General features: G+C 54.7%; 98 protein-coding genes and 1 pseudogene (1 of these 99 only partly in view). 66 read left to right on the top strand and 33 right to left on the bottom strand.

The window, feature by feature from the left end:
• The 6 genes from D7M11_RS23950 to D7M11_RS23975 form a co-directional block, all read left to right on the top strand.
• On the top strand, positions 1 to 279 hold the end of the coding sequence (locus D7M11_RS23950; RefSeq protein ID WP_120749790.1) for a hypothetical protein. The gene continues 984 nt to the left of window position 1, outside the view; 279 of the gene's 1263 nt are visible here — the last part of the coding sequence; its start codon lies off the left edge, out of view; it ends in the stop codon at positions 277 to 279.
• A 326-nt stretch (positions 280 to 605) separates the two neighbouring features.
• On the top strand, positions 606 to 1343 hold the full coding sequence (locus D7M11_RS23955) for a hypothetical protein (RefSeq protein WP_120749791.1): 738 nt from the start codon (positions 606 to 608) through the stop codon (positions 1341 to 1343).
• Between the two features lie 267 nt (positions 1344 to 1610).
• Positions 1611 to 4874: a type I restriction-modification system endonuclease gene (hsdR, locus tag D7M11_RS23960; RefSeq protein ID WP_120749792.1), complete on the top strand. Its 3264-nt coding sequence runs from the start codon at positions 1611 to 1613 to the stop codon at positions 4872 to 4874.
• Positions 4871 to 6289, top strand: coding sequence for a class I SAM-dependent DNA methyltransferase (locus tag D7M11_RS23965; RefSeq protein ID WP_120749793.1), 1419 nt, complete (start codon positions 4871 to 4873; stop codon positions 6287 to 6289). The genes hsdR and D7M11_RS23965 overlap by 4 nt, the downstream gene beginning before the upstream one ends.
• Positions 6289 to 7692: a restriction endonuclease subunit S gene (locus tag D7M11_RS23970; protein ID WP_120749794.1), complete on the top strand. Its 1404-nt coding sequence runs from the start codon at positions 6289 to 6291 to the stop codon at positions 7690 to 7692. Before D7M11_RS23965 ends, D7M11_RS23970 begins: the two co-directional genes overlap by 1 nt.
• A 596-nt stretch (positions 7693 to 8288) precedes the next feature.
• Positions 8289 to 9086 (top strand): hypothetical protein, encoded by a 798-nt coding sequence (locus tag D7M11_RS23975; protein ID WP_120749795.1) that lies wholly within the window; start codon positions 8289 to 8291, stop codon positions 9084 to 9086.
• 77 nt (positions 9087 to 9163) lie between these two features.
• Here D7M11_RS23975 and D7M11_RS38270 read toward each other — a convergent pair.
• Together D7M11_RS38270 and D7M11_RS23985 are read right to left on the bottom strand one after the other, a co-directional pair.
• Positions 9164 to 9307, bottom strand: a pseudogene (locus tag D7M11_RS38270) (site-specific integrase); the annotation flags it as partial.
• Positions 9308 to 9311: 4 nt separating this feature from the next.
• Positions 9312 to 10415 (bottom strand): hypothetical protein, encoded by a 1104-nt coding sequence (locus D7M11_RS23985; RefSeq protein ID WP_120749796.1) that lies wholly within the window; start codon positions 10413 to 10415, stop codon positions 9312 to 9314.
• Positions 10416 to 10521: 106 nt separating this feature from the next.
• On the opposite strand from D7M11_RS23985, the gene D7M11_RS23990 reads away from it, so the two are divergent.
• Entirely contained in the window at positions 10522 to 11700 is a 1179-nt protein-coding gene (locus D7M11_RS23990; RefSeq protein WP_120749797.1) for a hypothetical protein, read from the top strand.
• Positions 11701 to 11926: 226 nt separating this feature from the next.
• Here the strand turns inward: D7M11_RS23990 and D7M11_RS23995 are convergent, their stop codons facing one another.
• Positions 11927 to 12196 carry a helix-turn-helix domain-containing protein gene (locus D7M11_RS23995; RefSeq protein WP_240041283.1) on the bottom strand — a complete coding sequence of 90 codons (270 nt, stop codon included), beginning with the start codon at positions 12194 to 12196 and terminating at the stop codon, positions 11927 to 11929.
• 147 nt (positions 12197 to 12343) lie between these two features.
• Here D7M11_RS23995 and D7M11_RS24000 point away from each other — a divergent pair, with 147 nt between their 5' ends.
• A complete protein-coding gene (locus D7M11_RS24000; protein ID WP_120749798.1) occupies positions 12344 to 12583 on the top strand; it encodes a hypothetical protein in 240 nt (79 codons plus the stop codon).
• Positions 12580 to 12819, top strand: coding sequence for a helix-turn-helix transcriptional regulator (locus D7M11_RS24005; RefSeq protein ID WP_120749799.1), 240 nt, complete (start codon positions 12580 to 12582; stop codon positions 12817 to 12819). The genes D7M11_RS24000 and D7M11_RS24005 overlap by 4 nt, the downstream gene beginning before the upstream one ends.
• A gap of 98 nt (positions 12820 to 12917) precedes the next feature.
• Here the strand turns inward: D7M11_RS24005 and D7M11_RS24010 are convergent, their stop codons facing one another.
• Positions 12918 to 14030, bottom strand: coding sequence for an Ada metal-binding domain-containing protein (locus tag D7M11_RS24010; protein WP_120749800.1), 1113 nt, complete (start codon positions 14028 to 14030; stop codon positions 12918 to 12920).
• Positions 14031 to 14292: 262 nt separating this feature from the next.
• On the opposite strand from D7M11_RS24010, the gene D7M11_RS24015 reads away from it, so the two are divergent.
• From D7M11_RS24015 to D7M11_RS24025, 3 genes are read left to right on the top strand one after another with little or no spacing between them, the layout of a single operon-like run.
• Positions 14293 to 14928: a bifunctional transcriptional activator/DNA repair enzyme AdaA gene (locus D7M11_RS24015; RefSeq protein ID WP_420818440.1), complete on the top strand. Its 636-nt coding sequence runs from the start codon at positions 14293 to 14295 to the stop codon at positions 14926 to 14928.
• Positions 14912 to 15478, top strand: a complete 567-nt coding sequence (locus D7M11_RS24020) for a methylated-DNA--[protein]-cysteine S-methyltransferase (RefSeq protein WP_120749802.1) — start codon at positions 14912 to 14914, stop codon at positions 15476 to 15478. Before D7M11_RS24015 ends, D7M11_RS24020 begins: the two co-directional genes overlap by 17 nt.
• Positions 15471 to 16184, top strand: coding sequence for a 2OG-Fe(II) oxygenase (locus D7M11_RS24025; RefSeq protein WP_120749803.1), 714 nt, complete (start codon positions 15471 to 15473; stop codon positions 16182 to 16184). Before D7M11_RS24020 ends, D7M11_RS24025 begins: the two co-directional genes overlap by 8 nt.
• Positions 16185 to 16273: 89 nt before the next feature.
• Here D7M11_RS24025 and D7M11_RS24030 read toward each other — a convergent pair whose 3' ends face one another.
• Entirely contained in the window at positions 16274 to 16699 is a 426-nt protein-coding gene (locus D7M11_RS24030; RefSeq protein ID WP_120749804.1) for a hypothetical protein, read from the bottom strand.
• 397 nt (positions 16700 to 17096) lie between these two features.
• Here D7M11_RS24030 and D7M11_RS24040 point away from each other — a divergent pair, with 397 nt between their 5' ends.
• From D7M11_RS24040 to D7M11_RS24060, 5 genes are all read left to right on the top strand, one after another.
• Complete coding sequence (locus D7M11_RS24040; RefSeq protein ID WP_120749806.1) at positions 17097 to 17531, top strand: YciI family protein; 435 nt, start codon at positions 17097 to 17099, stop codon at positions 17529 to 17531.
• Positions 17528 to 18784: an RNA polymerase sigma factor gene (locus D7M11_RS24045; protein WP_120749807.1), complete on the top strand. Its 1257-nt coding sequence runs from the start codon at positions 17528 to 17530 to the stop codon at positions 18782 to 18784. Before D7M11_RS24040 ends, D7M11_RS24045 begins: the two co-directional genes overlap by 4 nt.
• A gap of 23 nt (positions 18785 to 18807) precedes the next feature.
• Positions 18808 to 19149: a DUF1801 domain-containing protein gene (locus D7M11_RS24050; protein WP_120749808.1), complete on the top strand. Its 342-nt coding sequence runs from the start codon at positions 18808 to 18810 to the stop codon at positions 19147 to 19149.
• 146 nt (positions 19150 to 19295) lie between these two features.
• The gene (locus tag D7M11_RS24055) at positions 19296 to 20105 is read left to right on the top strand and encodes an alpha/beta fold hydrolase (RefSeq protein ID WP_120749809.1); all 810 of its coding nucleotides are present in this window, start codon (positions 19296 to 19298) and stop codon (positions 20103 to 20105) included.
• Between the two features lie 18 nt (positions 20106 to 20123).
• Positions 20124 to 20786: a DUF998 domain-containing protein gene (locus tag D7M11_RS24060; RefSeq protein WP_120749810.1), complete on the top strand. Its 663-nt coding sequence runs from the start codon at positions 20124 to 20126 to the stop codon at positions 20784 to 20786.
• A gap of 285 nt (positions 20787 to 21071) precedes the next feature.
• Here D7M11_RS24060 and D7M11_RS24065 read toward each other — a convergent pair whose 3' ends face one another.
• On the bottom strand, positions 21072 to 22001 hold the full coding sequence (locus D7M11_RS24065; RefSeq protein WP_120749811.1) for a nucleotidyl transferase AbiEii/AbiGii toxin family protein: 930 nt from the start codon (positions 21999 to 22001) through the stop codon (positions 21072 to 21074).
• A complete protein-coding gene (locus D7M11_RS24070) occupies positions 22002 to 22661 on the bottom strand; it encodes a type IV toxin-antitoxin system AbiEi family antitoxin domain-containing protein (protein ID WP_120749812.1) in 660 nt (219 codons plus the stop codon).
• A 388-nt stretch (positions 22662 to 23049) separates the two neighbouring features.
• On the opposite strand from D7M11_RS24070, the gene D7M11_RS24075 reads away from it, so the two are divergent.
• The 12 genes from D7M11_RS24075 (at position 23050) to D7M11_RS24130 (ending at position 34806) form a co-directional block, all read left to right on the top strand.
• Entirely contained in the window at positions 23050 to 23841 is a 792-nt protein-coding gene (locus D7M11_RS24075; protein WP_240041284.1) for an HAD family hydrolase, read from the top strand.
• Between the two features lie 11 nt (positions 23842 to 23852).
• Positions 23853 to 24710, top strand: coding sequence for a MurR/RpiR family transcriptional regulator (locus D7M11_RS24080; RefSeq protein WP_120749814.1), 858 nt, complete (start codon positions 23853 to 23855; stop codon positions 24708 to 24710).
• A gap of 32 nt (positions 24711 to 24742) precedes the next feature.
• Positions 24743 to 25477: an MBL fold metallo-hydrolase gene (locus tag D7M11_RS24085; protein ID WP_120749885.1), complete on the top strand. Its 735-nt coding sequence runs from the start codon at positions 24743 to 24745 to the stop codon at positions 25475 to 25477.
• A 21-nt stretch (positions 25478 to 25498) separates the two neighbouring features.
• Complete coding sequence (locus D7M11_RS24090) at positions 25499 to 27073, top strand: ABC transporter substrate-binding protein (RefSeq protein ID WP_120749815.1); 1575 nt, start codon at positions 25499 to 25501, stop codon at positions 27071 to 27073.
• Positions 27074 to 27087: 14 nt separating this feature from the next.
• Entirely contained in the window at positions 27088 to 28032 is a 945-nt protein-coding gene (locus D7M11_RS24095) for an ABC transporter permease (protein ID WP_120749816.1), read from the top strand.
• 5 nt (positions 28033 to 28037) lie between these two features.
• Entirely contained in the window at positions 28038 to 28856 is an 819-nt protein-coding gene (locus D7M11_RS24100; RefSeq protein WP_120749817.1) for an ABC transporter permease, read from the top strand.
• A 12-nt stretch (positions 28857 to 28868) separates the two neighbouring features.
• The gene (locus D7M11_RS24105) at positions 28869 to 29861 is read left to right on the top strand and encodes an ABC transporter ATP-binding protein (protein WP_120749818.1); all 993 of its coding nucleotides are present in this window, start codon (positions 28869 to 28871) and stop codon (positions 29859 to 29861) included.
• Positions 29858 to 30841: an ABC transporter ATP-binding protein gene (locus D7M11_RS24110; RefSeq protein WP_120749819.1), complete on the top strand. Its 984-nt coding sequence runs from the start codon at positions 29858 to 29860 to the stop codon at positions 30839 to 30841. Before D7M11_RS24105 ends, D7M11_RS24110 begins: the two co-directional genes overlap by 4 nt.
• Positions 30838 to 31650: a metallophosphoesterase gene (locus D7M11_RS24115; RefSeq protein ID WP_120749820.1), complete on the top strand. Its 813-nt coding sequence runs from the start codon at positions 30838 to 30840 to the stop codon at positions 31648 to 31650. The genes D7M11_RS24110 and D7M11_RS24115 overlap by 4 nt, the downstream gene beginning before the upstream one ends.
• A gap of 178 nt (positions 31651 to 31828) precedes the next feature.
• Positions 31829 to 32215: a hypothetical protein gene (locus D7M11_RS24120; RefSeq protein ID WP_120749821.1), complete on the top strand. Its 387-nt coding sequence runs from the start codon at positions 31829 to 31831 to the stop codon at positions 32213 to 32215.
• A gap of 15 nt (positions 32216 to 32230) precedes the next feature.
• Positions 32231 to 33208, top strand: a complete 978-nt coding sequence (locus D7M11_RS24125) for an extracellular solute-binding protein (protein ID WP_158606804.1) — start codon at positions 32231 to 32233, stop codon at positions 33206 to 33208.
• A 125-nt stretch (positions 33209 to 33333) separates the two neighbouring features.
• A complete protein-coding gene (locus tag D7M11_RS24130; RefSeq protein ID WP_120749823.1) occupies positions 33334 to 34806 on the top strand; it encodes an RCC1 domain-containing protein in 1473 nt (490 codons plus the stop codon).
• A 128-nt stretch (positions 34807 to 34934) separates the two neighbouring features.
• Here the strand turns inward: D7M11_RS24130 and D7M11_RS24135 are convergent, their stop codons facing one another.
• The gene (locus D7M11_RS24135) at positions 34935 to 36914 is read right to left on the bottom strand and encodes a hypothetical protein (RefSeq protein WP_205127105.1); all 1980 of its coding nucleotides are present in this window, start codon (positions 36912 to 36914) and stop codon (positions 34935 to 34937) included.
• 217 nt (positions 36915 to 37131) lie between these two features.
• The gene (locus D7M11_RS24140; protein ID WP_120749825.1) at positions 37132 to 37773 is read right to left on the bottom strand and encodes a DUF2306 domain-containing protein; all 642 of its coding nucleotides are present in this window, start codon (positions 37771 to 37773) and stop codon (positions 37132 to 37134) included.
• Between the two features lie 104 nt (positions 37774 to 37877).
• Here D7M11_RS24140 and D7M11_RS24145 point away from each other — a divergent pair, with 104 nt between their 5' ends.
• Positions 37878 to 38471, top strand: coding sequence for a TetR/AcrR family transcriptional regulator (locus D7M11_RS24145; protein ID WP_120749826.1), 594 nt, complete (start codon positions 37878 to 37880; stop codon positions 38469 to 38471).
• Positions 38472 to 38515: 44 nt separating this feature from the next.
• On the opposite strand, the gene D7M11_RS24150 is transcribed toward D7M11_RS24145, so the two are convergent.
• Positions 38516 to 39553, bottom strand: a complete 1038-nt coding sequence (locus D7M11_RS24150) for a DJ-1/PfpI family protein (RefSeq protein ID WP_120749827.1) — start codon at positions 39551 to 39553, stop codon at positions 38516 to 38518.
• Positions 39554 to 39767: 214 nt separating this feature from the next.
• Here D7M11_RS24150 and htpG point away from each other — a divergent pair, with 214 nt between their 5' ends.
• From htpG to D7M11_RS24165, 3 genes are all read left to right on the top strand, one after another.
• On the top strand, positions 39768 to 41642 hold the full coding sequence (gene htpG, locus D7M11_RS24155; protein ID WP_120749828.1) for a molecular chaperone HtpG: 1875 nt from the start codon (positions 39768 to 39770) through the stop codon (positions 41640 to 41642).
• 631 nt (positions 41643 to 42273) lie between these two features.
• A complete protein-coding gene (locus tag D7M11_RS24160) occupies positions 42274 to 42726 on the top strand; it encodes a GNAT family N-acetyltransferase (protein ID WP_120749829.1) in 453 nt (150 codons plus the stop codon).
• Between the two features lie 53 nt (positions 42727 to 42779).
• Complete coding sequence (locus D7M11_RS24165) at positions 42780 to 43652, top strand: sugar phosphate isomerase/epimerase family protein (RefSeq protein WP_120749830.1); 873 nt, start codon at positions 42780 to 42782, stop codon at positions 43650 to 43652.
• On the opposite strand, the gene D7M11_RS24170 is transcribed toward D7M11_RS24165, so the two are convergent.
• Positions 43601 to 44959 carry an MATE family efflux transporter gene (locus D7M11_RS24170; RefSeq protein ID WP_120749831.1) on the bottom strand — a complete coding sequence of 453 codons (1359 nt, stop codon included), beginning with the start codon at positions 44957 to 44959 and terminating at the stop codon, positions 43601 to 43603. The genes D7M11_RS24165 and D7M11_RS24170 overlap by 52 nt on opposite strands.
• 66 nt (positions 44960 to 45025) lie before the next feature.
• Complete coding sequence (locus D7M11_RS24175) at positions 45026 to 45601, bottom strand: TetR/AcrR family transcriptional regulator (protein ID WP_158606805.1); 576 nt, start codon at positions 45599 to 45601, stop codon at positions 45026 to 45028.
• 485 nt (positions 45602 to 46086) lie between these two features.
• Here D7M11_RS24175 and D7M11_RS24180 point away from each other — a divergent pair, with 485 nt between their 5' ends.
• Positions 46087 to 47421 (top strand): ABC transporter substrate-binding protein, encoded by a 1335-nt coding sequence (locus tag D7M11_RS24180; protein WP_120749833.1) that lies wholly within the window; start codon positions 46087 to 46089, stop codon positions 47419 to 47421.
• A gap of 123 nt (positions 47422 to 47544) precedes the next feature.
• On the opposite strand, the gene D7M11_RS24185 is transcribed toward D7M11_RS24180, so the two are convergent.
• Positions 47545 to 48351 (bottom strand): AraC family transcriptional regulator, encoded by an 807-nt coding sequence (locus tag D7M11_RS24185; RefSeq protein WP_120749834.1) that lies wholly within the window; start codon positions 48349 to 48351, stop codon positions 47545 to 47547.
• A 161-nt stretch (positions 48352 to 48512) separates the two neighbouring features.
• Here D7M11_RS24185 and D7M11_RS24190 point away from each other — a divergent pair, with 161 nt between their 5' ends.
• Both D7M11_RS24190 and D7M11_RS24195 read left to right on the top strand, forming a co-directional pair.
• Positions 48513 to 49574: an amidohydrolase family protein gene (locus D7M11_RS24190; protein WP_120749835.1), complete on the top strand. Its 1062-nt coding sequence runs from the start codon at positions 48513 to 48515 to the stop codon at positions 49572 to 49574.
• A 14-nt stretch (positions 49575 to 49588) separates the two neighbouring features.
• Positions 49589 to 49939, top strand: a complete 351-nt coding sequence (locus D7M11_RS24195; RefSeq protein WP_120749836.1) for a Rieske (2Fe-2S) protein — start codon at positions 49589 to 49591, stop codon at positions 49937 to 49939.
• Between the two features lie 84 nt (positions 49940 to 50023).
• On the opposite strand, the gene D7M11_RS24200 is transcribed toward D7M11_RS24195, so the two are convergent.
• Entirely contained in the window at positions 50024 to 50338 is a 315-nt protein-coding gene (locus D7M11_RS24200; RefSeq protein ID WP_120749837.1) for an antibiotic biosynthesis monooxygenase, read from the bottom strand.
• Positions 50339 to 50557: 219 nt separating this feature from the next.
• Here D7M11_RS24200 and D7M11_RS24205 point away from each other — a divergent pair, with 219 nt between their 5' ends.
• A complete protein-coding gene (locus D7M11_RS24205; protein ID WP_120749838.1) occupies positions 50558 to 51658 on the top strand; it encodes a nitric oxide synthase oxygenase in 1101 nt (366 codons plus the stop codon).
• Positions 51659 to 52054: 396 nt separating this feature from the next.
• Here the strand turns inward: D7M11_RS24205 and D7M11_RS24210 are convergent, their stop codons facing one another.
• Together D7M11_RS24210 and D7M11_RS24215 are read right to left on the bottom strand one after the other, a co-directional pair.
• Complete coding sequence (locus D7M11_RS24210; RefSeq protein ID WP_120749839.1) at positions 52055 to 55591, bottom strand: M60 family metallopeptidase; 3537 nt, start codon at positions 55589 to 55591, stop codon at positions 52055 to 52057.
• Between the two features lie 100 nt (positions 55592 to 55691).
• Complete coding sequence (locus D7M11_RS24215; RefSeq protein ID WP_193556267.1) at positions 55692 to 57944, bottom strand: M60 family metallopeptidase; 2253 nt, start codon at positions 57942 to 57944, stop codon at positions 55692 to 55694.
• Positions 57945 to 58528: 584 nt separating this feature from the next.
• Here D7M11_RS24215 and D7M11_RS24220 point away from each other — a divergent pair.
• Positions 58529 to 59302 carry an SDR family NAD(P)-dependent oxidoreductase gene (locus D7M11_RS24220; RefSeq protein ID WP_120749841.1) on the top strand — a complete coding sequence of 258 codons (774 nt, stop codon included), beginning with the start codon at positions 58529 to 58531 and terminating at the stop codon, positions 59300 to 59302.
• 125 nt (positions 59303 to 59427) lie between these two features.
• On the opposite strand, the gene D7M11_RS24225 is transcribed toward D7M11_RS24220, so the two are convergent.
• Positions 59428 to 60342 (bottom strand): polysaccharide deacetylase family protein, encoded by a 915-nt coding sequence (locus D7M11_RS24225; protein WP_120749842.1) that lies wholly within the window; start codon positions 60340 to 60342, stop codon positions 59428 to 59430.
• Between the two features lie 222 nt (positions 60343 to 60564).
• Here D7M11_RS24225 and D7M11_RS24230 point away from each other — a divergent pair, with 222 nt between their 5' ends.
• From D7M11_RS24230 to D7M11_RS24240, 3 genes are all read left to right on the top strand, one after another.
• Positions 60565 to 61689: an N-acetylmuramoyl-L-alanine amidase family protein gene (locus D7M11_RS24230; RefSeq protein WP_120749843.1), complete on the top strand. Its 1125-nt coding sequence runs from the start codon at positions 60565 to 60567 to the stop codon at positions 61687 to 61689.
• A gap of 143 nt (positions 61690 to 61832) precedes the next feature.
• Complete coding sequence (locus D7M11_RS24235; RefSeq protein ID WP_120749844.1) at positions 61833 to 62099, top strand: hypothetical protein; 267 nt, start codon at positions 61833 to 61835, stop codon at positions 62097 to 62099.
• A 64-nt stretch (positions 62100 to 62163) separates the two neighbouring features.
• Positions 62164 to 62694: a GNAT family N-acetyltransferase gene (locus D7M11_RS24240; protein ID WP_120749845.1), complete on the top strand. Its 531-nt coding sequence runs from the start codon at positions 62164 to 62166 to the stop codon at positions 62692 to 62694.
• Positions 62695 to 62789: 95 nt separating this feature from the next.
• On the opposite strand, the gene D7M11_RS24245 is transcribed toward D7M11_RS24240, so the two are convergent.
• From D7M11_RS24245 to D7M11_RS24265, 5 genes are all read right to left on the bottom strand, one after another.
• Positions 62790 to 64757, bottom strand: coding sequence for a hypothetical protein (locus D7M11_RS24245; protein ID WP_120749846.1), 1968 nt, complete (start codon positions 64755 to 64757; stop codon positions 62790 to 62792).
• A 107-nt stretch (positions 64758 to 64864) separates the two neighbouring features.
• Entirely contained in the window at positions 64865 to 66457 is a 1593-nt protein-coding gene (locus D7M11_RS24250; protein ID WP_158606806.1) for an extracellular solute-binding protein, read from the bottom strand.
• Positions 66458 to 66578: 121 nt separating this feature from the next.
• Positions 66579 to 67466, bottom strand: a complete 888-nt coding sequence (locus tag D7M11_RS24255) for a carbohydrate ABC transporter permease (RefSeq protein ID WP_240041285.1) — start codon at positions 67464 to 67466, stop codon at positions 66579 to 66581.
• A gap of 14 nt (positions 67467 to 67480) precedes the next feature.
• Positions 67481 to 68458, bottom strand: a complete 978-nt coding sequence (locus D7M11_RS24260; protein ID WP_120749849.1) for an ABC transporter permease — start codon at positions 68456 to 68458, stop codon at positions 67481 to 67483.
• A 227-nt stretch (positions 68459 to 68685) separates the two neighbouring features.
• Positions 68686 to 71007, bottom strand: coding sequence for a helix-turn-helix domain-containing protein (locus D7M11_RS24265; RefSeq protein ID WP_120749850.1), 2322 nt, complete (start codon positions 71005 to 71007; stop codon positions 68686 to 68688).
• Between the two features lie 192 nt (positions 71008 to 71199).
• On the opposite strand from D7M11_RS24265, the gene D7M11_RS24270 reads away from it, so the two are divergent.
• From D7M11_RS24270 to D7M11_RS24295, 6 genes are all read left to right on the top strand, one after another.
• A complete protein-coding gene (locus D7M11_RS24270; RefSeq protein ID WP_120749851.1) occupies positions 71200 to 72198 on the top strand; it encodes a beta-ketoacyl-ACP synthase III in 999 nt (332 codons plus the stop codon).
• The gene (locus tag D7M11_RS24275) at positions 72188 to 73504 is read left to right on the top strand and encodes an ATP-grasp domain-containing protein (RefSeq protein WP_147433487.1); all 1317 of its coding nucleotides are present in this window, start codon (positions 72188 to 72190) and stop codon (positions 73502 to 73504) included. The genes D7M11_RS24270 and D7M11_RS24275 overlap by 11 nt, the downstream gene beginning before the upstream one ends.
• Positions 73495 to 74502: an NAD-dependent epimerase/dehydratase family protein gene (locus D7M11_RS24280; protein WP_120749853.1), complete on the top strand. Its 1008-nt coding sequence runs from the start codon at positions 73495 to 73497 to the stop codon at positions 74500 to 74502. The genes D7M11_RS24275 and D7M11_RS24280 overlap by 10 nt, the downstream gene beginning before the upstream one ends.
• A 71-nt stretch (positions 74503 to 74573) precedes the next feature.
• Complete coding sequence (locus tag D7M11_RS24285) at positions 74574 to 75500, top strand: MBL fold metallo-hydrolase (RefSeq protein WP_120749854.1); 927 nt, start codon at positions 74574 to 74576, stop codon at positions 75498 to 75500.
• Complete coding sequence (locus tag D7M11_RS24290) at positions 75497 to 76852, top strand: F390 synthetase-related protein (RefSeq protein WP_338042515.1); 1356 nt, start codon at positions 75497 to 75499, stop codon at positions 76850 to 76852. Before D7M11_RS24285 ends, D7M11_RS24290 begins: the two co-directional genes overlap by 4 nt.
• A complete protein-coding gene (locus D7M11_RS24295; protein ID WP_120749855.1) occupies positions 76824 to 77984 on the top strand; it encodes a GNAT family N-acetyltransferase in 1161 nt (386 codons plus the stop codon). Before D7M11_RS24290 ends, D7M11_RS24295 begins: the two co-directional genes overlap by 29 nt.
• Positions 77985 to 78084: 100 nt before the next feature.
• On the opposite strand, the gene D7M11_RS24300 is transcribed toward D7M11_RS24295, so the two are convergent.
• The 4 genes from D7M11_RS24300 to D7M11_RS24315 all read right to left on the bottom strand — a co-directional run bounded on the left by D7M11_RS24300 (position 78085) and on the right by D7M11_RS24315 (position 83121).
• On the bottom strand, positions 78085 to 79434 hold the full coding sequence (locus D7M11_RS24300) for an extracellular solute-binding protein (RefSeq protein WP_120749856.1): 1350 nt from the start codon (positions 79432 to 79434) through the stop codon (positions 78085 to 78087).
• An 18-nt stretch (positions 79435 to 79452) separates the two neighbouring features.
• On the bottom strand, positions 79453 to 80268 hold the full coding sequence (locus D7M11_RS24305) for an AraC family transcriptional regulator (protein WP_120749857.1): 816 nt from the start codon (positions 80266 to 80268) through the stop codon (positions 79453 to 79455).
• A 781-nt stretch (positions 80269 to 81049) separates the two neighbouring features.
• Positions 81050 to 82564 (bottom strand): hypothetical protein, encoded by a 1515-nt coding sequence (locus D7M11_RS24310; protein WP_120749858.1) that lies wholly within the window; start codon positions 82562 to 82564, stop codon positions 81050 to 81052.
• Complete coding sequence (locus D7M11_RS24315) at positions 82561 to 83121, bottom strand: sigma-70 family RNA polymerase sigma factor (protein WP_120749859.1); 561 nt, start codon at positions 83119 to 83121, stop codon at positions 82561 to 82563. The genes D7M11_RS24310 and D7M11_RS24315 overlap by 4 nt, the downstream gene beginning before the upstream one ends.
• Before the next feature lie 90 nt (positions 83122 to 83211).
• On the opposite strand from D7M11_RS24315, the gene tnpA reads away from it, so the two are divergent.
• From tnpA to D7M11_RS24335, 4 genes are all read left to right on the top strand, one after another.
• A complete protein-coding gene (tnpA, locus tag D7M11_RS24320; RefSeq protein WP_120749860.1) occupies positions 83212 to 83610 on the top strand; it encodes an IS200/IS605 family transposase in 399 nt (132 codons plus the stop codon).
• A 273-nt stretch (positions 83611 to 83883) separates the two neighbouring features.
• Entirely contained in the window at positions 83884 to 84942 is a 1059-nt protein-coding gene (locus tag D7M11_RS24325) for an RNA-guided endonuclease InsQ/TnpB family protein (RefSeq protein ID WP_168928323.1), read from the top strand.
• A gap of 443 nt (positions 84943 to 85385) precedes the next feature.
• The gene (locus tag D7M11_RS24330; RefSeq protein WP_120749862.1) at positions 85386 to 87293 is read left to right on the top strand and encodes an ABC transporter ATP-binding protein; all 1908 of its coding nucleotides are present in this window, start codon (positions 85386 to 85388) and stop codon (positions 87291 to 87293) included.
• Positions 87281 to 89113 (top strand): ABC transporter ATP-binding protein, encoded by a 1833-nt coding sequence (locus D7M11_RS24335; RefSeq protein WP_120749863.1) that lies wholly within the window; start codon positions 87281 to 87283, stop codon positions 89111 to 89113. Before D7M11_RS24330 ends, D7M11_RS24335 begins: the two co-directional genes overlap by 13 nt.
• 146 nt (positions 89114 to 89259) lie before the next feature.
• On the opposite strand, the gene D7M11_RS24340 is transcribed toward D7M11_RS24335, so the two are convergent.
• Positions 89260 to 91206 carry a WG repeat-containing protein gene (locus tag D7M11_RS24340; protein WP_240041286.1) on the bottom strand — a complete coding sequence of 649 codons (1947 nt, stop codon included), beginning with the start codon at positions 91204 to 91206 and terminating at the stop codon, positions 89260 to 89262.
• Positions 91207 to 91391: 185 nt separating this feature from the next.
• Here D7M11_RS24340 and D7M11_RS24345 point away from each other — a divergent pair, with 185 nt between their 5' ends.
• Complete coding sequence (locus tag D7M11_RS24345) at positions 91392 to 92801, top strand: peptidoglycan DD-metalloendopeptidase family protein (protein WP_120749864.1); 1410 nt, start codon at positions 91392 to 91394, stop codon at positions 92799 to 92801.
• A gap of 467 nt (positions 92802 to 93268) precedes the next feature.
• Positions 93269 to 94531 (top strand): GTPase HflX, encoded by a 1263-nt coding sequence (hflX, locus tag D7M11_RS24350; protein ID WP_120749865.1) that lies wholly within the window; start codon positions 93269 to 93271, stop codon positions 94529 to 94531.
• Positions 94532 to 94606: 75 nt separating this feature from the next.
• Here hflX and D7M11_RS24355 read toward each other — a convergent pair whose 3' ends face one another.
• A complete protein-coding gene (locus D7M11_RS24355; RefSeq protein ID WP_120749866.1) occupies positions 94607 to 95140 on the bottom strand; it encodes a 5' nucleotidase, NT5C type in 534 nt (177 codons plus the stop codon).
• Between the two features lie 589 nt (positions 95141 to 95729).
• Between D7M11_RS24355 and D7M11_RS24360 the strand changes: the two genes are divergently transcribed.
• The 8 genes from D7M11_RS24360 to D7M11_RS36525 all read left to right on the top strand — a co-directional run bounded on the left by D7M11_RS24360 (position 95730) and on the right by D7M11_RS36525 (position 104445).
• Entirely contained in the window at positions 95730 to 96782 is a 1053-nt protein-coding gene (locus tag D7M11_RS24360; RefSeq protein ID WP_120749867.1) for a LacI family DNA-binding transcriptional regulator, read from the top strand.
• A 318-nt stretch (positions 96783 to 97100) separates the two neighbouring features.
• Entirely contained in the window at positions 97101 to 98387 is a 1287-nt protein-coding gene (locus D7M11_RS24365) for a CapA family protein (RefSeq protein WP_120749868.1), read from the top strand.
• A gap of 42 nt (positions 98388 to 98429) precedes the next feature.
• On the top strand, positions 98430 to 99746 hold the full coding sequence (locus tag D7M11_RS24370; RefSeq protein WP_120749869.1) for an ABC transporter substrate-binding protein: 1317 nt from the start codon (positions 98430 to 98432) through the stop codon (positions 99744 to 99746).
• A gap of 40 nt (positions 99747 to 99786) precedes the next feature.
• Entirely contained in the window at positions 99787 to 100563 is a 777-nt protein-coding gene (locus D7M11_RS24375) for a M55 family metallopeptidase (RefSeq protein ID WP_120749870.1), read from the top strand.
• A gap of 107 nt (positions 100564 to 100670) precedes the next feature.
• Entirely contained in the window at positions 100671 to 101483 is an 813-nt protein-coding gene (locus D7M11_RS24380; RefSeq protein WP_120749871.1) for an NUDIX domain-containing protein, read from the top strand.
• A gap of 54 nt (positions 101484 to 101537) precedes the next feature.
• On the top strand, positions 101538 to 102095 hold the full coding sequence (locus D7M11_RS24385) for a cysteine hydrolase family protein (protein WP_120749872.1): 558 nt from the start codon (positions 101538 to 101540) through the stop codon (positions 102093 to 102095).
• A gap of 58 nt (positions 102096 to 102153) precedes the next feature.
• Complete coding sequence (locus D7M11_RS24390) at positions 102154 to 103602, top strand: nicotinate phosphoribosyltransferase (RefSeq protein WP_120749873.1); 1449 nt, start codon at positions 102154 to 102156, stop codon at positions 103600 to 103602.
• 702 nt (positions 103603 to 104304) lie between these two features.
• Positions 104305 to 104445, top strand: a complete 141-nt coding sequence (locus D7M11_RS36525) for a hypothetical protein (protein WP_158606807.1) — start codon at positions 104305 to 104307, stop codon at positions 104443 to 104445.
• A 282-nt stretch (positions 104446 to 104727) separates the two neighbouring features.
• Here D7M11_RS36525 and glsA read toward each other — a convergent pair whose 3' ends face one another.
• Together glsA and D7M11_RS24400 are read right to left on the bottom strand one after the other, a co-directional pair.
• Complete coding sequence (glsA, locus tag D7M11_RS24395) at positions 104728 to 105666, bottom strand: glutaminase A (RefSeq protein ID WP_120749874.1); 939 nt, start codon at positions 105664 to 105666, stop codon at positions 104728 to 104730.
• Positions 105667 to 105816: 150 nt separating this feature from the next.
• Positions 105817 to 107295: a sodium:solute symporter family protein gene (locus D7M11_RS24400; protein ID WP_120749875.1), complete on the bottom strand. Its 1479-nt coding sequence runs from the start codon at positions 107293 to 107295 to the stop codon at positions 105817 to 105819.
• Positions 107296 to 107417: 122 nt separating this feature from the next.
• Between D7M11_RS24400 and D7M11_RS24405 the strand changes: the two genes are divergently transcribed.
• The gene (locus D7M11_RS24405) at positions 107418 to 108554 is read left to right on the top strand and encodes an N-acetylmuramoyl-L-alanine amidase family protein (protein ID WP_240041287.1); all 1137 of its coding nucleotides are present in this window, start codon (positions 107418 to 107420) and stop codon (positions 108552 to 108554) included.
• Positions 108555 to 108651: 97 nt separating this feature from the next.
• Here D7M11_RS24405 and D7M11_RS24410 read toward each other — a convergent pair whose 3' ends face one another.
• Both D7M11_RS24410 and D7M11_RS24415 read right to left on the bottom strand, forming a co-directional pair.
• Positions 108652 to 109332: a hypothetical protein gene (locus tag D7M11_RS24410; RefSeq protein ID WP_120749876.1), complete on the bottom strand. Its 681-nt coding sequence runs from the start codon at positions 109330 to 109332 to the stop codon at positions 108652 to 108654.
• Between the two features lie 53 nt (positions 109333 to 109385).
• Positions 109386 to 110036 (bottom strand): hypothetical protein, encoded by a 651-nt coding sequence (locus D7M11_RS24415; RefSeq protein WP_120749877.1) that lies wholly within the window; start codon positions 110034 to 110036, stop codon positions 109386 to 109388.
• Between the two features lie 331 nt (positions 110037 to 110367).
• Between D7M11_RS24415 and D7M11_RS24420 the strand changes: the two genes are divergently transcribed.
• Together D7M11_RS24420 and D7M11_RS24425 are read left to right on the top strand one after the other, a co-directional pair.
• Complete coding sequence (locus D7M11_RS24420; RefSeq protein ID WP_120749878.1) at positions 110368 to 111456, top strand: Gfo/Idh/MocA family protein; 1089 nt, start codon at positions 110368 to 110370, stop codon at positions 111454 to 111456.
• Positions 111457 to 111554: 98 nt separating this feature from the next.
• On the top strand, positions 111555 to 112523 hold the full coding sequence (locus D7M11_RS24425) for a sugar phosphate isomerase/epimerase family protein (protein ID WP_120749879.1): 969 nt from the start codon (positions 111555 to 111557) through the stop codon (positions 112521 to 112523).
• 62 nt (positions 112524 to 112585) lie between these two features.
• On the opposite strand, the gene D7M11_RS24430 is transcribed toward D7M11_RS24425, so the two are convergent.
• On the bottom strand, positions 112586 to 113413 hold the full coding sequence (locus D7M11_RS24430) for an AraC family transcriptional regulator (RefSeq protein ID WP_120749880.1): 828 nt from the start codon (positions 113411 to 113413) through the stop codon (positions 112586 to 112588).
• 362 nt (positions 113414 to 113775) lie between these two features.
• On the opposite strand from D7M11_RS24430, the gene D7M11_RS24435 reads away from it, so the two are divergent.
• Positions 113776 to 114798: a radical SAM/SPASM domain-containing protein gene (locus D7M11_RS24435; RefSeq protein ID WP_158606808.1), complete on the top strand. Its 1023-nt coding sequence runs from the start codon at positions 113776 to 113778 to the stop codon at positions 114796 to 114798.
• Positions 114799 to 114950: 152 nt separating this feature from the next.
• Entirely contained in the window at positions 114951 to 115301 is a 351-nt protein-coding gene (locus D7M11_RS24440; RefSeq protein ID WP_120749882.1) for a DUF1002 domain-containing protein, read from the top strand.
• The last annotated feature ends 42 nt before the right edge of the window (positions 115302 to 115343 follow it).

Consider the following 115343-nt stretch of genomic DNA (forward strand, 5'->3'; position numbering starts at 1 on the left):
AAACAACGTTCAGCGGACCGAGAAACACCAATTGAGGAAATGGATACTTTTGGCGATACCCAGGTTACAATAGACGAATTAGGCCGGGTCGAATATTTAAAGTATACTTGGAATGGTTTAGAGGGTATATCCAAAGCTATCCCGACTATAATGGATAGTAAATTCGGTTTTGATTATATAATTTTTACGAGACATGCCACTTTGGAGGAGATTAATCATGTTATTTCCCAATTTAGACGTTATAAAGGGAATATCAGGATTGCCAGGCTCGGTCATTGATACACTTGATGACTGGCTTTCTTCTCGACGTTTTAATCACAAACGATATATACTTCCCCAATATTTTTCAGATGACAATCATGAAGTGCCTTATGAACAGGCACGTCAAGCAATGTATTGGGCTGTAAAAGTTGGTGTCCTCAACACCAATTATGAGTTGTACTGTCCTCGGTGTAAGGAAAGAGTCCATGTAGTTCATCGGCAAATGGATATTCCACATGATATATTTTGTAATGATTGTGGGTACTCATTTGATCCTTGGGAATTCCAGAACTTAATTCAAATTTCTTTTGACATTAAGGAAGAAGCCCGAGGGGGAGTTACGTTTGACAGAACATAGCTTAGCAAACTTATCTCATGATGAACATTACACAATACTTATTGCAGATGAAGAGTATTGTCCAATGGATTATGAAAGAACACAAGAACTAATTAATGATGTGAAGAGGTCTTGGGCCTCTATTGCAAAAGACGCAAATAATAAAAAGGGGCGGTCGTTAGAGGATCTTGCAGTATTCCTAACGAGTTGTATTATTCCTTTTGATGTCGAACATGATATTCATACAAATTCAAACCAGTTTGATGGATTTGTGGAGGTACGTAGTTATAACGGAAATAATCCATTCCTCGCATCTGTAGGGACATTTTTTCACGCCGAATGTAAAAATGAAAACAGTGCTGTGGATATAACTCATGTTCAAAAAGTGGGGGCGATTATGGATCATCACCACTTTAACTTTTCTATCATTTTTTCAAGAAAACGAGTTACTGGTTGTGGTAAATATGAAGCTGCGCAAGCGTATATTATAACTTTGTTCAGTGGTAAAGAAAAGCGTATAATAAACATACCTTTTACAGATATTGAATTAATGGTAACCGAACGCAAGAATTTCTTAACTCTTCTAAGAGAAAAAAATAAACAGCTTGCATTACATGATTTGCAGGGGAATACGTTGGAGACACAACTGCGAAAGATACATGAGTTGTATAGGCAAGGTATAATCACAGAAGAACATAAAAATCATATTAACGATATGATCATTGAATCATATGACGAAAGATGACCTTGTTCTCAAACGAGGTTATCTTTTTTTATTTAAGTAGCAGGCGAAATTAATATAATATTAAAAGTACAATATAAAGCTCATTTAGCCTGAACTATAACGTACCTAAACACTTAGAGCGAGTTTACTCTCCATTCTTATCCACCTCGGACATTTAATTTAAAGGAACTTGTCGTCTTTATATCGAAATAGGAATGGTGCTTAAGACATATTAGCGTTCTGGTTTTATGCGGGGAGAGAGAAATGTAGTACACGAGGAGGAGAAGAATGAAGTCTAATTTTACATTCTTAGAAAGCAACTTTCCTGTACTTGCTCAGATCGGCGTAACAGCAGAAGAATATATTTATTCGGACCCTAATTCTTGCTTGATCAAATTAGGATTACTGGGCGAAACAATCGTCAACCTCATGATGCAGTTTGATGGCATCCAACCTCCAAGCTACGACAACACGCACGCCAATCGTATTAAGCTACTGAAGGGCCAAGGACTGCTACCACGCGAAATTGATGATATCTTATACAGCTTGCGTATGGCTCGGAATAAAGCAGTGCATGCGAACTATGATTCGCTTGAACAATGTAAAGTTCTAATGGGCATGGCCCATGAGCTAAGCATTTGGTTCATGCAAACTTATGGAGACTGGCAGTATAGTCCCCAACGGTTTGTGCTGCCTCTTGAAAAGTCTCAAGCTAAGGTTGATTATGAAACGATCCTTCGTGAGAAAGAAACTAGGATTGAAGAGCTGACGAAGCTTGCTGAACAAGCTAAAGTAGCCCAAACGATGACGATTGAGGAGCGTACCTCAAGAGGCAGCCGCGCAGCCCAACAACTTCAACTTTCCGAGGTGCAAACGAGGTACATTATCGACGAGCAGCTACGTAAGGTTGGATGGGAAGCAGATACGGTTCATTTACGATATTCGAAAGGCACTCAACCACAAAAAGGCCGTAACCTTGCAATTGCTGAATGGCCGACACGCAATTCCAGCGGTAAATCCGGTTATGCCGATTACGCTTTATTTGTAGGTCTTCAAATGGTCGGCTTTATTGAAGCGAAGCGTCAGTACACCGATATTCCATCCGTAATCGATAACCAATGCAAGGAATATGCACAATCCGTAAGTGAAGAACATGCCGCTTATCAGGTGGGGAGTTGGAGTAAGTATAAAGTACCTTTTGTATTTGCAACGAATGGTCGGAAGTACTTGAAGCAGCTTGAGACGAAATCGGGTATCTGGTTCCTCGATGTACGCAAACAATCGAATATCTCCAAAGCCCTTCAAGGCTGGATGAGTCCCGAAGGTATTACGGAGTTGTTGAACAGAGATACGGATACAGCTGATCAAGCCCTGGGTGCAACGCCTTATGATTTACTGCGTGACCCGGATGGTCTCAACCTTCGCGAATACCAGATTGAGGCCATTGAAGCCACTGAACAAGCTATTATCAATGGACAGGAAAAAGTACTATTATCGATGGCTACGGGTACAGGTAAGACGCGAACGATTTTAGGTATGCTGTATCGTTTCTTGAAATCTGGCCGTTTCCAGCGCATCTTGTTCCTTGTCGACCGTACCTCGTTGGGGGAGCAAGCGCAGGATGTGTTCAAGGAAGTCAAAATCGAAGAGCTCATGACACTACATAACATCTACAATATCAAGGAGCTCAGTGACAAAGACATCGATAGAGAGACCAAGGTCCATGTCGCCACCGTACAGAGCTTGGTCAAACGTGTGCTTTATAATGAGGGAGAAATCATTCCTGCAGTTTCAGACTATGACCTTATTATCGTTGATGAAGCGCACCGCGGCTATATCTTAGACAAGGAAATTAGCGACGATGAGTTGGTATACCGCAATCAGGAAGATTACATGAGTAAGTATAGTGCGGTCATCGACTATTTTAATGCGGTCAAAATTGGTTTAACGGCTACGCCAGCCATTCAAACGACGCAGATTTTTGGTCAGCCTGTATTCAATTACACGTATCGTCGTGCTGTAGTAGAAGGCCACCTAGTAGATCACGATGCGCCACATACGATTGTCACCAAGCTAAGCAAAGAAGGAATCATCTATAAGAAAGGCGAAGTTGTTCCGATTTACGATCCCGTTACGGGAGAAATTACAAATAGTGGCGAGCTAGAGGATGAGTTAAAATTCGATGTGGAGAAATTTAACCGCCAGGTAATTGCCCCGAATTTTAATCACACCGTATTGACTGAAATAGCTCAAGATATTAATCCTGAGGGCGACGAGAAGACTCTTATTTTTGCGGTCGATGATGCACACGCAGATTCCATAGTTGATTTGCTCAGGGGAATATTTAAGCCATACGGTGTTGACAACGATGCGGTCATGAAGATCACAGGCAGCATCGGCGGTGGGAATCCTAAGAAAGTACAAGAAGCGATCAAAAGATTCAAGAATGAACGCTATCCCAATATCGTCGTTACGGTTGATCTCTTGACGACAGGCATTGATGTGCCTAAGATTTCTACCCTTATCTTTATGCGGCGGGTCAAGTCACGTATCCTCTTTGAACAGATGATGGGTCGTGCTACACGTCTCTGCCCTGAGATCGGCAAGACGCATTTTGAAATCTACGATCCCGTTGGTGTATATGAATCGCTTGAGGATGTTAATACGATGAAACAAGTGGTAATCCAGCCTTCTACATCTTTTGATGATTTGCTGGATGGACTTGAAGCGCTACCGACCGAGAAGCAGCTGCAAAATCAAATTGATCTCATTGTGGCCAAAATGCAGCGCAAGAAGAGGAACATGACAAAAGATGCAATGGCCCATTTCAGAGACATTGCGCAAGGCGACACACCAGACCAGTTCATCGGGAAAGTCAAACACATGTCTGCTGAGCAAGCCAAAGCCTATGTACTTGATCATCGGAAAGTCTTTGATATTATGAATGAAGGCCGAAGTGGCAAACCAAGAGCCGTAGTGATTTCGGATAAAGAGGATGAGCTCGTCTCTCATGAACGTGGTTATGGCAAAGGTTTAAAGCCGAAAGATTACTTGGATGAGTTTAAATCATTCATTACGAACAACATGAACAAAATTGCCGCTCTCCAAGTGGTTTGTACAAGGCCAAGCGATCTTACGCGGGAAAGCTTGAAGAGCTTGCGTTTGGAGCTGGATCGAGAAGGGTTTACGGAACAGCAGCTGAATACTGCTTGGAAGCAGTTGTCTAATGAGGACATTACAGCCGACATCATTAGCTTTATTCGCAAGGAAGCGCTTGGATCTGCGTTGGTCGGCCGAACTGAACGCACGAAACATGCAATTACCAAGCTGAAGCAGAAGCACTCTTTTAGTAAGATGGAGCTGGATTGGCTAGGACGAATTGAAACGGTATTGTTGCACGAGCCGTTATTGGACCGTGATCTATTTAACACGGGTGCATTCAAGAATCAAGGCGGCTATATTCGTATGAATAAGATTTTCCGCGATCAACTCGATACCATTATTACAGACATTAATCAGTACTTATTTGAAGACGGGGGACAATCAGCGTGAACAATCAAGAGATCGTATCGAAACTATGGAACTTATGTAACGTTCTCCGAGATGACGGCATTACGTATCATCAGTACGTAACGGAGCTTACCTATATCTTGTTCTTGAAGATGGCGAAAGAAACGGAGACGGAAAAGGAAATCCCTGAGCAGTATCGATGGGATCAACTACTTAAGCCAAAGGGCATTGATCTTAAGAAATTCTATAAGGAGTTGCTCAATCACTTAGGTGAGAATACCACAGGGCGAGTACGTGAAATTTATGCAGGGGCATCTTCTAACATCGATGAGCCCAAGAACCTTGAGAAGCTCATTACTTCGATTGACGCACTCGACTGGTATTCGGCTAAAGAAGAGGGGCTAGGCAACCTGTACGAGGGTTTGCTTGAGAAAAATGCAAACGAGAAGAAGTCTGGTGCTGGACAATACTTTACTCCCCGTGTCTTGATTGACGTGATGACGAAGCTTGTTGATCCGAAGCCAGGCGAGCGGTGCAATGACCCTGCCTGCGGTACATTCGGCTTTATGATCGCAGCAGACCGTCATGTCAAGGATCAGACGGATGATCTGTTTACGCTATCGCCTGAATTGCAGGAATTCCAGCGGAAACATGCATTTTCAGGCTCTGAGCTTGTGCATGAAACACATCGTTTGGCCTTGATGAATGCAATGTTACATGATATCGAAGGACAGATCAAGCTAGGTGATACTTTGTCTAATCAAGGGAAGACAATGAAGGACTTTGATGTTGTGCTCACGAATCCACCATTTGGAACGAAAAAAGGCGGCGAACGTGCGACACGTGATGACTTCACTTATCCGACATCAAACAAGCAGTTAAACTTCTTGCAGCATATATATCGTAGTTTGAATGCGAATGATAAAGCGAGAGCAGCCGTCGTACTTCCAGATAACGTATTGTTTGCAGATGGTGACGGTGCTTCTATCCGTAACGACTTAATGGACAAGTGCAGCCTGCATACGATTTTGCGTCTACCTACAGGGATTTTCTATGCTCAAGGAGTAAAGACAAACGTTCTCTTCTTTACCCGCGGCAAAACAGATAAAGACAATACTAAAGAAGTATGGTTCTATGATTTACGCACCAATATGCCTTCATTCGGCAAAACGACCCCGCTCAAGGAACAGCATTTTGATGCATTTATCGCGGCATATAATGCGGAAGACCGTTGGAAGGTACAAGATGAGCGTTGGAACGTATATACACGGGAGCAAATCCGAGAAAAGAGCAACAGTCTTGATCTTGGCCTTATTCGTGATGATAGCGTTCTTGACTATGACGATCTTTCTGATCCAATCGAGAGTGGTGAAGAAGTTGTAGCACAGCTTGAAGAAGCTGTTGACTTGATCATGAGCGTCGTGAAGGAACTAAAGTCATTGGAGGTTAGTCGCTAATGGCTAAGAGCAAAAAGCAGAATTTATCGGCAAATGAATTGCTGGAGCAAGCGTTAGTACCAGAGGATGAGCAGCCATATGAGGTGCCTGAGAATTGGCTTTGGACGAGATTGGGAACACTGTCCGATTATATTCAAAGAGGAAAGAGTCCCAAATACTCAGAGAATCAAAAGTTTCCTGTGATATCACAAAAATGTATTCAATGGGATGGATTTGATAGTAGTGTTGTAAAGTTCATCAATCCTGAGTCCATTAACACATACGGGGAAGAGAGGTTTATACAAGTAGGGGATATACTTTGGAATTCTACTGGAACAGGTACTATTGGTCGATTAAATATTTATAATGATGAACTGAGTGGCTATGACAAGGTAGTGGCTGATTCGCATGTAACAGTGGTGCGAATTAGTAAGGTAAATAACAAATATGCATACTTTTATCTATGTAGCCCAAGAGTGCAAGATGGGATTGAGGACAGAGCAACTGGTACGACAAACCAAATTGAACTAAATACTTCGACAGTCATAAATATGCTTGTACCACTTCCGCCGCTTGCTGAACAACAACGTATCGTTGATTGTATTGAAAGCCTGTTTATAAAGCTTGATCAGGCAAAGGAATTGGCACAAAATGCTTTAGATAGCTTTGAAACACGTAAAGCAGCTATTCTACACAAAGCATTCACGGGTGAACTTACTGCGAAGTGGCGTGAAGGTCATAGTCTGAGTATGGATAGTTGGAAGACTATGCCGTTATCCAAACTAGCGTACATTCAAACAGGCTTAGCAAAAGGAAAACAAATCAATTCAGTTACAACCACCATGCCTTATCTACGGGTTGCGAATGTCCAAGATGGCTATTTGGATCTTTCTGAAATCAAACTAATTACTGTGGAAAAAGATAAGATTGAACGCTATCGTTTAAAAGAAGGTGATGTACTATTTACTGAGGGTGGTGATTATGACAAGCTCGGACGAGGTACTGTTTGGAGAGCAGAAATAGAAAATTGCTTGCATCAAAATCATGTTTTTGCCGTTCGTCCTGAGCCAACAGTTTTAAACTCTTTCTATTTGGCTTATTTAGCAAGCAGTCGATACGGAAAAAGCTACTTTTTAAGTTGCTCAAAGCAGACAACCAATCTGGCTTCAATTAATTCTACACAATTAAAAGCGTTCCCAGTGTTTTGTCCCAGTATCATAGAACAGCAAGAAATCGTGCGTATTCTTGACACCCTAATAGAAAAGGAGCAATCCGCAAAATATAAACTGGAACTGCTACTCGATCAAATCGATCAGATGAAAAAATCCATCCTTGCCCGCGCCTTTCGCGGTGAACTTGGTACCAACGATCCAAGTGAAGAAAGTGCATTGGAATTGCTAAAAGAAGTAGTGTTACCACAGTAATAGAACCCAAGTAAGAGTGCCAAGATGGTGTATTGTAATCACATCCATGATCACGAACCCTAGAATATAGACGGGAATCCGAGGACGGAAAGACAGACCGAAGTCCGAAAACCCGCACTACAGCAGACTTTCGGACATTTCGGTTCACAGGAGGATATCGCACGTACCACACTGGCAGCGATGAGATCAGGTTTAACCCCTTTACGTAATATTCTAGTACCTGTTGACGAATTGTTGACGAACAATGTCAACAATCAATGAACTGTACACAAATAGAACAATATGCCACAAATAAAACCCATATAATAAACCAAGGGTTTTAGCCAACTAATACTGACCCCAAACAACACCCACATTTTCCCGCATACGGTGCATACGGAAGCCGTCTCGTTGCTGGTTTGGAGTGGTACAGATGGTGAAAGGGATTGATATATAAGGAATTTCGGAGTGGTACAGATTCATGGGCATAGGTGTAACAGAGGCGGTTTTGGAGGGTTGCCGTAAAATTAAAACTGCAAGGGAAGGCATGGTAAAGAATATCAAAGGAACTAAAACTTATAGCAGAGATAGTACCCAAGACGTAAGGGGAAGTTACAATGGAAGATGAGAAAATTTCTATTTATGAACTTCTACTACTTCATAATTATTTTACTCACAAAAACCAAACTTCTGGTTCAAGTTTAGGAACTATTCTAGCTGTCCTTGGGTATGACCCTAACCTAAAGGAGGACGACAAATCAAAGGAATTGCAAGCAAAATGCAAGGAGTTAGGCTTATCCGGCTGGGTAATATCCCCCTATTGGGAAGTCAATTTAAGTAAAGGAGAAACTATTCCGTACACATGGTATGAAAAGTTGAAAAGCAATTCCGCTGATGCAATCCAAGAATACTTTACAATGAACAACAATCATTTACTTATTGATATAATAGCACGCTCATATTTAAGTATCCCTCATCGGTTTTATATGTGGATTTATGAGGCTAAAGAGCTCTTTTTTGAAAAAAGATACATTTCATGTGCAATGATGCTTACTGCTATTTTGGAAGGCTCTATTAGAGAATGCCCAGTTGAAGTTTGGAGGCAACAGGTCACCAAATTTTACGATGAGGCAGTTACTCAGAAATTACAGAATGCTTTTGATAACGAATACAAGCAGCTTTTAAATAAGTTTTACGAATACCTTGTAGTCCTATCTTCACTTGATGGATATATTAAATCCTTTTTCGATGGTAAAAAACCGTTTGACAAAAAAGTTGAACCAGATTATTTGGAAAGAAACTGGCTTATGCACGGTATGACTCATAGAAAAATAACAGAGATTGATTGTATAAAACTGTTCAATGCAATATCGACGCTTGCTTTTTTGACGGAAAATTTGAACCATCAAAAGTGAATAGCATTTTAGTTCTTAAAAAGGTTAGTTGATACAAGATATATAGCTGAAGCAACAAAAGAGACGCCGGGCACCCATCACCCCAACGTCTTTTTCTCTTCCCTTTTAGCATCAAGCGAAAACAAATTTTCAAACTTATCGGCGGCGGCTTGGTCGGCGGAGCGCAGGGCGTGGCCGTAGATGTTCATCGTCGTGGTGATGCTGCCGTGCCCAAGCCGTTCTACCTTAAACATTATTGAAATCATTACAGATGATGAAGAATACCCAAAGAATACAACAAAAAATTCTTTTATTATAAGCACTATCCTTAAATAAAAGAAATTCCTCGATAAGGTTATGGGCAGTATGATTTCTAAATTGGTATGCCACTACGAAGCATGCAGCCTTTTTATTTAACAAATCTTGATCGTTATCTATTATCTTGTTCAGGGCTATTAGTCTATCATTTGTTTTCAAATTTTTGGTATTATTTAAGAGGGTATTAAACCTTTGATGGAGTTCTGAGTTTTTTTTGATTAATTCATCAAGAATATTCTTGAAATTTATAAGCTCTTTCCCTAATTTATATTTGGAGTAGGCCTCCAAAATCCATACGAGATTACCAAGAAACCGATTAATTCTCAAGCCTTTCATGATATTATAGCTATAAGAGTACACATTCCAGAACTCTTCTACGGATAGAACAAACTGCAATTTAAGTAAGAGGGGCAAATCATCCAGTAGTAATCTTACTTCTTTTGCTTCAAATTTTTTGCCGAACAAGGCTTGATAACTGAAAGGTTTACCGAAGCTATCGTAACCTCCACAATTTTGGCAAAGGTGGTTGCTAAAATTCCAAAACGGAGTTCCTTTTTTATCAATCATTTCAACTAAGAGTTGACCAATTTCCACTTTATTCCGTTTACTGTACTCCTCATCTGCTTTAGCGAAATTATGCATTCCTTTTTCAAAGTCGCCCAACTCATGATATAAAAAAGCAAGGTTGTAGAAGATTTCTGTATAATCTAATGACTCATGAAATTCTCTGAATCCGTTGTAATACATGCCTTTTTGACTTGATTCGTGCATGAAGTATTCATATGCGCTAATAGCCTGTTTCTGTTCTCCCTCGGTACGTTGATAATTAGCATATTCATAGAGCATAAATAATATCGCTTTGAACTTCCTGACATCTTTTTGTGAATATATTTGTTTTATGTCGGTTTCGATTGTTCTAAGTATATTAAAGTGAATTGATTTGGGAAAACTCATGTCTCCTTTGAATTGCCATCGTTGCTTTGTAAACTGATTATTGGTTGTGTTTAATTCTCTTGAAAGAAAATTGTACATATCAACCCTCCTCGTGACATGTGGCAATTCATTTGAATTCCATTCTAATCATTCTATAATTAACTGAAATGAGCTACAAGGCGAATAGGCGATAAGGAGTAATTGTATGAGTGATAAAATTATAGAGATGTTGCAAGATTTTATTACTTCTGGGTATCGACCATTAGCTGTCAAAGAAGCTATAGTAAGTCATTTGTCTGAGTATTTTGATAATCATGATAAATTAATTAAGCATGCTACTTCGAGCGAAATTTTGTCTACATTTGAATTTGTAGTGAGATATCATTACGATGAAGTGTTTCTAAATGGATTGAAAGAAGTTTTAGCATGCTATCGAGATGCTAATAGTACAAATTCAGTAGAAACATTAAATATTGTCTTGTCTACCCACAAAGAATTTTCGCAAAAAGAAAACCTAATGTGGACAGTAAAGCAGAATACCCCTAGTGGGCAAATTTCGGATTTTTACGACTCAGTTATTACTTATATGAAACATATGGGCGATAATCTTGAAATCGGAACGAAACATATTGTTTATGAAATTTATGCGTTAATGAGACTTATAGACGGCAAAACTTATGATTATGAAAAAATCCAGAAATATGATTTTGGTGTGGCATTAAGCAATATACTAGATCAAAATAAGTTCACTAAATTATTGAAGACTAATCCTTTGCCCTTAAAACTATCGGATTGGAGAAATATTGCCTACCATCATTCATACGAAATAGAAGGTAACATGATTATTTGCAGTTATGGTAAGCAAAAAGTGAAGTTTGAAGTAACTTTAGATGAACTGAAAAGTTACGTCCATCAAGTTGTAAGAGCATCTAACGTATTCAATATAGCTCGGTGTATTTTTGTTTTTGATAACCTCGAAAATATAAGTTTACTTAAACAAGCCACTACACAAAAATCTATAGAATTTAGAAAACCAATGCTGATTAATCAGTTTAGAATATCCTTAATGAGCCAAGGATTTCATCTTATTCAGTTTCATGAAGAAGATAATTCAGTTACTGTTATGATTAATGATTTAATGAACGACGGTTCCCTCAATCAAAAAGATCAACAGCAAAGAAAAATTCATTCTTCGCAATTTTTATATAATGTATGGTGCATTTCTCCCAAAGAAATACTATCCGTAATTTATTCAACTAAGAATGGAGAAAAGAAATTAATATCTACAGTTGCAGGTGATGTTTGTAAAACCATTGCCAATGATAAAAAAGATATATCCTATTTAGCTCATTATGTACAATTTGAGGAATTAGAAGATGAATAATTCTTCCGGTCCCTACTGCCGTAAAACTGGCAAAAATTCGTAATAAGTCATGATAAATCAAGTGAAGCAAAGGGAAAGGAATTGTGCCAACCTTGATTCTACGCGACATAAAGCGACTATAACAGACGCCGTGGCGGAGGGGCCGCCTCCCGCATACGGTGCATATACATAGTTCCAAAATAAAAAAATAGAGCGTGACGAAAAGGTTCCTCCAATCGTCCCGCTCTTATTTACTTTCCCCGTTGCTCTGAAAAAACCTCTGATATTCCACTTCAACCAACTTGATAAACTCCGAAGGCTTAATATTCAGCCCTCTACACAGATCAAATATTTTAGAAACGGAAGGTTCGTTACGTCCTACCTCAATCATAGAAATGTACGATCGATCTACGCCGCATTCATGTGCTAAATCTTCTTGACTCAAACTCTGCTTTATACGTATAGCCTTTAAGGTTTTTCCAATGATTTGTTTAATGATAATGGGCTGTTCACTCAAAGATGGATTACTCCTTTTAAAACCATTATCATTCTGCTATACTAACCAATAACAGATAAAGTATTCAACAAAAAGTAAATAAATTACAAATTAATTGATCTTCTATTGATTTCATGTTACCCAATATACATTAAAGGAGGTTTCCCCATGAACATACACTGGGTCTTCCCAGACGATTCAACCTGGGAAACAAACGTCCCGAACGTCAATCAGCTGTTGTTTGCCCTGGAAGTGGTGGATTCGGTATCGATGGGCGGCGTGACGTATAAGACGATGCACAAGCAGTTGGTTGTTAACGAGGACCGGTGCTTCGTATCGGTGTCACTGGCGCATCCGACATCGCTAAAGTATCCTGCCATTGAACGAACGATACACTTTTCGGAATGAATCATGACTGGAGATTCGGGCAGATCAATCATCGTCTGAGGGAAGCGAGGCGGGCGAGAGGGCTAACGCCCAAGCAACTGGCGATGAGGCTGGGGTATTCGTCGCCAAACCGGTACTTGTTAATCGAGAATGGGCAAAGCCGGGCCAGCTTACCGATAGCGCTGCAACTTGCGAAGATTGTCGGGGAAGAAGCGGACGCCCTCTTTCCGGGAATCGTCGATGTTCATTGCTTCTGACTAAAGTCCGCGATCGGCGAGCGCTACGCAAAAACACCCAAAAGCCGCTACGTCACACGACGGAAGCGGCTTTTCCACTCTTTTCATATTACCACCCTCTAGTACAAAAACCTCCACAAATAAAAGGTAGCGTACGACTCCCAGTTCGTCCATCCGGCGGAAAGCTCCAGGATTTCCGCCTTCATCGGCTTGCGGTCCATGCTGAGCACGTGCTTGATAGCATTATGCAGGCCGACGTCGTCGATCGGGAACGCCGAAGGGAAACGCAGGCAGCGCATCAGGACGTAATGGGCCGTCCAAGGGCCGATGCCGCGGATTTGGGTGAGTGTTTTCTCCGCCGCTTTCGCGCTGCCTGCGCCGAGCAGTTGCGTTTTGGTCAGTTTGCCTTCGGCGATCAGCCCGGCGACGTGGATAAGGTATTCGCATTTTTTGACGGTCATGCGCAGCGGCTCCATGTCTTGGACGGTCAGCCCGGTGATTTGCTGCGGGGTCGGGAAGATCCAGTATGTCTCTCCTTCGCATTCGATTCGGCGGCCGTATGTTTCGACGAGCCGTCGTTTCAGCGTATATGCAAACGCCAGGTTGATCTGCTGCCCGATAATCCCCCAGCTGAGTGCCTCGAACAGATCGGGAATGCCGATCGTACGCAGTCCGCGGAACGAAACGATTGCTTGCCGCAGCAGGGCGTCGGTTTGGGCCATCTCGTAAAAAGGGAGCAGGTCGGTATCGAGGTCGAGCCAATCCCTCACGTAGCGCGCGACGGCGGCGCGTACCCATTTGCGGGCGGGTGTCGTATCGCCCAGAAAGCGGACGGTGATCGTCTGCTCGTCATCCGCCCGAATTTCCACAACAGGCGTCTCGTCCTCGATCGACAACGCTTTATATATGTTTCCGTCCTTGATTTGAAACAAGCATTCGTTCGTTGACCGCGACATGTAGCTCACGTTCTGTTCGAAGCTGAACGGCCCCGACACGAATAGCTTCAGCTCGTGTTTATGATCTTCCCAAGCGCCCGGAGGCAGGGTGGAGCAGCATGATTTGCAGGGCCGGTAGCCGGCTTGCTCCGCTTCCGCTCTCGTTTCGAAACGAACGGTGTTTTCCGGCTTGGGCCGCCCTTTGCACCAAGGGAAGCAGTAAATGCTCATCGTCGTGACGCCGATTACATACGGAGCGTCCCACTCCGCGTTTTCCGTACTCTGGCTTTGTTTCATCGTCCATCCTCCGTTTCTCTGTACGATTACTGTACCATAGAAACGGCCCAGCTCCCTTTCGATATCTTGCTATTCTATTCGTAAAACGATTCACACGGCCGCTCGCCGGGGTATACTGGGGGTGGAGGTGATCCCGATGAAGCCGCGAGAAGGGCAAGGACGGGAAGGTACTGCAGCTGACCGGAGGCCGGTCGGGAACGGGAACGGGCGGAATGATGTTGGACGATGGAAAGTGGAGAGGTCAGGGCGGGCAGATGTGACGGTGCTTGCGAATCCGGAGCGAGGGTTCACGGAACGGAAGGATGAAGAAGCAGCGCCGATCCCCGAGGAGCTGTGGGAGGCAATTGTCCGCTGCGATGCTTCGTATGACGACCGGTTTATTTATGCGGTGCGGACGACGGGCATTTTTTGTAAGCCCTCCTGTAAGTCTCGGGAGCCGAACCGGGCGAACGTTCGCATCTTCTCGAACGCACGGCAAGCGCTGGACGCCGAGTTTCGGCCGTGCAAGCGGTGTAAGCCGACCGGCGAGCGTCTGCCCGATCAGGAATGGGTAGCTCAGATCAAGCTTTGCATCGAGGCGAACTACGCCGAAACGTTGACGTTGCATGTGCTCGCAGATATGTGCCACGGCAGTCCGTACCATCTGCACCGGACGTTCAAGCGGATCACGGGACAAACGCCGGTCGAGTATGTCCAGCGGACGAGAGTCGCGAAAGCGGCCGAGCTTTTGCTTCGGACGAACCGGACGGTTGCGGATATTGCGCTGGCGGTAGGGGTGCCGAATCCGGCGTATTTTACTACATTGTTCAGAACAGTCACGGGGCAAACGCCCGGCGACTACCGCAAAGCGAATAACGAAACGATCGAGGAGGTGCTTCCGAGTGGGAGCGAAATCTGACATGACTGTATATTGGACGTTGCTTGTTTATAGGGGCTGGACACTGCATGTGGCGGCGACATCGGCGGGGCTTTGTTATGTGGGCTCGCCGAACAAGCCGTTTGAGGAAATGAGCGAGTGGGTGAGCAGCCGTTTGCCGGGGGCGACGTTGGTTCGGGACGAGGAGAGGCTGCAGCCGTATGCCGCGGAGCTGAGCGAATATTTGCAGGGGCGTCGCACGAGCGTTACGGTTCCTTTCGACTTGCGGGGCACTTCGTTTCAACTCGACGTTTGGAATGCGCTCCGCGACATCCCGTACGGGCAAACGTGCTCATATTCGGATATTGCCGAACGGATTCGCAAGCCGGCTGCGGTTAGGGCGGTCGGGGCGGCGATCGGCGCAAACCCGGTGCTGGTCACGGTACCGTGCCATCGGGTCATCGGCAAAAATGGCACACTTACCGGTTACCGGGGCGGCCTGGAGATGAAAACGGAGCTGCTGCGGCTGGAGCGCGATGGCTTATCCGCGAGCGACCGTTCCACGGCTGAGAGGGGGGCGCTGCATGTCTGAAAGCTTGGCGCAGCGGCTGACCGCTCTCGATTGGGATTCCTTGCAGCGGATGCTGGACGAGCAGGGCTTTGCTTCGCTGCCCGTTTTGCTGGATGCGGTGCAGTGCCGGGAGTTAATGGATACGTACGGGCAGGAAGAGCGGTTCCGCAGCACGATCAGCATGGCCCGCTACCGGTTTGGGCTCGGCGAGTACAAATATTACGAGTCGCCGCTCCCGGATGTGCTGCAGCAGCTTCGCGAAGGGCTGTACCCCGAGCTTGCGAAGACGGCCAACCGCTGGTTCGAGCGCCTTGGGCAAGATGCCGTCTACCCGGACACGCTGGCCGAATTTCTGGATGACTGCCATAGGCAAGGCCAAGAGCGCTCGACGCCGCTAATTTTGAAATATGAAGCCGGGGGATACAACTGTTTGCATCAGGATTTGTACGGCGATGTTTATTTCCCGTTCCAAGTGGTGTTTGCCTTGAACCAGCAGGAGGTCGATTACGCGGGGGGACAATTTCTGCTTGTAGAACAGCGGCCCAGGGCCCAAAGCCGCGGGCACTCGATTGCGATCGAGCAGGGCGCGGGATTGATTTTCCCGACGAATTACCGCCCGGTCGAAGGCTCACGCGGGTACTACCGAACGACGCTGCGGCATGGCGTGAGCACGGTGACTTCGGGGACGAGATACAGTCTCGGCGTTATTTTTCATGATGCGAAGTAGGAAGTGGATGTCCGTTGTACCCGGATGGAGGCGGGTTGCATGGACCAAGGCAGAGTGGGGAGGAGTCGCTGCAAAGGCCAAGTTAGTTATTAAGGCAGAGTCGGCCAGCCTTCAGTACTGTTGGTTGTATATTTGCTGATCAACCATGTACCGCCTACTTCCGCGAGCTGTAAGGTGTCCGTGTATGTAACTTCGCTTCCATCGCTTTTTTCCGTTTTAACTTGTACGACTGCTATTTTATGATCGGAATCTGCATCCTTGATCGATGAAATGGTATAACCTTGAATATCCCCGTAATAAAATCGATAGTTTGCCAAGTACGCAGGGGAAGTAGTGAGATAGGGAATAGTGTCTCCGATATTATGTTTAAAGGCATTATAAAATTGTTCAATTGTAGTTCGGGCCTTGGCATGACGCGCCGAATGAGGGTCTTTGCTGCTATTAAAGATTATTGCCATAAAAAGCATCGCAATTGCCGCAACAACCAAACCAAAAAGCACAATGGTTTTCTTCATAAATAGTCACCGTCGTCGAAGGATAAGGACCTTAAATGTTTAAAAGTTCTTGTCCTATCGTCTTTTTGTATTATGGTAGCATTTGTAAGTCGGTTGAACAACGAAAATGTAATACAACAAACCCCAAAGTGCAGGACTCCGCAAGAGTCCTTTTTCGCATTGCGCTGCTCATCGTGAGTGACATAGGGATCATCCTCTTTGCCATTGAGACCACCTCAAATCCGTGTATGATGAACCTCAAGCCTAGTCTGGGAAATCTTTCGACCTTCCTCAAGAAGGGAATCCGCCCGCACGCATTGAAAAAGTTTTAGAAAAAACTTTTTGCCCCCTGTCGATTCCGGTGTCTCCCGTTCGTTGTGAATATAGAAAGCAAACCAAAACCAGGAGGAGATCCATAATGAGATTCATGATGATCGTAAAAGCAACAACAGATTCCGAGGCAGGCGTTCTGCCGAGCCCGGAGCTTTTAGATGCGATGGCGCGATACAACGAGGAGCTGGCGAGGGCCGGTGTGCTGGTCGCTGCGGAAGGGCTTCACCCGAGTTCGAGTGCGATTCGCATAGCTTATCCCGAACCGGGCGGCAAGCCGAAGGTGGTGGACGGTCCGTTCACGGAAGCGAAGGAGATGATCGCGGGCTTTACGCTGATCGAGGTGAAGTCGAGGGAAGAGGCGATCGAGTGGGCTATGCGTATGCCTGATCCGCATGGATTCGGTCAAGGGCAGATCGAACTGCGACAGGTGTTCGAAGCTCCTGAGTTGACCCAGGACCCGGAGGCGTTGGCGAAACTGAATGACATGCAGGAGCAGGTTACAAGGAAGCCGAGGTCGTGAAGGAATCCGCCGTCCACCGCGCCATCGCCGGAATCTGGAGAATCGAATCGGCCAAGATCATTGCCGCTCTGGCACGTATGGTGCGCGATGTGGGACTTGCCGAGGATTTGGCGCAGGATGCGCTGCTTGTTGCGCTCGAACGATGGCCGGAGACGGGCATACCTGATAATCCGGGGGCGTGGCTAATGACAACCGCTAAACGTCGGGCGATCGATCATATGCGCAGAAACAAGCTGCGCGACCGCAAATACGAGGAGCTCGGCTGGGAGATCGACCGGCAGCACGAACCGGATTGGGACGAGGCGCTCGACGATCCGGTCGGCGACGATCTGCTTCGCCTCATTTTCACGACATGCCATCCGATTCTTTCCGCCGAGGCGAGGGTAGCACTCACGCTTCGGCTGCTCGGCGGCTTGACGACCGAGGAGATTGCCAGTGCGTTTCTCGTTCCGGAGCCGACTGTCGCCCAGCGGATCGTTCGTGCGAAGCGCACGCTTGCGGCGACGAATGTTCCGTTCGAGCTGCCGCCGAAGGACGAATTGGCCGCGCGGTTGTCGTCCGTGCTGGAGGTCATCTACCTCATGTTCAACGAAGGTTATGCCGCCTCTTCCGGCGGAAGCTGGATTCAGCCTATGCTTTGCAGCGAGGCGCTTCGGCTTGGACGGGTATTAGCCGAGATGACGCCGGGGGAGCCGGAGGTACACGGGCTTGTGGCTTTGATGGAGATTCAATCGTCCCGCTTCCGGGCGCGGGTGAGTCCGAGCGGGGAACCGATTCTGCTGATGGATCAGAACCGGGCGTTATGGGATCATCTGCTCATTCGCCGGGGGCTGGCCGCGATCGCGCGAGCTGAGCGTCTAGGCAAAGCATTCGGCCCTTATTTGATACAAGCCTCGATCGCAGCTTGCCACGCCCGTGCCCGCATGGGTTCGGAGACGGACTGGGTCCGGATCGCGGCGTTGTACGATGCTCTCTCCCAAGTCGCCCCATCGCCTGTTGTCGATCTGAATCGCGCCGTTGCGCTGTCGATGGCGTTCGGACCGGCTGTGGGCCTGGAAGTGGTCGATGCGTTACTGCAAGAACCGTCCTTGAAAAACTACCATCTATTGCCCAGCGTGCGAGGGGACTTCCTGCTGAAGCTGGGGCGCAAGCAGGAGGCTGGCGCCGAATTCCAACGTGCCGCTACACTTACGCGCAATGACAAGGAACGCGAACTGCTCTTAAAGCGCGCTTCCGACTGCGCTGCGGAATAACAACTTGAGAGGGGAAATTTCGAATGAGTCCAGAGGTTACCGAGTTTATCGAGAAAGTGAAAGAGCCGTGGCAAGTCGGGCTGTGCCAAGATTTGCGCCAAGTCGTGCATAACGCGATTCCGGACGTTTTGGAGCGCATCCAGTACAACAAGCCTCATTTTCTGAAAAACAAAAAGTATGCGGCGGTGATCTCGACCTCGAAGGATGCTGTTAGTTTCACGATCTTCAACGCGACGGGGCTGGAGCTGCCCGAAGGTTTGTTCGACGGTCCTCCGGAACGGAAGACGATCAAGTTCCGCAGCGGTCAGCAGATCGATGCGGGAATGTTAACCGAATTCGTGCAGCAAGCTTCCAGTACGTTATAACCGACGCCGCCTATCGCCGCCCTTATCGGGGCGGTTTCTTTTTTTGCAGATACAAAAATATTTTTTGAAAACGTGTCGATTCTCTCGCCCGCCGTTCGTCGCCTTATATAGAGAAGCGGAAATCTACTCGGCAAAGGAGCCATTCCATGTATACGACAACATCTAAAGACGGCACTCAGATTGCATATGACAAAACGGGGCAAGGCCCGGCGCTTATTTTGGTCGGAGGAGCTTTCAGCTATCGCCAATTTCCGGGACTGGTGCAGATGGCCTCTCAGCTATCCGAGCGGTTCACGGTTTACAATTATGACCGTCGCGGGCGCGGGGAGAGCGGAGACAGGTCTCCTTATGCCACCAAACGAGAGGTCGAAGACCTTGAGGCTTTGATCGAGGCGGCAGGCGGTTCGGCTTATGTATGGGGGCTGTCGTCCGGTGCGGTTCTTGCCCTTCAAGCGGCGGCAAGCGGGGCTAACATCGTGAAACTGGCGCTGCACGAGCCTCCGTTCGTTGTCGATGCGGCGGACCGCCGGCCGCCTCAAGATTTTTACAAGCAGGTAACGGAGCTTATTGCCGGCAATCGCCGTGCGGAAGCGATCCGCTATTTTATGATCCAAGGGATGGGCGCTCCATCTTTCGTCGTACGGCTCATGCGCTTGATGCCGGGCGTATGGTCCATTCTGATGGCGGTAGCGCACACGCTCCCTTATGATGCGGCTTTGCTCGAAGGGCATATGGCCGGAAAGCCGCTGCGCGCGGAAGAATGGAGCACGGTCCGGATGCCGACGCTGGTGCTCGAAGGCACGGAGAGCCCGGCTTCGCTACGTCGAGCCGCTCAGGCGTTGGTCAAGGCGCTCCCTAGCTCGAAGCTGGCAAGCAAGAAGGGGCTGGGCCACACAAAGAAGCTGGATGCGAATCTCATCTCGGCGGAGCTTGCGACATTTTTTCTGGGAGAATAATAGGAGGGGGAGAATAGGATGCAAATGGGAATGGTACAAATGGGCAAATTGCGGCTGAATAGACTGCTGTTGATCGGCGGGGCGGTTTCGGCGCCGTTGTTTTTCGCGGTAGCCATCGTTCAAGTGTTCACGCGTTCGGGCTTCGATATTAGGCGTCACGCCATCAGCACCTTAACGCTGGGGGAGCTGGGCTGGATACAGAGTGCCAATTTTATTCTCACGGGCTGTCTCGCGGTGTTCGCGGCCATAGGAATTCGCGGTTTGTTGCGGGGCGGCAAAGGAAGCGTGTGGGGACCGCTGCTTATCGGGATATATGGGATCGGCATGATTGGAGCCGGGCTGTTTCGTCCGGATCCTGGCCTCAGCTTTCCTCCCGGTGCGCCCGAGGGGATACCGACGTCGATGAGCAGCGCGGCGGCCGTCCATTCTATGGCCTTTTTTACGGCCTTTATCTGTCTGGTTGCGGCCTGTTTTGTGTTTGCCCGTCAGTTTGCTGTACAGGGTGATCGCGTTTGGAGGACCTATTGTGTGGCGACGGGTATTCTCGCTCCTGTGCTGATCGGAGTTGGCATGGCCATGAATAGCTGGATTGGCGTTATTATGGGATTCGCAGGTGTGGTGGCGTTCGGCTGGGTTTCGGTTCTTTCGGTTCGATTGCGCGCGGAAGTCTCCAGAGCATAGATGGGTAAGGATGCGGACACATTCGTCGCTGACGGGTGTGTTTTTTGGCGTTAATTTTCTATACAAGAGCCTTTGTCTTTGACGGTATTCCATTGATTTTATGAGAAGAGCCAAATGTAAAGTAGACTCCGAATCGATGGAGATAACAAATAACAAAACCAAGCGTTGCCTTTAGTAAGCATCTTTCACCTACGAGGACAAAATGAGTGAAAAGGCAGAATGAGGTTTTTGAAACCTTGTGTCTACCTTTTTATCTCATTTCAATATATGGATCAAAATACGGTACTATTTATTTAGGACCGACATAGACCATTTCTTCTTTACAGCATCCCATATCCCAAAGAACTCTTGCTCCCCAAGAACACTTTGATAGATAGGCTCCAAGAATGTAACGATATCTCCTAACACTTCTTTGAAATCAAGAGCCTGGTTAATCCCCGTCCTCTTCAGGAAAGCATTCCACTGTCTGACGCGGTTTGCATCAAGAACAAATTCCTCAGAGAACAAGGGATGCTCTTTTTCTAAAATGGTTCCACGATGTTGAAATGTTTCGAATACGGCTTCATACAGAACCCGCCCGTCATAGTCTTCTGCCACCAGCAGCGTATAAATATCGTAAAAATCCTTCATTCGACTGTTCATCACAGACAAACTGATCATTGCTTCAAATTTTTCCGATATGACGGATTCCTTGGAATAAGCTCTTATTTTGGGCATTTCCATATTCAGAAGTACGGGGTAATCAATTAATTGCGGCCTAGGGACAACCACATCGCCAAAGCCGATATCGAACTGTAGTACTTTCCGAGTTCGTCCAAGTAATGCAGTTACTTTAATACGAACACCTTCGTAGTCTGCATCCTCTTTTATCCGTTCGACTGTCATCTCATCTACAAGATAAACAACGCCATCGCTTGGTACTTCGATTGAACATATGCTCGTGAATGAACTCTGGAGTTTCTCTAAATCATTTGCAATTTGTTTGGCAAGAAAGTCAGCATCTTTCGTTGGGCGAGATTTAAATCCCGTCTGGGAGAATAGAAACAGACCACCTTTGAGAACAAATTTGTCTTTAAAATCCGAAATGGATAATCGGTAGAGGAATCGTTCTTGGAAGTAGAGAAGGAGTAGAGAATCGAATGCTTTCCCTGATTGACGTGCGACATTCTTCAGGCGTTCAGAGACGGATGCGGGGACATTTTTAATATCGCTCATTCAGATCAACACCTCCAAATATTTCTGAAGAACTGTACGAATCCTCAATTTATCCGCGTATTGAACCAATTTCGTGATGTTCTTGTAAGGGGAATGGAGATAATTTCGCAATCCTTCTTTCATTATGTCGATACCAATCTTCTCTCGATATCGCACGATATCGCAAATGGTCTTCTCACGATCATAAATACTAACAGAGGAGTCTTCAATATGAACCTCGTTTATCCCAAGATTATATTGTATATCTGCAAGGTAGAAGACTTTAATTGGGGGATGGCCGGGAAGCTTCGGCTTTTTACTGCCGCGATGAATCGCAACTTGATACTCCCAAGGATTATAGGTTGTCAGTTCATAAAAGGAGAGAGCGGACAACAGACAGACGACCCCTTTAGGAACAAGTTTTGAAACCTCAACCAACTCGTCTATTGTACCCTTGCTAAATTCTGCATGCCGATATAGACCTTGTTTTACACGAATAATCTCGCCCTGTGACTCCAACTTTTTGATGTAGTAATGGGTAATACCCTCATTCAAAAAGTCTCTTGTTCGGGCCATTCCATTTTGACTCTCCAATACTGCATCTATTTTCAATTTTATCTGATTGTCCACGCACTCACCGCCTAAATTACGTATTCGTTGCTGCGCTTCGCAATCCTTCATTATTTACGAAAACTTCTGCACTTAAGCGTAGATGAAGAAAAATATTCTAATTTCATAAAAATGAATTGTCGTTGGCCTTCTGTTTGAACTATTCGTTTTCTCCGAATAGTTGCTAATTCAGCAATAATTTAAATTCAGATTTTAGAGGAGGTTGCGCAATCGCATCTCCTTCGTAGTATGATTGCGCAATATACCAGTTTAACACAAAAAGCCAGCCACCCACTCAGATTCGCTTATCCCCCTAAACCTTAAACCCCATAAACCATCAACCCCCTAAATGCCGAAAAGTCCCCGGACTCTTCGGCATTTTATTTTCCCCCTCCCCCAACTTTTACGAAATCTCCAACTGCAATTAACGTTCCGCGAACACTCGCTACCTATGATGAAGATGAAGGAAACAAAACATTTCGAGAAGGATGAAGGAAATCCTACAGGAAGCGGGAGACGTGAAGACGGAATGATTCAATACGTATGGTTTGACCTGGGGTACACACTGGTGAGAACGAACCGGGAGGAAGCGTACCAGAAGGTGCTGGAGCGGTTCGGCGTGTTCCGGAACGTCGGGGAGATCGCCATCGCCTACCACCGGGCGGACAAATTGTTTATGAGGGACTATCCGGGCGTTCTCGGCAAAGACAGCCGGGCGTTTTTCCCTTGGTATATCGGCACGCTGAACTACTTTTTGCGGCTGTCGCTGCCGATCGAGGAAGTGGTGCAGGCGCAGCGCTCGATGGCGCAGGAATGCCCGGTGGAGTGGCGGGCTTACGACGGAGCGCGGGAGACGCTGCAATATTTGCGCAGTCTCGGCTACCGTCTCGGCCTGATCTCGAATTGGGACGAGTCGGCCCGGACGGTGCTGGCCCGCAATGGGCTGGATGAGCTGCTGGACGAGATCGTCGTCTCCTCGGAGGTCGGAATCGAGAAGCCGCATCCGGACATTTTCCGGCTGGCGCTGTCCAAGGTGGGTGTTTCGGCAAGCGAATCGCTTTATGTGGGCGACAACTATTACGACGATGTCATCGGGAGCCAGAAAGTCGGCATGCACTGCCTGCTCATCAACGCTCACGGCAACCGCGGCATCGAGGAGCTGTCGTACCACCCTGTCATCGCCGGCATCCAGGACGTTGCCGAGTATTTGGGACACGCCCGGCTGCCGCTGGAGATGGAGATGAACCGGTAAGGAGTTTCGCCATGTTAACGATCGAGGAACGAATCGAAGAACAGTTCGACGCGCTGAGCGTCGCGCAGAAGAAGGTAGCGCACTACATCCAGGCCAATATGCAGGATGCGGTGATGGAATCGGCACAGAAGATCGCGGACAAGTCCGGGGTCAGCGAAGCGACGGTGCACCGGCTGGCGCAGGCTTTGGATTATCCCGGCTTCTCGGGTTTGCTTCAGGATTTGCGCCGTCATGTGCTGAAGGATCAGCGGGCGGTTAACAATTTCCTGCATTCGACGAGCCGTCAGGAGGACTCGTGGATCGAGAAGCATTTTGTGCAGGAAATCGAGAACGTGCGGGAAACGATGGCGTGGACGGACAAAGCCCATATTCACGAGGCCGCCCGAATGCTGCTTGCGGCGGACCGGATCTGGATCGCGGGCTGGCGGATGGGGTTGTCGGTCACCTCGTTTTTCAGCTTCGTCTTGAAATATATGCTGGGCAATTGCGAGCTCGTTCCCCAAGGAGGTGTTGCGGAGTACGCGTCCTACATCAAACCCGGCGATGTCGTGTTCGCGTGCGGCTTTCCGAGATATTGCTCGCGTACGCTCAAGGTGGCGGCGCTGGCGAAGGAGCAAGGAACGAAGGTGATCGCGCTGACCGACTCGGGGCTGTCCCCGTTTGCAAAGCTGGCCGATCTGTCGCTCCTGGCGGCATGTAAATCTACTGGATTTCTTGATTCGTATACGGCGCCGCTCTCGGTCGTGAACGCCCTCATCAACGAAATCTCCCATCTGGAGAAGGAGCGGGTCAAGCTCAACATCGAGAAGATGGAAGTGATGTTCAAGGCGTTCCAGGACAACTTCGAATGGACGAATCGGTCGAAATAACGGATGCGACTCAGGCGGGAAAGGATACTCGGATGGATATTACAGTAATTGGCTGCTGGGGCGCTTACCCCGAGAAAAACGAAGCGACGTCCGGTTATTTGGTCCGGACGGGCGGCAGCAGCATTTTGCTCGACTGCGGCAGCGGCGTATTGGCCCGGCTGCAAAACGACTGTCCGCTCGAAGAGCTGGACGCCGTCGTCCTGACGCACACGCACGCCGACCATATCGCGGACATCTATAGTCTGGAGTTCGCGATGCTCATTCTGATGCAGATCGGCAGGCGGACCCGGCCGCTCGACGTATATGTGAACGGCGATGAAACGGACAAGCTCGCCTTCGCCTACCCGGACTACGTCCGCGTTCACTCGATCGGGGCGGGTACGGAAATTCGGATCGGGACGGCGAAGTTGGAATTTGCCGAAACGGTGCACGACATTCCGTGTCTTGCGGTCAAGCTGACGTTGGAGGACGGGAAGACGCTTGTTTATACCGGCGATACGGGTTACTGCGACGCTGTCATCGAGTTTTCCCGGTCCGCGGACGTGCTGCTGATCGAAAGCAGCTTTTACGACCGGCAGGCCGGCATCATGAAATGGCATTTGACGGCCGGGGAGGCCGGGCGTATCGCGGCGTTGGCCGGCGTGGGACAAGCGGTTTTGACGCATTTTCCTCATTACGGAGATTTGAACCAGCTCGCGGAGGAAGCTTCGCGGCAGTATGCAGGACTTGTTCGTTTGGCTTATTGCGGTATGCACATCCACATTTGAGAGCGGAAGGGGTATTTACCCATGTTAAAGCTGAGGAAAACGTTCGTGGCGGGGTTCTCCGCCCTGATGGTCGCATCGCTGGTGATGGCGGGTTGCGGCAAAACGGATAATGGCGCTTCAGGCTCGCCGTCAACTGGAAGCGGAACCGGTACCCCCGCTGCCAGCGGGCAGAAAGTTTCAGGCGGCACCGTACGGGTCGCGATGGCGACCGAGCCGGATAATCTCGATCCTTACTTGTCTGCGGCGACCGACACCGGCTCGATGATGGACAACGTGTTCGACGGCCTGTTCGAAGCGGGCGAGAACAGCGACCTGGTTCCAGCCATCGCTGAATCGTACAAAGTGTCCGAAGACGGCTTGACGTATACGTTCAACCTGAAGAAGGGCGTCAAGTTCCATAACGGCGCGGATCTCACTTCGAAGGATGTCTACTACTCTTATGCCAAATTGTCCGGGCTAAGCGGGAAAGCGCCGCTCTCCTCGAAGTTTGCCGCGATTGAGAAAATCGACACGCCGGACGACTATACCGTCGTGTTGAAGCTGAAGGCGAAGGACGCGGCCTTCCTCGCGGCCAACATCGTCGCCATCGTGCCGAAAGACTACGAGACGCAAAGCTCGAAGCCGATCGGCGCCGGTCCGTTCAAGTTCGTTTCGTATGCGCCGGGCCAGCAGCTCGTGCTGGAGAAAAACGACAGCTTCTACGATAACGCCCACAAGCCGCAGCTAGACCGCGTGGAATTCAAGTTTATGCCGGACGCCAACGCCTCCGTGCTCGCCCTGAAATCCGGAGATATCGACATGGTGCCGGGCATCTCCGCGCAAGGGGCGCTTCAACTCGGCAAAGGATTCGAGATCGTATCCGGGCCGCAAAACATGGTGCAGCTTCTGGCGCTCAACAATTCCGTCGAGCCGCTGAACAACGTGAAGGTGCGCCAGGCGATCAACTATGCGATCGACAAGGACGTAATTATTAAGACTGTTGCCGAAGGAAACGGCGCCAAGCTTGGCTCCAACATGAGCCCGGCGATGAAGATGTACTACCAGGAAGGCCTCGACAAGCGCTACGCGCCAAGCGCCGAGCAAGCGAAAAAGCTGCTGAAGGAAGCGGGCTTCGAGAACGGCTTCAAGCTGACGATTACCGTTCCGTCCAACTACAAGTTCCACGTAGACACGGCGCAAGTGATCGCCGAGCAGCTTAAGGCCGTCGGCATTCAGGCGACGATCAAGCAGATCGAATGGAGCAACTGGCTCGAGGACGTGTACAACAATGCGAAATATGAAGCGACGATCGTCGGTTTGACGGGCAAGCTCGATCCGCACGAGGTACTGGGGCGTTATGAGACGACATATGCGAAAAACTTCTTCAAATTCAGCAACAGAGAATTCGACGGTCTCGTAAACAAGGGCCGCCTGGAAATTAACGAAAGCAAGCGGGCCGACTTGTACAAGCAGGCGCAAACGATCCTGACCGAGCAGGCCGCCGCCGTTTATATTATGGACCCGAGCCGTTCGGTGGCGATGAAGAGCACTTTGCACGGCTTTAAAATGTACCCGGTTCAAAAATACGACTTCGCCGCCATGTACTACACGAAGTAACGAGGGATCGCTCGGTGAGATTTTATATCCGCAAGCTGCTGACTTTGCTATCTACTGTTCTGCTCGTATCGGTCATTACGTTTCTCGTGTTTCAAATATTGCCCGGCGATCCGGCGCAGATTGTGCTCGGCGTTGATGCGGACCCGCATCAGCTCGCCGAGCTGCGCAGAACGATGGGGCTGGAGCGTCCGGCGGTGGAAAGGTACATCGGCTGGATCAAGGATACGTTTACCGGCGATTTGGGCGAATCGCTCCGCTACCATCGTCCCGTAGCCGACATCGTATCGGAGCGTATGCCCGTGACGGTATCGCTGGCGCTCCTGTCCGTGGGGCTCACCTTGCTCATCGGCGTCCCGCTCGGCATCTATATCGCGCGGAAGGACGGCAAGCTGTCGGCGCTGCTGCTGTCGATGCTCACTCAGCTCGGTCTCGCGGTTCCGTCGTTTTGGCTCGCCTTTATCCTGATTTTATTATTCTCCGTTACGTTCCGAATATTTCCTACCTATGGTTATGTTCGGTGGAGCGTAGATCCGTTGCGGGCGTTCCAGTCGCTGTTCCTGCCGGCGCTGGCGCTCGCCGTTCCAGGCATCGCTGTCGTGATCCGCTACTTGCGCAACACGCTGCTCGATCAGTCGCGTATGGATTACGTTCGCACCGCCAGAAGCAAGGGGCTGCGCGAGAACATCGTCATGTACCGGCACATTTTGCGCAATTCGCTCATTCCGGTGCTGACGATCGTAGGCCTGCTGATCGCGGATACGCTCGGAGGCAGCATCGTCGTGGAAAATGTGTTCGCGCTGCCGGGACTCGGCAATCTGCTGATCACTTCGATCGGCACGCGCGACTTGCCGCTGCTGCAAACGATGGTGCTGTACATTGCGATCATCGTCGTTTGCATCAATTTTATCGTCGACATTTTGTATATGGTCATAGACCCGCGCATCCGGTTGAAAAGGTGAACGAGATGAAATGGAAACAGCTACTGCACAGCAAGCCGCTGCTGATCGGCGCCGCTCTGATCGCGGCACTGCTCGCGCTTATGGTAACGAGCTTGTTCTACACCCCGTACGGGCCGAACGAGATGAACACGTCGCTGCGTCTTGCGCCGCCTCAGCTCGCCCACTGGTGGGGAACGGATAATTTCGGGCGGGACATCTTCAGCCGCATTATGGAAGGAACGCAAACGGCATTTCTGATCGGCCTCCTGTCGGTAGCGATCGGGCTGGTCTTCGGCCTGCTGATCGGCGCGGTCGCCGGGTATGCGGGCGGCTGGCTGGACGAAGCGCTCATGCGGATTATGGATGCGAAGCTGGCGTTCCCCGGCATTTTGCTGGCGATTATGCTCGTCACCGTATTCGGCCCCGGGCTGGGCAATACGATCGTCGCTCTTGGCGTCATGAGCATTCCGTCGTTCGCCCGAATCGCCCGCAGCGGATTTATTCAGTACAAGGAGTTCGCTTTCGTCAAGGCGGCGACGGCGAGAGGGGCGGGTCCGCTGCGTATTATTTTCCACCACATTTTGCCGAATATGACATCGCCGCTTATCGTGGCCGCTTCTTTGCGGTTCTCCGGATCGGTCCTTGCCGAAGCCGGACTGAGCTACTTGGGATTGGGCGTTCAGCCGCCCGATCCGAGCTGGGGGCGCATGCTGAGCGAAGCCCAGCCGTTCATCGTGAACGCTCCGTGGTACGTGCTCCTTACGGGCGCGGTCATTACGGCGATGGTGCTCGGCTTCAATCTGCTGGGAGACGGGCTTCGCGACGTGTACGACAAGAAAGGTTAAGGGAGGTCCGTCATGGCAAACGCCTTGCTGGAACTAAACGATTTGGAAGTTTCGTTTACGATCGGGAAGAGAGTGGTTCCGGCGCTGCAGCAAATCTCGTTTCAGGTCGGTGCGGGGGAAACGGTCGGCATCGTCGGGGAATCCGGGTGCGGCAAAAGCTTGACGTCGCTATCGGTCATGGGCCTCTTGCCCGGCACTGCGGCGATGACGAAGGGCGGCATTATGCTGGACGGTAAGCGGATGGAGCAGGCGTCCGGGGATAGCTGGAGCGCTGTTCGGGGCAAGCAGGCGGCGATGATTTTCCAAAATCCGATGTCCGCGCTTAATCCGCTCATGCCGGTCGGCAAGCAGATCGCCGAGATGGCGATGGCCCATCTGTCCGTTTCGAAGCCGGAAGCGAAAAGGCTCGCGCTGGAAATGATGACCAAGGTCGGCCTGTCCCGCGTGGAGCGGCTGTACGACGACTACCCGCACCGGCTGTCCGGCGGGATGATGCAGCGGATCATGATCGCGATGGCGCTTATTTGCAAGCCGAAGCTGCTTATCGCCGATGAGCCGACTACGGCGCTTGACGTGACGATTCAGGCACAGATACTCGATCTGCTGGCGGAGTTGAACCGTTCGACGGGGACGGCGATTCTGTTCATCTCCCACGACCTTGGCGTAATCCGCGAGGTGTGTCGGCGGGTGATCGTCATGTATGCCGGATATATTGTGGAAGACGCTCCGGTGGAGGAGATATTGGATCATCCGAAACACCCGTACACGGCCGGGCTGCTGAAGTCGCTGCCGGGAGCGGACAAGCGGGGGAGCGCGCTCTACACGATTCCGGGCCGGGTGCCTGCGATAACGGACCGGAAGGGCGGCTGCCCGTTCGCCGGACGCTGTCCGAGCGCTTCGGACGTATGCGAGAGAATCGCTCCCGAGCTGCGGCAGACGCTTGCTGGGCATGGCGATCACCGGGTCCGGTGCCATCTGTACGCGGACGGCGGGAGGGCCGTATGAGCGGGGCGCTGATTCGGGCAAACGCGCTGACGAAGCATTATCCGTTGGCGAAGCAGGGGTTGCTGGAGAAGCGGCAGGTGCTGCGAGCGGTCGACGGCGTGTCGTTTGCCATACAAGAAGGAGAAATTTTCGGGCTGGTCGGCGAGAGCGGCTGCGGCAAGTCCACAACCGGCCAGCTTCTCGTACAGCTGGTGAAGCAAACGCAGGGAGAGCTATACTTCCAAGGCCGTCCGCTCGGCGGACTATCGGCCGGCGAGATGAAGTCGCTCCGGCGGGACGTCCAGATCGTTTTCCAAGACCCGTACTCCTCCTTGAATCCGAAGAAAACGATCGGCTGGACGCTGGAGGAGCCGCTGATCATTCACCGGATCGGCGACAAAATGACGCGACGGCGGATCGTTGCCGAGACGCTGGAGCAGGTCGGGCTCGATCCCGGCTATGCGAGCCGGTATCCGCATGAATTAAGCGGCGGGCAAAGGCAGCGTGTCGGTATCGCCGCCGCGCTGGTGCTGTCGCCGAAGTTCATCGTCATCGACGAGGCGGTATCCGCGCTGGACGTGTCCGTGCAATCGCAAATTTTGAACCTGCTGAAGGAGCTGCAGATGAAGCGGGGCTTGACGTATTTGTTCATCTCCCACGATCTGAACGTGGTGGAGTATATTAGCGACCGGGTAGGCGTCATGTATCTGGGCAAAATGGTGGAAATTTTCGAGGTCGGCCGCGAGGGAGCGGAGCCGCTCCATCCGTACACGAAGGCGCTGTTCTCGGCGATCCCCGACGTGAAAATGCGGAAGGAGCGGGTGACGCTTCAAGGCGAAGTGCCGAGCCCGATCGATCCGCCTTCCGGCTGCGCATTTCATCCGCGATGCCCGCTGGCGACGGACCGCTGCCGCAGCGTCGCTCCGGAATTGAAGCGAGTCGGTCCCGGACACGAAATAAGCTGCCATTTATATGAGAAGGAGGCGAACGGTACAACGTGAACATAGGCGTTATATCCGACTTGCATGTGGATTTGAACGAACTGGCGGGCGAACCGCCGATCGAGGAAGCGCTGCTTGCAGTTGCGGACGAACGCGGGCTGGACGGCCTGATTATTGCCGGAGACATCTCGAACGACATGAACCGCAGTCTCGATGTGCTCTACTGGCTGAAGGAGCGGTGCGGCTTTCCCGTCCTGTTCGTCCCCGGCAATCACGATTATTGGAGCAAGGATAACGGAATCGCAGATACGTGGCATATTTACCGGCAGTTTCAAACGTTCGATGGCTGCCTAAGCGAGAAGCCGTACGACCTCGGAAACGGCTGGGTCGTCATCGGCAACTCCGGCTGGTACGACTACACGATGGGCGAGCCGGATTATTCGTTCGCCGATTTCGAACGGATGCATGCGATGGACCGGACGTGGCAGGACAGCGTTTATGTGAAGTGGGATAGGAGCAACCGCGATATCCACCGGTATTTTTACGAGCGTATGGAGCGGGAGCTGGCGGAGCATCAAGGGAAGTCGATCGTGATGGTCACGCATATGCTGGCGCATCCGTATTTCAAAGTGCCGATGCCCCACCCGCAGTGGTCGTACTTCAACGCCTTCCTTGGAAGCACAGAGTATGCCGACCTGTACCGTCGTTACGGCGTGCGTTACGGCATTATGGGCCATGTCCATTACCGGAAAACGTATGCCGATGAAGGGACGGAGATGGTCTGCGCCTGTCTCGGCTACCGGAAGGAATGGCGGAATGCTTCCGCGGTTCAGGAGATTCGCGACTGTTTGCGGGTGATTTCGCTTTGAGGGGTTTCATGTTGCCGCCTGACGCTTTCGAAGCGTTGGGCTGTTTTTCTTTGGAAGGAACATATCGGCGGGAACAATGGCTTTGCCCTGAATCTATTTACTGTAATGGAATTATCTAGAACATCCTCCTCATTCACATGATATGATAGGCATACAAGTCAATGCCGGAGGCTAGCTCATGATGAATGTAATGGCAAGATTAGCTTTGGCGATCATACTAATCGTACAACTGGTTGGATGCTTAGATCATCCTAAGAATACTGGTGAGCAAACGAAGCTAAAGAGCTTGGAGACCCAAGAGAAAGCCGCAATCAAAGTTTTATACCCAAATAAAAATACGTTCTTCAATAATTACGGCAATTATTTCAATAGCAAGTTCCCGAATGTTGAATTTGATGTTGTTCCAACGCAAAGTATTGTGTCTACGCAAGAGATTAGGCAGTTGATCGAAACGGAAAACCCGGATGTTCTTTTTTTACCTACGGAACAATACGAAGCTTTCTCCAATGAGAATATGCTCATGAATTTAGAAAACCTCATCAAACAAAGTGAGTTTGATATATAGAACATTCATCCCTCCGTGTTAGAAACTATTAAAGGGAAGAGCGGCGGGGCTTTATTCGGCCTGACGCCTTCTTTCAATAATTATGTTTTATTCTACAACAAAGATTTATTCGAACAATACGGCGTACCGTTTCCGAAAAATAAAATGACTTGGGATGAAGTTTTGGACCTGACTGAACGGTTTCCGTCAGAAGATCAAGGGGATAACCGAATATATGGGTTTGCTTTTGGAGCGAATACGTCCACCATCAGCGTTCTAAATGAAATTGCAGGTACACTCGGTCTTGGATTTGCCGATTCGGATCTTACGAAAATTACGTTTCAAACGAATGGCTGGAAACAAGCGGTTGAGCTTTTGGTTCGGGCTATGAACTCCAAAGCGTTTTACAAATCATCCGATTCGGCACCGGGCGGTTTATCCGGAAATGTGAACGATTTTTTAACAAGCCATCTATTTGTCTCGAAGCGTGCGGCTATGACCATAGACAGTTATTTTCTGATCAGCAAATTGCAATTATCGCAATCCGTTTTGAAGGACTCCGCACTAACCAATTGGGATGTGGTCACCGTTCCCGTTGATCCGCAAAATCCTGATCTAAGCAGTAAAGTGACGGTTTCCCAAATCATATCGATCCATGCCAAAACGGCGAATACCCGGGCCGCGTGGGAATTCGTGAAATTCATTAACGGCGATGAGTTTGCGAAACTTAAGTCCCGATCGACTAACGAACTATTGTCCCGATCTAATTACATGACGGAGAGGGACGGGCACAGTTTGCAAAGTTTCTATATGTTGCGATCGGCGGAAAATAAGTTTAGAACCGACCTGAATCGGTTGCCGGCCGATTTTTATTCGCTGTTTAACGCGGCCCTGGAACAAGAAATAAACGAAGTGCTTGCTAAGCAAAAGTCAAGGGACGACGCATTAAAGTCCATTGAGGCCAGATCTCAAGAAGCGTTGGTGAAATCTAAAGCGGTGCCTCCGGCAAAATGAGCCGGGCTGGAGTGAAATGGTGCTTGCGGGGATCAACTAAATTATGGGTTTTTTATAGAATTCGTGGAACTTTTTTCTCCTAATGAAGTCTAATAAGTAAAGACTTTGAGGGGTGGAGAAAAGAAATGTGGAAACGCAAGACGCTCGGTCTGACGCTGGCCGCGATGCTGGCAGGCTCGCAGTTTGCCTACGCGGCGGAGGAGAAGACGGGCAACGCCGGAACGCAGGTTACCGCAGGATACCAATACTCGTTACAGGTGGAGGAAGATGGTACGGTATGGTCGTTCGGATCGCCGGTCCGCAACAGGTACTCCTCTTCTCCGCAAATCGGCCGGTTACCAGGCGGTTCGCTGCAGCATATCGTGCAGGTCAGCGCGGGTTTCGCCCATAGCGCGGCAGTAGACGACGAAGGCCGCGTATGGGCTTGGGGCGACAACGAAAAGGGACAGCTAGGACAATGGAACACAGTGCCCTATGACGCTGCGGTTTCGGTCATCCTGGGTGACGGAGAACCGGTTAAAGCTGTCGCTGTCGCTGCCGGATATGACCATACGCTGGCGCTAACCGGGAAAGGGAAAGTATGGGCATGGGGGAGCAATCGGTACGGCGAGCTTGGCGACGGGACCGAGTTAGACCGCGGCAAGCCGGTCCAGGTCATGAATGGGGAGAGACCGCTGGACGATATCGTCGCCGTGTCCGCTGGGTTCGGTACGTCTCTAGCCCTGAACCGGGAAGGAGAAGTATGGACGTGGGGAAGCCAAGGGAAAGCCGATGGCGCAATTGGGAAGGTCATGACGAGCAAAGGAAACGAGCGGGTTCCGCTTAAGAACATTGTGGCGATTGCGGCCGGCTACGACCACTCCCTCGCTCTGGATAAGAGCGGCAAGCTGTACGTCTGGGGAGTGAACCGGTACGGCCAGCTCGGCCTCGGCAGCAAAACACCTTACAGTATGGTTGCGACCATGTTACCCGGCGTGCCCGCCTTCAAGGCGATTGCAGCCGGAGATCAGGCCAGTGCGGCTGTAGATGAGAAAGGCGACATCTGGGTGTGGGGAGTAGGCATTTCGGGCACGGATACAAATCTTTCGGGCGAAAGCATCCGCTTCGTGCCGGAGCGAATTACGGATGGCGGGCATTTCACCAGCGTTTCGGTCGGGCGAATTCATGGCTTGGCGGTCGATGACGAAAAGCGCATCTGGATATGGGGCAAAAATGAAAACGGCCGGCTCGGTCAAGGATATGAGGGCTACACGACAAGCAAACCGATTCATAAAAATCCGCTGAAGCGTACGTATGCTTCACCCTCATCGTCATCCGTCACGGTGGAAGAAGCGATAAGCGATAAACAAGAGCTTATTCTAAGGCTGAATCTTCAGCTTAAAGACTACGAGGGGAAGTCGCTGAGCGACAAATGGCCGACGGCCGAGATTCGACTCCCCGGCAGAGATCCGATCGTCGCACCATTACTATGGGGAGCGCACAGAAAGGAAGGCTACCAGACCGAGTTACGCATCCCAAGTCCATACTATCTCGTTCCGCAAAAAATCGAGATACGGGTAGACGGGGCGATAGTAGCCGAGGTCATGAGCGGAAAGTAAAGAAGCCAAAAACACACCGACGTCCGTCGAACGATAGGTGCGCGATTCAGCGCAAGGCATCCGTTCGAGCGAGAGTCGGTGTGTTTTTCCGTCCGGGCCGAGCCGTTTGGCCGACTTCTGCTGCCGGCCTATTGCCTGGACAGCTCCGCGAATGCCTTTTGATACTTAAGGCCGTTACCCGCATAGCTGTCGCGTATTTTCTGCTTGGCATCTTCCTGTGCGTCTTCATCGTTGCTGCTTCGCGCGTTCACATAGTCGAGCAACAACTGCGGAACTTCATGTCCGATGGTGAGACGAAGCACAGTGATTGGGACGAGCAGATCGTTAGGACTTTTATGTCTCCGAATCAAATCGATGAGCTTCCGGTCATATTGATGGGCTTGCTGAGAGGAGTATGGTTGACCGTGCTTTTTCATCCCGCTAAGGAATTTGCTCGACTTCAGCTTCGTTTGATTAGAGCGGAGCTGCTGTTGTACCGTCCTGGAACCCCGGGGGATAAATCCCGGATATTCCTTCGTCGTTTCCTCCTCCGCCATTTCCGTCCGATACGGTGACATAGGAGCGTACATCATCTCGACTTCATCCATATCCTGGACATTAAGGGGTTCAAGTTCCTGCACAGCCTTCAACTGATCCGGGAACGGCTGACTCGTATCGATGCCCGGAAGCCCGTGCATGGACATGAAGGGGTTGGCCAGCGAAAGCGACGATTTCATGGCCTCGTCCCTTTGCCGTTTTAATTCCACGGCAACCTCGATCAAGCGGACGCACATTTTTTCCACGTTTTGGCGAGGTTCTTCCTCTTGATCGAAAGCTTTCTGCACGTCCGACATCAAATCGGCCGCAGCGGTAGCCTCATAGATCATTTTGTACAAATCTCCGGTTGCGTTCATAACGGTATCGAACCGCTTCTTGCGTTCCTGCGGCGCCTTCTCGAGCGCCCAGCGGAGCTCGTCCGGCAGCGGATAATCCGCAAGCTTCGACTTGGTGTGCAGATCCTCCAAAACTTTCAATTCGCGCTTCACAATGTCGTTCGCTTTTTTCTCGTCCGTGCTCAGCGCCGTCGCAAGCGTAATGGAGGATAAGCTTTTCTTCAGAGCGCCGTGATCGACATCGAGCAAGTATTCGCTAACGCCCATCTGGTCGAGAACGGTTTGGATCGGCTTCATGACCGCCGCCGCCGAGCTGAGGTCGTCCGAATTGGTCAGCACGACTTCCTTGCGGGACAAGCGGGACCAGGCCGCTCCGGCTCCTTTGTCCGACTTGTTCACCCCGGCTCCGTTCAAAACCGGATCCGATTGCAGGCCGGTATTGCCGGTATTGTAATACGAGGGCGGAGGAATGGCGATGTCGACCTTTCCGTCCGTGCCCGCTATCGGGGTTTTGTTCACGGGGTCGAGCTGATGCCACTCGCAGTGTAGGGCCGAAGTATAGTAAGGCTTGTACCGAGCCGCGGTATCCTGCACTTGATCGGTCCATACTTTGTAGTACACCCAGCCATGATGGTCGTTTACGATCGATTTGATCTTGTCTTCGACTTTGCTCGAATGCTGGGAATTGGCTACCTTTGGAATGGCCGCCAAATTGCGCGCGTCGTTGCCGGGGCCGCCGAGATTGTCATTCAGCAAATGTCCGGCTACGTATTCCGTGTTATTGCCGGCGCGTTCCTCCTGTTTTTTGCGCTTATCGTTCCAGACGCCGTCCTTTCCCGGCTGGCTGCCGAGCGGATGATCGGGTCCCAACGGGTCGGCGATCATCTCGACGCCGTCGTCGTGATCGGCGGCTTTCCACGTAACGTTTGTTGTCCATTTCGCTCCGGCCCCCTCCACGTCCGTTTCACGTCCCACGCCTTTCGGGGTACGAAAGGGCGACCATCTTTTATGCGTCTTCGGGTCGGGGATTTGATCGTACTTCAGCATATCGCGACGGATGACGGAGCCGGACTCCGGCAAGGCATGCTCGTTCTGAATGGCAGGAGTCGTACGTGCCGCCCCGTTGCCGAATGACCCATTATGGAGCAGAGCGCCTACGGCCCGGTTGCCGATCGACCTTTGCAGATAGCCGGCCATCCTGGGATTCAGCGCTAACGAGGCGTGCCCCGCTTCCATGTCGGATGGTAACGTTTCCTTCCCTTCCTGATTACGTACGGCCGGAGCATAAGAAGAAGGTTTTCCGCAACGTGCCGATTCGCGTGTCACTAAAGTCCCCCCTTTGCGGTAAAAAGGAATCTCGCTTTCCTAAAACCATTATAAATACCAAATACTGAGATCGGCCAGTAGAAACTTGCCGACACTATTAATTTTTTTTTCGGGATGGTCCAGCAGGCTACCTTTTCAATAACGATTTCATCGGAAATGCCCGGATGACCAGCTCCGCCAGCAGAAAGAGCAGCACGATCGTACCGTAAACCCCGATCGTATAGCTGGCCGCATACTCGAAGCCGAGTCCATTATGGAACAGGAACGTGATCAAGTGGATGAACAGGTTCGTAAAACAAAACGCGTAGCTGCGGATCATCCATTTGCGGTGGCGATCGAGCCGCTTCTTTTTGATCTGGACGATGGCGGTTATTGTCATGGCCGGCCATATAATATTCAACATATTGAACGCGATGCTGTTCAGTTTGCCTCCCGTTGTGTACGGGGCCATATATCCCGAAGTAAGAACCACTGCCAGTACGGCTACCAGGTACACGTACCCGTTGATCCGGTGCAGCTTCCGGTAATCGGCGATGACGTGTTTCGAAAAGTTTACCGCGCCCGATACCATAGCGACACATGCGAATGCGACATGGACGGTCATTACGTTCAGCCAAACCGGAACGTTGATCGGACGTTTCATATCCGTTTTATGGCCCAGAAACCGCGACGCTTCCGGATCGTGAATGAAATTGGCGTACAGCACGTATGCGATAAAAACGGCGGTGACGACCACCATAACGCGGTAGAGCGATTGGCCTTTGACCATAACGTGTACCTCATCTCGAAAGCGGATTGTGTGGTCCTTTGCCATCCATGTTAAAATAGTCGGTAAATGAAGATCAGGCGACGGGAGAAAGGACATTAAAAGCGATGCGCAAAGGCGAGAAAACGAAACTGCACATTATTATGAAATCGGCCGAGCTGTTTAACCAGAACGGTTATGCCGGAACGACGATGCAGCATATTATGGACGCGACCGGTCTGACGAAGGGCGGGCTGTACCGCAGCTTCTCCAGCAAGGAGGAGATTGCTTTCGCCGCTTTCGAATATGCGGGAGAAGTGCTGTGGGCTCATTTCGCCCAAGCGATGGAAGGTGCCGAGACGGTTACGGCGAAAATCATCGCCATGTGCGGCGTATACCGCGATACGGTTCACAATCCGCCGATCCAGGGGGGCTGCCCGTTTCTGAATACCGCCGTCGAGAGCGACCATTCCTTTCCGGTGATGCGGGACAGCGCGCTGGGCGCTTACGAGCAAATGTCCGGATTTATGGAAGGGCTGCTGAAGCAGGGGGTAGCCAGCGGGGAGTTCGCCCCGGATATGGATACCGAGTCGGTAGCCTCCTTCGTGTTCTCCTCGATCGAAGGCGCCATTATGGCGAGCAGGCTGACCCGCGACAACAAGCATGTCGCTTATGCGACGAAGCAGATCGAGCGGCTGCTGGGAACGTATCGACGCGCGTGACCGGCTTTTGGCAAAATGGAGCGGGTGCTGCCTCTCCACAGGCGTTATTCGGTCAACTTTGCCCCCGACAGCTTGGAAGCGGGAAGCATCCCCGCCTTAGCGAAGCCGGACATGACGCGTCCCTGAACGGTGACCTCGAATCGCAAGTTGAGGCGCATTGGCTTCGTCACGCGCTGGGTCCAGATGAGGCGGCCGTTCTCCACGTACGGATTCTCCATGTCGGCCACGTCGTCGCCTTGTGTTGCCGTTCCGGTTATCCGGCCGTTAATGGACGTGATGTGGAGCCGGACGGACATTTTGCCGATCGGGGTGGAGATAAGGGTGTCCCAAACTCCCGCGAAATCCGAAGCATCGGATGGAGCGGTGCAGGCTTCCGGCACCGGATCGCTCAGGTGCGTTTCCGCAGCTTGTTCGGCGGCTTCCGCAGGCGGCGAAACCGGTGATGAAGAAGCCAGCCCGACCGAACGCCACACGGTCCCTCTTCGCTCATATTCGAACAGCTTCTCCACGGCAATCGCGACGCGGGACCCGAGCTCGCGTTCCACCAAATACAGCGCCACGTCCAGACCGGACGTTACGCCCCCGCCCGTAACCAGGCTGTCGTCATCGACGACTCTGGCCGCAACCGGAATGGCTCCCGTCGCCTGAAGCGCATCCATGCCCAGATGATGCGTGACGGCATGGCGGTTTTCCAGCAGTCCCCCCATCGCCAGCAGCAGCGATCCCCCGCAAACCGTCGCAACGACAACGTCCGGACGTCCGATCGCTTGCCGGATCAGACCGGTCAATTCGCTCTCCGCCGCTCTTGCCAATATCGCCGGTACGGAGTCGGGTCCATCGCCTTCGACGTTTCCGGATGCTCCGGGTACGAGAATGATGCCGCCTTTATCCGGATCAAGCTTGCCGGCGGCTTGAATCGAGAGCCCGCCTGTGCCGCTCGTTACCGCTCTCGCCCCTTCGGCCGTGACCAATTCGGCGCTGACGGCGTCGCCCGAATACATGGCTGCAGCGCAGAATACTTCATACGGCGCCAAGGCGTCCAACAGATCGAAACCATCGAACAAAACGATTTGGACGTGCATAGCCTTTTCCCTCCATTTTTGAAACCGGACCGTACGGTCTCTTTTTTTATCGTACTCGAAAATGGCCGTTCAAGCAACGGGAGAATAAAACTGTTCAACATATTGACACGGAAAAAGAGGTCGTGTTAAATAAAAATAACGATTGGCACTCGTACCCAATGAGTGCTAAAATAGGAGTAATCACTATTTTTGTTAGCGAAAGGGGAATTCCATTTTGGCCAAGAAGCAGTTTAAAGCGGAATCGAAACGATTGCTGGAAATGATGATCAACTCGATCTACACACAGAGAGAAATCTTTTTACGCGAATTGATTTCGAACGCAAGCGACGCCATCGACAAAATTTATTATAAAGCGCTTGCCGACGACAATCTCGTCTTCGACAAAGACAACTACTATGTCAAAATCACCGCGGATCAAGCAAACCGTACGCTCGTTATTTCCGACACGGGGATCGGCATGACGAAGGACGAGCTGGAAAACAATCTGGGCATTATCGCCAAAAGCGGCTCGCTCGCGTTCAAGAAAGAAAACGAAGCGAAGGACGGCCACAACATTATCGGCCAGTTCGGGGTCGGTTTTTATTCGGCCTTCATGGTTGCCGATGAGATTACGGTGATCAGCAAGCCGCTCGGCTCGGACGAAGCGTTCAAGTGGGAATCGAAGGGCGCGGACGGATACACGATCGAGCCAGCCGAGAAAGCCGCGGTCGGCACGGAAATTACGCTCAAGATCAAGCCGAATACCGAGGACGACAATTACGACGAATTTTTGGAACAGTACCGCTTGAAGGCCATCGTTAAGAAATATTCCGACTTCATCCGCTACCCGATCAAGATGGACATTACCGGCAAGCGGCCGAAGGAAGGCGAAGAGAACGAGTTCGAGGACTACACGGAAGAACAAACCGTCAACAGCATGATCCCGATCTGGCGCAAAAACAAAAGTGAGCTGAAGTCGGAGGATTACGAGAACTTCTACCAGGAGAAGCGTTACGGCTTCGACAAACCGCTGAAGCATATCCACGTCAGCGCGGACGGCGCGGTCGTTTACAACGCGATTCTGTTCATCCCGGAAAATACGCCGTTCGATTATTACACGAAGGAGTATGAGAAGGGGCTCGAGCTGTATGCGAACGGCGTGCTGATCATGAACAAGTGCGCGGACCTGCTGCCGGACTACTTCAGCTTCGTCAAAGGGATGGTCGATTCGGAGGACTTGTCCCTCAACATTTCCCGCGAAATGCTGCAGCACGACCGCCAACTGACGCTGATCGCCAAAAACATCAAGAGCAAAATCAAAAGTGGTCTGCAAAGCTTGCTGAAGGACGAAAGAGAGAAGTACGAGACGTTCTACAAAGCGTTCGGACGTCAGCTCAAATTCGGGGTATACAGCGACTACGGGGCGAACAAGGACTTGCTGCAGGATCTGCTGCTGTTCACGTCCTCCAGGGAGAAGAAGCTCGTGACGCTGGACGAGTACGTATCGGGAATGCCGGAGGAGCAGAAGTTCATCTATTATGCGACCGGCGAATCGATCGAGCGAATCGAGAAGCTGCCGCAAACCGAGATGGTGGCCGACAAAGGCTACGAAATTTTGTACTTCACCGACGATATCGACGAGTTCGCGATCAAGATGCTGATGTCGTACAAGGAGAAGGAATTCAAGTCGGTTTCGAGCGGAGATCTCGGCATCGATAGCGAGGACAAGCCGTCCGAGGCGGAGGAAAACGAGTATAAAGAGCTGTTCGAGCAGATGAAGACGATTCTGGCGGACAAAGTGAAAAACGTCAAAGCGTCGAAGCGTCTGAAAACTCACCCGGTCTGTCTGTCCGCCGAAGGCGAGCTGTCGATCGAGATGGAGAAGGTGCTCAAGGCGATGCCGGGCAGCGGAGACGTGCAAGCCGACAAGGTGCTCGAGATCAACGTCAACCACGAAGTGTTCGGGGCGCTTAAGAAGGCGTACGGCCAAGACCAAGAGAAGCTGAGCTTGTACACCCATCTGCTGTATAATCAGGCTTTGCTGATCGAAGGTTTGCCGGTGCAGGATCCGGTTGAGTTTACGAACGACATTTGCAAGATTATGGTTTGATTGTTACAGCCGCCGCCGATGCAGCAAGTGCCGCATTGGCGGCTTTCTTGTTGTTTGCCGGGCTCTGGCGCCTGTGCGGAGAGGGAGTGGAGTGCCCGCTGCCGGGTGTGTCTCGAGAGATAGCAGACCTTTGCACATCTTATTTTGTTCGTCTTAGGGGATGTTGGAGCAATAGGGGTCTTTAGGGCATCTTATATGGCCGGTATAGTGGAGAACCCTGGCGATATCTAGTGGATAGAGGGCCCAAAAGGCTGCTATTGCCTCGCTGGGGAGTGGCTGCCCCAATAACAGCCCCAAAAGACTGCTATGGCAGGGACGGTTGCGCATGGACGACCGCCGAGGGCACAACGTACGCACACGACCAGGCCAGCTTCTCACCGCGCGTACACAGACCGCGTCCAAGATGAGTACACAGACCGCGAGCGCTGTGCAGCGGATACAGATTGTGCCACATTGCGGACACAGAGTGTGCTATGCTGCCGACTCAGACCGCGCCAACGGATTGCACAAATGGACCTCAACTCACCGCATCAAATCGCAATCCTCCATGTTCGGCATACGGCGCCGGGTGCTACAATGATAGAATAAGACCCAATACCACATACAACAAGGAACGGATAAGGTGAACAGGATGATCATACGAAAGCTGAACGACCACGAAACGCCTCCGCTGGATCTGCTGCTGCTGGCCGACCCTTCGCGGCAGCTTGTGGAGGAATATATCCGCCGGGGGCAAACGTTCGTCTGCGAAAGCGAAGAACGAGTGCTCGGCGAGTACGTGCTGCTGCCGACGAGACCCGGAACGGTGGAGCTCGTCAACATTGCCGTAGCCGAAAGCGAGCAGGGAAAAGGGATCGGCAAGCGGCTCGTCCTGCACGCGATTGCGACGGCCAGGGAGCAAGGCTTCCAGACAATCGAGATCGGCACTGGAAGCACGGGCGTGACACAGCTTGCGCTGTACCAAAAATGCGGCTTTCGCATGACCGGCATCGACCGGGACTTTTTCGTGCGGCATTACGATGAGGAGATTTACGAAAACGGCATTCTTCTCCGCGATATGGTGCGGTTGTCGCTAGATTTGTAAAGAACGTCCAAAACACCGCCGAAGCTGGCGGCTGCGAAAAGAGGGTTCCGAGCATGTTCACCTATAGCGCCACGCAATGGATATTCGGAAACGAAGCGTTGGAGTCGAGCCTGCGTCGGCTGGCGAAGTTCGGCTACGACGGAGTCGAGCTGGCCGGCGAGCCGGACGGGCTGGAAACGGAAGCGGTACGCGCAGAGCTGGAGCGGCACGGCTTGGCGTGCACGTCGATTTGCGGCATTTACACGGCGGAGCGGGACTTGTCGCATCCGGACCCGGCGATTCGGGCCGGCGCCGTCCGTTATGTGAAGGCTTGCGTCGATATGGCGGCGAGCCTCGGGGCGTCCGTCGTTATCGTCGTGCCCACGCCGGTCGGCAAACACGGGCCGGTCACGACCCGGCAGGAAGAGTGGGAGGGGGCGGTCGCCAGCCTGCGGGAAGCGGGCGCTTATGCCGAATCGAGAGGGATTCGGCTGGCGATCGAGGCGCTGAACCGGTTCGAAACGTATCTGGTCAATACGCTGGAGGCGGCGGACCGGTTGGCGGATGAGACCGGTGTCGCGAGCGTAGGCGTGATGGCCGACCTGTTCCATATGAACATCGAGGAGCGTTGTAGTATCAAGGCGCTGCGGGCAATCGCGCCGAGACTTATGCACGTCCATATTGCGGACAATACCCGCGAGGCGGCCGGACTCGGCCAAACCAACTTTGCCCAGGCGATGCGCACGCTGGTCGAGATCGGTTATCGCGGGCATGTGACGATGGAGTTTTTGCCCCGCATCTCCAATCCGTACGAGGCGGCTGCCCGCAGCGGCGACGGAGACGTGTTCGACGAATTCGCCAGGCAATCGATCGACCATATCAAGCGGATGACCGCTCAAGCCGTTTCGGCAGTCGCAGAGCCGCCGCCGGAGCGCCTTCGCACGTAAACGTACACGGTGATCAGCACGATCAGCTCCGAGAGCGGGATGCTGAGCCATACGCCGGTCGTGCCGAGGAAACGGGGCAGGAGCAGCAGCAGGGCGACCATAAGCAGCATTTCCCGGGCGATCGTAATCCAGGTCGCCATTTTGACTTGGCCGGATGTTTGGAAATAGGTCATCATGACAAAATTAACGCCCATAAACATATACCCGATAAAGAAAAGCCGGATGCCGGTAACCGCCATCTGCCGCACTTCACCTGCAAACGAGCCGAATACCGAAACGATCGCTTCGGCGCACGTAAGACCGACCAGCAGCACGGCGAGCCCGGTCCCGAAGGCGGTCGTGACGGCGATGCGGATAAGCGCCCGCTGCCGGGAGGCCATCTTCGCTCCGCGGTAATAGCTGAGGGGTGGCTGAATCGCCGAGCCCATGCCGATGAACACCATCAGCATCACGCTGTGTACGTAGTTGAGGATGGAGAACGCCGATACGCCGACCGTGCCCGCCGTATGCACCATCGCCATATTGTAGCCGGCTGTGAACACCGCAATGCCGACCTCCGCGAGAAAGCTCGGAAAGCCGATCGCGAACGTGCGCTGCGCCAGCTTCCACGACAGGCCGGGTCTCACGAAGCGCAGCGTAGCGGCCGGACGCCGGAAATGCAGAAACAGCACGGAAGCGCCGATGGCCGCACCGATAACGACGGCGAGAGCCGAACCCGCCACCCCGAAATCCAGTACGAACAGAAACAAATAGTTCAGCACAATGTTGCAGGCGGCCGTGATAACAAGCGAAATCATGGCAAGGTTCGGATTGCCGTCGTTGCGCACGAATACGCTGAACGCATTTTGCACCGTGATGGCGAAGCCGCCGATCAGCAGAACGTTCATATAATCCATCACGTAGGGCATCGTATCTTCATTGGCGCCCAGAAAACCGGCCAGCTTGTAGCGGAACAAAAAAGCGAGCCCGGCCAGCAGCAAAGTAAGACTGAAAATGAGCGTGAGCGAATGGGTGAAGACGGAGCGCGCTTCCTTGAGCTGCCGGGCGCCCAAATGACCGGAGTAGATCGTAGCGCCCCCGATGCCGACCCAGAGCGAAATCGCGATGTACAGCGAGAACACCGGAACCGCCACATTAACTCCGGCCAGAGCGACCTCCCCCAGCCGCTGCCCGACGAAAATACCGTCGATGACGACGTTGACCGACATCATCAGCATCCCGACCAAGGACGGTATCAAATACCGGACGAATACTTTGCCTATGGAATCGGATTCCAGCCCCGATAAGCTGCCGTTTGCGTTTTGCATGCTTGCACCTCAGTGATCCCCCTTGCCGAAGCGGGACTGCCCGCCCCGTCTCTTTCGGGAGACGTTTCATTGTTGTTCCCCTTGAAGTCCTTGCCACAGTAAAGAAAAAGTAGCTTCCGAAGCCTGCATGTAATAGTCGGGCGTGCCGAAAATAAGCTTGGCCGTCAGTCCCTCGTAAATCGTATGGACCGCCAGCGCCCCCGCCTTCGGGTCCGCCCGCACCGTAGGATCGTGCCGGAAAGCGAGCTCCAGCAGATGCAGCAGATGGTGCGAGTACAGCTCATACATCGTGCAGAACAGCTCCTGCAGCGGCTCCGGCGGCATAAACGCCATCAGAAACATAAGCTTGACGTTGCGATTATCCGCGAATCGGTCCTTCATCTCGGCGACGAATGTCTCCAGCAGCAGGCGAAGCGGAGTGCCCCGGTGTTCGTCGAAAAAAGAAGTCAGGAAAGCGATCTCCTGCTTCGTCGCTTCCTCGTGAATTTCCACGACCAGCTCTTTTTTGCTCTGAAAGTGGGCGTACATCGACTGCTTCTTGATGCCGACCTCGTCGGCGATATCCGCGAGTTTGGTCCCCTCATAGCCGAATTGCAGCAGGTGGCCGACGGCGGCTTTTTTGATCTCTTCTCTTCGACTCATTCGTTTCACCTTACCGTAGTCAGGTTTGATGAGATACATAATAACATGCTGTTCGGGGAATATCAATCGTTTAACTTACCGTGGTCAGGTAGATGGTACGGGAGACTTCATCTTTGTTCGGCGATTATATAGATTTCGTAAAATCGAAGAATCCCTCATAAAGTCGAATATTTACTAATCGTAACGTCGGGATCATTCTGATTACAATAAAAGTAGAATTCGCGAACTTTTCCGAAGGGAACGAATGCCCAAACTACCGTTCTCGCAAACGGCTCTACGTGTGTAAAAACATGCATCGGGGCTTCCCGGGCGGGTATACAGGAGGGGATTGGAAAAAAGAAACAGGCTTGAAACCGAGATCGGATTACGACCTATTGGCGGGCAAAGTTGTTGCCCGGCATATACGATCAGTTTCACCATGGAAAGCGCTTTCCTGATGGTAGGTCATAAGTGGTATACGCAAAAATACTAAAACGGGGGTAACTATGAAAGCATACAAAAAGATCACAATGGCCGCGCTTGCGGCCGTTATCGGAGCGTCACTCGCCGGCTGCGGCAAGAGCGGGGGAGAAAGCGTCGGCTCCGCCGGCAGCGGCAGCGCGGACAAGACGAAGGAGGAGGCGAAACAGCCGATCGAGCTGGTATTTTACGGAGGACAGAGCAACTGGACGGATGAAATGTTCTGGACGCTGTACGGCAATGCGATCAAGGCCAAGTTCCCGCATATTACGCCGAAATTCATCTCCAATCAGAACGTCAAGCTGAACCAGCTCATTACGGCCGGTGAAACGATCGATCTGATGCTCGTTACGTCCACGGGTACGCCGGCTTATATTTTGAACTACAAGCTGCAAACCGACATCTCGGACACGCTGAAGGAAATCAAGTTCGACTTGAACCGGTTCGACCCGAGTCTGATCAATTTGCAGCGGGATATCGCCAAAGGCGGCATCTATGCCCTGCCGGTGTTTACCCAGTTTCCGATGTTGTTCTACAACCGGAGCTTGTTCGACAAATTCGGCGTAACTTACCCGAAGGACGGCATGACATGGGACGAAGCGTACGACTTGTCGGTGAAAATGAGCCGTACCGACGGCGGCGTTAAATATTACGGCTTCGGCACAAACCTGCAATTCCAGATGAAGACGAGCCAGCTTCCGATTACGCTTGTCGATCCGACCACGAACAAGGCGCGAACGGACGGGAAGATCAAGCAGGTATTCGACAATTTCTCGAGATTTTTCACGATTCCGGATTATGTGGCGACGGTCGCGATGGCGAAAGGCACGGCGACGGAGGCGATGTTCCTGAAGGATCAGACGCTGGCGATGTGGTCGATGTATTCCAACGTGTCGCGGCGGCTGCCGGATACCGAGGTGGTCAACTGGGACGTTGCCGCGCAGCCGACTTATGCGGAGGCAAAAGGGGTCGCACCGGCATTTGACCCGTACTATTTGTACGTCACTTCGACGAGCAAGCATAAAAAGCAGGCGGTTGAGGTAAGCGCCTTCCTCACCTCGGTGGAAAACCAGATGGAGATCGCGAAGGAAGGCTTCACGACCGTTATCCGCGATAAAGCGGTGCAGGACGTGTTTGGCTCGAACAACAAAAACTACAAGGGCAAAAACATCAAAGCGTTTTTCCCCGAGAAGGTCGCGGCCGCTTCGCCGTATTCGTCTTATTACACGCAGGCGGACCCGGTCATGCTGGAGAAGTTCAGCGATGTCGTAACCGGCAAGAAGGATGTCAACACGGCGCTCCGGGAGTTCGAGGAGGAAGCGAATAAGAAGATCGAGGATCAGATCCGTACGGAAAAATAGGACGGCTTTGAGCGTGTGAACGAGTAATCGGCAAGCCTTTGCAGGGACAGATGCGTGCTCCGCATTTGCCGCCGGCAAAGGCTTTTTCCGCCGCAAGTTGAGCAGTGTGCAGCGCAGGCGTAGCTAGGGACGCCGCAGCTTCGGCGGCTGCACGACTTGCGGCCGCTCGATTTTGAGCGTATGCGACGGGGGATGACCGACGAGTTTTTTGTACATGTAGTTAAAGTACGTCTGATCGCAGTAGCCGAGCGATTCGGATATTTCTCCGATCGTCATGTCGCCCGTCAGCAGCAGCTCGTGGGCGGCGGCGATGCGCACCTCGTGCATGTATTCGATCGGCGTCCGGCCCGTCACTTCCCGGAAGACGGTGGATACATAAGTCGGCGTCCGGTCGACGGCTCGGGCGAGGTCGGCCAGCTTCAGCGGCTCGCGGTAGCGCTGCACGATATACTGCTGGATGCGGGAGGTCAAGTTGCGGCGCGAGGAGGAGTGCGACCCGCCGGACAGCTCGCGCTGGACGATTCCGAGTATTTCGTATAAGATGCCGCGCGAAATGAGCTCGTGGCTGGGCATTTTGCCGATCCAGCATTCGTACAGGATGGAAAACCGCTGCTTCAAATAGTCGCTGCCGAGCGGCTGAATGAAGCTGTAAGGCTCGTCCCCGCACGGGGGCAGCTCATCGGGTGAGGAATCCCTAAAATGTGCGGAGTAGAGCTGAATCGGGTCCGACGGGTCGGATTCGGCCGAGCGGACCGTTCCTTGCGGGAAGTAAAGCGCCTCGCCTTTGCCGACCTTAACGGTCCGATCGCCAAACTGGTAGGTCGCCGTGCCTTTAATGACAAGGAGAATGACATTATCCTTAACAGGCGACAAAGGAACTCTCCATTTTCCGTTAACGGCTTGCTGGAACGCGATGAAGCATATTCGCATACTGAAGCGGCCCCTTCCTTTTAAGTACAATCGAAGAATCGTTAAAGAAATGACATGATTACCAATCGTAAACGAAACGCCGCGTTATTACAATAGAAAACGTAGAAGAAAGAAGCGGCCTTCCCGCTTCCGATTCGAATCGAAAGGGGCGAACCTCCATCATGGATCGCAATGACATGAAAGTTATCGATGTGGATGTCCATAATTCGTTGAAAAGCGCGCACGACCTGGTACCGTATTTGCCCGAGCCGTGGAAATCGCGAGTTGCGTCGTCGGGACTCGGCCTGCCCGGTCACGGCTACCATAATCCGATCGGCGTCAACCGCCAGGACTGCCGTCCGCCGTCCGGGGGACCGGCTGCCTCCGATCCCAATTTCCTGACCGAAGATTTGCTTGTGCCCTTCCATATCGAGTGTGCCATTTTGACGGGCGATCTGATGGGCGTATCGACGATACACGATCCGGACTATGGGGCCGCGCTCGCTTCCGCCTATAACGACTACGTCGCCGAGCATTGGCTGGCGAACCGTCCCCAGTTCCGCGGTTCGATCCTCGTCTCCGCCCATGATCCGCTCTTGGCGGCGCGGGAAATCGACCGAATGGCCGAACATCCCGGCATGGTCGGCGTCATTATGGGCAGCGGTCAGCGGGCGCTTCTCGGCCAGCGCCAATTTCATCCGATCTACGAGGCGGCTGCCCGCCACGGACTGCCTGTAGCGATTCATCCGGGAACCGAGGGCGCGGGGGGGACGATGGCGCCGACTCCGTCCGGCTACCCGACGAGATATTTGGAATGGCATACGTCGCTGTCGCAAAACTATATGGCGCATCTGATCAGTCTGATCTGCGACGGGGTGTTCGAGAAATTTCCGACGCTCAAATTCGTCATGCTCGAGGGCGGCATCGCCTGGCTGCCGCATCTGATGTGGAGGCTCGACAAAAACTACAAAGGGCTCCGCTCCACGGTGCCGTGGCTGAAGCGGATGCCGAGCGAATATATTCGCGACCACTGCCTGTTCTCGACCCAGCCGATCGAGGAGCCGGACGATCCGAAGCAGCTGCTCGCCATCTTCGATATGATCGATGCGGAGAACATTTTGCTGTTCTCGAGCGACTATCCGCACTGGGACAACGACATGCCGACGGAAATATTGAAGAAGCTGCGCCCGGAAGCGCGGCAAAAAATTTATTACGACAACGCGAAACAACTGTACAACTTGTAAGGGGGCAGCGGGAGATGAGCGTTTTTTATGTAGCCGAAGCGGCGGATATCGGGGAAGGCCAGCGGATTATCGTCAACGTCGAGGGCCGGTCGATTGGCGTATACCGGGTGCAGGGCGAATTATACGCGCTGCATAACCGCTGCCCGCACGAAGGGGCGCAGCTGTGCAAAGGGCGCATATGCGGGACGACGCTGCCGTCCGCCGTGTACGAATACGAATACGGGCGCTCGGGCGAGCTCGTCCGCTGTCCGTGGCACGGCTGGGAGTTCGAGATCAAATCCGGCAAATCCGTATTCAGCGATAAAGTCCGTACGCGAACGTACAAGGTGCAGGTCGACGACGGTAAAGTCGGCATCGTGCTTTAAAGTAAAGACGCTCCGCTACCGTATTCATCAGGATGGATGACGGCCCGGGGCGTTTTTCTGTTTCGGCGGTTATCGGCAGCGGAATCAGCCGCCGTGCGAATGCGAAACGACAAGCTCGTATTTGTTCAGCGATGCGCCGAGCATCACTTCGCGGCTGTCGCCGCCGCCGCGGTGGGATTCGCGGAACGATTCGCTGGACGTCCAGCCTTTGAACGCTTCCTCGTTTTCCCACAACGTGCTGACCTTCAGTTCTTCTTCGCCTTCTTTGCCCTCGCCGAGCCATACTTCCATGCGGATAAAGCCGGGCATCATCTGAACGCCTTTGGCGGCGGCGAAACGCTCCGCCACTTGTTTGCCGTGACCGGCCTTGATTCGGATCGTATTCGTAACGACTAGCATAGCTGCGCCTCCTAAATGGTTCGGAATGTTGGAGCATCTTCTACTTGTATTATAGCGGACCGGGAGAGCGGAACCAAACTTTGCGCGGGGCTTGCGACAGCGACGTACGTTTCAGGGAAAGTGCACATGCACGTGCACGTTCACAAAGTGCTCGTTTGTCGACTCTCGCTTCGGTTCGGTATAATACAGCTATCTGAAGCAGACGGGAGAACGAAACGAATGACACAGCATCAGGAGCTGCTAGACGAAGCACGCCAATTTATCGCAGCCTGTTATGGGGAGCTCGGCATCGGCAGCGAGGAGACCGAGCGGCGGCAGCTTGAGGTGATGCGGGAAATAGCGGACCGGGGCACTTATACGCACACGCAGGAGGAGCTGCGGCACGGTGCGCGGATGGCTTGGCGCAACAGCAACCGCTGCATCGGGCGTTTGTTCTGGGAGACGCTTCAAGTGCGGGACGCTAGAAACGCGGAGACGGAGGAGCAGATCGCCGAGGCGCTGCTCGGCCATATCGAAGAGGCGACGAACGGCGGCAAAATACGCCCGGTCATTACCGTCTTCCGCCCGGCTGTCGATCCGGCGCTTGCGGTGCATATAAAGAATTACCAGCTCGTCCGGTACGCCGGCTATGAGACGGACAGCGGGGTGATCGGCGATCCCGATTCGATCGCCTTGACCCGAACGTGCATCGAGCTCGGCTGGCGGGGAAACGGCGGCCCCTTCGACGTGCTGCCGCTCGTTATCCAGATCGGAGAGCGGGAGCCGCGGCTGTTTCCGATTCCGCAGGACATCGTGCTGGAGGTACCGCTCACGCATCCGGAGCTGCCCGCTTTTGAAGAGCTGCGGCTGAAGTGGTACGCCGTACCGATCGTATCGAACATGAGGATGGAGATCGGAGGCATTTCCTATACGGCCGCCCCGTTCAACGGCTGGTATATGGGCACCGAGATCGGTGCGAGGAATTTGGCCGACGAGCAGCGATACGATATGTTGCCCCGCCTGGCCGAACTGATGGGGCTGGATACGTCCAGGGAGTCCTCGCTATGGCGGGACAAGGCGCTGGTGGAGCTGAACGTGGCCGTGCTGCATTCGTACAAATCGCACGGCGTCAGCATCGTCGATCATCACACGGCCGCCCGCCAGTTCGCCCAATTCGGGGAGAAGGAAGCGAGATGCGGCCGGGATTTGACAGGAGACTGGACGTGGCTCATCCCGCCGGTTTCCCCCGCGACGACGCATATTTTCCACAGCCACTACGACAATCGGACCGTGAAGCCGAACTTCTTTTATCCAGAGAGGTTGAACGTTCAGGCGCCGTGAAGCTGTCATGTTTGAAGGGAGCCTCGAACAGCGGCGTTCGTATGCAGTATGGGAGATTTGTGATAGCAGTCTTTTGGGTCCCTTATTATAATAAAATCGGTTCTTTTCGACGAATAGAAGATGTTGGGGACTCTTATTTCCGACGATTTCGTCTCGGACAGCGTGTTTCGTACGAAATAAGAGGTTCGAAGGGCTGCTATTTTCATAGAAGGGCCGTTCGAACTTGATATAAGATGTCCGAAAGACTGCTATTAGACGCCGTATTGGCGGCTAGAGTGAAAGGTTGGATATATAAAAGGAGCAGGCGTCCCGCCGCTCCTCTTCGATTTCATTACCTCGTCATCCCTGGGCTAGGGGCCGGTCAGAGGTTACCTTGCGCTTTCACTGTCTTACGGCTTACAAGCTTTGCATATAACGGATGTCCGCCAAAAGCAAGCTCGCGAAGCCCGTCTCAATGTGCTTGCCGGATTGGGCGCTCACTTCATGTTCGAGCGCTTGCAAGGCTTGCAGCGCCTGCTCCTTGTCGCCGCGCTTCTTCTGCACGCTGTCCGCTTTCGCCAGCAAGCTTTGCAAAATGCCCGGATTCGAAATCCAACCTTTGTCGCCCGCCGTCCGCAAAATATCGTCCAGTTGGTCGATGCCGACAATTACATCGAATGCAAACGACTTCGTCGATGTATTTCCGGCATTGTCCGTCGCCGTTACGCGGAGCAGGTGCGTGCCGACCGATAACGCAAGCGGCTCGAAAACGACCGGATTGCCGGCGATGTTTCCATCCAACTCATATACGGTGCTCGCCACCCCGCTCAGCGAATCGGTGACGCGCACGCTAATCGTGATCGGGGCCGTTTGGTAAACCGAGCCCGTAACGTTTGCCTCCACATCCGGCCCGCTCCTGTCGATGCGAACCGTGGCCGTTCGGACGGCTTCTTCGTTGCCGGCCGCGTCGATGCTGTAATACCGGATCGTGTGAACGCCTTCGGACTCGACCGCGATCGTGCGCCCTTCGGCATAAGGCGCGCCGTCAACGCTGTAGAATGTCCGGATGACGCCGGTCCCGTCATCCGTAGCCGTCAACGTAACCGTTTGTGCCGAGCGGTACCAGCCCGCTTTCGCGTCGTCGGTCGTCACCGGAGGCGTTTGATCGGCCGGGCGTTTGATGCGAATCGTTTGCAACACATATTCGCTCGTCAAGCCGGCGTCATCGATCATTCGCGCATAAACGTTCGTTTCGCCTTCCGTCCTAATCGTGACAGGTGACGTATAATTGGTCCACGTTCCCGTATTCCCGATCCGGTATTGACTCCTTGCCAGAACGCCCGGCGTTTGCGAGCCGCCGCTTACGACCGTAAACGTCACGTCGGTTTTGTTCCAGCCGGTATCGTCCGGCGCCGGGGTCAGCTCGATCGTCGGAGGAGACAGCGGGTTCGCTTCCTGAAGCGTCCAGACCGGCGTCTGCGGCTCGGGCAGTCCCAGCGCCTGAACTTTGGCGCGCACTGCGTCCTTCGTATAAGGCATCGCCCATTTGTCGAAAAACGAGAGCAGATTGCGGCCGGACAGCTGCGAAGCGGCCACCACGAACGTATCGATCCGCTGCTGATCGTTTTGCGGCAGCTGATTCGCCGGCAGCTCGCGGTAATACGTATGCAGTGCCGTATAAAATTCCCAGCCGTACGCCAGCTGCAACTGCTTGAATAAGACGAGCTGTCCGAACAGGTCGAGCTGGGACGTGTTGCCGTACGTTTTGTCCGGAGCACCGCTTTCGAGATACGCGAAAGCTTTGTCGTACGAATCTTTGCCTTGGGCGTCGCGGCTCAGCAAGTTCGAAGTGTTGCCGAACTTCTCCTGTACGTACAGCGAATAAAGATTGACGGATACTTCCGTAATCGCGCTCCATTTCCACGGATTCGGCTGATACTCGTGGCCCGTTTCGTGCCAGATGCCCCATCCTTTGTTCCGGACGTTCGCGACGTCGGTCAGCCGAGTGCCGTAATTGTCGAACATGATCGGGTAACCGGCATGCGCGGAGCCGGCCGTAATCTGGATGTCGTCGACGTAACGGAACGGCAGCTCGATCGGGCTGTGGTGAGGCGGCGGGCTGTCCGGAGACAAGCCGGCCAAAGCGTCGTCATAGTCCACAATGGCATCCCACGTCTCCATCAGCTGCGCCGGATCGTCCAGCTGGCGAATGAGGGAGGAAGGGACGGTGACGACGACCCGGCGTCCTTGCAGCTCCGCCCACGGGGCCGGGTATTGGCGAACCGAGTTTTTCCACTCGCTGGCGCTCGTCTGTCCCAATACGTAGTACGGTGCTTGGACGCCACCGCTAATGAACACGGTCGTCTTCGTATTCGGCTTCGGCTGCGTCGGAATGAGATAAATAAGTCCTCCGTAAGCGCTCTGAATCGTGTTCGGCCCCGGAACGAGCGTTTGCCGCTTCGTCACGACCGGGATGCGCTTCCATACGTCCTTGCTCGTCAAGTTGTCGGTATGGGCGCCGATTTGCACGTCAAGGCCCGATACCCCGGCGGGAACGTCGATAACGACTGGCTTGCCCGGAGGAGCGTATAATCCTGTGCTGATCCATGTGCCGGGAGGGCGGTACATGCGCAAATAGGCGTAATCCGAGTAGCCGAAGTCGACCTCGATCGTTTTGCCGTATATGACCTGCGCGGTATCCGGAACGACGCCCGGAAAATGGTCGGCGAAAGGCGACTTGGCCGGCGCGGCCTCCAGGCCCGTTTGGTTAAGCAGGAAGGCGAGCAGTGCGCTGCTGTAAGGAGCTTTCGACCGGTCGAGCGGAAAGGAAAGCCGGGCTAGATTCCCGATATCGCCTTGGATCGTTTCGTATAGCGGACTTTTCGGCGTCAACGCCTGAACCGTACCGCCGAGTATGGACGCCATGATCGTCAGCTTCGTCGTCGCGTTCGCGCCCGGCGGTCCGAGCTTCACCTCCCCGATATCGAGCGTTCCGGCTTCGATCGCCTTCGCTTGCGCGATGAGCGTCAGCACATGCGCGCCGTTTGCTTGCTCCGCGGTCGGGGCGGGGAGCAGCCCGTTCGTTTTCGTCGCGGTGTTGTTCATCAGCCCGAGCCCGAACACATTCAGCAAACGCTGGATCGGATAGTCGATGCCGAGATTCCCCGTTCTCCCCTTGTAGGCATCTCCCAAATAATTGGGGGCGTACGCTTCGAGCACCCAGCCTTTGGCGGCGACCGCTATGCTTCCGCCGTTGCGGACGTAAGTTTCCAAATAGGGGATGTCGGCATCGGACGTTTGGAATATCGGGAAATCGACATAAGCGACCGGATACCGGGCCGGATCGAGCTCGGCCGAAGACCAGCTGTCGATTCGCTTCAAGTCGATCGGCAGCGCCGGATTCACCTGGAACCGGCTGGATGGGGACGTCGTGATCATCTGCAGCCGGCCGCGTCCGGCCAGCGCATCCTCGTAGTCGACGACGCCCGGGTTCGCCGATTTGCTGCCCTGCGTCAGCCATAGCAGGCTGTTGCGGACGAGCTTCAGTCTGTCTGGGTCCGTTTGCTCGGAAGGCTTGAAATAGAGGTCGTCGCCGGCCAAATAAACGCGTCCTTTCCCGTACCGCGCCGCGGCGATGTTGGGAGTCGTCGCCTGACTTACGGAAACGTTGAACGCCTGCTCCCCGATGGCGCTGACGCCGCCGCTGTTCGAGGACGAATACGTAGGAATACCGGCTAAATCTTTGTAAAACAGTGCCAAGTCGTTTTGCAACGTTTCTCCTGACGTCGCCGCTTGCGCCGCTTCCGTTTGCCCGGCTATTTGGGCATAGGCTGCTGTCTGACCGGCTGAGGCTGCCATCGTAATCAGGCTTAGCGAAACGATCGCCCATTTTTTGAACGAATGAATCAAGCTGCTCTCACCTCGCGTATAGTTTTCCGGACTGACCTGCTGCATTGATGCTCCTTTACCGCCTGCGGCGTCGTTTTCTTATCGGTAACGCCGCTCTCCCGATCGCTGATAGCAATCATTCACCCCCTTTCAGGACGTCGCGGCGTTATTCGCCGGGCTCCTTCCACATCCAAAACTCCGCATCCGGCTCCGGCAGCCCTAGCGCCGTCACTTCGGCTCTCGCCTCGTCGCTGTAAGGCCAGCCCCATTTGGCGAAAAATGTCAGTAAACAGTTGCCGCTCACTTTGCTCATCATGACGACCAGACGGTCGAGCTTCTGCTGGTCGGTGCGCGGAATATCGTGCTCGGGCAGCTCGCGGTAAGCGATATGCAGCCTCGTGTAAAAATCGATGCCGTACTTCAGCTGCAGCTGCCGTATCATGACGAGCCGTTCGAAAAAGCCGATATCGCCGAAATGTTTGTCCGGCTTCCCGCTGCTTACGAACTCGAGCGCGTTGTCGTAGTGCGTCCGGCCTTCCTTGTCTGTAGTAAACAGCCGGGACCGGTTGCCGTAATGATCCTGCATATGGAGCGAATGCAGATTGACGGTCACCTCGACGATCAGCCCCCAAAACCACGGAACCTGCTGGTAATTGTGGCCGAGCTCGTGCCAAAAGCCCCAGCCGCTTTTGACGTCGCGCACTTTGGCGAAATCGGTCGCGTCCCGGCCGGCAGGCTCGATCGGGATCATGATCGGATAGCCGGCATGCATGTATCCGGCGCTAATTTGCCGGTCGGCGACGATCCGGTGCGGCCGGTTCGGGCTCCGGTGCGGCAGCGGCTTATCCGGCGAGACGCCGATCAGTTCGTCGAACTTGCCGATCATGGCGTCCCAATCGGCCATAAGCTGCCTCGGGTTTTCGAGCTCGCGCACGCAGTCCGAAGGTATCGTCAAAATGATGCGCGTGCCTTGCAGCTCGGCTACCGGAGCGGGAGCGCTTCGCAGCGAACGGGTCCACTCCTCGTCGCTCGTTTGCCCTAAGACGAAATAAGGGGCTCGCACGGCGCCGCTCACCGTTACGGTTGCGACCGTCCCCGGCTTCGGCCGGGTCGGAATGAAGTAAACGAGTCCGCCGTACGGGCTGCTCAGCTTGTTCAGTCCCGGCGACAGCTTTTGGCGAAGCGCGACGAGCGGCGCGCGGTCCCACTTGGACAGATGGAACAGCGTATCGGTGTGCGAGCCGATCTGCACGTCCAAATCGTCCGCGCCTTCCGGAACGTCGATGGTGATCGGCTGTCCGGCTGGTGCATACAGCCCCGTGCTTTGCCAGTTTCCCGGGGCGTACAGCGTGCGCAAGTAGCCGAGGTCGTCGTAGCCGAAATCGACCAGAACGCGCCAGTTTCGGATGACGTCCGCGCTTTCCGCGACTTTGCCGGGAAATAAATCGGCATAGGGAGATTTGCCCCCGTCCTCGGCGAGACTGGCCATCTTAAACCGGCGCACGAGCAGCGCGCCGGTGTACGGCATGGAGGACCGGTCGAGCGGCAGCGGGACGTCGGCCAGGCCTTGTTCGTCTTCCCGAATACATCCGTATAGCCCGCTTGCATCCGTCAACGATTCGATCGTGCGGCTTAGCACGGCCATGACGGCTTCGGTTTTTTGCTTGACGTTCGCATCGGCCGGTCCGATTGGAATGTCTTCGATGGAGAGAGTGCCGGCTTCGACCGATCTCGCTTTTTCGAGCAGGCATAAAGCGTGCGCGTGAGCCGCCCTTTCCGCGGTAAGCCGCGGCAGCGGATCGCCGCCGCTCCAGACGGCTACATTGCCGAGCAGGCCGAGTCCGGCTTTGTTCAGCAACCTTTGCAGCGGATAGTCGCTTAATCGGAGCGGACGGCCGATAACGGACGGCTTCTCCTCGAGCTCCCAGCCTTTGACGGCGACAATGGCGGCCCCGCCGCTCTTGATGTAATCTTCGACGAACGGAATGTCGGTATCGCGGAGCGATTCGTCAAGCCAGGCGATCGGGTATGTCCGCGGGTCCGGGCGCTCTTCCGCCCAGTCGGCGATCCGGACGAGGCTCCAGCTTGAGGAGGATTCGGCTTCGCGCGAAGAAGGCGTTAAGATGTCAATTTGTCCGGTTAAAGTAGAGCTGCTGTCCTGCAACAGCCATTCCACCAGGTTGCGCATAAACGGCTGCATTCCGTCCGCATCCTGGGACAGGTCGAAGTAGCTTTCGTGTCCGGCGGCGACGATGCGTCCTTCTCCGTAACGGGCAGCCGCTATAAACGGGGTGGAGCGGCCGGCCGCAACCGGAAACGCTTCTTCGCCGACGGCGGTAACGCCGCCGGTTTCGGCAAACGTCGGAATGCCGGTAAGCTCCCGGTAAAAGAAGGATAATTCGGCGTCCAGTTTATTCATAAATCGCATTGTCCTACAACTCCTTTATCGATTGATTGAAACGTTTCAATGAAGGTTAAAAAATTTAAAACGCTTACAAAATGTGATTTCGAACTTCCATACCTTGATTGCCATTTGGCGAATAGGCGGGTGTATCTTGATTGTTGAAGCCTCGGACACTATTGTTGAAACGTTTCAATCTTAAACTTTAATTGAGTAATTGTCAATATTATACATGGCAAAAAAGAGCATCCGGCTCCAAGGTCGATTGCCTTGATTATTAATCGAATCATTCTTTGTCCGGCTTGAACGGGTGCGCGTTTGGAGACGACAGCGGAGCTCGAGCGTTAGCAGCAACTGTGCACTCTTTAACTGGGTTAACAATCAAACTCAAGAAACGGCGTATTGGCAGTCGCTGCGGTCTTGAGTTTTTTATTTTGCCCTCGGGGCTTTGCCATACAGGGTTGAAACGCTACAAAATAGAGGATATAATTTATATATTATATATAATATATAAATTATATCTTGGCTGGAGCGGACAGCGAGAGCGCCAACGGGTGCTACCGAATCGACTGCGCCATTGATAACTTCGGGAGGAAGCAGACATGAGATTGCAGGATCAAGTATGTATCATTACGGGGGCCGGTTCCGGCATCGGACAAACCACGGCGATTCTGTTCGCGGCGGAAGGAGCTTCCGTTATCGTGAACGATCTGGACGAAGCGAAGGGGGAGGAGACGGTCCGCCAGATCGAGGCGAACGGCGGGACGGCGCTGTTCATTCGAGCGGACGTAACGAAGCCGGACGAGGTAAAGGCGATGACCGAGCAGTCGATTGCCCGTTTCGGGCGGATCGACGTTTTGTTTAACAATGCCGGTATTAGCGGAGTCGGGATGCTGCACGAGATTGAGCCGGACTTCTGGGACCGGATCATGAGCATCAATATCAAAGGCGTTTACTTGCCGAGCAAGTACGTGATCCCGCACATGATGGAGCGCAGAAAGGGCGTTGTCATCCAGATGTCGTCCTGCGTTGCGGAGATCGGCCTGGCAAGAAGAGCGTCTTACGCCGCAACGAAAGGAGCGGTGCTGGCGCTGACCAAATCGATGCAGGTGGACTATGCCCCCTATGGCATACGGGTGAACGCGCTGCTGCCTGGAACGATTTTGACTCCGTTTGTAGAGGGGTATTTGCGTCAGTCGTATGACGATCCGGCTGCCGGACTGGATTCGATCCGGGGGCGCCAACTGAGCGAGGAGCTCGGCCGGCCGGAAGATGTGGCCCGGGCGGCGCTGTTTTTGGCGTCGGACGATTCGAAGTTCATGATGGGCTCTCCGCTGTATATCGACGGCGGCGTCGTGTTCGGCAAAAACGCCTGATTTCGCAATAGCTCCACGGGACCTATCGCAAAACAAGCCCGTCCGGCAGTTTTCACCGGGCGGGCGCCAATCCTGGCAGTAGGCAGATAGCCTTGTATGTTTTGCTTATCCGGCGCTGCGCGCATCTAGCTGCGCTGTCCGTCTACAAGCTCCGGAACGGTAACGAACGAATAACCTTCCCCTTTTAAAAAGTCGATCATTCGCGGCAGCACCTCCACGGTATTATCCAGCTTGCCGTTTTTGCCGCCGAAGCTGTGCATCAGAATGATGCCGTCCGGCTTCGTATGCTTCTTGATATTGTCCATGATCTCATTCGGAGGCGTACCGGCCCAGTCGCGCGTATCTACCGTCCAGCCGATCAGATGGCGCTGGGAGGTGGCGACCGCCTTTTTCACGTTGTCGTCGGCCGCTCCATACGGAGCGCGGAACAGATCGGGCACGGAACCGAGCCTTTTGCGGATCGCTTCGTCCGTCTTGCCGATTTCCTCGCCGATCTGCTCCGGGGTCCGTTTCGTCAAATTCGCATGATCCCAGGAGTGATTGCCGATGGCGTGGCCTTCCTTGACGATTCGCTCCAGCATATCCCCATACTTGTTCACTTGAACGCCGACGACGAAAAAGGTCGCTTTCACATCGCATTTTTTCAGCTCGTCGAGAATGAGCGGCGTATACTTGGCATCCGGCCCATCGTCGAACGTCAGCGCAACACGCTTCAGCTTCTTCGGTTTTTCTGCAGAAAGCGCGCCCGCTTCCTCGGGCTTCGCTTGGCGCGCCGGGGCATTCGCCTCCGGTTTGACGCCAGCCGCCGCTTCCGTCTTGTTCTCCTGAACGTTAACGGTAGGCGAAGTCGCAGGTAATGTTTGTTGCGCTGCGACGGGCACAGTTGGAACGGAGGACGCCTGCGCTTGCACGCTGCCCTCGTTCGCGAGCACATACCCTTCGTCACCCCGGATGAAGGCGGTCTCGCGCGCGTAGCCGGTAAACAGGACCAGCATAACCCCGCTAATAAAGAATAGCTTCAAACCCCTGTGTTTCCCCATATCCTATAATCCTCTCTCTATCGACCCTGCGGATCTATTACTATATTAGACGTATGACGGGTTCGCAGGTTTTGCATTTTTCGAGCCTGTTCAACATTTTTTTTGTGGTATGTTTGGGGGAAAAAGGTACTGTCGGCATTTGTAACTCTTTATCGGAAATGTTATCTTGAAAATGAAGAGGTTCGCCCAAAAAACAAATCGATGATCAAGAGGACTATTATTATGAAATCTTTTGCGCGGAACGCGTTAGCGCTGGGAGGCGTCCTGCTGGGCATTTGGCTGTTTCCGGCGAATGAAGCGAGTGCCGAAACGTATGCGGCGAAAGTAGATGCGGATGTGCTGAACGTTCGCGCCGAACCGGCAAGCCGGGCGAGCGTTATCGGTTCGCTTACGAAGGGGACGGCCGTTACCGTCTCCGACGAAGCTTACGGATGGGCGCAGGTTAAGCTGGGGAGCAAGACGGGCTGGGTCGCGGCTCAGTATTTGGTCAAAACTGGCACGGTCAAACAGCAGACGGCAGTGAAAAGCGAGACTGTGGTAAAAACGGCCGCGGTGACCAGTGCATCGGCCGCCAAAGAAGGCGTCGTTACGGCGGACATGCTATGGATGAGAGAAGGATCGGGGACTGACAGCAAGGAGAAGGAACTGCTGGTGAAAGGAACGCGGCTCGCGATTACGGGCGGCAAGGACGGCTGGCTTCAGGTGAAAACGCCGGGCGGAGCGGTCGGCTGGGTATCGGAGCGGTATGTGGGCCAGCCCGGCAGCGTCGAGGTGCAGTCGCAGAAGCCAGCCCAAGGCGGGCTGCGGGACAAGGTGATCGTCATCGATCCCGGTCACGGCGGCGGCGATCCGGGCGTGATCGGTCTTACCCACAAAACCGAGGAGAAAAAAATTAATCTAAGCACCGCCGAATTGGTTGCGGACGAGCTCCGCCGCGCAGGAGCCAAAGTGATTATGACCCGGAAAAGTGACGGGGAGCAGCCGGAGCTTTCCGAGAGAGCGGCGGTCAGCAACAAGCAGCAGGCCGATGCGTTTGTCAGCATTCATTACAACGCTTCTCCGAAAAAAGTGTCGGGCACGCTCGTTTATTACTATTCCGAGTCGAAGGATCGGACGCTCGCCCGAGCGATCGAGGGGCGTCTTGCGAAGGGGAACGGGCTGCTCAAAAGCAACGGCATCTCGTTCGGCGATTACCATGTACTGCGCGAAAACAAGCAGCCCGCCGTGCTGCTGGAGCTAGGATTTCTCACCGACTCTCGAGACGAGGCGACTGTTCGCAAGGACGACTACCAGCGGAAAGCGGCCGCCGCCATCGCGGCCGGGCTTGCGGATTATTTCGGCGATTGAGGTACACGGACAATCGAAACCAGACTGACACTAGGGATCGCTGCGCGCCGCGCATGTCGATCCCGCTTTTTTTGCCGGTAAAGCAGATGGAACAGAAGGATACATGTTACACTGGTGGAAAGAGGAGAGTCGGGAGGGGTTTCATGAGTAAAAATAAAAAGGCGCTGGAGACGCTGAAACTTCACATCAGTAAGGCAAAAGGCCAGGGACATAATGCGAATGTAGTGCTGCCTCTGGAAACGGCGCTGAGCATCCAGCTGTTGCTGCAAATTCAGCATAGCGCCTTGTTGTCGGCCGATGCGCTGGTCGAGACGCTGAAAGCGAATTACGAACAAGAGGAGTCGCTTGTTCGGATCGACGAGGACTTGATTCGAATCAACGAAATCTTATTGAAGTCTGTGCTGAAATAGATTGCACCGATTCGCGGCGCCGGAAGGTCCGGCAGTCGCCATTTTTTTGAGCGGGAGGTGTATCATGATCCATATCGAAACACCGAGGCTGCGCTTGCGGGATTGGGAGCAGTCCGATCTGGAGCCATTTTGCCGCATGAACGCGGATAAGCATGTGATGCGGTATTTTCCGAAAACGTTGTCGCCCGAGGAGACGAAGGCGTTCTACAACGCCATCACAGCCGAATTCCAGGAATGCGGGTTCGGGTTTTATGCTGTCGAGGTTAAGGAAAGCAGCGAGTTTATCGGATTCATCGGATTTCATCGGCCCGCGTTCGAGGCCGACTTTACGCCATGCATCGAGATCGGTTGGCGACTGAAGCAGGAAGCATGGGGGAACGGTTATGCCACGGAAGGGGCGGCGGCCTGCTTACGGCATGGCTTCGCCGAACTGGGCTTCGGCGAGGTGTACAGCTTTACGGCGGAGCTGAACGAGCCGTCGCAAAAAGTAATGAAACGTATCGGCATGAGCTTTGTAAAAAGCTTCGAGCATCCGAAGGTCGAGAAGGCGAGCCCTTTGTGCCGGCACGTGCTCTTTCGCATCAAGCCTTCGTGATCCCCACCGAGTGAGAAGTGTCCTGTGTTTTAAATAGGCTGCGGCCCTGAAACGGCCGGCAGCCTATCTATGCTTGGAGCGCCTGCAGCTCTCCGCTATCTGGGGGCGATGCTGCAGTTCCCTCGAGACTTGCCTGCCTCCTCGGCTTCTTCTTCGAGAAAAGGAAGCTTGGCGGTATCGATGCCGGTAATCGCCAGAAGTGGCTCCTTCGGCACTTTTCCGTTGATCGCGGCCATTTTGACCCCTTCGGTCAACGGACTCCAGATGCACTCCAGCTTCGTGTCGTCCCGTTCGTACACGGTGCGCCGCATCGACGTAATCGCGTTTCCATACGCCCATTCGTCGACGATTCGAACGTTCCGAAACAGCTGCCGAAAGGCGTCGAAGCTGCCGACCTCCGCTTCGCTCCGCACTTCCGCAACGAACCCGTTGCCCGTGAGCAAGAAGCCGCGCTTCGCAAAATCCCGCGCCGCCCCTTCGTAATTATAGAAGGAAACGGTCAAATAACCGTTGACCTTCTCCACTTTTACGGCCCGCTCTCTGCCGTGGTTGACGAAAATAAGCGGGAAAAACGCCATGTAGACAGGCCCGTCCTTGACGAATACCGGGCACGGCTCGGCGCTTCCGCCCTCCAGATCGTCCAGCCGCCGCTCTCCGAGCCACACTTCTTCGACATAACCGTATCGGGCTGAGAAGAGAAGCGTCAGCTTCAAGCTGGTAACCTGCCTATGCAGCACCATCTTCGGCTTGTACAACAGCATCGCCGTCCGATCGTGCTGCATGCCGATTTTTCGCCCTTCGTCCAGAACGGAATCGACCCAATCGTGCCAGTTCAGTTCCGCATATGGATTCATTTGCCCCGGCTTCTTCTCGTTTACGATGTAATTGGCGTACACGGTCGCCACATCCGCCTGGGAAACGACCTCGCGCCTGCGCCTATAGAGCAGATGGAACGAATCGGTGAAAACGCCCGTTCGGAATTCGCGGGCGCTGACCCCGAGCGCGTAGTCGGCCGTCATATAGGTCGAGCCGCTGCTTGATCCGGCCGGCACTTCGTACATATCGTCCGAGACGAAGGGATCGGCCGGCTGCGCATAATCGCCGGACGAGGCATGCTCGGATGTGCCTTGTACGCGGTAAGGGTACGTTTTGTGCAGTCCGTGCCGGACTAGAGCGGCGGGACAGTGATACGTCGCAAAGAGCAGCCAGCCTACGCTTACTTGCATGAAAGGCAGGTTGTTATGAATCAGCTCGCCCTGCTTCCCATGTTTCGAGGAAAATAACGTGTTCATCGGATTGATCGCCAGCGTATCGCCAAGAAGCGCATACAGGATAAAACGCGATTGGTGCGTATGCGCCGTTGAATCGACCTCGTACACCCGCGAATACGGCCCGGCCGTTTGATACGTGGTCGGGTGGTAGCGGCTCCAGACGTCGACCCACAGCCGCTCCTCGATTTGCAGCGCCATGCGGCGGATGTCCGGCTCCACGCGTAATTCCGCCATTTCCGCGAGGCAATGAATCTGGATGGGCGAATAAGTCGGGCTGTTGAACTCGGTTACGAAGCCGCGGCGCGTGAGCAGCTCCCGAAGCTCCTGCATACGGCGGACGCCGAGCCCGTATTCGTCCGGCCGGCCGAAGTAAAGCGCTCCGGCAAGCAAAGTGTAGCAGCCCATCGTAGGGAAGTTATCGTTGGCGCCGCGAAAATCGAAATCGGGGTGCCTGTACCCGTCGAGCACGGACAGCACGTAGCCCTCCAGAATTCCGATAGCGCGTTCGTCCAAAAGCATGGTGTAATTCGTCAACAGCTGCATGGCAGCCATCGGCGTAAAATGGCATTTCGTAAACGTCGATGCGATTATGATACGGTTCGCGGTCGCGATCGCCCTTTCGTCCCCGCTTGCGCAGTAAGACAAGGCGTACCACAAACGTTCTCTTAGCCCCGGCTCCCGCTGGGCTCCGATCCAGCGGCCCGCTTCGTCGAAATAGTCCAGACTGTACTCCGCCAGCTTGGCGTATAAGTGATGCCGCCTTTCTTTTTGTCCCGCCAAATCGTAAAACATTGCAGGCGCACTCCTTTCGAGCCGGTTGTAGGGCAGGAAGCATTCAGGCGGAACCGCTCCTAGCCTGTATCGTCAGGGTGAGGGAAGCGGTCCCGCCCGGCTGCCGTTTATTTGTTGTCGATTTTCAGCTGCTGGTACAGCTCATTAGCGTTTTTCTCGAGCGCGGTGCCGCCGAGATCGTTCCACTGTTTGACGAAGTCGTCGAAGGAGGAAACCGGCTGCATGCCGCTGACGATTTTGGCGTACGTTTCCACCTTCAGCTTGATCAGATCGGACCAGTATTTGCCTGCGTCCGGCACGGCATCGGCTTTGCCGAACATTCCGGTTTGAGGGTAGTTGCCCTGCTTCTGTACCTTCAGCAGCTCCTGATCGTAATATTTGTCCGCGATCGCCGGGTTCGGCTGCTGAACGAACAAGTTCGCGTAGCTGCTGTCCAGACCGAGCTTGTCTCTTTCGTTCGAGTCGGTGTAAGGCGGCAAATACTTCAGTCCGCCTGCGACGCCTTTGGCCGGATCGATATAATCCCAATGCGTGCCCTTGACGCCCCAGAACATGCCGACGTATTTGCTCTCGTCGTTTTGCAGCGTATCGAAAATTTGCAATATTTTCTTCAGCTTCTCCGGCTGCTTCTCGAGCTGCTTGCCGAATACCCACGAGTTGCCCGTGAGGCCCCACGCCCATGTCGATCTGCCGCCCGGTCCTTTCGGCGGCGGAGCCATTTCCAGCGTCGCGCTCGGATTGGCCTTCTTAAGCGCGTCGACCCATGACGGGAACGTATCCGCGCCGACATAGTCGAACATCGCCACTTTACCGTCGAGCACCTTCTGCTGGGTATCCTTGCCGGTAACGAACTCGGGATCGATATAGCCTTTCTTGTACCAGTCGGCGAGCAGCGTCAGCGCTTGCTTCGCTTCCGGCTGCGTGGCGCCGTTGACGACCTTGCCGTCCTTCAGCATCCACTGCGTCGGCATGATGCCGTAAGCGCCGAATATTTGCAGGAAGGCGGCGAATTCGGAGTTGCCCCTGCTTGTCATGCCGGTGACGCCAATTTTTTTGAGCGCGGCGAACGCCGCTTCCAGCTCCTCCAGCGTATCCGGAATTTTGGCGATACCCGCCTTTTGCAGCAAATCCGTCCGCCATACCGCTCTGCTCGCAAATTGGCCCGAATAATAATACGTCGGCAGCCCGTAGTTTTTGCCGTTCACGTTCGGGATGTACCAGCTGCTGGCGGCGTACTTGTTGATGCCCGCGAAAATGCCCGGAGCGGATTGCTGGATCGTTTCCTTCGGCACCTCGGCCAAAATGCCCATCGATTGGAATTTTTTCAGATCCGCCGGAGAAGCGGCGTAAAAGACGTCCGGCACCGTGCCGGAGGAAAGCAAAATTTTCTGCTTTTGCTGGTAATCGTCATAGCCGATGGACGTTACTTTCAGCTTCACATTGAAGTTGTCTTCAATATATTTCTGTGCGTAGGAATTGTCCGGGAGCGTGCCCGTATTCGTGCGAACCATCCACGTAATTTCCATCGGCTCGCCCGATTTCCCCGATTCGCCCTGCTTGGACGAGGCCGAAGCTCCATCTGCGCCGGTATTCGGTTCGCTCTTGCCGCAGCCGCCAAGAACGGCGGCAAACAAGGCAATGGCCGCTACCCCTCCTGTCCACAATCGACTTCCGCTGCTTCGCTTTCCCGCTTCGTTCATGCCGATCCATGCCTCCCTTGAATGTACGGTTTCTATATATGTCGCCATAATGGCTAAACACCGGTAGTAAATAGTTTGGGGCAACTTTCCCGAATCCAGTACGCCGATTTCGGAAAGCGGCTTACCCTTTTACGGACCCGAGCATAATGCCCTTGACGAAAAAACGCTGGATGAACGGATACACGATGACGATCGGCATCGAAATGATCATGACGGTGGCCGCCTTCATCGATTCCGGGGTCATCGCCCGCTGCGCGTTCGCCTCTCGCGACACATCGCCGAGGAACGAGCTCGTCTCGGTAATGACGACCTGCCGCAAAAACAGCTGAAGCACCTGCAAATTCGGCTTATTCGTGTAAATTAACGAATCGAACCATGCATTCCACTGCTCGACCGCGGTCCACAGCCCGACGACAGCCAGCACCGGAAGGCTGAGCGGGACGATAAGCCGCGTTAATACGATCCGCTCGTTCGCTCCGTCCATTTTGATCGACTCGACGAGCTCCTCCGGAATCGATTGAAAAAAATTGCGCATAATGATGACATTAAATGCGCTTACGGCGCCCGGAACGATGTAGACGAGGAAATTGTCGATCAAGCCGAGCTCTTTTTTGAGCAAATACGACGGAATGAGACCTCCGCCGAACATCATGCTGAAAATGAGCAGAAACAGGAGCGTTTTCCGGTGCGGAAAGGTTTTACGCGACAGCGGATAGGCGACCATCGACGTCAGCATCAAGGCGAGCGCCGTTCCCGCGATCGTACGGGCTATCGTTACCAGATAGGCAGTGTGGATTTCGCTTCGCTTCAGGATTTGCGCATACGCCTGCAAGGTCGGGTGATCGGGAAACAGATGCCACCCGGATTGGACCGCTTCTTCGGGAGGACTGAGCGAGATCGTGAGCTCGTAAAGGAACGGATACAGCGTACAGATCCCGAGCAGCGCCAGCAGCGCAATGTTGAGTATGTTGAACAATCGTTCGCCTATTGTCAATCGGAGCGAGTTCAAGGCGGATCCCCCTTTCACCATAGTCCCTGGTCGCGATCGTACAGCTTCACAAGCCAGTTCGTCGCGAATAACAGGAGCAGTCCGAATACGGAGGAGAACAAGCCTGCGGCCGTACCCAGCCCGTAGTCCATCGAAAGCATGTTGCGGAGTACGTACGTATCGAGAATATCCCCCACGTTGCTCGTCATTGGCGTGATCAGATTGTAAATCTGGTCGAAGCCGACCGACAGGAAGTGGCCGATATTGAGCAGCAGCATGATGAGAATCGTCGGCATCATGCCGGGAATCGTAATATGCCACAAGCGCTGCCATCTGCTGGCGCCGTCTACGATCGCCGCTTCGTACAGCGTAGGGTCGATGCCCGACAAGGCGGCGAAATAAATGATCGACCCCCAGCCGACGCCGGCCCATATATCGGAGAGGATCAGGATGCCGTAAAATTTGTCCGGCTGCTGCAGCCAGAGCACAGGCTCGAAGCCGAGCAGCCCGATGAGCTGATTCACGGCGCCGTACATCCCGAGGAACGAAAACAAGATAGAGGCGAGAATGACCCACGAGAAGAAGTGGGGCAGGTAGGAAATCGTCTGAATGATGCGCCGGAACAGCACGCTCCGCACTTCGTTCAGCATCAAGGCAAGAATAATCGGCGCCGGAAACGTAAACGCGTACTTTAATAAAGAAATGACGATCGTATTGCGCAGCGCATCGGTGAAGCCGTGCCCGGTGAACAGCCGCTCGAAATTGTCGAGCCCGACCCAGGGACTGCCCCACACGCCTTCCAGCACGTGAAAATCTTTGAAGGCTATTTGCAGTCCGTACATCGGCACGTACGCAAACAGGAAGAAGATGAAAAAGCCCGGCAGAAACAGTGCGATCAAAAATTTGTTGTTCGTATACGAACGCCAGAGAGAGCGGAGCTTGCTTTCGGTTTTTCGGCGGCCAGCCGAAGGGTTCCGCTTTCGTTCCGGCCACGCATGGGCCGCATTCGCCATAGTATCGTAATCCTTTCTGTCGGTTCTCTCGGTTCTGTGGCCCCATCATAATCCGGCGAATCGTTACGAGTCCATATGCAAATGTTTAGCCGGCAACAACAACAAGACCGAGCCGCCGGAGCGACTCGATCTTGTGAAGGACGTATGCGGGACGGAGCCTCGGCTGCCTGACGCGATGCATTACGTTTCGATGTTCAAATGTTCGGTAACGGCGAAAACGGCCGTTTTTACTTGTGGCTCGCCCGGTATTCGCCCGGCGTCGTCTGCTCCAATTTTTTGAAGGCGCGAATCAGCTGCTGGGCGTTGCCGTATCCGACTTCCTTGGCGATTTCGGCGATCGTCAGCTCGGTTTTGAGCAGCAGCTTTTTGATTTGGCCGACCCGGTATTTGGTTAAGTAATCCGTGTACGTTTCGCCGATCTCTTCCTTGAACAGCTGGCTCAAATACGACTGGCTGATTCCGAGCTCGTCGGCCAGCGTCTTAAAAGCGAGATCAAGGGAATAGTTGCGGTGAATATAGTCGAGCACGTAGGCGACGGTTTCTTTCGTTTTGCGTTTTCTTAGCGTTTCGAGGAAACGGATCGCCGGATCGAAAAACTGCGTTTGCAGCCACATCCGCATCTCGTAACTTCGTTCCAATTGCAGAAATTCCGTGTACGGGTTGCGATCGGGGAAAATCGCCTCCAGCTCCTCATCGTACTCCTGCAAAACCCGGATCGCCGCGACGAGAAGCTGCAAGTAAAACGTTCGCATCAGCGATAGCGAGATCGGATGCGCTTCATAATAGCGCTCGAACTGCCCGAGGCTCGCCGCCACCCCTTGCCGGTCGCCGATACGGAACCGGTCGGTCAGCTCCTGCTCGAGATGGGACGGATAATGAATCGTCTTGATTTCGCCCGTCCGGTTATAGCCGAGCCGGACCACCTCGTCGCCGGCTTTCGTCCGGTAGAGATGCATCGCTTGAACGGCGTCCCGGTAGCTCGCGGACAGGTGCGAGAACGAATCGACCTTCGGGCCGACGCCGATCGAAACGGTTTGCTTCAAATATTTTTTGATCGCCTGCCGCAGCAGCTCGGCCGCTTGTAAAATTTCGCTCTCCAACGTAGCTTCGCGGAAATTCAAAATAATGATGGCGCTCGCATGGGCAACGATCGTTTCCGTCCGGTACTGGTGCAGCAGCTCGCTCGCAATGTTGGATACGGCATTGATAAACAAAGGCTCGTCTCCGGGGCCGAAGCGGCTGCCGTCGGCCGGCTCGTCCATCGCGACGACGAGTACGGCGAACGTCGGATAGTCGAACGCTTCCGTGCTTGTTTGCTTGCGGTAGTCGGAGAGCGCATCCATCGCGCCGCTTCCGCCGACGATGGCCGAGAGCAAATAATGCGACCGCAGCAAAGGCAGCTGCTCCTTCCAACGGGCTCGGACCACGTCCACTTCCTCGAGCAAGGAGGAAATCCGGGTCTCGATGCTTTGCACGCGGGCGTCATACGGGATACCGGGCAGGTCGGGCTCCGTTTCGCGGATTCGCTCGTCATGCCTCGTAAGCAGCTCGAAAATGCGGCGCACTCCGCGCTGAAACCGCTGAAAGCTGAAGTAAGCGGTCAATAAAGAGAAAAGCGAGAGCAGGACGGACAGCGCCAAAACGACCTGCTTCAGCAGACGCACCTTCTCGGTCGGAACATTCGAATCAATGAGCAGCGCATAGTTCCAGCCGCGTACTTCGGACCGCTCGAGCGTCGCGTAGGCGCTCAGGTCGTTCAGCAACATGCTGTTATTGGCCGAAAGCTGCGCCGATTTGGAAGAAAGCAGCCGCTCGATGACGGAGGCGTCCGAAGCCCGCGCTTCGCCCGCTTGCGTAATCAGCTCGCCGTCGTCGGTATAGACGAGCAGCTTTCCGTCCGAGCCCAGAGGGAAGCTCTGCACCATATCGTGAATGAACCGGGCGTCCACATTCATCACGAGCGCGGCGTTCGGCTCGGTATGGAACGGGGGCAAAATGCGGATATACGTAAACACTTTTTTCTCCGCCCCGACTTCCTTCAGCGTCCGCGGAGCAATCCAGAAGCTTTGCTTTTTTTGCCGAACCGCTTCCTCCGCGGGGGCGATCCAGCCGTTATCCGGGAAGCTTTGTTCGTTCACGGTCACGATTTTGCCTGAGGTGATGACGATGTTTTGCCGGAAATGGTACAGGTAGATGGAGTCGAGCGAGCGTATCGAGTTTTTGAGCGACGAGATGTCGTTCATCAACCGGGCGGAGAGCAGCAGCGAGCCGAGGGGAGGCGAGCTTCCGATATCGGTAAAATCGAGCACATTCGATTGGAAGGAGAACTGCGCCGCGCTGTCCTCGGCCTGCTGCGTGATCTGGTCCACCTGGTCCTTGATCTGGGCCAGCGTCATTTTCGAGGAACGGTGAATTTCCGCTTCGATTATGCCGCTGCCGATATGATATATGATGGCGCCGAACAGCAGCAGCGGGAAGATGGAGAGCAGCAGCAGCGCGGTCAGCCACCTATTCGCTATGAATTTGTTCCACATTTGAGCGATCTTCACAGTTGTTCTCCTGGGTTATGCATCGTGAAAGCGATGCCGCGATACCCGTAATTGTAGTCGATCTTTTTCGCAAATTCAATGAGCGGCGGAGTCTTAGGAAGGGGGATTATGAAAAGATAGTACTTCCTATGCGGGCATTTTCCTTTACAATACAAGTACCGACATCTTGGAAGGTGACGACGGAGGTGCTGTATGCAAAATCGGAAAGTACGAATCGTCGGAACCGGCAAATATATGCCGAAGCGCCGGGTTTCCGATACGGAGATGGATGCCGCGCTTGGTGTGCCGGAAGGTTGGGTACGCAAAAAAACAAAAGTGATCGAACGTTATTTCATAGAGGATGAAACCGCCTCGCAGATGGGGGCGAAGGCGGCATACGCCGCGCTGGAGGCGGCGGGACTCTCCTTTGCGGACATAGATTGCCTCGTATGCACAAGCGGCACGATGGAGCAGCCGATTCCTTGCACGGCCGCACTGATCCAGGAAGCGATGGGCCAGCAGCAATCCGGCGTGCCCGCCTTCGATATCAACTCGACCTGTCTCAGCTTCGTGGCCGGTCTGGACGTCATGTCCTACATGGTCGCTGCGGGGAGATACCGCCATGTGCTGCTGGTCTCGACCGAGGTCGCCTCGAAGGGGCTGAATTTCCGGCATAAAGAGAGCGCGGCGCTGTTCGGCGACGGGGCGGCGGCGGTCGTAATCGGACCGGCGGAAGTCGGGCAGCCGTCGCAAATTTTGTGCGCGGCGATGGAAACGTACAGCGCCGGCGCCCATTTGTCGGAAATACGCGGCGGCGGGAGCGCCATGCCCGCCGCCGATTATACGGCGGATGCGGCCGAGCATTATTTGTTCGATATGCGGGGAGATGCCGTGTTCCGGATGGCGTCGCAGAAGCTGCCGGGTTTTCTCGGCAAGCTGCTGGCCGGAGCCGGCTGCGGGATGGACAGCATCAAGCTGGTCGTCCCGCATCAGGGGAGCGCGATGGCGATGAGGCTGCTGGCGCGCAAGCTGGGCATACCGGACGACCGGCTATTGTGTATTACGCCGGACCACGGCAACACAATAGCCGCTTCGATTCCGATGGGCCTTCACGAAGCGATTCGCGGCGGCCGGATCGGGCGCGGGGAACGGGTTTTGCTGCTCGGCACGTCGGCCGGACTGTCGCTGGGAGGCGTCGTGCTTGACTACTAGGATGGATGCGGGGAAGCGGGGAGGAAGCGCCGCGTACGCGGTCCGGGTCAAGCGGCGCAAGGTGCTCCTGACCGGCGGTCGTGCGCCTGTAGCGCTGGAGATGGCCCGGCTGCTCGCCGCCGCCGGCTGCGAGGTGCACGTCGCGGAGAGCTTGAAGCATTACTTGTGCCGCGTCTCGAACGCCGTCGCTGGAAGCAGCAGGGTGCCGAGCCCGGCACGCGATACGGAAGGCTTTCTGGACGAACTCGAGCGGATCGTCCGGCGGGAAGGAATCGACTGGATCGTTCCGACATGCGAGGAGCTGTTTTACGTCTCTTCCGGTCTGGAACGGCTCGGGCAAATATGCCGCGTATTCGCCGCTCCTCTCGGGCAGTTGCGGCGGCTGTACAGCAAATGGTCGTTTATAAAGCGGGCGGAGCAGTTCGGGCTTTCTGTACCTGCGACGCATCTGCTTGCCACTCCGGCAGAATGGAGCGAATGGATGGAACGTATCGCCGCCGCTTCGCCTGCGGACGAAACGATGCGGGACTACGCGGACGGCTTCGTGCTGAAGCTGGAATTTTCGCGTTCCGGCACGAAGGTACGTTTGATCCGCCCGGTGGCTGGCGCAGCCGGTACGCCGCGTACGTTCGGAGCCGTTCAGGGCAGTGGCAAAAGCAATATGTTTGCGGCACAAGCACCGGAGGATGGCTTCCCCTGGATAGCCCAGCAATTGGTTACAGGCCGCGGCCTGTGCACATATAGCATCGTGCATGACGGCAAGCTGACCGCACACGCCGCCTATGCGGTCACCTATTCGATCCGCAGCGGCGCGTGTTTCTATTACGAGCCGCTGGAGCATCCGGCGCTGACGGAGTGGGTGCGGACGTTCGCCCGGCTGGAACGGTTTACGGGACAGCTCGCCTTCGATTTCATCGAAACGGCGGACGGGAGGCTGCTGCCGCTTGAGTGCAATCCCCGGACGACCGGCGGCATCCATCTGTTCCGGCCGGAGGACGGGCTGGCCGCGGCCCTGTTCGAGCCGGAGTCGCTCGGCGATACGTTTGTCCGTCCGCAGCCCCGGACGAAAGCGATGCTGGCGCTGCCGATGCTCGCTCTCGGCTGGCGGGGAGGCGGACTTAGGACATGGCTGCGCAAGCTGGCTTCGGCGCGCGATGCGGTGTACCGCCGGGACGATCCGCGTCCGTTCCGGGAGCAGCTGCTGATGCTCGCCGAGCTGCGCCGGATCGCCCGCGCCCGCGGACAGACAATGATGGAGGCGTCAACCGGCGATATCGAGTGGAACGGAGACGAAGGATGGCAATGAGGGCGCTTGTAACCGGCGGGACCGGTTTTCTCGGCAAGAAGCTGGCGCTTGCGCTGCTGGAGAAAGGATGGGACGTAACCGCCCTCGGCCGGCAGACGGCGAAGGGCGAGGAGCTGCGGCGTCTGGGTATTCGCTTCGTGCAGGCGGACCTGAGCGACCGGGACCGGGTAGTGGACGCCTGCGCCGGGCAGGACGCCGTTTTTCATTGCGGCGCCCGTTCCGCGGCTTGGGGACCTTACGCCGCATTTTATGAAAGCAACGTACGGGGCACTGAGCATGTCATAACCGGCTGCCTCCAGCATGAAGTGGCGAGACTCGTGCACGTCTCTACTCCCAGCGTTTGCTTCGGCGCGTCGCATCGGCTGAACGTCCGCGAGTCGGACCCGCTTCCCGCTCGGCAGGCGAGTTCGTACGCGCGGACGAAACGGCTTGCCGAGCTGGCGGTGCTGGATGCGTGCGCGAATGGCCTGCCTGCGGTCATCGTTCGTCCGCGGGCGCTGTTCGGTCCGGAGGACGGCTCGATTATTCCCCGTCTGATCGAGGCGGGGCTGACCCGCGGCATCCCGCTGATCGACGGCGGGAACGCGCTGATCGACCTCACCTATGTCGACAATGCGGTGCAGGCGCTGCTGCTCTGCCAGTCCGCTCCGGCGTCGGTGTGCGGCAGCATTTACCATATTACGAATGGGGAGCCGATACCGTTTGCGGAGGCGGCCCGCCAGTTGTTCGGTTTGCTGATGCTGCCGGTGCGGTATCGGCGATTGCCGTTTGCCGTCGCTTACGCGGCCGCCGGGATGATGGAGCTGGCGGCGCTTCTGACCCCAAGCGGGCGGGAGCCCATGCTGACCCGGGCGACGGCGTCGATGATCGGCCGCAGCCAGACGCTGGACATCGGCGCGGCCCGTCGCGAGCTCGGCTATTCGCCGGCCGTCACCGTCAGGGACGGTATGATCGCCTATGCCGAATGGCGGGAGCGCCAAGACGGCTTGAAGTCGTAAGCGGGACCATCCGCACGGCGATCGCGATATACTCAGACGACCAAAGCGCAAAGGAGTGTTATGGATATACGATGAACGGACATCATGGCCGACAGAGCGTTACACCGGAAGGGCGGCTTGAAAACGAGAAGGAGCAGCTTCCGCTGCGGCAGCTGCCGAAGGTCGGGCTCCGGCTGTTCGCCGCCGGTTACTGCAAACATCCGGAGTGGGTGACGATTCGCGGAGGCTCCCGGCGCTCGTGCCGGATTCCGGCCTTGTTCGCCTGCATTCAGCATCCGGAGCTCGGGGCGGTGCTGGTCGATACCGGCTACTCCGGCGCTTTCTTACGCGAGACCGGCCGGCTGCCGGGCAGGCTGTACCGCGCCGTTACGCCGGTAACGTTTCGCGAGGAGGAGAGCGCCGTACGCCAGCTTGCTGCCTGCGGGATCGCTGCCGAGCAGGTGCGGACGATTGTCATTACACATTTCCATGCCGACCATATTGCCGGGCTGAACGACTTTCCGCACGCGCGGTTCGTCTACTTGCCGGCTGCGTATGACGCCGTGAAGCGGCTGCACGGCTTGGCCGCGCTGCGCCGGGCTTTTTTGCCGGGGCTGCTGCCGGCGGAGTTCGAAGCGCGGTCGAGACCGATCCGGACGGATCGGCGAATTCTGCTGCCGGCCGGCTTTCCGTTTGCGGATGCGCTCGACGTGCTTGGAGACGGGAGCGTGCTGGCCGTCGAGCTGCCGGGCCACGCTGACGGGCAGATCGGTCTGCTGCTGGCGACGGACAAGCACGACTACTTGCTGTGCGCCGATGCGGCCTGGTCGGGGAAAGCGGTTCGCGAAAACCGCCCTCCGCACCCGCTAGCCGGCCTCGTCATGGCGAATCGCCGCGAGTATGCGGACAGCTTCCGCAAGCTCGCCTCTCTGGTACAGCGTTATCCGCGGCTGCGCATCGTCGCTTCGCATTGCCCGGACGTCTGGCACAATTGGATTCAAGGCGGTGAGGCGTTATGAGCATGATGCCGCTGGAGCGTGTGGCCGTTCTGTACAGGTACTGGCTGACACGCCGCCGCAGCCGCAAGTGGACCGATCGGGAGTCGCTGGAGCGTTGGCAGGACAAGCGCGTGCGGTCTCATCTGAAGCGGGTGCGGCGGGAGTCGCCCTTCTACCGAGAGCTGTGGGGGGACCGGGACGATGCGTCGTGGCGGGAGCTGCCGGTGATCGACAAAGCGGCGATGATGGAGCATTTCGATACGCTGAACACGGTAGGCGTCAAGCGGGAGAAAGCGTTCGCTACCGCGCTGGAGGCCGAGCGGACGCGGGATTTTACGCCGACGATCGGCAAGGTGACGATCGGCTTATCTTCCGGGACGACGGGCAGCCGCGGACTGTTTCTCGTCAGCCGGGAAGAACGGCTCGCCTGGGCGGGAGCGGTGCTGGCGAAGGTGCTGCCCGGCTCGATCGCGGACGAGCACCGCATCGCGTTTTTCCTGCGCGCGGACAGCAATTTGTATGAAACTGTCGGCGGAGGACGGCTGCAGTTTAAGTTCTACGACCTGCTCGATCCGCTCGCGCTTCACCTCGCGCGGCTGCGCAAGATGAAGCCGACGCTGCTGGTTGCCCCGCCGTCGATGCTGCGGGTGCTGGCGGAAGCGCAGCGGTCTGGGAAGCTTCGGCTGAATCCCGCGAAGATCGTCTCCGTCGCCGAAGCGCTTGACCCGCTAGACCGCGCCTATATCGAGGAGACGTTCGGCCAAAGGCTGCACCAGGTCTACCAGTGTACGGAAGGCTTCCTCGGTTCTACGTGCGCACACGGGACGATTCATATTAACGAGGATATCGTCTGCGTCCAGAAGGAATATATCGACCGCGATTTGCGCAAGTTCGTGCCGATCGTAACCGACTTTTCCCGGCGAACCCAGCCGATCGTGAGGTACCGGCTGAACGACGTGCTCACCGAACGGGAAACGCCTTGTCCGTGCGGCTCGCCGTTTCTGGCGATCGAATCGATCGAAGGCCGCTGCGACGACCTGTTTTATTTTCCGGCTACGGATGGCGACGGCTGGGTGCGCGTATTCCCCGATTTCATTACGAGAGCGATACTAGCCGCTTCCGCCGACATTACGGCGTACCGGGTCGTGCAGCACGCGCCGGACCGGCTGTGCGTCTATCTGGATGTTCCCGAACCGTATCGGCCGAAGGCGCGCGATTGGGTAAAGGCTGAGCTTGCCCGCTTGTGCGAACGGCTAGGCTGCCGTATGCCGGACGTTGAATTCAAGGACGAGACGTTTATGACGGGAAACCGCAAGCTGCGGCGGGTGGAAAGGAGGTTCGCCTTTGAGCCGGACCCCGAGCTTGTTCGATAACCGGTCGTTCGGGCAGATCGACTGGCCTGCGACGCCGGAAGGCGATTATGCGAGACGGTTTATGCAGGCGCTGGCTCGGGGGCCGGTCGAGGCGCTCGTGCCGAACATCCGCACGGACGTTTACGCGCTAAGGCTGGAGAACGCCGTCCTGCCGGTGACGGTTAATGAGGCCGAGTACGACAACTGTTACGTCGTATCGCCGTATACGCACTATGCGAGCTATGCCCGCGAGGAGCTGTACTTGCTCCAGTCTAAGGCGGCGCGTTTTGCCTTGTCCGGGATGCTTCACGCGCTTGGCCTGCTGCTGAAGGCGAGCCGCTTCAACCGGGTCGTTCATGTGAACAATTGGCTGCTGTCGACGAATTTGTATCCGGGACTGCCCGCGCGGGAGACGGAAGTGGCAATCCAACTGCTGCTGGGCCGGTTTCCGCGGCATACGCTCATTTTCCGTTCCTTGTGCCGGTCGCTGAACGGGGAGCTGATGGATCGCTTGCGGCAAAGAGGATTTCGGCTCGTGCCGAGCCGGCAGATTTATTTGTGGCGCCATGAGGGTCCTCACGGACCGAACGCCAAAGCCCGCTGGCTGCTGAAGCGGGACGGTTCGCTGCTGGAGAAGAACGGATACGAAGCGATCGGGCCGGACCAACTGACGGAGGCGGATATGCCGAGGCTAACGCGGCTGTACGAGATGTTGTATCTGGACAAATATTCACGGCATAACCCGCAATTCGGCGCCGCCTTTCTCGAGCTGGCCAGACGCGAAAAGCTGCTGGAGCTGCATGCGCTCCGCCATAAGGAAAGCGGCCGGCTTGACGCTGTGCTCGGCTACTATTGCAGGGATGGCGTCATGACGACGCCTATATTCGGCTACGATACGTCGCTTCCGCAGGAAACCGGCCTGTACCGGATGCTCTCGGCGACGCTGCTCGGCATTGCCCGCGGCAGCGGATATTTGCTGCACGAAAGCTCGGGTGCGGCACAGTTCAAGCGGAACCGCGGTGCCGCGGCCGAGATCGAATACAGCGCGGTGTACGACCGCCATCTGCCGCCGGACCGGCGCGCCGGCTGGGGTCTGCTGGAAAAGCTGCTGAACGGCGTCGGCGTGCCGCTGCTGGACAAATACAAGCTGTAGGACAAAAGCAAAGGCCGGGAGCTTCGCAGCATTAATTTGCGAGTTCCGGGCCTTTTGTATGGGGCGGGATGGCTATGTTCGTATCGCCGCAGGCGCTGCTTTACTTGTTCTTGTCGGCTTCGATCTGCTTGACGATTGCTTCTTCCGCTTCCCGCAGGGCGGTATTGACGTCTTTGCCCTTCAGCACAATATCCTGCACTGCGGTTGTAGCGAGGCGGGAGGTTGAGGCGCTGAAATATTTGCTCTGCGGAGACGGGGCTGCCGGCTTGCCCGGCATCATCGCCTGAATGTGCTTGCCTTTGTACATCGGTGCGTCCTGTCCGAATGCGCCGCGAACCGCTTCGCTTTTCAGCAGGGAAACGAACAGAGCTTGCTTTGACTTTGCCGTCTGGAACTCGTCGGACAGCAAATACTGCATCACTTCGAACGATTGGTCCTGATGTTTGCCGCTGCTCGCCATATACAAGTGGTACGGGTACACTTGCGCGCCGGTGCCGCTAAGCCCTTTCCACGTCGGAAAGGCGGCGACGTCCCAGTTCATGCCGGAGAGTTCCTCGGCCGTATGCATCGTGCTGACGGGCAGCCACATGGCGGCGGTATGATCTTTTTGGAACAGCTGCCGCTGGCCGGCTACCGACAACTTGGTCGCATTGGCGTCGTAACCGGGAATTTGATAAAAACGCAGCAAGTTTTCCAGCGCCGCTTTCGTCTGGTCCGTGTTGATCGTCACTTTCAGCGATGCCGGATCGACGAGTTTGAGCGACGTTTGGTGACGCAGCAAGTAATGGCTCGGGGAGATGGCGAGCCCGTAATATTGGACGCCTCCTTCGCTGCGGGTCAGCTTTTTGGCGGACTCGTACACATCGTCCCACGTCATCGTATCCGTCGGATACGCGACGCCGAATTTATCGAAAATGTCCTTGTTGTAATAAATCGGAGAGGGCGCCGTGTACAGCGGGAGGCCGTACAGCTTGCCTTCGCCCATCTGGCGCATCATGTCGATGCTGGTCTGCTCGAACCGGCCCACGTCGAATTTGTATTTTTTGACGAACGGATCGAGATCGGTTTGCAGACCGGCCGGAAATACGGAGGAAAACGCCGTTCCGACCGAGCTGACGATAATGTCGAGCTGCTGGCCGGAGGCGACCAGATTGGTCAGCGAACCGGCTGTCGTCGGGATGAATTTCGGCGTGACGTTCGGGAATTTCGCGCGAATGGCGTCTCCATATTCTTTCATAAAGTAGCCTTCCTGGTTCCAGTCGCCGCCCGCATGGTAAAATACCAGCTCGACCGGCTCCGTACGCTTCTCCGGCGGTTTCTCGGCGCTAACGCCCGTATCTGTGGAGTTTGCGGAGCCGGTTCCTCCGGTTGCCGAATTGCCGCACCCTGCCGCCGTAAGCAGAACAAGCGCCGCCGCGAGCGTGGCGCACCCCGTTTTGAACAAGTTCATGATGCAGAACCCCCTATATTAAACCAGTTTGCGAAACTGCTCCGGTGTCATGCCGACCATTCGTTTGAACGTGCGCGAAAAATGGGTCAAATGCTTGTAGCCGACCCGGAAGCATACTTCGGTCACAGAGCAGGCCCGATCGATCAGAAACAGCAGTTTGGCTTCGTTAATGCGCCGCTTGTTCACATAATCGAATACGGTCATACCGGTCCGTTCCTTGAACAGTCTGCTCATGTAGCATCTGCTGAAATTCACGCTCGCCGCCAGCTCGTCGAGGCTGAAGTCGTCCATGTAGTGCTGCTCGATGTATACAAGCGCGTTATGCACGCTGTTCTGCTCCAATCCCGCATGCTCTACCTGCTGTTCGCTGCATTCGTATACAAACAGCAGCAGGTCGAGGAATGCTGCCCTTAGCCTGTTGAAATGCATCGCATCCGTCCGGGAGTAGTGATGATTCATTCGCACGAGAATGCTCTCGATCTCTGCCTTCTGCGGCCCTTCCAGACGCCAGTGGTAATGTCGCAGCAGGCGGAAGGGGCGCAGCAGATCGATCGAATCGGGCAGCCGCATAAGCGGGAGAACCTCCATGCTGTCGAACCTCAGTACGGTTCGCATGCAAGGCTCAGACATGATCGGCCCGTGCCGGCTCATCCCGTCCATAATAACCAGGCTGCCGGGCGTAATCTCGAAGCATTCGTCGCCGATCAAATATTTGCACGTCCCGGTATGGAAATACAGCATTTCATACTCCGGATGGGAGTGAAAACTCGGCTTGGAGTAGCTTTTCGTTTGAAAAACAAATGTGTGCATAAGGTTAAACAGCGTCCGTTTCATATTCGCATTCCTCCTGAGTGGAAGGATGAACTATACATAACCCCGCGATGCAGCACGCACTATGATTAGTATAATACAGGTATATGAAAACGGATACATTACTTCTGTCGGACTGCTGGCCAGCGAGTACCGTGCCGCTCCCCGTGTCTTGCGTCCGGTGTCCGCAGCAGCTGTTACCCAACAAAATCGACGCGCCGTCGCCCCTTTCATAAGCCGTTTTTCAGGCCGCTGTCTTCCCTTTAGTTATAGCATGGCGGCTTCGCGGCTGACTCCCTTCAGCGTGCCGTCTTCGGGGGAGTATTGAACCTGTATTGCTCATTTTCTTACATATATTGCATTTTATTTGATAGCGATCCAATTCGGTTGCAGCCTGGTGGTTGGGAGGGCAGGGGAACGGGAGAGGGGAGGGGGCGCGAACGGAATCGATCAAGGCGGTTTTAAAATAAAAATCTTTGTAGCGTCTTATCCTGTACCTTTTGGCGGATTACATGGCATTGCAGCCTTTTGAGACTTCTATTTGGTGCCGAAATCGTATTTGAGCCAAAAAAGTCTGATATAAGAGTCTCAAAAACACTCTATTTTACCTCGTTAACCATTTTCAGGATAAACAAAAGCTCCAAAAGACTTCTATTTGTAAACGGGGAGTAGTGGCGCAGAAAAAAGACGAGCCGGGAGACGACGTTCTGCAACTCCATGCAGAAGCGTCATCTCCCGGCCCAATTGCCGCAATTCTTGCCGCCCATGCGGGGCGGCGGTCATCGAGTCAAGCGCATTCGGGCAGCTATTTCAAATCAAACGTCCAAGGGCCGCGGATAAGCAGCGTCAGGTCGCTTACGTAGATCGAATGCTCCTTCTCGCCCGGCGCGACTTCCAGCTCCATATGTTGCATGGCCCGGGTCGCTTCGTCCGTTTTGACGGCGCTGACGCCGCTTTGGCCGGTATATCCGAAATCGGGGAAGAACAGCAGAGGCGATACGGCAGCGTCCGCATCGTAGAGCATGTTCCAGATCAGGCGCACGGAACCGACACCGGTGCCGGCCGAACCCGGAATGCGCTCAACGCGTACGAGCTCGACCGGGTATCCGAGCAGAACGATTCGTTTGCCGAGCGTGAGTTCTCCTTCCTTCGGTACGGGGAACGTAATTTTCACAGGCTTATCCGTATGCTTTACAGCCTCTACAGTCGGTACGACGAGCCGGTAGTTGGCGGATGCGTCCTGGTCCTCCTGCGAGAACGAAAATTCGTTGCGATTCGGAAACAACTCGTCTTGTTGAAGCTCGATCTGCTTCCCCGCCGCCGTCGTCAGCACGGGCTTCTCCATCTGGTCGAAGTCGGCCAGCCCATAGGATGTAATGCGCAAGCCGTCCGGCAGCTCCGGAAGCAGCGCCACTCGGCGCTTGTTCGTTTCGTTTGCGGAGAGTACAGCCGTCATGCGGATACCGTCGTGTTCGGACGTGACCCCCAAGTCCTCGATCTTTTCGGCGCTAACCGCCGGATGCAGCCGGAACTTGATCGAAGGCGCACCGTTGTTGAACGAAGCCTCCATCTCTTCGGTCGCCCGGATACTCCCCTTGTAATAGTATTGGCCGAGCCATACCCCGGCTCTTGATATCGTGCCGTATTGGAACGTATAGCGGTCGCCGTCCGCGTTCGTCAAGACGACCGACCGGGCGTCCGGGCCGGCAGAGCCGGCAACGCCAATGGACGAATACGAATCGCCGATCGATACGGCACGCAGCTCGACCGTTCCTCCACGCCAGGATTCCTCGACCGGTACGGTCAGAACGAGGCGGACGGTATTGTCCTCCGACTGTTGTACCGAGGCAAAGCCGGGAAGAAACTGCAGCCATTTGTGCACTTGCGCCCGCACCTCGGAAGACGATGCGGAGTAAAGCGACGTCAATGCCACAGCGAGCAGGGCGGCCGCGATTGCGGCACGAATCGTTTTGCGTCCGTATGCGTTGCGGGTCCGGCTCGCTTGAATCGGGCCGTGCTCCGCCTGCGGCAGGCCAGCGTCGGCCGAATGGAACTCAGCTTCCTGCGGCCGATACTCCGGCTCTCCGCCGGTCCGGTCCGCCGCCGTTTCGCGAGAATCGCCGTCTGCGGCGCGTACTTCGCTTTCAACAAGACCAAGCCTAGCGAATGTACGGGCTCGAATGGCGGCAAGAGCGGCCCGTTCTGCTGCGGAGGGTTGTTCGTCATTTGGCGGCTCGATCTCCGCCAGCCGTTTCATCGCCTCGTGTTCGTGCATCCCGTCGATTTTTCCGAATAACGTCCGTTCTTCCTTTGCACTCATCCGAATTCCTCCTCCCCGGCCAAGAGCTTGCGCTTCAAGTGATCCCGCATCCGTCCGAGCCGGCTTTCCGCCGCCTTCACGGTCAGTCCCGAGCTGCGGGCGACCTCTTCCATCGATTCGTAGTAGAAATAACGCTTGTAAAATAATTGGCGATTGACCGGATCGAACGATTCGACTAGGCGTACAACATCCTCGATCCGGGCTCTGTTCAAGGCGAGCTCCTCCGTCGTTTGCCGTTCTTCGGGCTCCGAGACGAGCGGCTCCATGATGGCGCCGCCGCTTCGTTTACGCCGGTAATCCAGCGCCTTATATTTCGCTATAATGTGCAGCCAGACGCGCAAGCTGCCCTTGGACGGATCGAATTCCGCGATCTTGTTCCAAGCGGTCAGGAAGACGTCGCTTACGCACTCTTCCACGTCCTGCGGCTGCCCGATCCCGGCCAGAACCCGCTGCGCCAGCCGGTAAATCCCGGTTCCATACGCCTCGAAAACGAAGGCGAGTGCGTCCGGGTCCTTCAGCAGCAGCCGTTCGGCCGCGTTTTGTTCGGTAATGTCCATACGCTCACCTTCCCGTTCCTATCCGTTACAGAAAACAGGCCGATTCATCCCTTTGTTGCAGTTTGGATATCTAACTGATACAATGTTGATATGGGACAATCGTACAGAACCACCAAAACAACCGTATCATTGATCAACTATCATTTTGTTTTTTGTCCGAGATACAGGCGTAAAGTGCTTGTTAATCAGGTGGAGATCCATTTCAAACAGCTTGTTAAGGAAATATGCGCTGAAAACGAATGGGTACTCCTTGCGATGGAAGTTATGCCCGATCATGTTCATATCTTTCTAAACGTACTGCCAACCGATTCTCCAGCGGACATCATGGCGAAATTGAAGGGAATCACTTCTCGTCGCCTTCGCGAACAGTTCAAGCACCTAAAGCACTTGCCCTCTCTCTGGACACGTTCCTACTTTGTCAGTACAGCAGGGAACGTTTCAAGCGAAACGATCAAGCGATATGTGGAAGAACAAAAAACAAGAGGGTGAAACTTTGATAATCAAATGTTCAGCATGTGGATATGAGCAATTTGTAAAAAGACAGTAAATGTTCTGAATATCGAAAAGAATACAGCAGCTTCGAGAACGTATTCCGCGGTACGAACAAGTGCCGAGAAGCACACGGTAGAGAAATACGGAAAGGATATCCGCTCGTCCCGTATTGGTTTGGTGTTTGGAGTGGACTTCGCGTTTTGGATATGGAAACCTATCAAGCGGTCAAACGCGCCAAGCCATTCGTAGAACTCGCTTGGAAAGGGTGAAATCATGCAGACGATAACCATTCAAATACGAATATTTCCATCTCATCCGTCTGTATTGGTGGAAATGGGCCATGCGTACATTCGGACAGTCAACGAGCTAACGGAGCAAGCGGAAGCATCTGGAACGTTTCCGAAACTAACCTCAAAGACTCTCCATGCGAATCTGCCATCTGCTGTTAAGAATCAACTCATTCGGGACGCTAAAAGCATATTTCAGAAGTCCAAAAAGGAAAAGAAGCGTCCCATTCTCAAAAAGCGCGTGTACTATGTCAACAATCAGAACTACACGATTGGCGATAATACCGTATCTTTTCCTGTTTGCATAGATGGCAAAGTGCAACGATTAGTCGTTCCCGCGATCATTGCTGATCGGGAGAAAGCATTGCTTTCCAACAGTAAACATGGCCTTCTCCGCGTTGTCCAGAAGTCGTCAAAATGGTTTGTTCAAGTATCCATTCAAAGACCGACAGAGCAAGCAACAGGAGACATCGTAATGGGTATTGATCTTGGCTTGAAAGTTCCTGCCGTTGTCGTAACCTCTAGCCAAAAGACGAAGTTCGTTGGCAATGGACGCAAGAACAAATACATTCGCCGTAAGTATAACGCCAGTCGTCGCAAGCTAGGAAAGCTAAAGAAACTCTCGGCTATCCGTAAACAACGCGACAGGGAAAGTCGCTATATGAAAGACCAAAACCACAAAATCAGCCGCCAGATCGTCAATATGGCTATCCAAGAGAACGTAACGAACATTAAGCTGGAGAAACTGGCTGATATTCGCAAGACGACAAGAACAAGTCGCAAAAACGCTAAGAATCTGCATAATTGGTCGTTCTATCAGTTGCAAATGTTTATCGCATACAAGGCAGCATTAGCTGGAATCAAGGTTGTAGAAGTCAATCCAGCCTATACATCTCAAACATGCCCATCTTGCGGTCAGCGTAACAAAGCGAATGATCGAATGTATCAATGTTCTTGCGGATATAAAGCGCATCGAGATCGTGTCGGTGCCATCAATATCATGCGTCAATCTTTGGCAGATGGTAACAGTCTGTCAGCCTAGATAGCTATACGCTCTGATCTAGGACGGGCTATTGAACTAGCCCTTAACTTAGCAGTTGGGCAAAGCGGAAACGTATGCGCCCGGTAACTAGCTAAGAATCCCACCCTTTCAAGGGTGTGGATGTTCAATACGTCGTTTGCGCGCCAAACCCCTCGGTCCCGGAGAGAAAAAAGTGCAGCCTGCGGTATGACGCGAAAACGATTGGTATGGCGGAAGGACCGGGGAGGGGGAGAACACTTCCCGAGCGAGCCGGGTCGAGGGTTCATGGACGATAGCAGCAAGCACGGACGCAAAAAAAGCCGCACGAGGCGGCTTGTTCTCCATACGAAGATACGGTTTTGTTCATGAGTCTATTATAACATAGGAATATAATCAAAAACAGCCTTGTTATTTCCTGTATTTTCCTAATATAGTAGGTATACCGAAAATAGGGAGGGCTGTTATTGAACGAGTTAAGCTTCGGAAGAACGAATAGCTGGAAGGAAATCGTGGTAAGCATCCGCTGGGCGGCCGGTGTCATCACGCGGGTGGCTCCCTGGCAGGCGGTTCTGCTGACGGGGCTGGCTATTCTCGAAGGGGTGGCGCCGGTACTGTCGATTTATGCGACGCAGCATCTGATCGATTCGGTTATCGCCGTGGCCGGGCAGGGGAGGGACGGATTTCCGAAGCTGCTGCCGTGGCTGCTTCTGTTTGCGGTTTCGCTGGCGCTCGGGCATGAGGTCGTCTGGAAGTTTCGGGACCCTTTGCTCACGCGGGTAAGGCTTAAGGCACAGCTGGATTTGGAGAAAAAACGGCTGGTCCACGCCTCCGAGCTGCCGCTCACCTTCTACGAAGAAAGCGCCTCCTACGACCGGATGACGCGCAGCGCCGATCCGGGCAGGAAAATATCCGAGCTGCTCCATTACTTGCTGTTTATGGGGAAAGGCGCGATCAGCGTCGTCGGGGTAGCCGCCCTGTTCTGGAACGTGTCGCCGTGGCTCGCGGCTGTACTCGTGGCCGTAGTCGTGCCGAGAGCGATTCACGGTGCCAAAAGCTCGAGGCAATGGATGAGCTTCACGTACGACCAAACCGAGGAGATACGGCGCTCGTCCTATGTTAGCGGCCTGCTGACCGGGCGGGCCCAGCAGAAGGAGGTGCGGGTGTTCGATCTGCCCGGCCTGCTCTCCCGGCGATGGGAGACGCTTCGGCGGGAACAACGAAAGGGAGCGCTGGAAGTGAAGCGGCGTATGGAGATCGGCGGGATTCCTTCGGCTGCGCTTTACTGGGCGACGGAAATCGCCGTCGTTGTCATGCTTGCTTTGTGGCTCGCTCCGCACCGCATTACGCCCGGCATTTTCATGTCTTTGTTCCAGGCGCTGGGCAAAATGAGTGCGGGAGCGGGGAGCATCAACTTCGGCATCAGCGTGCTGCACCGCAATTCGATCGGAATCGGTTATGTGCGCGAGCTGCTGCAAATTCCTGCCGACAGCGCCAGCCGTGGCTCGAAGTTTTTTCCGGACCGCCTCGTTCAGGGCATCCGGCTGAACGGGGTATCGTTTACATATCCCGGCCGGGAGCGTCCCGTGTTGCAGAAGCTCGATCTGCATTTGCGGCCGGGGGAGCGCGTAGCCCTAGTCGGCGAGAATGGCGCGGGCAAAAGCACCATTGTCCGGCTGCTGCTTGGCCTGTACCGGCCGGACGAAGGCACGATCACCGCCGACGGCGTCGATTACGCCGACATCGCCCCGGAAAGCCTGCACAAACACGTATCCGCCGTCTTCCAGGACTATTACAAATTTACGTTCACGGCGGCTCAGAGCGTTGCTTTGTGCGAGACGGCGACGGCAGCACATCACGCGATTGCGGAAGCCGGCCCGGAGCGAGCGGCCTCTTCCGGGCATCGCTCGGAGGACGAAGCCGAACCGATACGCAGCGGTATCGCCAGCATAGAGCGGGTCCGCTCTGCCGCGGCCAGAGGCGGGGCGCACCCGTTCATCGCCGAGCTGCCGTTAGGCTACGATACGCCGATCGGCCGGCTGTTCGAAGGGAGCCGCGAGCTGTCCGAAGGCCAGTGGCAGCGCATCGCGATTAGCCGCCCTTTCCTGCGCGATCCGCAATTGCTCGTGCTCGACGAGCCGACGGCGGCGCTTGACGCGAAAGCGGAGGCGGACATTTACGAGCAGTTCGTCTCGGCTGCGGAAGACCGGGCGGTGCTGCTAATCAGCCATCGGCTTGGCTCGGCCCGTCTTGCCGACCGGATCGTCGTGCTTCAGGACGGCAAGATCGTCGAGGACGGTAACCATGAGCAGTTGCTTGCGGCGGGCGGCGTTTATGCGCAGATGTGGGAGGTGCAGGCCGGATGGTACCGATAAAACGGTTAGGCGCGGCCCTCACGCTGCTGCGATTCGTGAGGTGGATCATCGTCACCGATCCGCGGCGAGCGTTTGTCTCGATCGGCTTGAACATGGTGCGGGGCGTATTCCCGGCTATTCAAGTGTATTTCGCGGCTCGCATATTCGGCCAGATGATGAGCGTTTACAGCGGCGCGTCGGAATTGCGCCCGCTTATGGAATGGATCGCCGCTTGGGCGCTGGTATCGCTGCTTCCGACGCTTGTGATCAAACCGATCGAAGCGGTATATACGGAGCGGCTGCGGCAGGAGATGGAGGACAGCTTGCTGCGCCGGCTGCAGGATAAAGCGTCCCGTCTCCGGCTCGAAGCGTTCGAACGTTCCGACTTTTACGATTTGCTGACGAGAGCGAGGAATATGACCGAGCCCGGACAATTTCTGAACCTGTTGTGGGAGTTTTACGGGCTGCTCACGTCCGTCGTGAAAATGATGTCCATCGCCGTGCTCGTCGGCGCATGGAACGGCTGGCTGCTGCTCGCGCTTGTCGTCGTCTCGCTGCCGGAACCGGTTGCCGGCTTTATTCAGGCGAAATCGGCCTTTTTCCTGAAACGAAAGCAAACCGAGCCGGAGCGGGTCATGAACTATTTGGCGACTACGCTTACTTCCCGCGAAGCGGCGAAGGAGGTACGGACGTTCGACGCCGCGCCTTGGCTGATCGGCTGGTGGGAAACGATATACAGACGCGTATCGGATACGCTGTACCGGCAGGAGCGAGTACAGCAGCATACAAGAGCGGGCTTATCCGTTCTAAGCGCGTTCGGTCTTGCCGCCGGGATCGGATGGACCGGGTGGACGGTCGCCTCGGGCAGTCTGACCGCCGCCGAATTCGGCGCCATGCTGTACGCGCTGCAGCAGATGAAGGAGGGCACCCAGCAACTGGTTGGAAGATTTGGTTACTTCCGCGACCGTCTGCTGCGCGTCGAGGATCTATTCGTTTACTTGGATTTGGGTCCGGAGGAGCCGGATGGGGGAGAAGCACCGGAATCAATCGGAGACATCAGGGTCGAGAACCTGTCGTACCAGTATCCTCAAAGCGATCGCGAGTCGCTGAGCGGCATCTCGTTCTCGCTTCGCGAAGGCGAGCGGATCGCTCTCGTGGGAAGCAACGGCTCAGGCAAAACAACGCTCGTCAAAGTGCTGCTGGGCTTATACGCCCCAACCTCCGGTCAAGTGTACAGAGGCGGCCGGGATATGGCGGAGCTCGATTTGCGCAAGCTGCGCGACAGGTCCGCCGCCGTCTTTCAAGACTTTATCAAATACTCGTTTACGCTGCGGGACAATGTCGGCTTGGGACGCGCCGATCGGATGGACGACATGGAGACGATCCGCCAGGCGTCCGCGCTCGGCGGCGCGGACGAGGTGGCGGCCGGTCTGCCGGATGGCTATGAGACGATGCTGACGAGCCGTTTTACGGGCGGAACGGAGCTTTCCGGCGGACAGTGGCAGCGGGTGGCGATATCCCGCGCCTTTATGCGCGACGCTCCGTTCGTCGTGCTGGACGAACCGACGGCGTCGCTCGATCCGAAAGCGGAAACGGACGTGTTCGAGCGATTTGCGGAGATGGCCGGCCGCCGGACGGCGATTCTCGTCTCGCATCGTCTCGGCATGGCCCGATTGTGCGATCGGGTCATGGTGCTGCGGCAAGGTCGGCTGATCGAGCTCGGCACACATGACGAACTGCTCGCTGCAGGCGGCGAATATGCGCGGCTGTGGACGCTGCAATCGAAATGGTATCAGGCGGAGTCGCCGATAACGGCGGCGAACGGAGCGAAAAGCAGCTAAGCCGGTAAGTCGGCGCTTGGGGAACGGACTGATGCTGCGCTAAGCGCTTCAGATCCGTAAGATCTTGCTTCGGCTCGCCGATGGCGGTGCCGGAAGCAGCAAACAAGCGCCTTACCCGATCTCGGGCAAGGCGCTTGTTAACTACGTTAATGAAACGACTTCCAGAACGAGCCGTTTGTGTCGATGATGTCGGTAAGCTCGGCGTACGGAATCGTAAACTCGGGAAAGCCTGCGGCGTACGGCGCAATCTCGTACGGCTGGAACAAAATATGCAGCGCGTTCTCCGTCACGTAAAACAACTGGTTCGGAGCGATCTGCTTGAAGCTGCCCGGGAATACGTACGAATACTTCGGATCGGTTGCGATTTGATGGGCGATGATGTCGCTGATTCGTTTGACATACGGGCTGCCTGGCTTGAACAAATCCTTCAGCTCATACATGTCGCCGGTTGCGAGGTTCAGATGGACATATTCCCTTGACGGCATGCCGTGAGCGGCTCCGAACGGGAAGTTATAGCCTTCCAACTTCAGCACGAGCAGCTTGTCGCGAAAGAAGGTGACGGCGAAGTCGCCCGTATAGCTTGCCTCCAGCTGGCTATCCGGCGGAACGGGCTTGACTGCCGAAAGCTGCTTCAGCTTCCGGTTGACGCTTTCCTCCGCTTTTTTGTCCGCCATGCCTTCTACTTGCGGATAATACACCAAATAATCTTTGTTCGGCTTAAACTTCTCCTCGCGCACGGCATAAGGCGGAGCGAGCGGAATCGTCGTGTTCGGCTTCCATACCATCTTGCCGGCCCGATCAAAGTAGAACAGCCGCAGATCGACGTTCGCGCTGATGAGGTTGCCGATGAACGCCATCGTCCCGCTTCCCGGCATCGCCGGGAGCAGGGTAGCCCGGTTGCCGTTGTGATCGATCCAGTAAGTCTCCTTCTTATCCGACACCGAGGCATAGCCGTCCTTGTAATCGGTTATGTTCGTGAAGCGGAAATCGGTAAGCAGCCGTCCGCTTGTGTCGGCCAGCGCGAAGCTCGAGCCGATGTAGGGCCGGCTCGGATCGGTCGCTTTGCCGACCGCGACCCGTCCTTCGCCGAGCTGCTCGACTTCGTTATACTCGGCCGGTATGACGAAGGAGCCGTTTTTGTTAATAAGCCCGTAATGATTGTTGTAATCCTCCGCTGTGTTGACGACGGCGAACCCGCCCTCGAACGGCATGGCGGAAGTAAAACGCGGAGGGATGATGACGGTCCCTTTCTCGTCGATGTAGCCGTACTTGCCGTTCGCTTCTTTCTGGAAGGCGAGCAGTCCGTCCCCCATGCTGCCGACGAACGCATACGGGTACACGGCTAGCGACTTGCCGTCCTTGTCGATCAGCGCATATTCGCCGTCCTTCACCTTCACGACCGCCTTGCCGCCGGCAAAGTCGTTCGCCTCCAGGTAACGGGCCGGGATCGCTTCTTTCCCTTCCCGATCCAGGTAGCCGTACCGGCTCTGACCGTCCGCGCCCGTTTGCGAGAAAACGGCTCTGCCATCCCTATAAGTGCCGATAAAGCTGTACGCCTTCGGCGTTACGAGTCGCCCCGTCTCGTCGATGACCCGGAAGCCTTGCCCGTCGATGACCGAGGCGAGCCCTTCCGAAAAAGAGGAGACGGAATCGTAAACCGGTCTCACGACGTAACGGCCGGAGGCGTTGATAACGCCTTGCTTATTCCCGGCTTGCACGACGGCCAGTCCGTTCGGCTGAAAATCGAGCGCGTACTCGTACTGTGGCGGAATCACGACATTGCCCTGGTCGTTGATGTAGCCGTACAAATTACCTTTAGCCGTTTTGACGAGCACCGGATATAGAGGGATGGCCCGGGCGCGTGCGAGCGCCGCGGGAGAAACGGCTTGATCCGGGTACAGCTGGCGGTAATAACGAACGGCCGCTTCCGCATGCTCGAAAATGGCTACGGCTGGCACGAGGCGTCCTCCGTACAGGAGGGGCACCGTTCCGAACACGAGGCTTTGCGGGGGCTGCACCGGCACATCCGGCCTATCCGCCATTTGCTGCCGGAACATGCCGTCGTATGGCGCGCGATCATATCCGTATGTCATGCTGCTCCAAACTCCTTTGCTTCTTATGTTTATGCCACTATCATATGGGCGCATGGGCGTTTCGGTGAACGACCTTGGAAAAAGGCCGCCCAGGTAGAAATATGCACGTCCTTATCGTATGATGGAACATATACAAAGGCTGCCGTGTTACCTTACGCAGCTTCGACCGATGGAGGAGCTCCCGCATGAATCCACGCAATTTATCCGGTACGCGCAGAACTGCCGCCGCGCGCAAACGCAGAACCGGACGGACGCTTGTGTTTACCGCCGCCGCTTTGGCCGGACTCGCGGCCGTGCTGCTTGCTTACGACCAGCGATCGGCGGTGGCGCCGTCCATCGATGCCGTCATCGAATCGCTGGAGGTGAAGCGGCCCGCTCCGGAGCTGGTCGAATTCCGCATGACCGATTTCGATCGCGGCTGGCAAAAATATTCGGACGACGTCGTCAAGGTGACGAGCGACGGGGGGATAACCTGGACGGAAGCTTCCCCGGAGGCGGCGGGAGTGCCGGGCTCTCCGGACGGGAGCCGTAGCGGGCGGGGGGAATGGACCTTGGCGCCGGTCTCGGAGAAGCGGCTGGACTCCCTTGTTTACGACCGGAAGGCGATGGCCGTCAAGATGTCGCAGTTTTTGACCGAGAAGATCGGCTGGGCGCTGCTGGAGGGCGGCTCCGGCTTGCCGAATCCGCTGCTCGTCACGGCGGACGGCGGGGAGACGTGGCACGCGGAAGTAACCGCCGAGGTAAGATCGGCCGCGGAGGCGGAGAAAAAACGCGAAGCGCAGGCGGCGGCCGAAGCGGCGCTGTATGAATCGCCGGACAAGGCGCGGCTCGCGATGCGGTCGGTCTGGGCGCTGATGCCGAGCCAGGCTTCCCCGGGAGACACCGTGCTGGTGCGGCACGACAAGCCGGGCGAGGTGAGCTGGCAGGGGAAGACGTACCTGCTTCAGCCGTACGGCTTCGGCTACTACACCTACCTCCCGATTCCGATGTCGGCGAAGCCGGGCGACTATCCGATCGGGGACGCGTTGCTCGCGATCAAGGCGAAGAAGTTCGACACGCAATATTTGCAGGTGTCGCAGCAGATGGAGAGCATGAAGCAGGATACGAACCGCATAGCGGCCGATCAGAAAAAAATCGACACCGCGCGCAGCAAGTCCGAGCCGGAGTTTTTGTTCAGCTCGGCGTTTATTCAGCCGATCCAGGGTATTTTGACAACGCCTTACGGCCATACTCGTTACGTGAACGGCAAATACGACAGCTCGCATATGGCGATCGATCTGGCGGCCAAGGAAGGTACGCCGATCAAGGCGACGAACGACGGCATAGTCGCGCTCGCAGACAGCTTGTATTTGACCGGCAATTCGATCTATCTCGACCACGGCATGGGGCTGTTCTCGCAATATGCGCATATGTCCGAGCTGCGCGTCAAAACCGGCGACCGCGTGAAGAAGGGCGATATTATCGGCCTCGTCGGCACGACCGGATTCTCCACGGGACCGCATCTGCATTTCACGTTCTGGGTCCATAACGTGCAGGGCAACCCGAACCTGTTCTTCGACAAAACGCCGATGCAGTGGACGGCGGCGCCGAAGTAACGCTGGTCTGCGGGGAAAATTGGCTTTAACGATTCTCGGCGTTGCTTTTGGGGCTGGAAATATGCTAAGATCGACTTAATTTCCGGAACGGAGGGTTGCCCGTGGTAGATTTCATCCGAGTCAAACTGTTTCGCGGCTAATCAACGATTAGGCGTAGAAGGCTCTGTCTGCGACAGAGGACTCAGGATAGGTCTGTCCACGAACTCATATGCGAATAGGGCGGCGAATGCCCGTCTTTCGGCTCGTACGACAGCGATGTCGGAGCGGAAGCGGCGGCGAATCGTTCGCGCTTTGTTTTCCTATGATGGGACCCGAATTTCGGCGGCTGGCCGGGAACGTTTCTTTCCCGCTCTTTTTCCGTCGGATATTTCCTGAATTTCTCTGTAAACCATTCGCACAGACAGCGCCATGTTGTCTGTGTTTTTCGTTTTTTCGAACCATTTGGGGATATTAGGAGGAATATGTATATGGAACAAAGAGCAATAACAGTAGGCGTTAATTTGAACAATCAGCCGGATTTTGCCGATTCGATGGAGGAGCTTATCAGCTTGGCGGAAGCTTGCGAGGTGCAGGTAGTTGGGGAATTGACCCAGAAGGCGGCGCAGATCAACAATTCGCACTATATCGGCACCGGCAAAGTGCAGGAGCTGTCGGAGCTGCTGCGGCAGCACGAAGCCTCGATCGTTATTTTCAACGACGAGCTGTCTCCTTCCCAGATTCGCAATCTGGAGAAAGATTTGGCGTGCAAGGTGATCGACCGCACGATTCTCATTCTGGATATATTTGCGGAGCGGGCCCATACGAGAGAGGCGCAGCTTCAGGTGGAGATCGCCCGGCTGCAATATATGCTGCCGCGTCTCGTCGGTCTGCGCGAATCGCTCGGCCGGCAAAGCGGCGGGGTAGGCACGAAAAACAAAGGCGCCGGCGAAACGAAGCTGGAGCTGGACCGGCGCAGAATCGAGTCGAAAATAACGGCGCTGCACAAAGAGCTGGAGTCGCTCGTCGCCCAGCGGCAAGTGCAGCGGAAGCAGCGGCAAAAAAACAACGTCCCGGTCGTCAGCCTCGTCGGTTATACGAACGCGGGCAAGTCCAGCCTTATGAACGCGATGCTGGAACGGTACAATCCGGAGTCGGGCAAGCCGGTTTTCGCCAAAGACATGCTGTTCGCCACGCTGGAGACGTCGGTCCGCAGCATCGAGCTGCCCGACCGCAAATCGTTCCTGCTGACCGACACGGTAGGTTTCGTCCGCAACCTGCCGCATCATCTGATCAAGGCGTTCCGCTCCACGCTTGAAGAAGTGGCCGAGTCCGATCTGCTCGTCCATGTTGTCGATTATTCCGACCCGGAGCACGAGCATCTGATGGACGTAACCCGCGATACGGTGAAGTCGCTCGGGGCGGACCACATCCCCGTCATCTACGCTTACAACAAGGCGGAGCTGGTAGAAGGCGAATGGCCGGAGCAGGAGGAAGACCGCATTTACGTGTCCGCGAAGCGGGGAGATGGAATCGAGGTGCTGGTGCAGCGTATCCGCGAACGCATTTTCACGGATTATGTGCAGTGCGAAATGCTCATTCCGTTCGATCAGGGGTGGCTCATTTCGTATTTTAACGAGCAGGCGAACGTAACGGCGACCAACTATGAGGAAGAAGGGACGAGGCTGACGCTCGAATGCATGCGGGCCGATTATGAAAAATACCGGGAGTACGTAGTCCCGGAGCTATCGTGAGCTTCGCGGCGCAGATTGAACCGCGCGCGAGCCAAACCCGGGACCGACGATCCCGGGTTTTCGGCGTTTCCTCATTCACTTCAGGAACATATCGGCAACGTCGCGCCAGTTATGGACACGAGGGTAACGCGTTTCCTCCACGTTATGAGGGGCGCTGAACAGAATGCCCTGCCCCCGGAAGCGGGCGAACTGGTAAGCGTGATCGTCGATCAAATAGTCGGCGTCGATGATGCTTTTATCCCCGCAGAACACGATATGCGAATTCGGAATAAACGGGAAATGTTCCTTCAGCCATTCGTACTTGGCGGCAAACGAGGCGGGAACTTCCATCGCAGCGGAAGCGATAAAAATCTCGTAGCGCGTTTGCAGCTCGCGGATGACGTCCTGGCTGTCCGGCAGCACCTTCAGGTCGCGCAAAAACAGCGGATCGTCAAAAAAGCGCGACACTTGATCGCCGCATTTGGCGACGTGGCGCAGCTTTTTGCCGTGCAAGTGCTGGGGTGTAATCGTGTCTTCGTATTCGCGGTTGTAGCGCTCGAGCATCTTGTCCAGCGTATCCGCGATTACTTCGTCCATGTCGATTGCGATTCGTTGCTTCGTTTCTCCCATTCGGCCAATCGCTCCTATCCGTTTGTCTTGTATGGGTTTAGTATAACTCCAGGTTGTGCACCTGATAATAGAAACTATGTTTCATGCTAGCTGGAAACGGAGTGGAGGTCAACCGGGGGGCGTTACAACTTTGTGCGGAGCAAGAGCGTCATATAGGCAAGGGAAGCTTCCCTTATTCTGTCAGGGGCGGAGTTGGCAGGGGGATGTTAAGCGGAAGTGAAAGTTCCGTTATAGCTGGCGGAATGCGGCTGCCCGGTCGGTAACGGAAGCAAAGGTTCCGTTAAAGCCGCCAATAGCCCGAGTGCAGCCAGGCAAATGGAGCCATAAAGGAAGTTCGACTTCCTCTATGCAGGTCTGGTAGGCTCTTGAAGCGGCGATAACGGAACTGACGGTTCCGCTGAGACAGCGATAACGGGAGATGAAGTTCCGCTATGCTGGCGGAACGGTGCTTAGGATCGGCAACAAAATCAGTGCAGCCGGTCCGGGCAAATAACTCCGAGCCGTTCGAAACTCGTATGAACTTCGCAGCAGGTTCTGGTATAATGTCGAGAAGACGAATGAACAAGCGGACCAAAACGGGTGAGGGCAAATGGATAAAAACATAACGATGCAGGATATCGCCGATTTTTTAAAGCTGGACCGCACGACGGTTTCCAAAGCGATATCCGGCAAAGGGACGGTGTCGCAGAAAACGATTCATCGCGTGAATCAGGCGATCGAGGAACTCGGCTACCGCAAAGACAGTTTTGCCAGCGGGCTTGTAACCGGCAAAAATACGGTACTCGCCATTGTGCTGCCGGAGATCAAAAGCGGCATTAACGCTCCTTTCGTTCAAAGCTTTCAAAGAACGGCCAGAAAGCATCACTATGGGGTTATCCTGTATTATGTCGAGCCGCAAGGCAACAATCTGACGATGATTTGCGAAATGCTTAGACAGCAGCGGGTATCCGGCGTCACCTTCTGGTCGGGAGCCACGACACCCAAAGATGACGATAACTTGATCCGGCTATTGGATACGGGAATTGCTGTCAACACGACCTCACGAGGCTTCATTCACGAAAGCATTGACGGCATTAGCTTCAATCACTCCAAAGCGGGGGTTGAGTTAACCGAACATCTGATTCGGCTTGGGCACCGGAATATCGTATTTGTATCAAGCGCCGCTTCCAGCTCCCAGGGATCGCCATTCGAGCGGAGAGAAGGCTACAAACAAGTGATGCAAAGCTATGGACTTCAGCCTGTCGTGATCGGAGATGCGTACGGCCCCACCAAGCCGGACGACTACCGAAATCTGACTAAACATGCCTATCATGTGCTGGAGCGGGAATGGGAAAACGTGAAAGAAGCCAGCGCGTTTATCGGCACCAATGACGAAACCATTCTCGGAGCGATTCATTGGCTGAAGGAAAAAAACGTTTCGATCCCGCAGGACTGCTCCGTGGCCGGCTTCGACGACCTGTATGCGGAACTAACGATTCCTCCGCTAACGTCGATGAGATTTCCGCTTGGCGAGGGCGGGGAGCAAGCAGTCGAGCTGCTGCTGAAGCGGATTAACGCGAAAGGGAAAAGAAATCGGACCCATTTATTGCTGGATTACGAGCTGATAAAACGCGAATCTACGGCCGTATACACCGAGCGTTGACCAGATTCAAGATGAAAGCATTTACAAAGCAGGGATTGACAGCGTTCTTAAAAGAAACTATATTTGAATTACTTCGATTCAGCACCCGCGTGATTTTTTCGTGCGCGGGTAACTTCTTATCAGAGGAGGAATTTCTTTATAAAATCACGCGCGTGATTTTCTGTGCGATTGCTTGAAAGAGAAGTTTTTGCAAGGACTAATAGCAAATCTTTTTTCATATTGCTGGTTTTATAATAAAATCGGAATTTTTAAAGAAAAAAATCACGCGCGTGATTTGTATTTTTTCCAACATTCTAATGAACAAAGGGGAACGCCAGAATGACATGGATGGATTGGAAGACTGGAAAAATGCATATCGCCCCGGGCGATCCGACCCAGCAGCGATGGCGAATGACGATTGCGGCCGATTGGGGGGCCAAGCAGATTTGGGGCGACGAGACTATGCTGGAAGCGCTGATGATCGACAGTCCCGAACAAGTATACGGCGATCTTCTGCCGTATATCCGTGGCAGCGACCTGCGGGTCGTCAACGTGGAAACGGTGCTGGGCGATCAGGGCGTGCCGCTTGCCGCCAAAGGGCAGAACGACAAACGGTTCCTGATCCATGCCGATGCGCGGACCGTAAACGCGCTCACAGCCGTCCCGTTCGACATCGGATGCTTGGCCAACAACCATACGCTGGACATGAGCGCCGAAGGGCTGAACGAGACGATCCGGGTGCTGCGGCAGGCGGGTATTCAAACCGTCGGCGGCGGCATGAGCGGTGCCGAAGCGGAACAACCGCTTATCGTCGAAGCAAAGGGAACTCGCGTAGCGATCATCAACTGTTCGGAGGGCGAGCAGTGCCGTTCCGTGGACGGCAGCCCCGGAGCTTACGGCCTGGAGCTGCACCGCGTACAAAGTCAAATCGCCCGGCTGCGGCAAACGGAACCGGATGCCGTTATTATCGTGATCTTTCATGGCGGCCGCGAACACACGCCGACACCGCCGCCGTATGTGGTTCATGATTTGAGAGCCATCGCGGAGATGGGGGCGCATGCGGTCATCGCTCACCATCCTCACGTGCCGCAAGGCATCGAGCTTTATAACGGGGTGCCGATCGTTTACAGCATGGGCAATTTCGTATTTTGGCAGACGGACCCTGCGTTTTACCGGCATGCCGGCTATATCGTCCATTTGGATTGGACCGGTTCAACGATAACAGGCTTGGAAATAACGCCTTATCAGGTTCATAAGGACGGCGTTCGCTTGATGGGCGCGAAGATGAGAGAGAAGTTTGCCGAAGATATGGCGCGCGTGAACAAACTGCTCGCAGATCCGGCCGACATAGAGGCCGCATGGAATGCGTTCATCGATCATATGGGCATCGAACAAATCGCGCGTTCGCTGGAGAGCGGTGCGGGAGGGCTGCGCAGCGGCGACCTGAAGGCGACGTCGCGGATGCTCAATTTATTTTTCACTCCCGCTCACAGAGAACTGTATATCCAGGCGATGAAGCGGGTCATGAACGGAACGTTCGGCGATTCACCCCCTTGGGCGAAGGAGCTGGTCCATTATTGGCTGCATGATTCCTTCATCGACGCTGTGAACCTCGACGCTGAATAGTAGTCTCTGTACGAATACCAAACCGGGAAGAGGGCATAACCCATGGTCTCTTATAAAATGCAGAGCAAGCTCCTACTATCCGCCTTATTGATAGCCGCCATCACATCGTCTTGCAGCGGCAGCAAGGGTGGCGACAGCGCCAAACAAGCCGACGTTAGCAGCGGCACGGTCGCCAAAGCGCCTTCAAGCGAGCCTGTCACGATATCGATCTTGAACTGGAATGGCATGACCGATGAGGAGTTCGAGAGGTACTTTGTGAAGTCGGTTGCCAAAAAGTATCCGAACATTACGCTGTCGCTGGTCAAAAAAAATGCCGGAGCCGCTCAGGATGCGATTGCCGCTCATTTGATGGCGGGCAATTTTCCCGATCTGATATTCGTCAGCAACAAAGATATCAACGATTTTTTGCTGGCCAAAACGGTCTTTGGTCTGGATGAATTCGTTATATCGAATAAGTTTGATCTGAAACGATTCGAACCTATGGCTATTGCCTCGCTCCAAAGGAAAAAGGAAGACGGCGGCTTGACTGCGATTCCGTGGGCGCAAAACATCGGCGGACTTTTTTACAGCAAGGATGTGTTCGACAAATTCGGCACGCCTTATCCGAAAGACTTGATGACATGGGAGGAAATGCTGGAGCTGGCGAAGAAGCTGACCCGCAAGGAGGGCGATGTGCAGTATTTGGGCGTCAACCTGTCCAGCTTGTCGCAATTTGCACAATCGTTATCCGTCTCTTATTTGGGCGCGAAGGACAAAGCGCTTGTGGATACCGCCACATGGCGCCGCATAATGGAATTTTACAAAGCCGCCTACGCCGTTCCGGGCGGAGCGACGAAAGCTTCCTTGTTCGGCGCGAAAACGGTGGCGATGGAACCGAACTGGTTAGGTTCCGCGATAACGAGCGCAATCAAAGACCCCAATTTCCCATGGGACGTTGCAGGACTTCCCAATTATAAAGAGTTTCTCGGGACGGGAAGGGAGATCGACGCCCATTCGCTGGCAATCAGCGCAAGCAGCAAGCATAAGGAGCAAGCTTTTCAAGTAATCCAGGCGGTTACTTCCGATGAAATTCAAACGGAAATGAGTCAGTACGGCCGGGTTCCGGTGCTGGTCGATTCCAAAATCGTGTCGGGCTTCGGCTCGCAGCTTCCGTATTTGGCAGGAAAAAACTGGGCGGCCATGCTCAAAGTGACGCCGGCCAAGCTTCGTGAAAACAGCACCCCTTACGATTCGGTCGTGCTCGGACTTATCAATCCGCTGGCAGACAGGCTGCGCGCCGGCGACGCGGATATTAACACGATGCTTCGGGAAACGCAGGAGAAGGCCGACGCCGCGCTGGCTGCCGCTTTAGGCAAATAAGTGTTTCTGAATAGTTGATGCGACAGGGAGAGAGCGTACGATGAAATTTTTCATATTGACGGATCTGGAAGGAGTTGCAGGGACAGATTCGTTTACCCAGACGAGAACGAGCGACGCTTCCATGAAGGAAAGCTCCATGAGACAGCTTACGCGCGAGGTCAACGCTTGCGCGGAAGGCATTCGCGCGGTGTATCCGGATGCCGCAGTCGATGCGTGGGACGGACACGGAAACGGCGGACTATTGCCCGAGGAACTGATCGGCGTCACCTATATCGGGAGAAAGCAGCCAAAGCCTTATTACCATCTTGACGGATATACGGCCATGCTGTTTGTAGGCCAGCATGCGATGGCCGGTACGATCGATGCTCCGCTTAATCATACTTACTCCTCGCTTGGAATTATGTACTATCGCCTTAACGATGTATTCATCGGCGAATTTGGGGCGAGGGCGTTAGTGGCCGGGATGCAGGGCGTTCCGACGATATTTTTGGCAGGCGACGACAAAGCGGCGCTGGAAGCGAAGATGTTTGTGCCGGAGATCGAGACGGTGGCGACCAAAGCGGGCAATGGCGTAGAGCGCGCGGATCATCTGGACCCGGCGGAGTCGTGCGAGCGCATCCGCGAGGGGACGATTCGGGCGGTGCGCCGGATCGGGGACATACCGCCTTTTACAGCGCTTCGGCCGCCGTATCGGTTTGAGGCCCGGCACTTCGCTCCGTTCGGCCAGGATTGGATGGCGAAGCGGCCCGATTTGACGTTTATCGATGAACGAACGTATAGCATAGAAACGGAAGATTTGAACGAACTGCCTTTCTAGGGCGGAATGGGGTCACCGAGGAGGTGGCCTCTTTTTTGTTGACAAATGAATTTTAATATGTCATTATGATAATATCAAAAATACATAATCAAGGAGTCGGAGCACGGATGTCCCATCAAGCCGATAACGAACACGAACATGGAAACGAGCAGGAGCAGCAGATTGAGAGCGCCTCGACCTATACGGCGAGCAACTACCGGACGCCGGACGGAGCGCCCAGCGACATCGTCATCTTTACGATCTCCTCCCGCGAAAGGGCGGGCAAAAAAGCGCTGCCGGATCGCGAGCTGGAGGTGCTGCTCATCCAGAGAAAGCGCTGGCCGTTCGAAGGGGCCTGGGCGCTGCCGGGCGGATTTTGCGACGAGAACGAGAGCATCTATGACTGCGCGAGACGCGAGCTGGTCGAGGAAACCGGAGTGGACAGCGTACACCTCGAATATTTGAACGTGTACAGCGAGCCGAAGCGCGACCCGAGAGGCTGGATCATCTCCCACGCGTTTTGCGCCCTAGTGCACGAACAGTATCTCGCGGACCGCAAGGCGCAGGACGATGCCGCCGACGTAAGGTTATTCCCGGTTCGCGAGGCGCTTGCGATGGAGCTGGCGTTCGATCACGGGCGCATTTTGCGCGACGCGCTGGCGCGGGTGTCGGAGAAGATGCTGACGACGACGATCGCGAAGGAGTTTTTGCCCGATGAATTTACGCTCGGGGAGTTGTATCAGGTTATTCGCACCGTAGTGCCGGATTTCGAGGAGCGCAATTTTATTCGTAAAATTACGTCCACCCGCGCCAGAGAAGGCATTTTGGAGGAGGCGGCGGACGAGGAAGGCAAGCGGAAGCGGTCCAATAAATATTCCCAGCGGGCCGCGCAGCTGTACCGGTTTACCGGTTATGAGCCGAAGCTGTCCATCTACGGCTAATCCGGCAAGGCAATGGAAAGTTTGCGTATACGACTTTAGGGGGAGGATGTAGGTATGAAAACGCTGATCGTAATCGACTATACCGTAGATTTTGTAGTAGGCAAGCTGCCGTGCGGACAGCCGGGAATCGATATCGAAGGCCGTATTGCGGAGCTGACGGAAACGTTCGCCCGGCAGGGGGACTTGGTCGTCATGGCGGTCGACCTGCATGACGAGAACGATACGTTCCATCCGGAGCACAAGCTGTTTCCGCCGCATAATATACGCGGCACGGAAGGGCGGCATCTGTACGGCAAGCTGGATGAAGTGTACGGACGCTTCGAGGACGGCATCTATTGGATGGACAAAACGCGATACAGCGCCTTTTGCGGCACCGATCTGGAGCTGAAGCTGCGCGAGCGCGGCGTGAGCGAGCTTCATCTGGCCGGCGTTTGCACCGATATTTGCGTGCTGCACACCGCGGTAGACGCCTACAACAAAGGGTTCCGCACCAACGTGCATACCGACGCGGTCGCCTCCTTCAATCCGGCGGGACACGAGTGGGCGCTGCAGCATTTTCAGAATTCGCTTGGAGCGCAGCTGCTGCTGGGCGGCAGCCCGTACCGCGTATAAAGCGGGGCTTCATAAGACGATTCGGACACAGAGAAAAGCTCGGAGAGGATGACTTGCGATGTGTGACGGCAATATGACTTTGCATACGGATAAATACCAGATCAATATGATGTACTCGCACTGGGTCAATGGCTCGCATAACGACAAAGCGGTGTTCGACGTCTATTTCCGCAAGCTGCCGTTCGGCAACGGCTTTGCCGTATTCGCCGGCTTGCAGCGAATAGCGGACTATATTCGCAGCTTGTCGTTCGGCGATGCCGAAATCGCCTATTTGCGCGAGCAGGAGGAGAACTACCGGGAAGATTTTCTGGAGGAGCTGCGCCGGTTTCAATTTACGGCGAACGTGCATGCCGTGCCGGAAGGAACGCTCGTTTTCCCGAATGAGCCGATTATGCGGATCGAAGGGCGCATTTTCGAGGTGCAGCTGATCGAGACGGCGGTACTTAATTACATGAACTACCAGACGCTGATCGCTACGAAAGCGGCGCGGATCAAACGGGTGGCCGGGGACGATATGCTGCTCGAATTCGGCTCGCGCCGCGCTCAGGAAGCGGATGCCGCCGTATGGGGCGCACGGGCCGCCTACATCGCGGGCTTCGATGCGACGTCGAACATGCTGGCCGGGATGAGGTTCGGCATCCCGACGAAAGGCACGCACGCTCATGCTTGGGTGCAGGGGCACGCGACCGAGCAGGAGGCGTTCGACCATTACGCCGCCGCTTTGCCGGATCAGGTGACGCTGCTGGTGGACACGTACGATACGCTGGCGAGCGGAGTTCCTCACGCGATTCGTACGGCGAAGAAGCTGGAGCAGCAGGGGAAACGGATGAACGCGATCCGGCTTGACAGCGGCGACCTCGCGTTGTTGTCGAAGAAGGCGCGGGAGATGCTCGATCAGGCGGGCCTGCCCTATGTGAAGATCGTGGCGTCGAACGATCTGGACGAGACGCTGATCTTTAATCTGAAGGGCCAAGGCGCGCGCATCGATACGTGGGGCGTCGGCACGCAGCTCATTACCGGGGGAAGCGAGCCTGCGCTAGGCGGCGTGTACAAGCTGGTGGCGCGGCAAGCGGGCGACGGCTACGAGCCGGTCATCAAAATATCGGGCAATCCCGAAAAAATTACGACACCGGGACTGAAGGAGCTGTACCGCATCATCAACCGTCAAACCGGCAAAGCGGAGGCGGACTACATTACGCTCCGGGAGGAAACGGATGTGCGCGAAGGCAAACGGATCAAGCTGTTCGATCCCCTCCATCCGTACCTGCATAAATATATGGACGACTATGAGGCGATTCCGCTGCTTCAGCCCGTCTTCGCAGGCGGCGAGCTGGTTGCCCGGCTCCCGCAGCTTGATGAAATTCGCGCCTACCATCGGCGGCAGTTGGAGCTGTTTCTGCCCGAACAGCTGCGCAAGCTGAATCCGGAGGTGTATCCGGTCGACTTGAGCGAAACGGCGTGGCAGCTCAAGATGAACTTGCTGCACCAATATTCGAAGCGGCAGTAAGCGCAGTAGAAACGTCCCGAACGAACGACGGCAAGGAGCTTCTCGGCGGAGCTGCTGCCGTCGTTTCCGGCTCTGCGGGAGTCCCGCAGCACCCGTCCCGCCTCGTCTCCTCTCATCGCGTTATCTCTTCCAAGCCCGCTAACTGCCCGGTATTCGGGCACCCGCCGCATCTCCCGCCATCTCGACATCGAACGCGCCCGCGCGGAAAAATAGTGCTTTGGCACCGGACAGCCCGGCATACCTTGGGGCAGAGGGAGGCCCTCCGCGCGTTTTTTCGACTTTATCCGTTTTGGGGCTTTTTTCAAGCAACTTGAATATTCTTCGAGTTGGATAAATCGACATCGTTCGGCACATCGTGCAAATACATGTTATATCCTAAAAAGAAAATTTTTGCCAATTACTTGGTCTTTTTCCGAATGCAATCCTTTTTTGCCCGCGTTGTTTGCGGGCCGCCCGAGCCCGGTGGCGACCGGATCGATTGTTAGTGCTTCGGATACAAAGATATTGTCATATTTTGGTCCCGAAGCTGGCTGAAAGTAGCAAGCAAGAGGCTGCGGAACATTTTTTTTAATTGTTTTTTAATCAAAACTTATATGAAAATTCAAGCGAGGCATCGACAAGTTTTTACAGTATTTACACTCTGTTCATGCGATAACTAATGAAGTGACACTTTAGCTTAAGCAACGGAGGGAATGGTTAATAATGACGAGGGGCACTGCCAAAATCAGCTTGGACATTCGGATTATACTTACGCAGATGGGACTGAAGCCGCCGTACCCCGAAGTGGACGCGGCCGCGAAGCCCGGAACCGTGAAGCTTTCGAGAAGACGTTATTCCAGCTAATCTGGAATTGGAATACAACGATGTAAGGGGGCCAGTAAGGAAATAGAGGTTATGATTCGCCCTGAATAAAACCATTCGCTAGTTATGACGGTAACCCGTCTTGACATAGAGGTGTTGAATGCGCTTTCAGGATGCGGCGCTGTCGGCGGCGGCCGACGAAGAACCTCCGGGACCTGCTGCATAAGCGGAGGGAGGTTCCTGTCGCACCACCGGCCCGACGAGATTCGGAGCGGAAGCTTTCCGGACCTTGCGGAAACGGAACGAAAGAACGAAGCTAGAAAGCTAGAACATGCTCCAATCGTAGTGCTCGGAGAGCTGCTTCAGCAATTGGACGCCGGCTGTACTATTTCCTTTGTCATTAAGCGCAGGGCCGATTATGCCGATGCCCAGCTCGCCGGGAACGAGCGCCAGAATGCCTCCGGCCACGCCGCTTTTTGCCGGAATGCCGACCTGGATGGCGAACTCCCCGGACGCATTGTACATGCCGCACGTAACCATGAACGACTTGGCGATGCGCACATAACGTTTCGGGACGATCTCCCGCCCGCTAAGCGGATCGCTCCCGTCGTTTGCGAGGATGAGCCCCATACGGGCCACGTGGGCGCAGGTCACTTCGATCGCGCATTGCTTGAAATACACTTCGAGCGTAGGCTCTACGTCCTGATCCAGCACTTTGTTGTCTTTCAGAAAATAGGCAAGCGACCGGTTGCGATTTGCCGTGGCTGCTTCCGACCGATAGACGCTCTCGTTGAACGACGGGCTGTCGTCGCCTGCCAAATCGCGGATAAAGCGCAAAATGCGCTGCGACTTGAGCTCGGGCGTGTCGCCGCCAATGAGCGACGAGATCACGATCGCTCCGGCATTGATGAGCGGATTAAACGGCTTGCCGGGCTGGACGAGCTCCAGCTTGAGCATCGAATTGAACACATCGCCGGTCGGCTCCATGCCAACCTTCTCGAAGACGGCTTGCTCTCCGCGGTCCATGAGCGCGAGCAGCAGCGTGAACACCTTCGAAATGCTCTGCAGCGTAAACGGCGTGTCCGATTCGCCTGCGCTCGTGAAACTCCCCGACTTGTGATGCAGCGTAATGCCGAGCGTTTGCGGATTCGCGTGGGCCAGCTCGGGAATGTAGGAGGCGACGCGGCCCTCGGTGGCATAGGTGCGGCATAACTCGACCAGGCCGGGCAACTGGTTCGTCAATTGGTTGAAATCGGTCGGCATCGGTGACTTCTCCTTCTGTCATACGGGTAGCGGCATAGTTTTTATTTTCATTATACACGACAGGCAGGCAAGGCAAAACGGCCGCAAACGTGTCCAGCGCAAAAAAAAGAGACGGCACCGCCGGGAGCGGAAGCCGTCCTTTCTGTATGATCAAGGCAAGTCTTCGTTCAGCGAATCGACAAGCTCGTCGACTTCGCGGGGAACGGCATGTTTGTGCGTGAGCAGTCCGATGACGATGAACAGCGCCGCCGATACCACGACAGGCGAGGCTACGAGGGTTGCCGTGGAGGCCCCCTCCATTACGTATTTCACGTAGCCGAACGTCAGCAACCCTCCCGCCCATGAGACGATCGCCGCCGCGGAGCCGCTTCTCTTGAACACGGGAAGCAGGCCGAGCAGCATCGGAATCGAGATCGGTCCGACCAGCGCCCCGAACCACGTAATGAGCAGGCCCAGAATGCCGCCGAATTGGCTTTGATTGACCGCGACGAGCAGCGTAAGTCCCGTGAAGACGACAAGGGTGACGCGAGCGGCAAGCAGCGCCGCCTTTCCGTCCAGCTTGCGGAAGCGGACGAACAGCCTCGGCAAAATGTCGCGGGTGACGACGGACGTAATCGCATTCGCGTCCGATGTCGTCATTGCCATCGTATGGGCGAACATTGAGGCGAGCACGAGCCCGATCAGACCCGGCGGCAGCAAATCCATCGCCATCATCGAATACGATTGGTCCGGATTTTGCAGGGACGGGTAGAAGAGCGGAGACGCCCACATCGGGAAAAACAAAATGAGCGGCCAGATCAGGTACAGCGCGGATGACAAATAGGCGGCTTTGCGCGCTTCCTTGCCGCTCGGCGCGGCGATGTAGCGCTGCGCCAAATTCCATGTTCCGCCGTTGTAGCTCAGGAAATCGATCAGCAGATAGGCGAGCACGAACCCGAGCGTATACGGTCCGGCGAGCGCATCGTTATGCGTCGGCGGCAGCCGGTCCCATAGATCGAAGATCGCCGAGACGCCGCCCAGCTTGGCGAGCACGATGACGAACATGGCGAGGCCGGCCGCAAGCTGCACGATAAACTGGGCAAAGTCCGTCCAGGCGTCGGCCCACAGTCCGCCTATCGTTACATAAACGAGCGACAGGAGACACGAGGCGATAATGCCCGTCGTCAGAGGAACGCCGGCGAACACATTCAGAATGACGGATATCGCCGCCCATTTGGCGCCGACGTCGAACAGCTTCAGCAGCACACCGCTCCAGGCGAGCAATTGCTGCGTCGGGACATTGTAGCGCAGCGCCAAATATTCCGTTGGGGATTCGATATGCAGACGCTGGCGAAGCCGGGACCAGCGCGGGGCGATCCACTTCGCTCCGACGAAAACGGCGATCGCAACCGGAACGGCCCACCAAATATAAAGCGTGAACCCGTACTTGTAGGCCACGCCCGCATAAGCGACGAAGACGGCGGCGCTGTAGCCGGACATATGGTGCGAAATACCGGACAGCCACCACGGCATACGTCCTCCGGCGGTGAAAAAATCGCCCGTCCCCTTCACTTGCCGGTATGACCAGACGCCGATACCGATCATAAGAACAAAGTAAAGCCCCATAACAATCCAATCGAGAGTGTGCATGCCCGTTCCCTCCTTGGCCGGATAGGATAAGATCTTTACTTTGAGCATATTTTCGTATACCGTTTTCATGACAACAGGTTGTCATGCCGAGTTCAAGGAGGACGAGAGTAGGAGTTATGGGAATGAAGAAGCGAAATAAAATATGGCTGCCTCCGCTTATGGCGGCATTGCTGGCGTGGGGAACGCTTGTCCCGTCTGCGGCGGCGGGAGGCGAAACCGGCCGTTCTGCCGGGGGACCGATCATCTGCATCGATCCGGGCCATCAGGAACGCGGCAATAACGAGCTGGAGCCGGTCGGCCCCGGCTCGAACGAGAAGAAGCCGAAGGTGTCGTCCGGTACGCGGGGCGTGGCCAGCGGCAAGCCGGAGCACGTACTGACGCTGGAAGTGTCGAACCGGATCAAGGAGATCCTTACGGCGAAGGGGTTCACGGTCGTTATGACGCGGGAGGCGCATAAGGTCGACATTAGCAACAAGGAACGGGCGGAGATGGCCAACGCCGCGGGAGCGGATCTGTTCGTGCGCATTCATGCAGACGGCGACACCTCGGCGAAAACGCAAGGAGCATCGGTGCTGTATCCGGCGGAAAGCGTCTCGGCTACGCCTGAGCAGTATGCTCTCAGCAAAGCCGCTGCGGGGATCGTGCTTGCCGATCTGGTCTCCGCCACCGGCGCCCGCTCGCGCGGCAGCGTAGCCCGCAGCGATCTGTCCGGGTTTAACTGGTCGACCGTGCCGAACGTGCTCGTCGAGATGGGATTCATGACGAACCCGGAGGAAGACCGGCTGCTTCAGACGGATGAGTACCAGATCAAGATGGCCGAAGGCATCGCGGGCGGCATTGAGCGGTACATGACGGAGGTCGCGGGGAAACCGGCGTGGCATCCGGAGCCGTACGAGGAGAAGCTGACGCTGCTGGAAAGTGCCGATCTGTACGACCGGCATACCGGCCGGCTCGTTCCCGTCGGAGCGTATTTGGGCCCGCAAACGGTGAATGCCCGCGAGAAGGCAGGGCACTGGTATCTCATCGATACGTGGCTCGGAGCGAACTGGATCTATGCGCCGAATGCGCTTACCGGCAAGGTCGAGGAAACCGAAGAGCGGATCGAGCTGCCTTCGGCAACCAAGCTGTACCGGTATCCGTCAGGCAGCGAAGCGGCCGTCTCGGAGCTTGCGCCGCAAACGGTGCAGGCAAACGGCCGATGGGGCGAATGGATACGCGTTCAGACCTGGCTTGGCGATATGTGGCTGCATCAGCCGTAAGCAGCAAAGAACCCCCGAATCGCCTCATCCGAGGAAGAATCGGGGGTTTAAAGCGCTAAAGCGCGAAACGAAAGGCGGGCGGCGGGCATAAGGCCGGCTATCCGATTCTTTTGTTTCTGCGTGCGGAAGCGATCTCGTGCTCCATTCGAAACGCATAATAGCCTAACAAACCGAGCGATAGAGCGGTCAAAACGACGAATAGCGGCGTATAACCCGTCCGCCAATAAATGAGGTTGAAACCGGCGAGCATCAAACACCCGAGCGCGGTAACGAGCGGCAGCAGCTTCTTGTGCAGTCCGGGCAAGCTTGGCGCGGTGAAGCCCGTATCCCCATAATGCACGAACGAAAAGCCGAGGCGAAAACGGACGACAAACCAAGTGAGCAGCAGCAGAATGAGTCCCGTCATGGCGTGAAACGCATAGTTCGTCGAGGTCGAGGGCGTAATGACGGCCCCGAACTGCTCGGTAACGAGATACAGCGTCGACATCACGAGACAGTAGGCCAAGTAACCGTTGATGACGATAATGCTTGCATATAGCGGCGGTATTTTGAACATGAGCCAAAAAAACAAAAAGGCCGCGATTGGCTGGACGAGCAGCGCGATCAGATTGAACTCGAACACGATAAACAGCATGTACGAGCACATGGCGAGCAAAAATCCGGAAAAAGCGAGCTGGCCGAGATGGTGGCCGATTTCGAATCGGTATAGGGCAAATATGAGCAGGATAAGGGCGAACCATTCCCACATCGATACGGACAAAAAGACGATCACGTCCATAAAGCCACTCCGTCTTTATTAGGGTAGGGACGCTCGTGATCCGGGCGTTAGGATTATAACACGGAATCGGCGCTCTCTTTTTTGAACAGGCCATATTGCAGCAGCGCAAGCGAAACGATGACCGGGATCAGCACCGCCTGCTTATAGTCGCCCAAAAAATACAAAAAGTTAAAGCTCGTGATGACGGCGTATCCGGCAATCGTAACCAGCAACAGGCGCAGATTCGGCTTCGTAAGCCGCTCGTTCGCGCGGGCTCTGTAAGGAACGAACGTATAGCCGAGACGAAACGTATGCAGGAACCGGGCGATCGACAGCGCGATGCAGGCCGTGAGCGTTTGCGCGGCGAAGGATGCGGGCGTATCCGCCACTATCTGCAAACCGAGCAGATGCGCAATGCCGTATATAATCGCAGTCAGCAGGATATATATTAGATACCCGTTCGTCGTAATGACGCCGGCATAAAAAGCCGGAATGCGGAACATGAGCCATAAAAACAAAAAGACGATCGGCGGCTGAAGAAACGTCGCAAAAGTAACGAGATCCAGACGTACGATCAAAATATAAGAGAGCAAGGAAAGCAGAAACGAAGTGAATGCTATTTGACCGCGGCTGCCGCGGATTTCCATTCGGAACATCGTAAAGCTCAGCATAAGGAGCGCAAACCACTCCAGCGAGGAAACGCCCAGAAACGACAACACGCCCATACCAGTACCCCGATCCGGCCTTTCATTTTGGAAAGAAGATAGAATTCATTATACAATACGGCCACTGATCTTTGAAGCTGTAAGACAATCGAGGCGATTCGGTAAATTTTGACGAAATTTGCGTTCGGACATGCAGTTTGTTCCGAGCGAAACCCTTTGACGGCGGGGCTTTATGCGGTACAAACGAAGAACGCGAAAATAATCGTAGCCAGATAGTTCATGTTATTGTCATATACTTCATGTTCAAAGAATACGCTTTATGATTACATAGAGCTGAAAGTTATGCGAGCAAGATTACTTCGTCACGCAAATAGTAGGAGGGTATACGATCATGGCAAACGGAAAGCTGAGAGTCGGCATTATCGGTACGGGAGGCATCGCGAACGGCAAACATATGCCAGCGTTGTCCAAGCTCCCGCAAGTGGAAATGGTAGCATTCTGCGATATCGAAGAGGAGCGCGCTCAGAAAGCGGCCAAGCAGTATGGCGTCGAAGGCGCGAAAGTGTATACGGATTTCCGCAAGCTGCTGGAAGACGAAACGCTGGACGTCGTTCACGTTTGTACGCCTAACGATTCCCACGCGGTCATTTCGATTGCTGCGCTGGAAGCCGGCAAGCACGTTATGTGCGAAAAGCCGATGGCCAAAACGGCGGCCGACGCGCGCCGCATGGTTGAAACGGCGAAGCGTACCGGCAAAAAGCTGACGATCGGTTACAACAACCGCTACCGTCCGGATAGCCTGCATATGAAACAGGTTGCCGAAAGCGGACAACTCGGCGAAGTTTATTACGCGAAGGCGCTTGCGATTCGCCGCCGCGCCGTTCCGACATGGGGCGTATTCCTCGACGAGGAGAAGCAAGGCGGAGGACCGCTCATCGATATCGGAACGCATGCGCTCGACTTGACGCTTTGGATGATGGACAACTACAAGCCGGTCAGCGTAACGGGCTCCGTATTCCATAAGCTCGGCAGCCGGGAAAATGCGGCCAATGCTTGGGGACCTTGGGATCCGAAAAAGTTTACGGTTGAAGATTCCGCGTTCGGCTTCATCAAGATGGAGAACGGCGCGACGATCGTGCTCGAATCGAGCTGGGCGCTCAACACGCTGCTCGTGGGCGAAGCGAAGGCGGTTCTGTGCGGCACGGAAGGCGGCGCCGACATGGAAAACGGCCTGCGCATCAACGGCGAGCAATTCAGCCGCTTGTTCGATACAACCGTGAAGACGGATTCTGGCGGCGTAGCGTTCTACGACGGTAAGAAGGAATCGAGCGGCGATATGGAAGCGCGCCTGTGGGTGGAAGCGATTTTGAACGATACCGAGCCGCTCGTGAAGCCGGAGCAAGCTCTCGTCGTTACGGAAATTCTCGAGGCGCTGTACGAGTCCGGCAAAACGGGCAAAACGGTTTATTTAAACGAGTAGTCGGAACTACGGCTGCGTATGAGCCTCACGTTGCGCCGGGTGTTGCACCCGGCGTACCGTTTTATATGATCACCGATTAAAGAGAGGAGGCCTTTTTTATGAAGTTGGGTGTATTTACCGTATTGTTCGCCGGCAAGCCGCTGGAGGAAGCGCTTGACTACATCGCTTCCAAAGGACTGGACGCGGTCGAGATCGGCACAGGCGGTTATCCGGGCAACGCGCATTGCGATCCGGATACGCTGCTTGGCGACGCGGGCAAGCTGAAGGCGTTCAAGCAGGCGGTCGAATCGCGGGGGCTGACGATCAGCGCGCTCAGCGTGCACGGCAATCCGCTGCATCCGCAAAAGCAGATCGCCAAAGAGTTCCACGACGCGTTCGTGAAAACGGTCGATCTGGCCGAACGTCTTGAGGTGCCGGTCGTCAACACGTTCTCCGGCTGCCCGGGCGACCACGAGGATGCGAAGTATCCGAACTGGCCGGTTGCGCCTTGGCCGAACGACTATCAGGAAATTTTGACTTGGCAGTGGGAGCAGAAGGTTATCCCGTATTGGAGCGAATGGGGACGTTACGCCTCCCAGCATAACGTGAAAATCGGCCTCGAGCTGCACGGCGGATTTTCCGTCCACAGCCCGGGCACGCTGCTGCGCCTGCGCGAAGCGGCGGGCGAGGCGATCGGCGCGAATCTCGACCCGAGCCATATGTGGTGGCAAGGGATCGACCCGGTGCAGGCGGTTCATATTTTGGGCCGCGCCGGAGCGATTCATCACTTCCATGCGAAGGACACGACGATCGATCCGAGCAACGTGAACAAGCACGGGGTTACCGATATGCAGTCGTATGCGCTTATGCTCGATCGCGCATGGCAGTTCCGCACGGTCGGTTTCGGACACGATCTGAAGACGTGGGCCGATATTTTGAGCGCGCTGCGCTTGGTCGGTTACGATTATGTCGTCAGCATCGAGCATGAAGACGGGCTGATGTCGATCGACGAAGGCTTTACGAAGGCGGTCGCGAACTTGCAGCAGGTACTGCTGCGGGAGCCGCTCGGCCAAATGTGGTGGGTATAAGAGATGATCAGCCGCTTCTCCGATTCGTCGGGGGAGCGGTTTTTTGCTGTCGTCTGTCCGCCTCAATCGATCAGGTTGTTCCATTCGCCGGCGCGGTATTCTTTCGGACTGGTGCCGTAACGAGCCCGGAAGACGCGATAGAAGTACGTATAGCTGTTGAAGCCGCACATCTCGGCGATTTGCTCGAGCGACATTTTGCTGAACAGGATGCGTTCCCGCGCCGCAGACAGGCGGATTTGCTGCACATACTGCATAATCGACTGGTCGAACACGGACTTGAACAGATGGACCGCACGGGACACGCTCAGGCCGACATGCGAGGCGACGTCCTCCAATTTGACCGGAGACAGCGCGTTTTCCTCGATATACCGTTTCATCTCGTAAGCGAGAAACGACCGGCCTTTGCCGGAACCTCGGCGGTGTTCATGGCTGGCCCGCTCGATCGTCAGGCATAACAGCCGCAAATAATATTCGGCCATTTCCTTGGCCGGCGCCTTGCCCCGGCGCTGCTCCAATATCGTCTGGCGGCATAGATGAAGCACATCCTCATTCATCGTCAGCTTAAGGTGCCGGTGCTTGTCCATCCGTTTCCACCATTCGTCCAGCCAGGTGCCGCGGCAAAAAAAGTAATAATCGCCGCTCGTCACCCCAAGCTCTCCGCTTGGCTGCCGCTCCTCCTCGACGCGCAGATCGTATTGATCCTTCGGCTTGTACAGCAGCAGGTCCCCCGGCACGATCAGCCTCACCTCGCCGTCCACCAGCGCCCGGCAAATGCCCTCGACCTGAAATCGGATCAAATAGTTGCGCAAGCCGCGCGTCGATTTCACATAAAACGGTTTGGAATGATGCGAATAGCCTGCTGCGAGCACTTCACAAGTGAGCGTCTTCATGGAACCCTCCCGTCCCGGACGTTGATCTTCTCTTCTCATTATCGGCAAGCGGCGCGGATTCGACAACGGTTTATTTTGGCTTCCGTGCGGACTTCTCTTATACCTCGAAGATTCACAATGGATCGTAGTTCCGGATACCTCCCAGACGGATAGCCGCATAGTTCCGGGTCCCCCTGAGAAGGACGGAAGGCCGTAACCAAAGTCGTAGGGGAAACAGAAGATTCGGCAAGGGGAGCATGATAAATCACACCGAACGGCTCATTGCCGAATAGGGTCTATTTCTCATGACAGTGCTTGTCCCGCCTGTTATATTAACGTTGCATGAGGGATATTGTAGAATATGTTTCATAATCTGGAAGGAGGTGACAACTATAACGCTGATAGACGAATTGCAGCTGACGGAGACGAGTCTTAGGGGACATGTTCGCATTCAGGATCTCGTATTCAGCCTCACAAGGCAATGCAATGCTTTCTGCGACATTTGTTGCAACGACGATGGGCCTTCGAAGCGGGGAGCGATCGACATTTCCGGCGTCCGGCAGTGGATTCATGACTTCTCTGAGTACGTGCCGTATTGCAAAACGGCCGGCTTTACGGGAGGGGAAGTATTCCTCCGCTATGACGAAATGCTCGAGGTGCACAAGCATTTGCACGATTACGGATTTCTGACCTCCATTACGACGAACGGGTTTTGGGGCAACAATCCCGAACTGGCGCGGCGCCGTTTGGAGGAGCTGAAGTCGCTCGGATTGGTCGAGGTTGCCGTATCGATGGATGAAAGCCATTCCGTCTGGGTCAACCCGAAGCATGCGGCGACGGCAGCCAAGACGGCGCTCGAAGCCGGTCTGGCCGTGTCGATAACGAGCAACTTCACGAGTCCCGGCAAAAGCGCCAAAGACTACTTCGAGCCCGAATGGCATGATCGTCTCCTCTGGGACGAAAATTATTACGTGCTGCCGGTCGGCCGGGCGAAGCAGCTTCCGCGCCTGGTGCAGACCCGGATTCCGCGGGACGATCAGCTGTTCTGTCCGCGCGTGCAAATGGTCATCCAGCCGAACGGCGACGTCGATCCGTGCTGCTCGGTCTGTTTGGACGACGGCGTGTTCGTCGTCGGCAATCTGTACCGGCAGACGATGCCGGAAGTGCTGACGAATATGCTCGGCGATGTGTATTTGAAAGTGATCACGCATCGCGGGCTCGGCGAGCTCGAGCAGATCGTCCAGCGGTTTCATCCGCAGTGGCGGCTGCCGCCGAGAGAGCATTCGGTATGCCATATGTGCAACGCTCTCCGCTCCCGTCCCGATTTCTGGATGGTGGAGGATGCCATGCGGCAATACGGCATGGAAATTTTATTGAACAACTGGTCTGCGGGCAAAGCCGTTTAGACCGCACTTTCGCATGAAATACCTCACGATCTCATCATCGTTTACACATTCCAAAAAAGCCCAACCTTCCACGGGCAAACTTTCGATCCATTCCGCTTCATGCTACCCGGAAGGCGCATCGACCCTATTGATCCTAAATTGGAGGTATTCCTATGTCCGATAAAGGTATGGACGAACTTGGCAAGCTGCTCGCATCCGATCCCGAACTGCAAAAGGCGGCTTTGTCCGGTATGACGAAAGCGCTGCAGGAACAAATCCATAACAAAAATCTGAGGGTCAGCACGGAAGCGCTGCAAAGCCTCGGCAAGCTGTCCGCGCTCCCTTCCGGCAACCCGGTGGCGGACGATTATGTGGCTCGGGTGGCGAGCAGCGTTATCGCCGTCGTGAAGGTCAAGGTCATCGACCTGGCCCATGACATGGCGCAGCTTCATGAAATCCAGAGCCGGGTCAACGACAAGCTGACGGGGCTCAACCTGAATATTTCCAACAAAATCGGAAAATAATCCAGCTTCGGCTGCGAGCGAGTACCCCCGGATTTGGCCGGC

The sequence above is a fragment of the Paenibacillus ginsengarvi genome (assembly GCF_003626695.1).
Classification (GTDB): Bacteria; Bacillota; Bacilli; order Paenibacillales; family NBRC-103111; genus Paenibacillus_AB; species Paenibacillus_AB ginsengarvi.

Excerpts from the sequence above, each read along its gene's own strand:
- hsdR (WP_120749792.1), top strand. The coding sequence starts at position 1,611 with ATGAAGTCTAATTTTACATTCTTAGAAAGCAACTTTCCTGTACTTGCT.
- D7M11_RS23970 (WP_120749794.1), top strand. The coding sequence starts at position 6,289 with ATGGCTAAGAGCAAAAAGCAGAATTTATCGGCAAATGAATTGCTGGAG.
- D7M11_RS23975 (WP_120749795.1), top strand. The coding sequence starts at position 8,289 with ATGGAAGATGAGAAAATTTCTATTTATGAACTTCTACTACTTCATAAT.
- D7M11_RS23985 (WP_120749796.1), bottom strand. The coding sequence starts at position 10,415 with ATGTACAATTTTCTTTCAAGAGAATTAAACACAACCAATAATCAGTTT.
- D7M11_RS23990 (WP_120749797.1), top strand. The coding sequence starts at position 10,522 with ATGAGTGATAAAATTATAGAGATGTTGCAAGATTTTATTACTTCTGGG.
- D7M11_RS24000 (WP_120749798.1), top strand. The coding sequence starts at position 12,344 with ATGAACATACACTGGGTCTTCCCAGACGATTCAACCTGGGAAACAAAC.
- D7M11_RS24005 (WP_120749799.1), top strand. The coding sequence starts at position 12,580 with ATGAATCATGACTGGAGATTCGGGCAGATCAATCATCGTCTGAGGGAA.
- D7M11_RS24010 (WP_120749800.1), bottom strand. The coding sequence starts at position 14,030 with ATGAAACAAAGCCAGAGTACGGAAAACGCGGAGTGGGACGCTCCGTAT.
- D7M11_RS24025 (WP_120749803.1), top strand. The coding sequence starts at position 15,471 with ATGTCTGAAAGCTTGGCGCAGCGGCTGACCGCTCTCGATTGGGATTCC.
- D7M11_RS24030 (WP_120749804.1), bottom strand. The coding sequence starts at position 16,699 with ATGAAGAAAACCATTGTGCTTTTTGGTTTGGTTGTTGCGGCAATTGCG.
- D7M11_RS24040 (WP_120749806.1), top strand. The coding sequence starts at position 17,097 with ATGAGATTCATGATGATCGTAAAAGCAACAACAGATTCCGAGGCAGGC.
- D7M11_RS24050 (WP_120749808.1), top strand. The coding sequence starts at position 18,808 with ATGAGTCCAGAGGTTACCGAGTTTATCGAGAAAGTGAAAGAGCCGTGG.
- D7M11_RS24055 (WP_120749809.1), top strand. The coding sequence starts at position 19,296 with ATGTATACGACAACATCTAAAGACGGCACTCAGATTGCATATGACAAA.
- D7M11_RS24060 (WP_120749810.1), top strand. The coding sequence starts at position 20,124 with ATGCAAATGGGAATGGTACAAATGGGCAAATTGCGGCTGAATAGACTG.
- D7M11_RS24065 (WP_120749811.1), bottom strand. The coding sequence starts at position 22,001 with ATGAGCGATATTAAAAATGTCCCCGCATCCGTCTCTGAACGCCTGAAG.
- D7M11_RS24070 (WP_120749812.1), bottom strand. The coding sequence starts at position 22,661 with ATGAAGGATTGCGAAGCGCAGCAACGAATACGTAATTTAGGCGGTGAG.
- D7M11_RS24075 (WP_240041284.1), top strand. The coding sequence starts at position 23,050 with ATGAAGGAAACAAAACATTTCGAGAAGGATGAAGGAAATCCTACAGGA.
- D7M11_RS24080 (WP_120749814.1), top strand. The coding sequence starts at position 23,853 with ATGTTAACGATCGAGGAACGAATCGAAGAACAGTTCGACGCGCTGAGC.
- D7M11_RS24085 (WP_120749885.1), top strand. The coding sequence starts at position 24,743 with ATGGATATTACAGTAATTGGCTGCTGGGGCGCTTACCCCGAGAAAAAC.
- D7M11_RS24090 (WP_120749815.1), top strand. The coding sequence starts at position 25,499 with ATGTTAAAGCTGAGGAAAACGTTCGTGGCGGGGTTCTCCGCCCTGATG.
- D7M11_RS24100 (WP_120749817.1), top strand. The coding sequence starts at position 28,038 with ATGAAATGGAAACAGCTACTGCACAGCAAGCCGCTGCTGATCGGCGCC.
- D7M11_RS24105 (WP_120749818.1), top strand. The coding sequence starts at position 28,869 with ATGGCAAACGCCTTGCTGGAACTAAACGATTTGGAAGTTTCGTTTACG.
- D7M11_RS24110 (WP_120749819.1), top strand. The coding sequence starts at position 29,858 with ATGAGCGGGGCGCTGATTCGGGCAAACGCGCTGACGAAGCATTATCCG.
- D7M11_RS24120 (WP_120749821.1), top strand. The coding sequence starts at position 31,829 with ATGATGAATGTAATGGCAAGATTAGCTTTGGCGATCATACTAATCGTA.
- D7M11_RS24130 (WP_120749823.1), top strand. The coding sequence starts at position 33,334 with ATGTGGAAACGCAAGACGCTCGGTCTGACGCTGGCCGCGATGCTGGCA.
- D7M11_RS24135 (WP_205127105.1), bottom strand. The coding sequence starts at position 36,914 with ATGGAAGCGGGGCACGCCTCGTTAGCGCTGAATCCCAGGATGGCCGGC.
- D7M11_RS24140 (WP_120749825.1), bottom strand. The coding sequence starts at position 37,773 with ATGGTCAAAGGCCAATCGCTCTACCGCGTTATGGTGGTCGTCACCGCC.
- D7M11_RS24145 (WP_120749826.1), top strand. The coding sequence starts at position 37,878 with ATGCGCAAAGGCGAGAAAACGAAACTGCACATTATTATGAAATCGGCC.
- D7M11_RS24150 (WP_120749827.1), bottom strand. The coding sequence starts at position 39,553 with ATGCACGTCCAAATCGTTTTGTTCGATGGTTTCGATCTGTTGGACGCC.
- D7M11_RS24160 (WP_120749829.1), top strand. The coding sequence starts at position 42,274 with ATGATCATACGAAAGCTGAACGACCACGAAACGCCTCCGCTGGATCTG.
- D7M11_RS24165 (WP_120749830.1), top strand. The coding sequence starts at position 42,780 with ATGTTCACCTATAGCGCCACGCAATGGATATTCGGAAACGAAGCGTTG.
- D7M11_RS24170 (WP_120749831.1), bottom strand. The coding sequence starts at position 44,959 with ATGCAAAACGCAAACGGCAGCTTATCGGGGCTGGAATCCGATTCCATA.
- D7M11_RS24175 (WP_158606805.1), bottom strand. The coding sequence starts at position 45,601 with ATGAGTCGAAGAGAAGAGATCAAAAAAGCCGCCGTCGGCCACCTGCTG.
- D7M11_RS24180 (WP_120749833.1), top strand. The coding sequence starts at position 46,087 with ATGAAAGCATACAAAAAGATCACAATGGCCGCGCTTGCGGCCGTTATC.
- D7M11_RS24185 (WP_120749834.1), bottom strand. The coding sequence starts at position 48,351 with ATGCGAATATGCTTCATCGCGTTCCAGCAAGCCGTTAACGGAAAATGG.
- D7M11_RS24190 (WP_120749835.1), top strand. The coding sequence starts at position 48,513 with ATGGATCGCAATGACATGAAAGTTATCGATGTGGATGTCCATAATTCG.
- D7M11_RS24195 (WP_120749836.1), top strand. The coding sequence starts at position 49,589 with ATGAGCGTTTTTTATGTAGCCGAAGCGGCGGATATCGGGGAAGGCCAG.
- D7M11_RS24200 (WP_120749837.1), bottom strand. The coding sequence starts at position 50,338 with ATGCTAGTCGTTACGAATACGATCCGAATCAAGGCCGGTCACGGCAAA.
- D7M11_RS24205 (WP_120749838.1), top strand. The coding sequence starts at position 50,558 with ATGACACAGCATCAGGAGCTGCTAGACGAAGCACGCCAATTTATCGCA.
- D7M11_RS24210 (WP_120749839.1), bottom strand. The coding sequence starts at position 55,591 with ATGCAGCAGGTCAGTCCGGAAAACTATACGCGAGGTGAGAGCAGCTTG.
- D7M11_RS24215 (WP_193556267.1), bottom strand. The coding sequence starts at position 57,944 with ATGAATAAACTGGACGCCGAATTATCCTTCTTTTACCGGGAGCTTACC.
- D7M11_RS24220 (WP_120749841.1), top strand. The coding sequence starts at position 58,529 with ATGAGATTGCAGGATCAAGTATGTATCATTACGGGGGCCGGTTCCGGC.
- D7M11_RS24225 (WP_120749842.1), bottom strand. The coding sequence starts at position 60,342 with ATGGGGAAACACAGGGGTTTGAAGCTATTCTTTATTAGCGGGGTTATG.
- D7M11_RS24230 (WP_120749843.1), top strand. The coding sequence starts at position 60,565 with ATGAAATCTTTTGCGCGGAACGCGTTAGCGCTGGGAGGCGTCCTGCTG.
- D7M11_RS24235 (WP_120749844.1), top strand. The coding sequence starts at position 61,833 with ATGAGTAAAAATAAAAAGGCGCTGGAGACGCTGAAACTTCACATCAGT.
- D7M11_RS24240 (WP_120749845.1), top strand. The coding sequence starts at position 62,164 with ATGATCCATATCGAAACACCGAGGCTGCGCTTGCGGGATTGGGAGCAG.
- D7M11_RS24245 (WP_120749846.1), bottom strand. The coding sequence starts at position 64,757 with ATGTTTTACGATTTGGCGGGACAAAAAGAAAGGCGGCATCACTTATAC.
- D7M11_RS24250 (WP_158606806.1), bottom strand. The coding sequence starts at position 66,457 with ATGAACGAAGCGGGAAAGCGAAGCAGCGGAAGTCGATTGTGGACAGGA.
- D7M11_RS24260 (WP_120749849.1), bottom strand. The coding sequence starts at position 68,458 with ATGGCGAATGCGGCCCATGCGTGGCCGGAACGAAAGCGGAACCCTTCG.
- D7M11_RS24270 (WP_120749851.1), top strand. The coding sequence starts at position 71,200 with ATGCAAAATCGGAAAGTACGAATCGTCGGAACCGGCAAATATATGCCG.
- D7M11_RS24280 (WP_120749853.1), top strand. The coding sequence starts at position 73,495 with ATGGCAATGAGGGCGCTTGTAACCGGCGGGACCGGTTTTCTCGGCAAG.
- D7M11_RS24285 (WP_120749854.1), top strand. The coding sequence starts at position 74,574 with ATGAACGGACATCATGGCCGACAGAGCGTTACACCGGAAGGGCGGCTT.
- D7M11_RS24290 (WP_338042515.1), top strand. The coding sequence starts at position 75,497 with ATGAGCATGATGCCGCTGGAGCGTGTGGCCGTTCTGTACAGGTACTGG.
- D7M11_RS24300 (WP_120749856.1), bottom strand. The coding sequence starts at position 79,434 with ATGAACTTGTTCAAAACGGGGTGCGCCACGCTCGCGGCGGCGCTTGTT.
- D7M11_RS24305 (WP_120749857.1), bottom strand. The coding sequence starts at position 80,268 with ATGAAACGGACGCTGTTTAACCTTATGCACACATTTGTTTTTCAAACG.
- D7M11_RS24310 (WP_120749858.1), bottom strand. The coding sequence starts at position 82,564 with ATGAGTGCAAAGGAAGAACGGACGTTATTCGGAAAAATCGACGGGATG.
- D7M11_RS24315 (WP_120749859.1), bottom strand. The coding sequence starts at position 83,121 with ATGGACATTACCGAACAAAACGCGGCCGAACGGCTGCTGCTGAAGGAC.
- tnpA (WP_120749860.1), top strand. The coding sequence starts at position 83,212 with ATGGGACAATCGTACAGAACCACCAAAACAACCGTATCATTGATCAAC.
- D7M11_RS24335 (WP_120749863.1), top strand. The coding sequence starts at position 87,281 with ATGGTACCGATAAAACGGTTAGGCGCGGCCCTCACGCTGCTGCGATTC.
- D7M11_RS24340 (WP_240041286.1), bottom strand. The coding sequence starts at position 91,206 with ATGACATACGGATATGATCGCGCGCCATACGACGGCATGTTCCGGCAG.
- D7M11_RS24345 (WP_120749864.1), top strand. The coding sequence starts at position 91,392 with ATGAATCCACGCAATTTATCCGGTACGCGCAGAACTGCCGCCGCGCGC.
- hflX (WP_120749865.1), top strand. The coding sequence starts at position 93,269 with ATGGAACAAAGAGCAATAACAGTAGGCGTTAATTTGAACAATCAGCCG.
- D7M11_RS24355 (WP_120749866.1), bottom strand. The coding sequence starts at position 95,140 with ATGGGAGAAACGAAGCAACGAATCGCAATCGACATGGACGAAGTAATC.
- D7M11_RS24360 (WP_120749867.1), top strand. The coding sequence starts at position 95,730 with ATGGATAAAAACATAACGATGCAGGATATCGCCGATTTTTTAAAGCTG.
- D7M11_RS24365 (WP_120749868.1), top strand. The coding sequence starts at position 97,101 with ATGACATGGATGGATTGGAAGACTGGAAAAATGCATATCGCCCCGGGC.
- D7M11_RS24370 (WP_120749869.1), top strand. The coding sequence starts at position 98,430 with ATGGTCTCTTATAAAATGCAGAGCAAGCTCCTACTATCCGCCTTATTG.
- D7M11_RS24375 (WP_120749870.1), top strand. The coding sequence starts at position 99,787 with ATGAAATTTTTCATATTGACGGATCTGGAAGGAGTTGCAGGGACAGAT.
- D7M11_RS24380 (WP_120749871.1), top strand. The coding sequence starts at position 100,671 with ATGTCCCATCAAGCCGATAACGAACACGAACATGGAAACGAGCAGGAG.
- D7M11_RS24385 (WP_120749872.1), top strand. The coding sequence starts at position 101,538 with ATGAAAACGCTGATCGTAATCGACTATACCGTAGATTTTGTAGTAGGC.
- D7M11_RS24390 (WP_120749873.1), top strand. The coding sequence starts at position 102,154 with ATGTGTGACGGCAATATGACTTTGCATACGGATAAATACCAGATCAAT.
- D7M11_RS36525 (WP_158606807.1), top strand. The coding sequence starts at position 104,305 with ATGACGAGGGGCACTGCCAAAATCAGCTTGGACATTCGGATTATACTT.
- glsA (WP_120749874.1), bottom strand. The coding sequence starts at position 105,666 with ATGCCGACCGATTTCAACCAATTGACGAACCAGTTGCCCGGCCTGGTC.
- D7M11_RS24400 (WP_120749875.1), bottom strand. The coding sequence starts at position 107,295 with ATGCACACTCTCGATTGGATTGTTATGGGGCTTTACTTTGTTCTTATG.
- D7M11_RS24405 (WP_240041287.1), top strand. The coding sequence starts at position 107,418 with ATGAAGAAGCGAAATAAAATATGGCTGCCTCCGCTTATGGCGGCATTG.
- D7M11_RS24410 (WP_120749876.1), bottom strand. The coding sequence starts at position 109,332 with ATGGACGTGATCGTCTTTTTGTCCGTATCGATGTGGGAATGGTTCGCC.
- D7M11_RS24415 (WP_120749877.1), bottom strand. The coding sequence starts at position 110,036 with ATGGGCGTGTTGTCGTTTCTGGGCGTTTCCTCGCTGGAGTGGTTTGCG.
- D7M11_RS24420 (WP_120749878.1), top strand. The coding sequence starts at position 110,368 with ATGGCAAACGGAAAGCTGAGAGTCGGCATTATCGGTACGGGAGGCATC.
- D7M11_RS24425 (WP_120749879.1), top strand. The coding sequence starts at position 111,555 with ATGAAGTTGGGTGTATTTACCGTATTGTTCGCCGGCAAGCCGCTGGAG.
- D7M11_RS24430 (WP_120749880.1), bottom strand. The coding sequence starts at position 113,413 with ATGAAGACGCTCACTTGTGAAGTGCTCGCAGCAGGCTATTCGCATCAT.
- D7M11_RS24440 (WP_120749882.1), top strand. The coding sequence starts at position 114,951 with ATGTCCGATAAAGGTATGGACGAACTTGGCAAGCTGCTCGCATCCGAT.